Here is a 115,343-nt window from a genome sequence, read left to right on the forward strand (position 1 = left end):
TCATTCCTGCCAGGTAGCCGGCTCCAAAGCCATTGTCAATATTGACGACAGCTACGCCGTTTGCACAGGAATTCAGCATGGACAGCAGGGCTGCCATACCTCCAAAATTCGCTCCGTAGCCGACGCTGGTGGGAACGGCAATGACCGGTTTGTCTACGAGTCCCGCCAGAACGCTTGCCAATGCTCCCTCCATGCCTGCGATGCAGACAATCACAGCCGCAGCGCGAATCTCATCCAGCCGCTGAAACAAACGGTGAATCCCCGCTACACCGACGTCTGCGATGACTCTGGCTTCACTGCCGAAGCAGCGCACCGTCCAAGCCGCTTCCTGCGCAACTGGCCAATCGGAGGTACCGGCAGCCACGATCGCTACATAGCCTTCGCGGACGGGCTTCAGCGGACTTTTTGTACTGATCAGCAGCCTGCCCTCTCTTTCGTACCGAACGTCCGGCCAATGCTTTTGCACCGCTTCCGCCTGCTCATCACTGACGCGTGTAGCCAGAACCAATTCCTGGTGCTCTCTCAATCGGGCAAATATTCCAACGAGTTGCTCTGCGCTTTTGCCTGCCGCGTATACGACCTCGGGAAAACCGGTTCGTTTCTTTCGATCAAGATCAAGGGTCGCATAATCCAGACGGCTGCTTCCTTGAACAAGCTCTAGCGCATGTTCGACATCAATCGTGCCTGCTTTCAGCTCTTGAAGAATTTTTCTCAAGTCATCCATGGGTCTGTTTCACTTCCGCTTGCAGTACGGCATTCATGCTGCCAGTCTTGTATCCGAACAAATCGAGGGTTACGTACTGAAACCCGATCGCCCGCAGCTCGCGGTCAATGCTTTCCCGATGCTCCAGCAAGCGCGGAAAATCGTCCGGACTGATCTCGATTCGTGCAATGGTCTCGTGGTGGCGCACCCTGACCTGATGAAAACCGAGGCTCATCAAGAAGCCCTCCGCCCGATCGATTTGATCGATTTTTTCCAGTGTAATCTGCGAACCGTACGGAACACGTGAAGACAGGCAAGCAAAAGACGGCTTGTTCCAAGTGGACAGCCCCATTTGCTTTGACAACTGCCGAAGCTCTTCCTTGTAAAGTCCGGCTTCCTGCAGCGGACTGCGCACGCCCCGTTGAACGGCTGCTACTCTCCCCGGGCGGTAATCGCCCAAGTCGTCCATGTTGGCGCCGTCACAAATAACGGCATTCCATTCATTTTTTTCAGCCAATTCCCCTAAATGCTCATACAATCCGTCCTTGCAGTAAAAGCAGCGGTTGACCGGATTTGCCACAAAATTGGGGTTTTCCATTTCGCGGATTTCAGTCGTGACAAATCTGGCTTTGAGCTGCTTTGCCAGCTGCTTGGCGGCCTCAAATTCGCGTGTCGGGAACGTTTCCGATGCTGCTGTGACGGCAATCGCGGACTCCCCCAATTCTTCAACGGCGCGGGCCAGCAAAAAGGTGCTGTCCACTCCGCCCGAAAAAGCGATCAGGACACTGCCCATCTCGCGAAGAATCTCTCCCAGCTTTTCGTTCTTTTGTTCCAGAGTCAGCTGACTTGCAGCCTCCACCAACGCTTCTTTGCTCATCAGTCGCGCTCCTCTCCGTTCGTGATTGTCAAGCTTGCGACAATAGGGAAAAGAGAGGCAAAAAGCCCCTCTTTCCAAACATCTATGATGGATCGTTCGCATCCTCCTGAAGCATCTTCAACAGCGCTTCGTACTCAGTACGCAACCGGAAGTATTCGTCTGCGATGTTTACTGCGGTAAGTACGGCAATTTTGGCCGTGTCCAGGCGATGGTTGCCTTTTCCGATTTCATTCATTTTATCGTCTACGAATCCGGCTACCATGCGCATATGGTTCACACTTGCCTTTCCACTGAGCCGATACTGCTGACCATATATATCTACTGTCAACCGATTCTTACCATCACCTTGCACGAAGGCTTCCTCCTCCAAAACAGCTCTGAGACTTCCGTACCATTGTATCTCAGATTAGGTTACTGAAAATGTCAGGTTTCGTCAAGTTCTCCTTACATCCGCAGCTCAGCACCCGTCTCTGTCCGCAACGCTTCGACGACGGCTTGCGTCACCTGCTGGACCTCTTCGTCCTGCAGTGTCCGGTCAGAGTGACGGAATACGAGGGAGAAGGCCATGCTCTTTTTGTCGGTTGCGATACGTTCACCTGTATACACATCAAACAGCGTCAGCGATTCCAGCAAGTCTCCGGCGGCTTTGCAGATGACGGACTCCAGCGCATACGCGGGCAGATCGCGGTTGACAACCAGCGCCAGATCCCTCGTAATAGCAGGGTATTTCGGAAGCTGGTTGTAATGGCCCACAGGTGCAGCCGCCTTCGTCAGCTCTTCCACATCAAACTGGAAGACGTACGTTTCAGCCAGATCATGCGCTTTTTCCGTAGCAGGATGGACCTGCCCGAAGTATCCGAGACGGCGGTCAGCTACCCATGCCTCTGCCGTGCGGCCCGGATGCATCCCGGCCAGATTCGCTTGGGCGCGGTATTCCACGCCGGTGATACCAAGACTTGCGAACAGCGATTCCACCAAACCTTTCAGCAGGTAAAAATCAACCGCTTGCGTCTGTCCCATCCAGTTCGTCGGCAGCCATTGGCCAGTGAGTGCCCCGGCCAGGTAAAGGCGCTCTTCCGGAAGCTGTGTCAGCTTTTCCTCCGTGCTCAGGAACACGCGTCCCAGCTCAAAAATGGAGACATTGTGATTCTGTCTGTTCTTGTTGTAGGAGACGGTCTGCAACAGGCTTGGAATCAGGCTGATGCGAAGCACACTGTGCTCTTCGCTCATCGGCATCGCAAGCGGGATCGGCTTGGCAGCGATCTCATGCAGTCCGGCGACCTCTTCTGCCTTTTCCGGGTGGAGAAGGGCATATGAAATCGCTTCGTTCAAGCCTGCTCCGATCAAATGACGGCGGATCGTCCGGCGAATTTTTTGCTCATATGTCAACTGACCCTGTGTGGTCATCCCTTCTGGAAGGGTGGTCGGAATGTTGTCATACCCGTAAAGGCGGGCTACTTCCTCCACCAGATCCTCCGGCAGCATGATATCCCCCCGTCTCGTCGGAACGGTAACGGCCCATTCTTCGCCGTTTTGTTCATAAGGGAACTGGAGGCGGTCAAAGATTGGCGTAACATCCGCTGCGGACAGAGCGGTTCCCAGATGCTGATTGATTTTGCTCAAGGTGACCGATACGACGGCCGCCTTCGGCTCGCGGACCGTCGCTGTAGCCTGGCCCTTGGAAACCGTAGCGCCGGAAAGCTGCTGGATGAGGTACGCTGCACGTTCTCCAGCCTCCTGCACGCGCGCTTGGTCGACGCCCTTTTCCCAGCGGACACAGCCCTCTGTCCGCATTCCCAGCTTGCGAGATGTACGGCGGACTGTCTGCGGCGTGAACCAGGCAGCCTCCAGGATAATTTCCTTGGTTTCCGGTGTAATTTCAGAGTTGGCTCCACCCATGACACCTGCGATAGCCAGTCCTTTTTCGCGATCGGCAATCAACAGCGTTTGACTATCCAGCTCGCGCTCCTGATCGTCCAGCGTTACCAGTTTTTCACCCTCTTCCGCGAGACGGACCACGATGGAGCGGTCTTTTACCATCGCCGCGTCAAATGCGTGCAACGGCTGTCCGTACTCCAGCATAACGTAGTTGGTGACGTCCACGACGTTGTTGATCGGACGGATACCTGCTGCCATCAAACGGTTTTTCATCCATTGCGGAGAGCTTTTGATCACGGCATTCGTAAAATGGCGTCCTACGTAACGATAGCACTCGTCCTCTGCTTCAATCTCCACTGTAACCGGATTGTCTTCGCCATTTTCGACGACTGCAATCTCCGGAAGAATCACTTCGCGGCCGAGAATGGCGGCCACCTCATAGGCGACACCGAGCATGCTCAGACAGTCGGAGCGGTTTGGCGTCAAGCCCAGCTCCAGCACGTAATCGTCCATGCCCAAATAGGAAACGGCGTCCATGCCTACTTCTGCATCCTCAGGCAGAACCATGATGCCTTCCTGCTGGTCTTTGGCAAGCAGCTTGTCATTGAGGCCCAATTCTTTCGCCGAGCAAATCATTCCCTGCGATTCTACGCCGCGCAGCTTGGAGCGCTTGATATGCAGGTCTCCAGGCAGCTTGGCTCCAATCAGAGCGACGGGAACCTTTTGTCCCTGAGCGACGTTGGGAGCTCCGCACACGATCTGCAGATCCTCTCCCTGCCCTGCATCCACGATGCATACATTCAACCGGTCAGCATCCGGATGCTTGCTCTTTTCCTTTACATAGCCGACTACAACTTGGGAAACTCCCGCATTGCACGGTTCGACCGCATCCACTTCGATTCCGCTGCGGGTCAATTTCTCCGCCAGCTCGTAAGGTGTGATGTCATGCAGATCGACGTATTCCGATAACCACTGATAAGATACCTTCATGACTCTTTCGACTCTCCTTTCTAGGACCGGTTAAATTGTTTCAAGAAACGTACGTCATTTGTATAGAAATGGCGAATGTCTTCGACGCCGTATTTCAGCATGGCGATCCGCTCAACACCCATCCCAAAGGCGAATCCGCTGACTTCCTGCGGATCATAGCCGGCCATCTCCAGAACACGCGGGTGCACCATGCCGGAGCCGAGAATTTCGATCCAGCCTGTTTGTTTGCAAACGCGGCAGCCTTCTCCACCGCACTTGAAGCATTGCAGGTCGACTTCCGCGCTCGGCTCGGTAAACGGGAAGAAGCTGGGACGCAGACGGACCTGCTGATTCGGTCCGAACATCTGACGGGCAAACGTGAGCAGCGTTCCTTTCAAATCGCTCATCCGGATTCCCTTGTCGACTACGAGCCCTTCAATTTGCGTGAATTGATGGGAGTGGGTCGCATCATCGTCATCGCGGCGGTACACTTTACCCGGGCAAATAATCTTGACGGGTGTTTTCCCCTCTTTTTTCAGCATCGTGCGAGCCTGTACAGGCGATGTATGAGTCCGCATCAAAATCTCTTCCGTCACGTAAAACGAGTCCTGCATGTCGCGAGCCGGGTGGTCCTTGGGCAGATTGAGCATCTCGAAGTTGAAGTGATCCAGCTCTACTTCCGGCCCCTCGGCAATGTCAAAGCCAAGGCCGATGAAAATGTCCTCGATCTCCTCGATGATGCGGGAGAGCGGATGCATTGTACCTGCCGGGATCGGGCGTCCCGGCAGAGTAACGTCCACCGACTGGGAGGCGAGCTTGGCTGCGAGCTGCGCCTCTTCCAGCGCTGCCTGTTTGCCGGCAAAGGCTTCCTCCAATGCACTGCGAACCTCATTGACCAATTGGCCTACGACAGGACGCTCTTCCGGGCTCAGGCTTCCCATTCCTCTCAGGAGCTCTGTCAGCTCCCCCTTTTTGCCAAGATACTTTACACGCAGCTCTTGCAGCTGCGCCCCATCCGCGACCTGGCTGATCTGGGCCAGGGCAGACTGTTTCATTTCCTGTAACCGCGTTTGCACGTCATATCGCTCCTTTACTGATTTTGGTAAAAAAAGAAAGACCCGCCCCAAAAAGGGACGAGTCATTACTCGCGGTACCACCCTTGTTAAACAGAGCCATACGGCTGCGGAGACACGATCCTGGTCCTCCAGCCCTCCATACGGCTTTGCTTCACTCGTTCATGATAACGGGTTGCCCCGGTTACCCCCTACTTTGTTCCTAAAATACTGTTCAGGGGCCAGCTCGAGAGTGAATTCGGCAGCTATAGTGTGGGATGCTTTCAGTCAACGGCATCTCCTCCCTGAAAAACTATAGGTCCTGCGTACTAGTCTCTGTCATCGCTTTGCGTTATAATGCAGTTGTAGGAAAATTATAGCGCAACCTAAGCTAACTTTCAATTATACAAATGTTGCATGATGATTCGGCCCGGCTCCTACGAAATACCCTCTTTGGGAAGGGGACTTCAGACATGATCGACCAGGTTTCCGCTCTCTATGACAAGAAAATAGCTTGCCTGCATTGCCAATCCACCTTTACATCAAAACGAGTCCGCAGCGGCTCTCTTTCCATGTTGAAGCGCGACAGTGATTTTTGTACATACTTCAAGGAGCAATCGCTGAACCCGATCCTCTATACGGTCAATGTCTGCCCGTCCTGCGGTCTTGCCTTTAGCGACCAATTCAAGCAGCACCTGACTCCCTCGCAAAAAAAATTGGTGGGCGAGCTGATTTCCGCAAAATGGACGCCCAAGGAATTTGGGGGGATCCGCAGTCTGGAAGCAGCATTGGCCGCTTACAAACTGGCGATTTACGCAGCCGAGCTGACCGATCAGGTGCATTCCGTCAAAGCTGGCCTTTATTTGCGTCTGGCCTGGCTCTGCCGTTTCCAGGAAAACCAGGCGGAAGAAAAACGTTTCCTCCACATCGCCGCAAATGAATACGAGCAATCTTTCATCCATTCTGATTATACACAAGGCGAAAAAGAGATGTCGGAAGTTCGCGTCCTGTACCTGATCGGCGAATTAAAGCGACGCGTTGAGCAGTATGACGAAGCGATCCAGTATTTCTCGCGTACGCTGGAATACAGAAATCGCACGATTGAAACGGGCATACTCAGCATGGCCCAAGACCAATGGGCGCAAGCTCGCGAAGATTACAAAGCAAAACAGCAGAAGCAAGCGGCGAAGATCAGTTGACGGCCTGACCGATTCTCTTCCGTTGGGCCTCGTACACCAGTATGCCGGCTGCAACAGCCGCATTGAGCGATTCAGCCCGTCCGTACAAAGGAATGTGTACATAGCCGTCAGCAAGACGAGCCACCTGCTCGGAAACTCCCCGCCCTTCATTCCCGATCACGATTACCGCTTTTCCGCGATAATCAGCCTCGTCATAGGCGAGGCTGTTTTCTTTTAGCGAGGAGACGAGTACGTTGGCCCCCTGCTGTTGTAAAGTCTGAATTGCCTCGGGCAGGGAACGCAGAAAAACGGGCAGGCGGAACAGGGCTCCCATCGTAGCACGAACGACTTTTCCGTTGTACAGATCGACGCTACCCTCGCCCAGAACGACGCCATCCACCCCTGCGGCTTCGGCTGTGCGCAGAATCGTCCCGAGATTTCCCGGGTCCTGGATTTCATCGAGAACAAGCAGCAGGTAATCCCGCTCCGATGCTCTTTCTATCCATTCTGCCCAGTTTTCCGAATCTATTTTCACCTCAGCGACAATTCCCTGCGGAGATTTTGTCTCTGTCAACTTGCCAAGAACCGCAGAAGACACAGCGATCACCTGTACGTCTGTCCCCCGCTCGTCTAACGCCCGCAGGCAAGCCGGATCAATCCCTCGACTCTCATCGTAGAGAACGGTAACCACCTGTGCTCCGCTGTTTAGCGCCTCTTCTACGAGATGGGCGCCTTCCACCAGAAAACGGTTCTGCTCCTCGCGCCCTTTCCGGTTCAAGAGCTGGTGCAATCGCTTGACCAGTGGATTTTGTACGGACGAAATCACTTCATGACGCATTTAGTCTTGCTCCTCAAATGTTTTTAGATGCTTGTTGTTTCCGATCACGACGAGGACGTCGCCAAACTGGATCACCTCGTCCGGACTCGGGGCGATATTGAACTTGTCACCGCTTTTAATTGCGATGACGTTTACCTCATAGCGTGCCCGGATGTCCAGCTGGCGCAAGGTTTTCCCCACCATTTTCGAGGACACTACGACCTCCGCCACGCTGTAATCCTCAGCCAGCTCGATGAAATCAAGAACATTGGCCGAGATCAGATTGTGTGCGACTCGCACCCCCATATCACGCTCCGGGAAGACGACCCGATCCGCGCCTACCTTGTAGAGCACCTGTCCGTGCCTTTCATTTTGCGCTTTGGCGACGATCTTTTTGACGCCCATTTCCTTTAGAATCAGCACGGTCAAGATGCTGGCCTGAATATCGGCTCCGATCGAGACGACGACGACATCAAAATTGCGGATGCCAATCTCGCGAAGCGCTCTCTCGTCTGTAGAATCGGCTGCAACCGCATGGGTCACGTACTGAATATTTTCATTGATTCGCTCTTCATCCTCGTCGATCCCCATCACTTCGTATTCCATTTCATACAAGGTGCGGGCTACACTTGATCCAAACCTGCCCATGCCAATGATAGCGAACTGCTTGGACATTCCTTCCACTCCTTCTTCATTCCTGCCTGCTGTTGGGTTAAAAAGCCCATCCCATCATTGGCAGAAGACATCCTCGGATAGTTGAATACCAAGCATTATAACACAAGGATTTACCCTGCTACAAAAGCAGGTATGAGCTTACCTGGAAAGACGAATACTAGGGGGGCAACCCATATCGAAAAAGGGGGTGTCCGTCCGTCATGAACATCGCTTCTCTGAACCTTCGTCAGGCGATTATGTACAAAATGCAGGGCTCTGACGCAAATGCCGTCGAAGATACCATCAGTGACGCCATTTCCACCGGTCAGGAAAAAACGCTTCCGGGATTGGGCGTGTTGTTCGAAGTGCTGTGGCAAAACAGCGATGCCTCGAGCCGTCAGGAAATGGTGCAAACGATTGCCGAGCATCTGCCGAAACAGGCTGACCGTCCGATTTAATCGAGAAGAGAGGGAGGGACTTCGTGGTCTCTCCCTTTTCACTTAGTGCATTTCCATGCCAAGTCGCCGCAGCTTTATCGTGTATTTCACCTCAATCGGGAATTGCTTGAAGTCTTTGAACCAGTCATGCTTTCTCCAGTAATCCGCATAATGATGGCCGCGCATGGCGAGACCGAGTTTGAGGATGTCGCTGTTGTACTGCTTCTGCAGGATATCAAGCATTTTCCTGGCCCGTTTTTCCATTTCTTTTTTGATGAGTTTCTGCAGCATCACGATCACCTCTTCCGGCGACCCTTCAACGTTTTTGGTCATTTCGATAATGTCCCCCTGTATCTCGCATAAGTACGCAACGCCATGTCCGCTATGGTTATCCTGTCCCGTCGCATGCGATCCTTTCATTTCCAATTTCGTTCTGACGAAGTGAGGACGAAAGGAGATGTACCCTCCTCCCTTACCCGGGAGCGGTACGATGACATCTCCTCCCCTTTTCTCATCTCTCAGCTGCAAAAGTGCCCACGTATGGATATCATTGAGCGAGCCGACCATTTTTTGATCCCGAAAAACAGCTACCCCTTTCCATTTGACGTCATCCTTATAGGCCTGCACATAGTTTAGCATCGGCTGCAAGGTCTCATTGGACGTCTGAATCAAGTATTCGCCCATCGTTTGGTCAGGGATCGTGCCCATTTTCGTTCCATTTTCGATGAGATCCATTAAAAACACGACGGGAATCTGGATCAAGCCGGGTTTCATCTCCAGCAAATCGGCTGCTCTCCCTTGAACGACGACAGGCCACATCAGACGTCGTATTTGAGGGTCCCGCCGAAAGCTGTCAATGATGTCATCCATTCCTCTTCTGGCCACGTCTTCACTGATAGCGAGCACACGCGTATGCCCGAGGAAAATCCGCTGATTCAGACGCTGCTGAAGATTGTTGACGGCATCAATTACGGTTTTCCCGGTAACACTCATAATTTTTACCGCGTCCTTGTTTCCTCCCCCTCCCTGCCCGCTGCTGCCGACAATTTTGATCGGAATCGGAATTTGTACAGTCAATTTATATAAGTTCTGCCTGCCCTCGACCAAGTCGATGCCAAGCGCGATAACGGATGTTCTCTCCTCCAGTTCGCGCCGATCCCAGCAGCCTGTCAAAAGCGTCATAAAGAGTAATAAACAGCATAGGGAAGCCCAGGCTTTACCCATGCGCATCACTTCCCTTTTCCCTTTTTCTTCCCCGGTCGCGATAGAGCATGATCAGCCAGTGGATCAAAGGTGAGACGACGCTGATCCAGACGATTGTATATCCGATTAAAGAGGTCATCTTAAAGAGCTCCACGATGTTCTGCGGTCCAATCGCAACGAAAAAAAGGGGAAAGATCAAAACAATAGATGCAATCCGCTGGAAAAGCATTCCCTTCTTCAGAAGCTGGCGCAAGCCGTAGATTACTGCATAGTATCCATTAGCTACGGTTGTAAAAACAGCCGCTACCCAGACAGCGAGAAAAGCCGATTCCAGCCGTTCCAATATCAATCCGGGCACTTGCGTCGACTTGACGAGCTCCAAGGTCGGCCAGGTTACCCTTTGCAATTCCTCATGGCCAAAAACGACGATCCCCGCGAGGACGATCAATGTGTATACAAAAACAGAGATCCCGATACCGTAGAACCCTGCTTTGACTTTTCCCGTATTTTCGTGTGCAAAAGCGAAAAAGATCAGCATGATCTCGTAACCTTGAAATGAAAAATTGGTCTCAAACGCCCCCGTGATAATGGTCTCCCAAGGCACCCTGATCAGTGGGAGTATGTTGTTCCATTCCGCTTTTTGAAAGGACGCAAGCGCAATAAACAGAATCGGGAACAAAATGAGCGGAAACAGGATTTCATTGACCCGGGCAAGGGTATCGATCTCGTGCAAGCAGAGAATCACAGCCAACACGAACATCGAGACAATAATGACCTCCAGTGGCGTATCCATCAATACAGCTGTAACGACCACCTCACCAAAAATACGGGATGTTATGGCCGTGGTCACGAAGAGAGCAATGAGAAACATCATAATCCATGGCAGGCTGAGCCAAAACCCCAAACGGGATTGCTCATGTCCCCCCCACACAATCCGACTGTACTGGATAAATGTCAGTCCAGGGAAACGTCTGCTTAAAACCGCGATCAACCAAATCGCAAAAAACGTCAGAACCGACCCCAAAATCGGAGCCATCCAGCCCGCTTCAAACATCTTTTCAGTGGTTGTTCTCGGCAATGTCAGAACACCTACGCCAATCAGCGTGCTGGTAATGAGCGAAGTCATCTGCCACAGGGAAAACGTATTGTGCTGCGGATCTTTCCCAAGCTGGCTCATGACTTCTCTCCCCCCTTGCGGATCTCGTCCTGAGGATGGAACATGGTGGGGCGCCTTGTCAGCCACCTGAATGGCATGCGAATGACCATGTCCCTCATCGCGACCAAATTAATCGGGCTGATCGGTGTCAAGTAAGGCACGCCAAACGACTTCAGGGACGAAAGATGGATCAGGATAATGATGATAAACAGCATAATCCCGTACAAGCCAAACATCCCCGCCAATAGCATCAACGGGAATCGCAGCATCCGAATGGCGATAGCGGCACTATAGCTGGGGGTTGCAAAGGAACCGATCGTGGTCAGCGCGACGATGATGACCATGATCGGACTGACGAGGCCGGCCGAAACGGCGGCTTCACCGACGACAAGCGCTCCAACGATTCCGATGGTAGGTCCAATGGGGCCAGGCAGACGTACGCTTGCTTCCCGCAAAATCTCAATCGCCGTCTCCATAATTAATGCCTCCATCACAGACGGAAAAGGCACAGTTGAGCGTCCGGCAGCCATGGCTATAACAAGCCGGGAAGGGATCATTTCCGGATGAAACGAGCTGAACGCGATGTAAAGAGACGGCATAAGCAGCGCGATAATCATGCTGACTCCCCGAATCATCCTGATAAAGGTTGCGATATAAAAGCGTTCATAGTAATCTTCCGGGCTCTGATAGAACTGCGAGAAGACAGCCGGTGCGATTAGGGCAAACGGAGTGCCATCAACCAGAATCGCCACCTTTCCTTCCAGCAGGTTGGCGACCACCTTGTCCGGCCTTTCCGTGTTCTGTATCTGCGGGAAAGGAGACCAGCGGGTGTCCTGGATCAACTGCTCGATATAGCCGCTCTCTAATATGGCGTCGATGTTGATGTTTTCAACCCTTCGGCAAATTTCCTGAACGATGGGCTGATGAGCGATCCCCTCGATATAAGTAACGTAAATATCCGTCTGTGTCCGTTGGCCTACTACAAAATGCTTGAGCCGCAGGTTGGGGTCTTTTAGCCGCGACCGGATTAGCGCTGAATTAACGCAAAGCGTCTCTGCAAAGCCGTCGCGCGGCCCACGTACGACAGACTCCGTTTTGGGCTCTTCCACCCCACGTCGATCCCATCCCCTGGTGTTGTTTAAAAACACCTTGTTCTGTCCATCCAGAACAAGCACGGCATTTCCAAATAGGATGTTGCGAATCGCCTGCCGCAGTCGGTCTGTAGATTCCAGCTCATTGACAGCCGGTTTTTCGTAGGTGACACTCGTGGAAGCCATAAACCGTATGATATACTCACTGACCACACCTCGGTCCACCATGCCATCTATGAATAGCAGAGCGGCCTCTGTGCCGTTTTTCACAGTAAACCTCCGTACCACCAAGTCATCGCTTTTGCCGAGCTGTTTCTCCAGCAGGGCGAGGTTTTCTTCCAGACTGGAGGAGAGGATCGTATCAGGGACGCTTTCCATGCTTTTGTTGGCATGTTGGGTAAGGGCAGCATTCCGCAAACTTGCTTTTCGCTTTTCCCACGCTTTCCAAAACTGGCTCAACGCTCTCCCCCCTGTACCGTCAGATGTGGTTAGTGTGCCCAAAAATGGATAGAACACTCTCCTTTTCATTCTGATGGAACAGGTAAAACGTCCGTTGAACAACAAAAAAAACCGCCTTTACGACAAGGCGGACCATTTCAGGATATAGCGAATCGCTAGAAAAAGCAGATACATCTGAATGATGAAAAAAACCGGAACAGGGATCGTAAAAGAGAGGTGCTTGGTCTTGTGGCGGAAAAAGAGCATACCCGCCCAGGTCCCTGCTGCCCCTCCCAATGCAGCGACGAGCAGGAGCCCGGATTCGGGTATGCGAAGCCTTCCCTGCTTGGCGCAGCGCTTGTCGTTTGCCGTCACCATGAAGGCGTACACATTGACAAGAATGATGCCCGCAAGCAGCCAGAGCAGCTGCTGGCTCCACCAGCCGTACCCGATCATGAGCCAGGTACACGCCAGCAGAGCATTGCGAACCCTTTTATACGTTTCCAAATGATGCTGGTTGTTCATCTTTATTCTCCTTTTGCCCGAAAAGCGCGATTGGCAACAATGAACCGGCGAATGAGAAGACCTGCAGCAAACAGAACCGCCAGCACCAGAAGGCCATATAAACCGTAGGAGCGGATTAATGTGATGATCCCTTCTACATTGCGTCCAAAAATGTATCCAATCGCATAAAACGCAGCCGTCCATAATAAGCCGATCGGGTACGACAAAATCGCATAGCGTCGGAAGGTCATTCCGCTCATTGCGACGATATACGGAACCACGTGCCGAACCACAGGAAACAAATAGCTGAAGCAAAGAGCCAGCGTGCCGTACTTCTCCAGCAAAGCAGTAGATCGCTGGACCGTATGCCTCATCTTTTCCGTTTTGGACAACCACTTCAGGATCGGTTTGCCAAAGAATTTTCCGAGCAGAAATCCGATCGTCAATCCCGAAGCTACTCCGATATAGCCTGCCAAAAAGGCGTAGACCGGGTCCAGCAGTTTAATTGAAGCCAGAAATCCCCCCGTGGCCACCACCAATTCGTCTGGAATGGGCAATCCGACGATCCCCAGCCAGAGCAAAAAGAAGATGGCAATATAGCCGTATTGCTCGATTATCGACATCAACAGGTTGATTTCCATGGCGCAAAAAATCCCCTATCCTCGCCGCTTGGCTCTGTTTCGTTTAGGCCGTCGGCGCTATTTCCAATTTCATATCCCTTTTACCTATACGGATGCACAGCCCCAAAAGTTACTTGTACTATTTTGCAATCTAAACAAGGCTTTTATCAATACAAATCATTTATTGAACAAGAAATGATCTACCGAATGGACAAAAGCTCGTCTTGCTTGACCACCGTATAGGAATTATCCTGACCTTCCTGATAGGGATAATACACAACCAATACATGCGAACCTTCTACAAGCTCACCAGATTCCTCCCATTTCCCAATGTCGAAGGAAACAAGAGCAGGCAGGGTGTGCTTGAAATACTCCTTCTCCGTTGCGGTATGTCGGGCGAAATCTTCGCGCAGCTGCTCGCGTTTTTCCGCGACGACCTGATAGAGCGCTTGCAGGTCCGATTTTTCCAGTACGTCATCCCACCAGAGTTTTCGCGGGCGATGCTTTTGATTCCGCAGGTAATCGTATTTCATCAGGCTGAGAATGTGCTGCATCTGCTCTGTCCCGCGAGTCTCCAGAAACAGGCGCAAACGGAGAAACAAATCCTCCAACTGATGACCGATCCGGCTCCACCCTTTTTCTTCCCAAAAATCTCCAAACTCCTGAAAGAAATCAAAAGGTGTGGCAAAGGTGCGGGTCACAAGCCATTCCAGCGTGTTGTCCATACGATGCGCATTCCAGTACTTCTCCAGAATATCCTCTGCCCGCTTGATCCGCTGCATATCGCCAAAAGAGAGTACATTGTTCCCGAGAATTTCGTACGGTGCCTGGTCCATGTAAATATAGCCGTGATTGGCTGCCCGCGCTCTGACGCCAGTACCGCGCAGCATCTTCAGAAAACCGAGCTGAAGCTCTTCCGGCCGAAGCGCGAACACATCGTTGAACGTCTTGCGAAACGAATCGTAGTCCTCTTCGGGGAGTCCTGCAATCAAATCAAGATGCTGGTCAATTTTTTTGGAATTCTTGATTTTGGTAACGGTATTGGCCAGGCGATCAAAGCGTTGAATCCGCTGTACGAGGCGGTTTGTCTCGTCATTGGTCGACTGGACGCCGATTTCAAACCGGAAAATTCCCGGAGGCGCATTTTCAATCAGGAAGTCGAGAACGTCGGCACGCAGAATGTCGGCCGTGATCTCGAACTGAAACACGGTTCCATTGTGATTGTCAATCAGGAACTGAAAGATCTCCAATGCGTACTTCTTGTTGATGTTAAACGTCCGGTCGACGAATTTAATCGTTTTGACCCCGTGGGAAATAAGCCTCAATAAATCAGCCTTCACTCGCTCAAGGCCAAAATAACGGACCCCGTCTTCAATGGAGGACAGACAGTACTGGCACTTGAACGGACAGCCGCGCGACGCTTCGAAATAAACGACCCGATTGTTCAACTCGTCCAGGTCCTCTTCAAATGGGGAAGGGATGGAATCCAAGTTCTCAATTTGTGCACGCGGAGCGCTAAACCTGACGTGCTCTCCGTCGCGATAGGCGATGCCCGCGACGTCCTTTAAGCGAGGAGGCTCTCCTGTACGAAACGATTCATCATAGGCTTGCATCAATTCAAGAAACGTCTGCTCGCCTTCTCCCAGCACGATCACGTCGAATTCCGGATGCTGCTTGAGCCAGTGGTCGGCATCATAGCTTACTTCCGGACCTCCGACGATGACGGGCAGGTCGGGACGGATTTTCTTCAAGTTGGCGATCACGTCGATCGTCTCGCGGATATTCCAGATGTAACAGGAAAAAGCGGCAATATCCGGCTGCCGCTTGTAGATGTCACCGACGACATTCAGGGTTACATCGTTTATCGTGTATTCGGCCAATTCAATATCGGGAAATGTCGGCTTTGTATAGCTGCGCAAATAACGCAAGGCCAGTGAAGAGTGTATGAACTTGGCGTTAAGTGTAGACAATAAAATTTTCATCTGTACGTGTACTCCTCTTGGACAAATCTCCCCCTGTCTTTCGCACAGGGGACAGGCACTTTTTGCCTTCTGTAACAGTATCACAAGCCATGCCCGGCAGCAAATGCAGATACTGGTCCTACCCTTTTTTGGTCAGCTCCCGGATGACATGTCCAAGCTCCGGCACGATCAAACGATTCATCGCCAAGCGGACTGCTCCTGTAGAACCTGGCGTAGAAAAAATGGCCTTTCCCTGTTTGACTCCTGCGACCGCTCTGCTGAGAATGGCTGCCGAGCCGATGTCCTCCGTGTAGCTCAACATGCGGAACAACTCGCCGAAGCCCGGAATCTCCTTTTCCAAAAGACCCGAAACGGCTTCAAATGTATTGTCCCGAGGAGAGATGCCTGTCCCGCCATTTAGCAAAATCGCTTGAACCGCCGGATCGGCCACCCCTTCTTCGATGGCTGCGATCACCTGTGCAGGCTCGTCCTTTACGATGCGATATTGCAAAGTAAGATGGCCAGCCTCCCGCAACAGCTCCATCATCAATTGGCCGCTCTTGTCCGTCTCTTCGGTCCTTGTATCTGAAACGGTAATCACCATGCAGCCCACTTGCTTCGGGGCATTTGCCTTATGCTCCTTCGTGCTCATATGATTTCATCCTCTCTGGAAACGGCATAGGAAAAACCGTCCCGCCCCCCGTCTTTTATCTGAAGCCATGATACCATTTTCATGGCAGGCCTATCCAGTCACGTGCAATACCGTTCGATTACATGTTTCACTCCCTGCTGGATCGGGATTGTTTTATAATGAGGCGATAGAAGGTTGACATTGCTTTCATCGAGGTGGGTACTCACATGCCAAATCGCCATTTCTTTTCCTTTCACTTTCACAAGCATTCCAAGACACCGCTTAACGTTCAACTGTTCGAACAGTTGCAAACAGCCATCTTGCGCGGCGCCTTTCTCCAGGGAGACCAGCTTATTTCGCTTCGCGAGATGAAGGCGATCACCGGCTGTTCTTTGGAAACGGTGAAAAAAGCGTACGATTTGCTGGTCCAACATGAATGGGTAGAAGCCCTGCATGGAAAGGGGTATTTCCTCACCGCAAAAGCCAGGGAAATGCGACGCAGCGACCGGCTCCCTCTCGCTGATATTCCGCTCTTCTCATTGGCTGATTCTACACCCCCGCCAGGCGACGACTTGCTGCGACGACTGCGCTCTTCCTTTGCGGATAGCGTAAACGTGCTGACTGAACAGGCGGGGCAAAAGAAAATCCGAAGAATACAGGCTGCAGACGCCTATTGCGTACATTTGAACAGCCGGGGAATACCTGCCGCACCTGAGCGTCTGCTATTGTTTAACCGCAGTACAAGTGCATTTACCTTCGTTGTTCAGCAGCTTATGCAGAAAACAGATATCGTCTTTGTGGAAGAATACCATTACCCTGTATTTTCCTCTATGCTGAAACACTGCGGCATCACCGCAAAAGCGATCCCCCTGGACAGGGAAGGCATCGATATAGAAGCTTTGGAGGCCGCCACGAAAGCAGCTCCTCCCGGGTGGCTTTTGATCAATCCGCATCACCATTTTCCTACCGGGATCAGCTATTCCCGCAAGCGAAAAGAGTATTTGCTAGACTGGGCGGAAAGAAATCGCGTGACGCTTTTGGAAAACGACCATCACGGAGATTTGTGGTTTCGCAGACCAAGTCGCACGCTTTACCAGCTTGCAGTGGAAACAGGACGCTCAGTCCCCGTCTATACGCTTCATTCCTTTTCCAAAACGCTTGGGCGCGACCTTCAACTAGGGGCGCTCGTGCTTCCAAGCCAGCTTACGGAGGAGGAGCGTGAGCGTTTGCGGCAGCTCGTTTCCCTTACAGGTGCAGAGCCATCCTTGCTCATTTTGGAGGCGGCCGTTTCCCTCCTGAACGATCCGTGGTTTGCCGAAGTTTATCTGGCGGAAAGACGCTCTCTCTTTTTTGCCAGATGGCAATGCCTGCTTCAGGAACAGCCGCAAGCACTGCCGGCACATGCCCGCCTGCTGCCGATAAAAGGCGGACTCAATACGTGGATCGAGTGGGGGACGCCCAGTCCGCACGCTGCCGCACAGGAAGAACGGGTAATTACTCTCCTGCGCGAGGAGGGACTTGAACTTGCGGCAGGAAAGTCCTTTCGCCTTCCTGACGAACCAGAGGGACTGATCCGGCGGCCAGCCGTTCGCTTTCCGTTAGCTCCGCTGGACAAGCGGGAGCTGACGTATTGGCTGCAGCGCCTGGGAGCCATGCTCCTTCGTTAAAAATCCATCTTCACCGCTTGCTTTTCGTCTATTATACTTACATTGGTTCCTGACATACTAAGCGAAAGCCTTTTGCCCAATCAAACGGAGAGAACCGAGGATGATCGCGAATGATACGGAAAATTGTAGAGAAGCTCTACCTTGATCCCCCGAAAACCCTTGTCCTTGGTTTTGCCCTTATCATTCTGCTTGGTGCCTTTCTGCTCACGCTGCCTGTCGCGACGATCGACGGGGCGGGACTTTCCTGGCTGGATGCCTTGTTTACCTCTACGTCCGCCACATGCGTAACAGGATTGGTCGTCGTGGATACAGGCACGACATTTACTTTGTTCGGGCAGCTCGTGATCTTGAGCTTGATCCAGGTCGGCGGGCTCGGCTTCATGACCATCGCCACTTTTTTTGCTCTGATCATGCGCAAGCGAATTTCTTTGCGCGAGCGCCTTCTCCTGCAGGAATCCTTAAACCAGGTTTCGATTGAAGGGATTGTGCGCCTGGCAAAGCTGATCATTATTTTTACAGCTATCACCGAGGTTATCGGCGGATTGCTGCTGGCCCTGCGCTTTTCTTTTGACATGCCGGTCGGCAGAGCCTTTTACTACGGCTTTTTTCATGCCATCTCCAATTTTAACAACGCCGGCTTCGACTTGATGGGCGACTTCTCCAGCCTGACACGCTATGTATCGGACCCTGTTGTGACGTTGGTCGTCTGCGCCATGATCATTCTGGGCGGGATCGGCTTCATCGTCGTCAGCGAAGTGTTTGAATACCGTCAGACAAAGCGATTGTCGCTCCATACAAAAGTTGTTTTGTACACGACTGCCTGTCTGATCCTGATCGGTACCGGACTGATTTTTATACTGGAATACAACAATCCGAAGACGCTTCAGCCGCTTTCGCCATTGGGGAAGGTGCTCGGCTCCCTGTATCAGTCCGTCACGGCACGTACGGCAGGCTCAAACACGTTGAGCATCGGAGATATGCGGCAGTCTTCCCTGTTTCTCATCATCCTGTTGATGTTTATCGGGGCCTCTCCAGGGTCTACGGGAGGCGGTATCAAGACGACGACCTTCGCTACCCTGATCGGAGCCGTCATCGCCCAGATCAAAGGGAAGGAAGATGTGATTTTTTTCCGCCAGAGATTGCTGCCCCATGTCATCTATAAATCGCTGACTGTAACCGTCATCGGGATGCTTGTCGTCATCGTCGTAACGATGATCCTCACCATTACCGAAGCGGGTGCCGAATTTTTGATGATCCTGTTCGAGGTGACCTCCGCATTTGCCACAACGGGGCTTTCGATGGGACTTACCCCGCTGCTGACCCCGATCGGCAAGATCCTGATCATCCTGACCATGTTTGCAGGCAGGCTAGGCCCCCTTACCATCGCCTTTGCACTAGCCCAGCGAAAGCAAAAGGAATACTACCGCTATCCAAAAGGAAAAATCATGATTGGATAGCGAATAAAACAGCCCCGTCACTTCAGCCCAGAGGCCGAATGGACGGGGTTGTCGTTTTTCGCGCCAATAAATAGCCGGCAAGCAACAGGGCAAGGCTCCACGCTCCACTCACATAGAGCGGATCGATACCGGTCACAGGCAGCAGCAGCCAGCTCCAGACCAGTGCGAAAATCGGCGCGCCCCAAATCGCGACTGCTCCATAGCGCTCATGTACCGGCGTCAACTGAAACAGGAAGAAAAGCACGGGGAAAAATACCGTGACCCCTCTGAGCGTCATCGCCAGGAAGGCCCAATGAAGAATGAGTGCATGCTCATCCAGACAGACAAATGCGTAAGCCATCAAAATTACAACGATGATCAACAATCGTGAGAGGGCCAGATTTTTTTTGTCTGAGCGAAAGCGGTCCGTATATTTCTGGATGACATCCCGATTGAGAATCGTTGCGATGCTGAGTGTCAATGCGGCGCCTGTCATCACCACAGAAAGCAGGATAACGGCATATGCCCCACCGGCCAGCCATGTCGGGGAATGGAGCAGAAAGAACTGGGGAACGGCCTCGCGCGGTGAAAGCTGCGGATGCGTGTCATGCATATACATCCCGATCCATGCACTCACCAGACCGATCAAAATGATGACAACTCCCGCTGTCACGGCGCCTGTCCGGGCATCTGCGGCACTGCGGCTCGCGAAAATGGGCTGAAGATACGCCTGCGTAGAAAAAATGCCGACGATCATTGCTGCACCCTGCGCCCAGCCTATGCCTGCTTCCGGCACAGTCAGAGTGAAACGCCCTTCGCCCCACCAACGGATGTAGCTGTCTCCGCTCACTTGCCACCACAGCCAAGCGCCAGTCCCGACCAGCAGCAGTACAAGCATGGCTGTTTTTAACGTCCCGACGATGCTCGCTCCCATGAAACCGCCAGCCAGCACGTAAGCAAAAATTAAAAAGGACGGGATCAACGCCATAACAACCAACGGCCCTTTCCAGAAAACAGTGACGAACGGAAGGGCAGCCAGCAATTGTGCGATCACCTGGATAAACATGCCCAAGGATAAAAACAAGCTGGCTCCCAGTTGCGAGCGGCGACCGTATTGCCCTCCGACCAGCTCTGGCAGCGTCTCCACCCTCATCCGAATAAAGCGATTGGCAAACAGCCCAAGCAGCATGACCGCAACCCCGCCGCCCAGCGTAAACCAGATCGAAGCCAAGCCGTACTGAAAGGCAAGCTCTCCCGTTCCGACGATAGAGGTGCCGCCGACGAATCCACCTACCAGGGCTCCGGCAACCATCCCGGCTGACAAGGAGCCCCCTGCATTGCTAAAATCGCTGCTGCGCCGTACAGCTCGCTTCGCCACAACACCGGCAACGACTGTACACATCAAGACCGCAAGAAAACTGAGCAGAAATCCGATCGAGGACACGCTGTTCTCCCCTCTAATGCTGCTTTGTTGGGCCGCCACGGCAACACGTGGCGACATCTGTCAAAAGATTGAGTTAATGACTTTAGTATATTACAAGAATGAGTTCATTCACAATAAGGGTTTACCCTTCCAGTGATATGAGCCATAAAAAAGACCCTGCTTGCTGTCGGCACAACGACCTTTGCAAACAGGATCCCGTGTATTCTCTTTACTTGGAAACGGCGGAGCCGGAGAGTGCTTCGCACACCAGTCGGCCCATTTCTTTTGTTCCAATCGCTTTGCTTCTGTCTGCGGCGATGTCTCCGGTACGGTGTCCCGCTTCCAGTACGGACCAGACAGCACGCTCTACATCATCTGCCGCTTTGTCCATCCCAAAGGAGAGCCGGAGCATCATCGCTGCGGACAGGATCGTCGCCAACGGATTGGCGATTCCTTGTCCGGCGATGTCAGGCGCCGAACCGTGAACCGGTTCGTACAGGCCAAAGCTTCCCTCAGCGAGGCTTGCCGATGCCAGCATACCGATCGAACCGGTCAGCATGGCCGCCTGATCGCTCAAAATGTCCCCAAACATATTTTCTGTCACGATGACATCAAACTGCTTCGGAGCCCGGACCAACTGCATGGCGCACGCGTCTACCAGCATATGGGAGAGCTCGACGTCCGGATAATCGGCCGCTACCCGCTCTGTTACCTTCCGCCAGAGACGGGAGCTTTCGAGAACATTCGCCTTGTCTACCGAGACGAGGCGTTTTTGGCGCTTGCGGGCCACATCAAACGCGACGCGGACGATACGCTCGACCTCCGCCTCGTGATAGATGCATTGGTCTTCTGCCACTTCGCCGTTCGGTCCGTCGTAGCGTTTTTTCTCTCCGAAATAGATGCCGCCTGTCAGCTCCCGGACGACGATCAGATCGACGCCAGATACGACCTCCGGCTTGAGCGAGGACGCCTCTACCATCGAGGAATGCATGGTCGCCGGCCGAATATTCGCAAACAAGCCCAGCTCTTTGCGAATGCCGAGAAGCCCCGCTTCCGGACGAAGATGGCCGGGATTTTGATCCCATTTGGGACCGCCCACGGCACCCAGCATAACCGCATCCGCTTCTTTTGAGATCGCGATGGTTTCTGCTGGCAGCGGTGTTCCATCTGTGTCGATGGCGATACCGCCGATGCGTCCGTATTTGTAGTCAAATGTTACTCCTTCACGTTCTGCCACCAAAGAGAGAACCTTGACCGCTTCCTCCATGATTTCCGGTCCGATTCCGTCTCCGGGCAGGACTGCGATGCGATAGTTTTTTTTCATCTTCATCCCGCTTTTCTTTCAGTATCGTCTCATGCAAGTATGGTTGATCTCTTCCACGTATCGTTTTTCTTCTATTTATATATGGTTTCATGCAGCCGATTCATATCCGGCATCATATACAACCGAATCGTTTTACCGGCTGCGTTCGGTTTCCTATCATTTTTACCGTCTGCCGTACGCTTTGGTCTCTTCCACTCTATCCTCTTTACCGTTCGTCACACGCTCAGCTCGTCGCTGCTACCAGGGCCTCTCCGCGACGCTCCAGAATCTTGTTGATGGCCCGCACATAAGCAATGGCGCTCGCTTCCAGAACGTCCGTGCTTACGCCACGGCCGGTTACCGTAAGATCGCCCTGCTGCAAGCGGACAAACACTTCTCCGAGGGCATCCTGGCCTTGTGTTACCGAGAGAATTTTGTAATCGGTCAGACTGACCTCTTCACCCGTCGCCCGATCAATTGCCTTGTAAATGGAATCAACAGAACCGTTTCCGCATGCAGCCTCCTCGCATGTCGAACCATCTGCCCGCACCAGTCTTACGCTCGCGGTCGGTACGGAGAGGTTGCCGTAGGAAAGCTGTACGGACTCGAGGCGGTACATTTCCGTCCCGCGGACCATTTTTCCGTCAACCAGAGCCAGAATGTCATCGTCGCTGATCTCTTTCTTCTTGTCGCACAATTCCTTGAAGGAAGCAAAAGCCGCGTCGATCTCTTCCTGCTCCAGATGGTAGCCAAGCTCCACCAGCTTTTCTTTGAAAGCATGGCGGCCGGAGTGTTTGCCCAGCACCAGCTTGTTGGATTTGAAGCCGACGGATTCCGGACGAATAATTTCGTAGGTGGTCGCCTCTTTGAGCACGCCGTCCTGGTGAATTCCCGATTCGTGGGCAAACGCATTCGCCCCCACGACCGCCTTGTTCCCAGGCACGATCATCCCGGTCAAACGGCTGACCAGCTGACTGGTCCGGGCGATTTCCTTCAGATTCAGCTTGGTCGTCGCCTCGTAGAAATCCTTGCGAGTCTCAAGGGCGAGAGCCACTTCCTCCAACGCTGCGTTGCCTGCGCGCTCTCCGATACCGTTGATGGTTCCTTCCACTTGGGTCGCGCCCGCTTCCACTGCGGCGAGGCTGTTTGCCACCGCCATGCCCAAATCGTCATGGCAGTGACAGCTCAGGCGGATTCCTTCCACTCCGGGAACGCGCTGGCGCAGCTCGCGGAAGATGTTTCCGTACTGGTACGGTGTCATGTAACCGACTGTATCCGGGATGTTGACTGTGGTCGCGCCTGCTTTGATCACAGCTTCTACCACTTCGGCCAGAAAATCGATCTCGGTGCGGGCAGCATCCTCGGCGGAGAACTGCACTTCCGTAAAGTATTTCTTGGCGTATGTGACTGCTTCCACCGCTTTTTCCAGCACCTGCTCCTTGGACATGCGCAGCTTGTGCTCGCGGTGAATCGGCGATGTCGCCAAAAAGACGTGGAGGCAGGCGTTTTGCGCATGGCGCAGCGCTTCGTATGCCTTATCCATATCGCCCTTGACCGCGCGGGCCAGGCTGACAATGGTGGAATTTTTCACGCGCTTTGCCACTTCGGCCACGGACTTTTGGTCGCCCGGGGAGGCAGCGGCAAAACCCGCTTCAATTCTCGTAACGCCCAGCTTCTCTAGTTGTAGGGCGATCTCCACCTTCTCGTTCGTGCTGATGTTGACGCCCGGAGACTGCTCCCCGTCGCGCAGTGTTGTATCAAAAATCTCAATGGTCCGCATGAACTTTCCACCTCCACAAAAGTTGTTGTTTTGTTTTTTTTCTTATTTATTCAGCCAGGACATCATGCCACGCAGCTTCGCACCCACTTGCTCGATGCCGTGTTCTGCTTCCAGACGGCGGCGAGCATTGAAGCCAGGGCGGTTCGCCTGGTTTTCCAAGATCCAGTTGCGGGCGAATGTGCCGTCTTGGATTTCCGCAAGCACTTTTTTCATCTCTTTGCGAGTTTCGTCCGTGATGATGCGACGGCCTGTGCTGTAGTCGCCGTATTCGGCTGTGTCGCTGATGGAGTAGCGCATGCGGGCGAGTCCGCCTTCGTACATCAGGTCAACGATCAGCTTCAGCTCATGCAGACATTCGAAGTAGGCGATTTCCGGCTCGTATCCGGCTTCAACCAGTGTATCGAAGCCCGCTTTTACCAGCTCGCTCACGCCGCCGCACAGTACAGCCTGCTCACCGAACAGATCGGTTTCGGTCTCTTCGCGGAAGGACGTTTCGATGACGCCCGCCCGGGTGCAGCCGATGCCGCTTGCGTACGCCAGTGCCGTTTCCTTCGCTTTGCCGGAAGCATCCTGGTATACCGCGATCAGGCCTGGAACGCCGAAGCCCTCTTGATACACGCGGCGTACGAGATGGCCCGGGCTCTTTGGAGCAACCATGATCACGTCAACGTCTGCTGGAGGCACGATTTGCCCGAAGTGGATGTTGAAGCCGTGGGAGAAGCAAAGCGTCGCGCCCGCTTTCAGATTGCCTGCGATCTCGTCGCGGTATACTTGCGCCTGACGCTCATCCGGCATGAGGATTTGCACCACATCTGCACGGCTGGCCGCTTCCGCTACCGATACGACTTCAAAGCCGTCTTTTGCCGCTTGGTCCCAGGATTTCCCTTCACGAAGACCGACAATGACTTTATAACCGCTGTCGCGCAGGTTTTGTGCTTGCGCGTGGCCTTGGCTGCCGTATCCGATAATTGCTACCGTTTTTCCTCTCAGTGCCTCTTTGTTTACGTCTGCTTCATAGTACATAGTTACCATGTGTATAGCCTCCCTAAAAAAGTTTAGTTGTTATCATTATTCTGAATATGCTGGTTTATACGTTGGCCGGTACAGGCACAACACTGCGTGCCATTGCCATGGAACCGGTACGCGTCAGCTCAATGATACCGTAGGTTTGCAAAAGAACGAGCAAGGCGTCGATTTTTTCTGTATCCCCTGTTACCTGGACGATCAGCGAATTTGGACCTACATCGACGATTGCGGCCCGGAACGGCTCGACAATCCCGTTCAATTCGGCCAACTGGCTCGGGTTGGCACTTACTTTGATCAGTGCCAGCTCCCTGGATACAAAGCTGTTTGCGCTGAGGTTCGTAACATTGATCACATCAATCAATTTATAGAGCTGCTTCATTAATTGATCGATTTTTTGCTCGTCTCCCCCGGTGGTGATGATCATCCGGGACAGCCCCGCCTCTTCGCTTCCGCCGACAGTGATGCTGTCGATATTGAAGCCGCGCTGGCCAAACAGATTGGCGACACGCGTCAGCACGCCGGGTTGGTCATTGACGAGTACGGCAATCGTATGTCGCTGCATCTAGTCGTCCCCCAATACCATTTGATCTAATGTGTTGCCGGCAGCAACCATCGGATAGACGTTTTCTTCCTGGGCCACGCGGAAATCCACAACGACTGGACCGTCATGCCGGAGTGCTTCGGCCCAGACAGCTTCTGCCTCCTCTGGCGTCGATGCCCGCAAGCCCTTTACTCCGTAAGCCTCTGCCAATTTGACAAAGTCCGGGCTGCAGGTCAGATCGATCTGGCTGTAGCGGTTGTCGTAGAACAGCTCCTGCCACTGGCGAACCATTCCGAGACACTGGTTGTTGATGATGGCGACCTTGACCGGTACGCGATACTGGGCGAGAATTGCCAGCTCCTGGTTGGTCATCTGGAAGCCGCCATCCCCTACCACCGCGATAACTGTTCGCTCTGGATGTGCAATCTGCGCGCCGATCGCGGCCGGGAAGCCGAAGCCCATCGTGCCGAGACCGCCCGAGGAGATGAAGGAGCGGGTATGCTTGAACTTGTAGTACTGTGCCGTCCACATCTGATGCTGTCCGACGTCTGTCGTGACAATCGCTTCTCCATTCGTGGAGCGGTACAGCAGTTCAATCACCGCTTGCGGCTTCAAGACCTCGCCATCCTTTTTGTAGCTGTACGGCTTTTCTGCCTGCCACTTGTGCAGCTGCGCAATCCACTCCTCGGAGTCGCACCGGGAGATGAGCGGCAGCGCCTTTTGCAAGGTGCTCTTCACATCTCCGGTCACCTTTACGGCTGTGGAGACGTTTTTGCCAAGCTCCGCCGGATCGATGTCCACGTGGACGATGCGGGCTTTCGGAGCAAACTCCTTCGTCCGCCCCATCGTGATCCGGTCGTCGAAGCGGGCACCGAGCCCGATGACACAGTCAGCGTTGAGCAGCGCCTGATTGGCTGTGTAGGAGCCGTGCATTCCCGGCATTCCCAGAGACAGCTCGTGTACCCCTGGAAATCCGCCCAGCCCCATGAAGGTGTTGATGACCGGAATCCGCGCCGCTTCGGCGAAAGCGCGCAGCTCCTGATCGGCTCCGGCGGAAATGATCCCGCCGCCTGCCATGATTACGGGCCGCTTCGCCTTTGAAATCGCCTGAACGAAAGCCTCGACATCCTCGTCGCTCGGCACTACCTCGGCTTGATAGCCGCGAATTTCCACCTTTTCCGGATAGAAGAACGGCGCCTTGGCATTGCTGACGTCTTTCGGAATGTCGATCAGGACCGGTCCCGGGCGCCCTGTCGTTGCGATATGGAACGCTTCTTTGACGACTCGCGGAATGTCGCGGACGTCACGCACAAAGTAGCTGTGCTTCGTGATCGGGATCGTAATGCCCGTGATGTTGGCTTCCTGGAACGCATCCGTGCCGATCAGTTGCTGAGCCACGTTGCCTGTGATGCAAACGAGCGGAACGGAGTCCATCTGCGCCGTGGCAATCCCGGTTACGAGATTGGTAGCCCCCGGCCCGGATGTGGCGATGACCACGCCCGGCTTTCCTGTCGCCCGTGCATAGCCGTCGGCTGCGTGAATCGCGCCTTGCTCGTGCCGGGTCAGGATGTGCTTGAAGTAGCTGCCGTACAAAGAATCGTAAATCGGCAGGACCGCACCGCCCGGATAGCCAAAAATGTACTCCACTTGCTCCAGGATCAGGCTGCGCAGAAGCGTCTCCGCCCCTGTCACCTCCTCACCGAACTTGACCGGCGGCATGCCGTTCTTTCCTTGTAATTCGGCTGTTTGTACACTCATGTTTCTCTCCTCCTCCCACGGTCTCTTCATGTATTGAAAAAACCTATTGGCTAATAGAAAAACCCTTTCGCCCCGACACGGTTTTGTATGCCATGTCTGTTTGGGGCGAAAGGGTTCGCGGTACCACCCAACTTCATCGGCGCCTCACGGTCAGCCGATCTCAGCCAGTCGATTGAAGACTGCGACACGGTAACGGGTGTCAATCGGCCCTACCTACTAGCCGCTATGGCGGCAGCGACTTTCAGTAAGGCGGCTCGAAGGCGAGCAATGCTCTGCATTCTTTGCCCAGTTCTCATCATCCTGGGCTCTCTGTAAAAGAAGTGGCAGGCACCATCCTTGTCATAGCCGGTTTGAATCAATATTTTCAATATTTCATTGTTGTCTGAAAATAAAGTGTTATGTCTGATTATAGCCACGCGTCTAGGGGGTGTCAACGAGATAAAAAACATTTTGCCGGACTTTTGTCCGAACGAATGTTCAGTCAAAAACGGCTTCGCCGTGCGGTTTTTTCGTGTAAGCGGATTCACATTCTTTTCAAAAAATTTGCGCTGCCGCTGCATTTTCTCCGGCCCAGAGCCCCCTCCATCCTGCTTTCCGTCGAAAAACGAGTCAGGAGATTCCGATCCCTGCCCAGCAAAAAAGCCCGGGCTTTCCCGGACTTTCGGCATGGTCTCTCTTTACGCTTTCAGCCCATTTTTCTCCGCCATCCCTCTGATCAGCACCTTGGCTACCTCGGGTCGGGAAAATTCGGCTGGAGGCATCACTCCGTTGCGAAGCAGCTCCCTTACCTTTGTACCGGACAGCTTTACATGCTGCTTGCTGTCATGCGGGCAGGTCTTGCCTGTCGCCATTCCTTGGCATGCCTTGCAGTAGAAGCTGTGTTCAAAAAAGAGCAGTTGAATCCCCAGCTCCCCAGGCAAAAACTCGGAGAAAATGTGCTGTGCATCATAGGTTCCATAGTAATCTCCGACTCCGGCATGATCCCGCCCTACGATGAAATGGGTGCAGCCGTAATTTTTCCGCACCAAAGCATGAAACACCGCCTCTCTCGGCCCGGCATATCTCATCGCTGCCGGAAAAGAGGCCAAAAACACCCTGTCCCGCGGATAGTAATGCTCAAGCAGCACCTGATAGCTCTCCATCCGGACGACAGCCGGCACGTCGTCCGCCTTCGTTTCCCCCATCAGCGGATTCAGAAACAAGCCGTCGACGATTTCCAAAGCGGTCTTTTGGATGTACTCATGGGCCCGGTGGACCGGATTGCGTGTCTGAAACCCGACGACAGTCTTCCAGCCCTTTTCCTTGAATGCTTCCCTCGTCTCCGCCGGCGTGTAGTAGGTATCGGCAAACAGTGCGGGAATGGGTCTTTTCAGGACGTCGATCGGACCGCCAATGTACAGATCGGGCTTCTCAAACAGCTTTTTTACTCCGGGATGCTCCAGATCGTTTGTACGGAATACATGCAAGGCTTCTCGTCTTTTATCAGGCTTGTATTTGCTGTTAACCGTCAGCACTGCGTACACCGTACCATCTTCCCCCGCCAGCAGCACTTCGTCCCCGATCCCGACATCCCGCACAGTTCTCTCATCCACGGCGAGGGTGACCGGAATCGACCAGACCGTGCCGTTTTGCAAACGCATCGATTCGACAACAGACTCGTACTCCGCTTCTTCGAGAAAGCCGGTAAGCGGCGAAAACGCTCCGATGGCAATACAATCGATGTCTGACAGCGTCCAGCGATCCACCGTTATGACCTTGCGGCTTCCTTTCTGCGGCAACCTTTTTTCCGGCGATACGAGTCGATTGATCAAAATGCCACCGTGGGGCAGGCTGCACTGTTTCATCATCCTCATCTCCCATTGCTTATTTATGCAGTCCGCATTCTGTTTTCGAAAAACCGCTCCACCTGCCAGCACGGGGGTCCTCTCCCGGCATTACAGGCCGGGTGCAAACACTGCATCCAATACTCGGATAGTGGCGATCATGCAGAGGGTTGTAGACGACATCGTGGGACCGGATGTACGTCCAGACGTCTTCCTGAGTCCAATCCGCCAACGGGTTCAGCTTGACCAACTGAAATTTTTCATCCCACTCCACCTTTTTCGCATTTGCCCGCGTAGGGGCCTGCTCCCGCCGAATTCCTGTAATCCATGCGCTATATGTGGAAAGAATTTCTCGCAGCGGCTCTACCTTCCGAAGCTTGCAGCAGAGATTCGGTTCCCTTTCCCAGAGCTTGTCGCCGTATCTCTCCGCCTGTTCTTCCAGAGTGAGCGCTGGCAGCTTTTGAATGAATGAGATGCCATAACGCTCTTGCAAGCGATCCCTCGTCGACAGCGTTTCCGGAAAGTGTTTGCCTGTGTCGAGATAAAAGATTGGCGTTTTCGGGGCCAGCTTGTGCAGCATGTCGATCAAGACGACGTCTTCCGCACCGAAGCTGGATGCCAGGACAATCTCTGTCCCAAACTGTTCGATTCCCCATGCGAGCACATCCTGGGGGTGCTTGGTTTCCAGGCGGTAAGCTGTCACATTCAGCTCCGCGTCCGAAAACCTGCGTTGATGGGTCATGCGTTTACTCTCCCTTCCTGCTAGGCTTACCTCACATCATATGAGGAAAGCAGGCGGGTGGATATTCGTCCCGGCAAACAATTGCCCACCGGCAGCCAGTGAATTCTCCCGTCAGTGATCGACTTTCCCGGAGAGCAAAAAAGCGCCGCCGGATTTTTTCATCCAGACGGCGCTCTTGAATTTACTTGTCAGAGTTTTCGTTTTCGTAGGGAGCAAAGAAGCTGACCACCGGCATTGTGGCTGGTGTTGCCAGTGATGTTGTGGCTTGCGCTGCCGCTTGCCCCTCAGACTGGCTGCTGTCAGATACGGTGCTTTTTCCCAGGAACGAGGATGGCGGCACCACGTATGTTCCTTTATTTTCGCTCTCCTTGGCAAAGGCTCCTGTCGTCAGCATCGCCGAGCTCGCTACTGCCAGAAGGCCCAACATCATCCATTTGTTCTTTTTCATCTGTTCTAACACTCCTATCCAGGATTTTCTTTCACGCTCTCATCGTAACGCATCTGCATGGAGGCCAGAAACGGACGGGAGATGGGTTTTATTTCCTCCCGGAGACGGATGCATCGGCAGGTTTCAAGCCTGAGTTCCCCCGGTGAGGCATACCATCCTTTCCAAGACCATTGCACCAGTACCAAATTCTCATTTTTTCCCAATTCCATGTACAAAGAAGAAAAAAATGGTACGATGCTGTTGTTCTGATTTTTTTCCTAGGAGGATTATGCATGAAGAAAGTGATCGGCATATGGCTTACGGCCATTCTCTTGATTGCCGCTCTCACCGCTTGTTCGCAAAACGCCAAACCGGCTGATGAGAAGGCCCCCCAAAAAACCGAGGAGGCTTCATCGGATACGAAAACATCCGATACATCCTCATCTGAAGCAAATAAAGCTCCCGGAGAAGCCGTCCCCTTTGAAGTGGTTGGACAGTCCTCTGAAGACGCTCCGACCGATCAGGGTCAGACCGAGGTGCGTCTCGGGGGGAATGTTACCGTCGAAGAGAAGGAACTCGTCATCAAAGGGACCAGCAATCTGCTGCCTGGGGCCATCGTGGAGGCGGAGGTTACCTCAAAGGGCTACAACATGTGGGGATACAAGGCAAAGACAGAAGTTAACGGGGACGGCAGCTTTGAGATGACTGTAAAAAAGCCGGATGTCAAAAATACGATGGATGTGGAGCTTTCCTTTGATCCCTACGACCAAAGCGATCGCCTCAAGAAAGTCTATGGAGATAGCGGGGAGAAGCTGGCCGGACCATTCGTCTACCAGTCCAGCAATTTTGCCGAGATGGCATACTACGCTGCTGCTTACGCTCATGTGGCCCATGATGCCCCACTCAAAACGGCCGTCGCATTTGAGACTCCGAAGTGGGATAGACCTTCCGATTACGGGGACCCGACCGTCTGGTTCAAACCGACTGTGACCAAGGATGAAAAATACCTCTACGTCTCGGTAAAAAGCAACCTGTTGGAAGGGGCAACTGTCAAAGGGGATGTCGATATTCCCGGGCACATTCATTACGGATACACGGACTCTACGCGTGTCAAGCCCGATGGCTCGTTTACCTTGCAAATCGCCCATCCCAAAAAGGTCAAGGAGTATTATTTCCTGATTCGCTATGAGCCTGAAGAGGTGACGTGGCCAACCTTGAAGGAAGCCTACGGAACAAAAGGCGAAAAGCTGAAGGGTGAACTGGTCAAAGTGAAAGACAAAGATGACAAGACGATCAATATCGTAGAGATGAAAATCAAAATTACCGAGTAGAGCCTGACTTTCAGTCGAAAAATGCGTGTAAAAAAGAAACTGCCGGTTCGCTTCACTTTCGCAAGCAACTCGGCGGTTTCTTTTTGTCTTAGCGAGCGGCATATGAGCAGACAGTCATATTTTCGGCGTCCGAATCGCTGCTATTTGGCGTCTGTCTCGCTGCTTGTGACATCCATCTGTTATTTTTTAAGCGCGACTCGCTGCTTTTCGGAGACCATGAGTTCACTTGCAGCTTTTCAAAAGTCCCACCGCAGCTTTTTAAAAGTCCACTCGCAGCGCTTCCCTTTATTTCTTCTGAGCAGCCTCAGGCTTCTTCGGTGTTCCTTCCAGAAGCAAATCCTGCATCGCTTTGCGCTTCTCCTTCGTCAGCCCCAGCGCTTTCTCCAGGTATTCGTCATAGGAGCCGTAAGACTTCTTGATTTCGTCGAGAGCAGTCTGGAGGTACTCCTTGCGCACATCCAGCAAGCCTTGAGAAATCTCCATGCTGTATGGATCGAGCGCGTCCTTGAACATGTCGACCGCGATCTTGTTTGCCCCTTCGCGGTATGTATTGCTTTGCTGAGCAGGAGTCATCCATTACGGTCTCTTCCGGTACGTCCAGGGTTAACTTTGGCTGCAAAAAGCTTTTTGGAGATTTTTCCGTCTCAGGGCTCATCCATCTTTCACTACTCGGTTCTCGAGCAAACAGGCGAAGGCATTCTCGGCTACGACGATTTTGGGCCGTACTCGATGCGAGACGTTCGCGCCGAAGTATGGCGACTGCCCTCTGTTCTTACTGCCGTTCGCGAAAAGCAGACGACTGTCTCCTTGTCCGATTCGATGCACCAGTATCCTTCTCGTTATGTACAGGGGTTGAACCCTTTGCTGATCGTGCCGATCTGCTCGTCGTCAACCGTCATTGGTTTTGCCGGATTATGCAGGCATGCAGGCGGTCCTTCTTCGATTTCCCAAAACCTGGTCCATTATGCATCAAATCCGCTGTCAGGAAGCTAAAGGCGCATAACCGCTCGCAGGCCGTGGCCAAAGCGATGGGCCGGGGGCTGATTTGCTAACTCGATAAAAATAAAAAAACCGGTCAATCCCCGAAGGGACGACCGGTTTTATTGTCTTACGCGTTCAGTTTGCTTTTTGCAACTGTTGCCAGCTCGTTGAATGCCAGTTTGTCATTCACAGCCAGATCAGCAAGCATTTTGCGGTTTACTTCAACGCCAGCCACTTTCAGGCCATGCATCAGACGGCTGTAGGACAGACCGTTGAGGCGAGCTTGCGCGTTGATACGAGTGATCCACAGTTTGCGGAAATCACGTTTTTTCTGACGACGGTCGCGATACGCGTACATCAGGGACTTCATTACCTGTGCGTTCGCGGATTTAAACAGGCGATGCTTGGAACCGAAGTATCCTTTCGCCAGCTTCAGGATTTTCTTATGACGACGGCGTGATACAATGCCACCTTTTACTCTTGGCATACTAAATTCCTCCTGATATTCCAGCACGGCGGCCTGATTGACTAGCGGCCGGGGCGAAAGCCAGACTGAAAGCTGGCCGGCTTACCCAACCTCCACAAGGCGCTTAGGGAGCACATGCTGATCATAGTGTTTGTTGGTTCGAGAATACGGTTTACAGATACGTAACCAGCTGTTCGATGCGTTTTTGGTCGCCTTTGGACACCAGAGCGCCTTTGCGCAGGTGGCGCTTCGCTTTGGTGGATTTGTTGGCAAACAAGTGGCTGGTGTAAGCGTGGTCGCGCTTCAGTTGGCCGGAACCAGTCTTTTTGAAACGCTTCGCAGCGCCTTTATGAGTTTTCATTTTCGGCATGGTGGTAATCCTCCTGTCCTAAACTGCTGTTTCGAGGCGGTGTGGCCTCGGCTTTTACTTTTCCGCTTTCGGCGCCAAAATCATGATCATGCTGCGGCCTTCAATTTTAGGCTTGCGCTCTGGAGCTGCAAGATCTTCACAAAGGGTGGCAACACGTTCCAAGACTTGCTGTCCGATCTCGGAGTGAGTGATTTCACGTCCACGGAAACGAATCGAGCACTTCACCTTGTGCTGTTCTTCCAAAAACTTGCGGACGTTGCGAAGCTTCGTTTGAAAATCGTGTTCCTCGATGTTGGAAGAGAAACGCACTTCCTTCAACTCGATGATCTTCTGGTTGCGACGCGCTTCCTTTTCCTTCTTTGCCTGTTCGTACTTGAACTTGCCGTAGTCCATGATACGGCAAACCGGCGGCTTGGCTGTCGGAGCTACGTTCACCAGATCGAGATCAGCTTCCTGCGCGATACGCAGCGCTTCTCTGATGGGCACGACTCCCAACTGGCTCCCGTCCGATCCAATTAAACGGACTTCACGGGCGCGAATCGCTTCGTTCACTAACAGTTGATCCTTGCTAATACTTGCCACCTCCGTCTTTTTCGAGAAGGAACAAAAATGTGCGAACGCTAATGCGCCCGCACATATCTCACCTAGCAAATACAACAGATTCACAGATTGCTTTGCGAGTGACCTGTCAACAGTCAAAATGACGTCGAACCAGGTGAGAAGCTGGGCGCTCCTGCTTTTTCTCGAAGGTATAAGTGTTTATACTCATATAATCATACTGGGTGAAGCAAGTCTTGTCAAGGGGGACTTCACTTTCACTATCCACCGATATGGGACATCTCTACCTTGGATCGTTTGGCGATCCCCGGCGTATTCTTGAGACGCTCCTCGGAATAGCGGTCATCCCGGCGAAGCCAGATCGAGCTGATCAGCTCCCGGATTTCCCCGTCGCTCTTCCCTTCCCGCAGCGGCTCGCGCAAATCCTCGCCGGACGAGGCAAACAGACAGTTGTACATTTTGCCCTCCGCCGACAAGCGGGCACGCGTACAAGTGGAGCAAAACGCCTGGGTGACCGAAGAGATCAAGCCGATCTCCCCCTCCTCGCCGACATAGCGGTACCTCGATGCGACTTCTCCGTAATAATTGGGATCAGCGGCTTCCAAAGGCATCTCGCTGTGAATCATGCTGACGATCTCCCTGGATGGCACCACCTGATCCAGCCTCCAGCCGTTGCTGTTGCCGACATCCATGAACTCGATAAAACGCAGGATGTGCTTTTTCTCCCGGAAATACCGGGCCATCGGCAGGATATCCTGGTCGTTGACTCCGCGCTGCACGACCATATTGATTTTCACGCCAAGTCCCGCTTCAGACGCAGCCTCTATTCCTTCGAGTATCTGCTCCACGCGGTACCCTCGGCCGTTTATCTTGCTAAAGCGCTCGTCATCGAGAGAATCCAGACTCACTGTCACTCTGTCGAGTCCCGCCTGCTTCAGCTCCTTGGCGTGCTTGGCCAGCAGCGAGCCATTGGTGGTCATCGCAATATCCTTGACCCCCTCTACCCCGCGAATCATCCTGATCAAGTCCGCCAGATTCCTGCGCATCAATGGCTCTCCGCCTGTAATGCGGATTTTCTCGACACCGAGCGAAGTAAAAATGGCGGTCAACCGTGTAATTTCCTCAAACGTAAGCAGCTTGTGCTGCGGCAAGAACGGATAGTCCGGGCCAAATATTTCAGCAGGCATGCAGTATTGGCAGCGAAAATTACATTTGTCTGTCACAGATATGCGCAAATCGCGGAGAGGACGTTTTCGTGAATCAAACACTTGCTTTTCCATCGCTGACCACTCCCCATTCGCCATCATTACCCTGCTTGCTTACGTGGGTGACAGATGGGACGATATATATATGATACTGCCAGAATCGCGGCAATTGTAGCCCCCTAAACGCTCAACTTCTTGAACAAATTGCGGAGAACGGATGATTTCCAAAAGCTGTGCGCCCTCTTCGCTCCGGTAGAACGATCCGCTCATCAGCAGATCATAGCGCTCTTCGGCGACCGGAATAAAATCGAGTCCCATCGCTTTGGCCGCCGAATAAATGCCCAGTCCGACATCAGCAGTTCCACCGGCAACCGCGGCGGCGACACTTAAATGGGAGACTGCCTCACGGGAATAGCCGTAAATGTCCGCTTGATCAATCCGCTCTTGCTTGAGCAAATAATCCAGCAGCAGCCTCGTTCCCGCACCCCTTTGGCGGTTGATGTACGTGACGCCGGGTCTTACCAGGTCGCGAACCGTAGCAATCCCCAGCGGATTTCCCGGTTTGACGATCCAGCCTTGCTGACGGTAGACCAGCTGGATGAGCACCACGTCCTTGCCGGGCAAATATTTTTCCACAAACGGCTGATTGTAGGTGCCTGTCGCTTCATCGAACAAGTGGATACCTGCGATATGGGCTTCCCCTTTTTGAATGGCCAGAATACCTCCCATACTGCCGAGATGGGAGGAGACGAGGAACCGATCCGGATGGGCCAGGCGAAGCAAGGTATGGAGCACGTCCATGGACAAATCATGGCTTCCGGTAGCTACGATCGTGTTATGAATCTGCTCGAGCGGCCGATACAGCTCGATTTCCGCCGTCTCTCCCTGCTCGTATCCGAGATGGCCGGGGGAGATTCGCAAGAGCCCGTCGGCCCGTACCATCGACATGGTGACTCCCGCCGCGCGGGTCAATGGATTGGCGATGTACCTGCCGTCGATACAGCCGACCGTCATGCGGATAAAGTCTTCCGCTCCCATGACGGAAACGATGCGTCGCCCGATTGTCGCTTTAATCTTCTGACGCTCGTTCTCCATCACTCCATAATACCGATGAATGAGCGAACGGGCAAACCATTCCAGATTCAAGTAGGCGGAAACGGGATATCCCGGCAGCCCGATCACGGGTTTTCCTTCCACAATCCCGACTACCACCGGCTTTCCCGGACGGGTCGCTACTCCATGTGTCAGCACTTCCCCCAGCTCTTCCACGACATGGACGGTAAAATCCTCCCGGCCCGCTGACGAACCGGCATTCAACAGCACCAGGTCCGCATCCTGCACGGCCGATTTGACCGCTTCCCTGATCAATCCGCAGTCGTCCGGAACGATGCTGTGAATGACCGGCTCCGCCCCCCACTCCTCCAAATAAGCGGCAAAAACGGCTCCGTTAAATTCGATGATCTCCCCTTCGGCTACCTTCTCGGAAGGAGGGATCAGCTCCGATCCGGTCGGAATGATGACAACTCTCGGCTTCTTGTAGACCGGAATCGTGACATTGCCGCCCGCGAGCAATGCTCCCAGATCGACTGGCCGCAGCTTGTGGTGGGCCGGCACGATGACCTCGCCGATCACAACGTCTTCACCGATCGGACGGATATGCTGCCAGGGTGCGACCGACTCCAAAATCTCGATCGTCTCCTCGTCCACCTGATGCACATATTCGATCATGATGACGGCGTCGAATCCGTCGGGAATCGGGTCTCCGGTATCTACTTCTACGTAGTCCTCCCCGCGCTTCAGCCTGACGGGATGCTGCTCGTCTGCCCCAAATGTCTTCTCAGCCCTTACGGCGATGCCGTCCATCGCAGATGCGTGGTAATTGGGCATGGAAACCTTGGCGTAAATCGGCTCGGCGGTAACCCGGCCAAGTGCTTTTGCCGTCGGAATGTACTCGATCTGCGGCGCGAAGCGGACTTTTTTCGCAATCTTCTCTTGTGCTTCCCGAAGCGGGGTGTCTTCCAGGTAGATTTTCCGCATACTTCTCCTCCTGCGAACGTTTCAGCGTTGGTTTGATCCCTGCGCTTTCGCCCTTCTATGACTTGCTTTTTTTGCTTCAGCTCTTGAAAAGATGTACTTTGACAGACTCGCCTTCTACGATTCCTTCTTTATTTGCCGCAATCTCCACGATCCCTTCGCTTTCGACCAGCGTGGAAATCAGGCCCGACTTTCCAAAGACGGGCACAGCCCACAAGCCGTCCTCTCTCTCCTCCAGCTTGACTCGAATGTAATCCGTCCGCCCAACCGCGGAAGGGACGTTTCTCGCTATTTTTGCCGACAGGCGCAGGTCCGTCTGAGCCGGGCGAAGCCCCTGGAGTCTCTCCAGTATGGGGACAGCGAAGAGTTGAAACATAATCATCGCCGATACCGGATGACCGGGCAAGCCCATCACCGGTTTTTCTCCCGCTTTTGACAGAATTGTCGGCTTGCCGGGCTTGGTCGCGACACCGTGAACCAGAACGCCGGGATCACCGAGAGACTGCATCACCTGTACGGTGTAGTCCCTCGTCCCGACGGAGCTGCCGCCCGACAAAATGAGAAAATCCACTTTATGAAACAATTCGCTTGCCCGTTTGGCAAAGGTATCGTAATCATCTTTGACGATTCCCCCGTACAGGACCGTTGCTCCGCATTGCCGGGCTGCCGCTCCGATGGTGACGCTGTTGATGTCCCTTACTTCTCCCGGGGCAAGCTCCTTTTTTTCCGAAGGAACGATCTCGTCTCCGGTGGACAATATGCCGACGATTGGCCGAGGGTGTACACGCACCGATGTCCTTCCGATCGCAGACAGGACGCCAAGATCCTGTGGACGGAGCCGATGCCCGCAAGCCATGACCAGCTCTCCTCGCTCCACGTCGTCGCCGGCCCGGACGATATTTTCGCCTGGAGCAACTTGCCGGAAGACATTCAACATCTCCCCAACCTCTTCGACATGCTCGATCATGACGACGCTGTCAGCCCCGGCAGGGATCATCCCTCCTGTCGGAATTGCCTGAGCCTGTCCTTCATGCAGGGCAGTATCCGCTGCCATGCCCATCTCGATCCGGCCTGTTATGTCCAGGAACGCCGGCAATGAATCCGAGGCCCCAAACGTATCTTTGGCGCAAACAGCAAAACCGTCTACCGTCGAGCGGGAAAAGTGCGGCACCTGCTCATCAGAGATGACGTCTTCGGCAAGCACCATCCCGCACACTTCGATCAGGGGAAGCTCGACGGGAGGCCGGCAGGGCTGGAATTGCTCGTTGATGATGCGCAGCGTCTCGGACACGGTTTTTACATGGAAGAATTTCATGTCTGCCTCCCTTTGGAATAATCGTTTAGCTTGATCACAGGATCGACTATAATTACAAGAAAAAGGAGAAAATTCCGATATGATCGTAAAGGTATTCGCCAATTTCCGCGAAATTTGTCAGGCAAAAACGGTAGAAGTCCCTACAGACAACGGCAATCGGGTCATCGATATCCTCGAGACGCTGATCAGGATGTTTCCTGCGTTGGAAGAGGAGGTCTTCACACCGGAGCGAACACTCAAACCATTTGTCCACGTCTTTATCAACGGGCGCAATGTCATTCATGCAGACGGGCTGGAGACACGCGTGCAGGAGGATGACCAGTTTGCGCTGTTCCCTCCGGTAGCAGGAGGCTGAAATGGCTGAGCAAACCGTGGAGCTGCGCGGCATCCCTCTCTCTCACCTGATCACCTATCTCGCCGAGTGCGGCGGAGTGCCGCTCGGCGATACGCTGCCGATCACAGTCCGAGGCGAACGTTGGCAAGCTGAATTGTTGCGGGAGGAAACCATACCGATTACCTCCCGCTTTAAGGTGCAAGCCGTGTTTATCCGCTTTCAGGCTGACGATCAGGGAACGCTCGACCGACTGTGGGAACGCTTTCGGATCAAGGTTCTCCGGGTTGGCGGTTGACAGGCCGGAAACAGCCGGCGAGAAAGAAAGATAGCCAGAAAAAGGTGGATGCCAGGCTCCACCTTTTCTTGCTTGCTAGGAAATGCCCAGCTCTTTCAGTTTTGCTTCAGGCACAACGCCGTCCACCCAGCCGCGCACCTGGTAGTATTCGTCCAGCATGACGTCCATGCGGCTTACATGGCCGGCACTGTTCCCTGTTCCCGGCTCTTCCGTAAAGCGTTTGGGCAGGTGGTCGTCCTCCCGTTTATTGAATCCGGCCAGGTTGTTGTAATGGCGCTCCAGATTGTAGATGCGCTCGCCGATTTTCATGACGTCGTCCGCGTTTACTTGAACGCCGGTCATCGTCGCGTACTGCTCAGCGTAGTTCTCCGCATTTTCCGAGAACGAGGAGAATTTGCAAATGTTCATCGAGTCGGAGAAGGCCAATAGGTCCTGGAATACCTTCAGCAGCTCTCCCTTGCCTTCCGGCTTCAGGCGGTCTGTCGGCATCGGGATACCGGCAATTTCGCTGGCAACCGTGTACCCGCGCAGGTGACAAGCCCCCCTGTTGCTGGTCGCGTAGCCGAGTCCAATCCCCTGGATGCCGCGCGGATCATACGCCGGAATGGCCTGACCCTTGACGCACATCGCCAGGTTTTCGTCGCCGAAGTGCTTCGCCGCTCGGGCGGTTCCTTCTGCGAGCACATCGCCGATCCCTTTCCGGAAGACGAGCATTTCCGTCAGCTCGATCATCCGGTCTGCATCGCCCCAGTCGATTCTCTCTTCCGTCAGCCCCTTCTCGTACGCTTCCATCATACAGGACAGCGTATTCCCCAGCTCAATCGTGTCCATGCCGTGCTCGTTGCACAGATTGATCAAAAAGGAAATCGGCGCCGCGTCGCTTACTCCGCAGTTGGCGCCAAGCGCCCAGCCGGACTCGTACTCGAAGCTCTCGACGCGGGTTTTGTACTTGCCTTCCTTTACTTCGACTTCCTTTTTGCAGGCTACCGGACAGGCATGGCAGGTATTGTCCGCCACGAGCAGCGTAGCGTTGACCGTCTCGCCGCTGTGCCCCTCTGCTCCGTCCCAGTGCGAATATTTGGAATTCATCGTCGGAAGTGCGCCTACTTCATTGATGATACTGGTCAAAACGTTCGTGCCGTATACAGAGAGACCGCCCTTTTTCGGAGCCGTCAGACCGCCTTCCATGATCGCTTTGAGCGCCTTCTGGTTTGCTTTCTTGTACTCCTCATCCTGTGCAGGCTGCGGCATGTTTCCTTTTTGGGGCGCCTTGATGACGATCGCCTTCAAATTCTTGCTGCCGGCTACCGCCCCTGTGCCCCCACGCCCTGCCGCTCGGTCGTTTTCGTTCATGAACCCCGCAAAGCGAACCAGATTCTCTCCCGCTTGTCCGATGCAGATCACACTCAGGTCTTCCTTGCCGTAGCGCTCTTGCATCGCCTTTACTGTAGCGCGGGTCCCCTTTCCCCACAAGTCGCTTGCATCGCGCAGCTCTCCCTGTCCGTTCTCGATGTACAGGTAGACTGGTTTGTCGCTTTTGCCTTTGAAAATGACGTTGTCGATGCCCGCCCACTTCAGCCGCGCAGCCGACCATCCGCCCATGTGGGAATCCGTCACCGTACCTGTCAACGGAGACTTGGTCACCATACAGAGACGGCCGCTCATCGCCGAGCGCGATCCGGTCACCGGTCCGGTCATCACACAAAGGATGTTCTCGGCAGAAAACGGTTCCACCTGCGGACCGTTGTCATACACGTATTTCACTCCAAGCCCGCGTCCACCGATGTACTTCCTCGCCAGCTCCTCGTCGATCTGGCGATAATCCACGGCACCGGAAGAGAGGTCGACCAGGATCTCGCGGTTTTTGAAACCTCCCAGGTTCATCGCATGCTTCCCCCTTTTTTTCCATATGGTTGAATCTGAACGTTATCCTCTCTAAGTTCGACTATCGAGCAGGATTTCCTTCCTATAATACTGCGGCGGATCGGCAAAATTACCAATTTTTCGATTATTTTTTCGACTGATGTATTGCCAAGCGAACCATTCCTCAAGTATGTTTGTTTTAAACAAAACGGAACCAAACTGCTACCAACAAAACCAAACAAAACCAAATTAACGTGCTCGGAAGGGGGATTCTGGTGGATCGGGCGTATCTCACTCCGGAAGAGGTCGCTGCAGTATTAAAGCTGTCCAAGTACACCGTTTACGAGATGATCAAGCGCAAGGAATTGCCGGCTTCCAAAATCGGACGAGCCCTGCGCATTCTCCGAACTGATCTCGACCATTTCATGCGCGCTCACAAATCGTCAGAGGAGGAGCTTCCGACTCTCCATGACCGCTCCGCCGTTTTGCGAAGAGGTCACCCGCTGCAGGAGATTTACTTTGCCGGCAGCCATGACTTGTCGCTCGACCTGCTCACCCGTATGATCGCCAGACGCGGGGTAACGCTGTTCCCTGTCTATTCCGGGAGTATGGACGGATTGATCGAGCTGTACAAAGGCCGCGTGGACATCGCCGGCTGTCACCTGCTGGACCAGACGACCGGCGAGTATAACCTCCCCTATATCCGCTCTCTGCTGCCAAACGAGGAGGTGGCCGTCGTCAATCTCGTCACCCGTTGGCAAGGGTTTATCGTGCCTCTGGGCAATCCGCGGATGATCACCAGCTGGGAGGAGTTTCTCTCGGGCCGTCACCGCATCGTCAACCGTCAGCGAGGCTCAGGCACTCGGGTGCTGCTCGACTTCAAGCTGCGCCAGCTCGGCCGCTCCGCCGATCGCGTACCCGGCTACTACCGGGAAATGAACACACACTACGAGCTTGCTTCCGCTGTCCTGCGGGGAGACGCGGACACTGCACTGGGAATCGAAAGTGCCGCCCGCGGGCTTGGACTAGACTTTTTCCCTGTGCAGGAAGAGCGGTACGATCTCGTATTGCCTACGAGACTGCTCGATCAGGAGCGATTCCGCATCATGCTCGAGGTGCTGCGCGACCCGGGCTTTAAACAAATGGTCGTCGCCATGGGAGGCTACGGGGTGTCCTCAACCGGAAAAATAATTGACAGAATGTAAAAATGATTTCAACAATAGGGAGATGATTAGATTGAAGCGTCTTTATGTCTCTTTCTTCGCTGCCGTTCTTTCTTTGCTTCTCGCCGCCTGCTCGCAGGAGCCATCGGCAGCAACGCAAAGCTCGCAGCAGCCTCCGGCAGGAAATCAGCAGCAGGCCACCGCTGCGGAGCCGCGGCAACCGGCAGCTCCCGAATCGAAGCCGTCGGAATCGTCCGCCAAGGAGATCGTTTTGGCCACGACGACCAGCACGCAAGATTCCGGCCTGTTGGATGTGATGCTGCCCGCCTTTGAGCAAAAGAGCGGCATCAAGGTAAAGGTCGTCGCCGTCGGAACCGGACAGGCGATCAAGCTGGGCGAGGACGGCAATGCCGACGTGCTCCTCGTGCACTCCCGAAAGGCGGAGGACGAATTCGTATCCAAAGGATTCGGAACAGACGCCTATGACGTCATGTACAACCAGTTCTACATCGTAGGTCCCGCTGATGATCCGGCCGGCGCAAAAACAGCGAAAACCGCAGCAGAAGCGTTTGCCCTCATCGCGGAAAAGAAGGCTCCATTCATCTCTCGCGGTGATGATTCGGGAACGGACAAGAAGGAGAAAAGCATCTGGAAGGAAGCGAAGCTCACTCCCGAGGGCGACTGGTACCTCTCCTCTGGTCAAGGAATGGGGGCAACCCTGCAAATGGCGGATGAGAAAAATGCCTACACGCTCACAGATGAGGCCACCTATCTCTCCCGCAAGCTGAATTTGCAGGTCGTCATGCAGGGAGATCAGTCTTTGCTGAATCCATACGGCATTATCAAAGTAAAATCGACTTCCAAACCGGATGAAGCGATGCAATTTATCCAGTTTTTCACCGGCGAGGAGGGGCAAAAAATAATCGGCGAGTTCGGGAAAGACAAATACGGAAAAGGGCTGTTCGTCCCTTCTGCCAAGAAACGATAGGGGCTCTGCTTCATGCTCATGACCCCTGAAGTATGGGAGGTTGTCTGGCTCTCCCTCAAAGTGACAACGACTGCAATATTGCTCGGCTCTTTGATCGGCATTCCGCTCGGCGCCTGTCTCGGTCTTTATTCTTTCCCGGGAAAACGGCTGGTTATCGTATTGATTTACACTTGTATGGGTCTTCCCCCGGTGTTGGTCGGGGTCATCGTCTATTTATTGCTCTCCCGATACGGGCCGCTCGGTTCGCTCGGCCTTTTGTTCACTCCGGAGGCGATGATGCTTGCCCAGGTCGTCTTGGTCACTCCGATCCTGGCTGGATTAAGCCTGTCTGCCGTCCAGGCAAAGGAGAGGGCCTATTGGGAAACCGCGAAAAGTCTCGGTGCCAGCCCTCTGCAGCTCGTCTTTACCATCGTCAAGGAAGCGCGCAAAGGCATCTGGGCTGGCGTAGCAGCCGCATACGGCAGAGCGATTTCCGAAGTTGGCGCCGTCATGCTCGTGGGCGGTAATATCGAGCACCATACACGGGTTATGACCACAGCGATCATACTCGAAACGAGAATGGGCAACTTCACGGCAGGACTGCAAATGGGATTGGTCCTTTTGCTGATCAGCTTTTTGTTCAACAGCTTCTTGGTTATCGGCGTGCTGAACCAATTAAAAACCGGGCGGAGATGACAGGATGAACAAGCTCAAGCTCAGCGACCTGGAAGTCGCCTACAGAGGAAAGACCGTATTGCGTGTAGACAAAGCCGTATTTGAACATAGGAAAATCTACGGCATCGTCGGTCCCAGCGGTTCGGGCAAAAGCACCTTGCTGCGTGCGATGACGCTGTTGGAGCAGCCGGCTGCAGGCAGGATGGATGTGTTTGGCACGGTTGTTGACCTTTCTTCGCTCACCCACGCAAAAGGCTTGCCACTGCAGCGGCGGATCGGTTACGTCCCGCAAAAGCCAACCATGTTTGACTCCACCGTCTTTGACAATGTAGCACTGGGGCTGCGTTATCGCGGAACAGATCGGACGGCGATCCGTTCGCTCGTCACGGAAGCGCTGGAACTGGTCGAGCTGGGGCATACGGCCAAGCAGCGTGCGCATACCCTATCGGGCGGAGAGGCGCAGCGGATCGCCCTGGCAAGGGTGCTGGTATACCAGCCTGATCTGCTCTTTCTCGATGAACCGACTGCAAACCTCGACCCTTATCACATCGCCATTTTCGAGCGAGTGCTGAAAGCGATCCAACAGACGCGGGACATCACGATCCTGATCGTGACTCACAATTTGCAGCAGGCAAGGCGGTTGACCGACGAATGCTTGTTTATCCACAAGGGACGGATCGTTGAAAACGGAAGTACGGAGGCGTTTTTTACCCGGCCGAAAAGTCCCGAGCTGCAGGACTTCCTCTGCGGCCGGATGATTTACTAAAAAAGGGGGCCTGGATAATGAATCCGGATTGGATGCAGCGCTATTCCAGACAGATGCTGTTTGCCCCGATCGGCAGTGCGGGACAAAATATGCTGCAACAGAAAAAAGCGGCAGTCGTCGGGATGGGAGCACTGGGAACCGTCCTCGCCAATCACTTGGCGAGAGCCGGCGTCGGATACCTGCGGCTGATCGACAGGGATTTTGTGGAGGAAAGCAACCTCCAGCGGCAAATGCTCTACGATGAAGCGGATGCCAGGCAGCATCTGCCAAAAGCGGTCGCCGCAACTGCCAAGCTGAGGCGCATCAACGCTGACATTGCTGTCGAAGGAATCGTCGCAGACATCAGCCCGGTCAATGCGGAAGCCCTGCTCTCCGATGTGGATGTCATTCTCGACGGGACAGATAACTTTCAGATTCGTTATCTGATCAACGACGTAGCCGTAAAGCATTCGATTCCCTGGGTTTACGGCGGCGTTGTAAGCGCGCGCGGAATGTTCTCTGTTATCCGCCCCGGCATCACTCCCTGCTTTCGCTGTCTATTTCCTACCGCTCCCGCAGGACGGGGAGAAACATGCGATACAGTCGGCGTGATCGGCCCTATTGTTCACATTGTCGCATCCTACCAGGCGACGGAAGCGCTCAAACTGCTCATCGGAGCGGATGACATGCTGAATCCCCATCTGGAACAGCTAGACATCTGGGAAAACGACTTCATGCAGATGAATGTCGCAAATGGCCGAAATCCTGCATGCCCCGCCTGTGTCGGGCGAAGCTTCAGCAGTCTCGAGTGGCAAGAAGGGGCTGAGGAGTTTGCCGCGCTGTGCGGCAGAGATACGGTCCAAATCAGCCCGCAGCGCCCCCTCTCTGTCAATCTCGACCGAATGGCCGAGCGCTTTCGCGTCCTCGGACGAGTCGAAGCCAATCCGTTTCTGCTCCGCTTTCATGTGGAAGGCTGCACGCTCGTCTTTTTCCAGGACGGACGCGTGCTCATCCAGGGTACAGATGACATCGCAGCTGCCCGGAGACTGTACGCCAAGTACGTAGGACATTAACGGACAGTCGGGAGCAAAAAAGCCCTGGTCTGCAGATCATTCCAAGAGGGGGTCCGGATCGCTCGTCGCCCGAGTTCGCTATCCCGAGTTTGCAGTCCCGGGTTCGCTTTATGAAAAAAGGTGCTGTCCCGGCTCTTGCGGACAGCACCTTTTTCATTTCCGATTTCAAACGGACAGCTTGTTTGTTTCTCCCCTGTACTGACCCAAGCGGTCTGTCAGGTTTACTTCATTTCGCTAATCTCGGCTTTAATCTTGTCGAGGAAGGCATCTACGCTCATGCCGCCCTCGTCGCCTACGCCGCGCTTGCGGACGGACAGCGTCCCTTGAGCGACTTCGTTTTCACCGATAACCAGCATGTAAGGCACTTTTTGCACCTGTGCCTCGCGGATTTTGTACCCGATTTTTTCATTGCGGGCATCAAGCTCCACGCGAATGCCGGCTTGCTCCATTTTTTCCTTGACCTTTTGCGCGTATTCCACATGCACTTCATTGATCGTCATCAGGCGAACCTGAACCGGAGCGAGCCAGACCGGGAATGCGCCAGCATAGTGCTCGATCAGGATACCGATAAAGCGCTCCATCGAACCGTACATGGCGCGGTGCAATACGACCGGACGATGCTTCTCGTTGTCTTGGCCGACATATGACAGGTCAAACTTCTCAGGCATTTGGAAGTCGAGCTGGATCGTACCGCACTGATGGCGGCGTTTCAGCGCGTCCGTAATCTGGAAGTCGATCTTCGGTCCGTAGAACGCACCGTCTCCTTCCTTGATTTCGTACGGCAATCCCGCTTCTTCCAACACGTTTCTCAAGGATGTTTCGGCAATCTCCCACAGCTCATCGGAACCCATCGAATCCTCAGGACGAGTGGAAAGAGCTACGCTGTACTCAAATCCGAACACTTTGTAGATCGAGTCGATCAAACGGATCATGCTCTTGATCTCTCCCTCGATCTGGTCCGGACGAACAAATACGTGGGCATCGTCCTGACAGAAGGTCCGTACCCGAAGCATCCCGTTCAGTGCGCCGGAATACTCGTGGCGGTGCACCTGACCGAATTCGGAGTAGCGAATCGGCAGATCGCGGTAGGAGTGCATTTTGTTTTTATAGATCAGCATGTGGCCGGGACAGTTCATCGGCTTCAATGCATAAGTGGTATTGTCTACCTCGGAGAAGTACATATTCTCGTGGTAATGATCCCAGTGGCCCGACTGCAGCCAGAGGCGCTGGTTCATAATAAACGGAGAGCGCACTTCCGTGTAGTGGGCCAGCTGCTGCATGCGGCGGGAGAATTGCTCCAGCTCGTTGCGGACAGTGAAGCCGTTCGGCAGATAAAACGGCATGCCTGGCGCTTCTTCGGAAAACATGAACAGCTCCAATTCCTTGCCCAGCTTGCGGTGGTCGCGTTTTTTCGCTTCTTCGATAAAGTGCAGATATTCATCCAGCTCCGCCTTCTTCGGCCAAGCCGTGCCGTATACGCGCTGGAGAACCTGGTTATCCGAATTTCCGCGCCAGTACGCCCCAGCCACACTCATCAGCTTGAATGCTTTGATGAAACCGGTGGACGGCAAGTGCGGTCCGCGGCACAGGTCGAAGAATTCACCCTGCTCGTAGATGGTGATAGTGGCATCTTCCGGAAGGTCGCGAATCAACTCCAGCTTCAGGTGATCGTTAATTTCCTTGAAGATCGCGACTGCTTCGTCACGGCTTACTTCTTTGCGGCGGATCGGCAAGTCTTCCTTGATGATCTTTTCCATTTCCGCCTCGATTTTTGGCAGATCATCCGGGGTGAGTGCCACCGGGATATCCATGTCGTAATAAAATCCGTCTTCGATCACCGGACCGATGCCCAGCTTTACCTCTTTCCCGTACAGGCGTTTAATCGCCTGAGCGAGCAAGTGGGCCGTGCTGTGACGATACACTTCCACACCATCCGCGGAATCAAGCGTAACGATCTCAACGGCCGCATCCTCCTCGATCGGTGTGTAAAGATCGACTACCTTGCCGTTTACTTTACCGGCAACCGCCTTTTTCTTCAGACTGGAGCTGATCGAACCGGCGATCTCTTCGACAGTGACGCCTGCGTCATACGGACGAACGGCGCCGTCAGGGAATGTAACGTTGATTTGTGCCACGATCCATACTTCCTTTCTCCATCGTATTTGCTTTGTTTAGGGAAAATAAAAAAGCACTCATCCCTGAAGGGACGAGTGCTTGTAACCCGCGGTACCACCCTACTGGCCTGTAGACATGCCCTGCCCATAAACGGGTCAAAAGCAGGTCGATTCCAGACCTCTCGAAAACGTAACGGTTTGAACCGGCTCGCCGATACTGTGAGCAAGAAGCTCTTTCCCGGCGGCTACTCGAAGGGGGTAGATCGATACGTGTACGCAGCGGGCTTCCAGCCTGTGTCCCGCCTCTCTGGAGCAACATGGGTATCGTCCATGTCCTTCTCATTGTATTTTCCGTGTTAGGTTGTTTTTCGTATTATAAAGGAGTTGGTTTGTTTACGTCAAGTACACGTCTGCCGGACAGACACAGGGAACACGAATGGCAGGTGATCAGCCGGTTTTCAAAAATGCTGCGAACGGTCTGTGTCAATGCGGGCCTGTCCTGCGCCATGTGAAAAACGATACGTTCCGGCGCAATCGCTACCAGAGCGCTCACCAGATAATCCTCTTCCCGGCATTTCTGTTCATCCGTAAACATGACGGCGTCCAGATGGTCCAGCCAGATTCGGTCTCCGTGTTTATCATAGAGATGGAAAGGTTTGTCCACACTAGGAACAACGTGAACGACTTCCTGCTTGGCTTCCTGATCGGCGATAAAAAAGCGCAGCAGGTCAACGAACTCCTGATACTGCCTGTCTTCGAGATAATCGTCAAGGCCGGTTTCGATCAGCTCAAACAACTCATTCCAATGCTCCTGCAGACGGAAGCGGACAAACCCGAGTACGTTCAATTCGCGCTCGTCCTCCAGGTAGTCCCGCACTTTCCGGTATATCCTTGCTTTCCGGGTAGTCGCTTGCAGAAGATCGGCTTCTTCTTCCCCTTCTGCAAAAAGCCGCTGGACGAACGGAATAACGTAAGGCCACTCATCTTCAAGCTGCTCGGACTCGATCAGGTCGCCGGCTATTTCCTCCATGACCTCCGGTTCCTTGACCCGAATGACCCACTCGGCTACAGCCAGCGAGATAAATGCACGTGCCCATTCTATCGTCTCCGCATCGTATTCTTCCATACACCAGCTTTGAAAGCGAAACATCCTGAAATCGCCCTGATCGCGTTCTTCATATGTAATGCGCACCGGATCGGTGTTGACCCGCTCCTTCATCTCATCGATGATCGAGCGAAAAGCATCACAATGCGCAGGGACATTTTCAAAATATAAGGCGTACGTTTGCATCGTCCATCTCCCCAATCCGCAATGTAGTTACAGTATATGTCCTGCTTGAGGCGATATACTTTTAAACGGATGGAAACAGAGGGAAGGTTGCACATCGAAGACAGCGGTCGCTTTTCAAAGCAAGAAAAAACAACCCTACCTCTTGGCAGGGTTGCGCTGCGAATAATTATTCAAAGCCGATCTCCTCATACACTTCAGGGTCCCAATAAATAACCGATTGCTCCAAGGGAACGTTCATCTCGCGTGCTCCGTTGGGCTTTCCGTTGAAGTAGATAATTTCCGTAATGGCCAAACGATCGCCTCGTATGTCGATTTCTCCCTTAAATTCAAGAGTGGTTCCATTTGGTGCAAAAAAGATGACTTTCCCCGATCCCAGTGTTTTCATTGGGTACCTCCCGTTGTATGGTCTGTACCCTTATAGTAGTAGACAATCTTTCCCAACGTCAACAATTCCTAGAGACTTTTTACCCAATTGTCGAATCTGAAGCTCCTTTTTTTCTGCTTCGCCCCTGTCTGTTGTCGGTCGGCTGAGACAGACTGCTGTAGGCTTCCGCTGTCAAAGTTCCCTCGGCATCAGCCGCGACCTGCGTCTCCTCGCTCACTCCGTAATGCTCCTGTCTGTACGTGGGAGAGGAAAAAATTTGGCTTGCATTCGCTGGCCGCTGCAGTGTTGGGCTCGGGTAGGACACGCCTGAGATGGCGGAGGTCTGCTGCGAAGCAGGGCCCTCGGGCTCAACCGCGTTCGTAATCACCGTCCCGTTTTGAGGCGAAGGCATGGCCGCGGGAGGCGGTGTCATTTGCTGCCCCGCTCCCTGGCTCCCTTCGGACGCCGGTTGGTAGCCGCGCAGCAATTGCGCATTGGCGGTCGGCTGCATCGTCAGGAATGGATAGTATCCCTTTCGCTGCATATAGCCCCACATCTCGTAAGCCTGGTTGGCGCAGTTGACAGCACTCTGCAGCAGCATGTTTCGGAGCTGTGGATGGGCAGCCTCAAGCGCTGCCGCCATTTTGCATGTTGCCCCTGACTTGTGCAGGCCCAGCATTGCCGAAGAAACATCCCGATCGTCCATCTGATTGGGATGAACATTCGGCTGTTGTGTTTGCGGATACGTTTGCGGGTACATTTGCGGCATTTGACCGGACTGCATCGTGCCCATGACTGCATGTGCCGCCGCTATCGCTGAAGCAGGACGGTATGGCAGCGCCTCTCCCGCACCCAGCCCGTGGACGGTATGGACCATGCTGTTGTACTCATTTTGCATGAATTGCAGCTGATGGCCAAGCAGGTGACTCAGTTCAGGGTCGCGAACATAAGGAGCATACAGCTGGGCCGTATTGATCGCATTGACCGCCTCATTCAAAACTTCGTGCAGCTCCATCACTTCATGTGCTCCGTACGCGTGAGGTTGCATGTGACCAATTCCTCCTTTTCACAAATCCCTAACAGTATGTCCTTTTCTGTTGGCAAATAGAAGCAAGTTTCTTTCTGCATTTTCCATGTTTTTCTGTAACTCTTTTCGCCGACCAACGTAATACGAGACATATACCTTTGTACAAGACATATATAGAACTACAGAAACGATTTCGTTTCCTGTATAATGAAACGATAATCAAGGACTTGAGGAGACGCTCATGTTTGAACAAATTACACAAGTTTTCATGCAATATGGAGTCTGGGGGCTATTTGGACTTTCTTTTTTGGACTCGTTTATCGTACCCGTCCCTCCCTTTTTCTTGCAGATCGCGATGAGCCTGATCGATCCAGCCGCTGCCCTGCGCTATGCCACGGTCGCGTTTACCGGCTCTATCCTTGGCGCTCCGATCGGATACATACTGGGCAAGTGGCTCGGCAAACCGATCTTGAGAAAGATCCTGCCGGAAAAGTGGACAAAGCTGGCTACCGAACAGTTCGACAAAAACGGAGATGCCGCCGTATTGATTGGTTCCTTTACTCCCATCCCTTTCAAGGTGTTCACCATTTTAAGCGGCGTCTTTAACTATTCGCTGACGAAGCTTATGCTGTTTGCCATTCTCGGTCGGGGTATCAAATTTTATCTCATCGGAATATTGTTTCACCTCTATGGAAAACACGCCAAAGTATTGCTCGACGAATACCTGGAAATTGCCGTGCTGGGCATCGGTGCGGTTGTCGCTATCGCCTGGCTGGTATGGAATAAACGCAGAAAAAAAACCGCTTGATTGTCTGCTGAAAAGTGTTTGCCTTTGAACCAAAAACGCTCCGGAAAGTGCGCTGTCCCTCTTCCTGGACGCGTTTTTTTGTTTGCGGCCCCAAATACCTCGTCTCTTTCGCAATATTTCATGGACATTCACCTAATATGTACCTCCCCATATATTGTAATTGTGAGTTTTTTGGAGGAGGTGAAGCGATGGCCGTAATCAAGGTAAACTCCAGAGATGTCGACATGTTGGCTCGTCTGATCCGTGCCGAAGCCGAGGGAGAAGGGGAACTGGGCATGCTGATGGTCGGAAACGTCGGCGTGAACCGCATTCTTGCCAATTGTCTTGATTTTAGAAATATACGAACGATGCGGGACATGGTGTTTCAGTCACCGGGAGGTTATGAAGCTGTACAAAAACCTTACTTCTATCAGCGCGCCAGGGATAAGGAGCGCCGCCTGGCAAGACGAGTCGTAAATGGAGAGCGCACGCATCCCGCCTCAAACGCATTGTGGTTTTTTCGACCCAGCGGCAACTGTCCGGCGCAATGGTATAACCAGCGAAATTCGGGACGTTACAAGGCCCACTGCTTCTTCGTCCCTTCCCCCAGGGATTGCCCCCGTGTTTTCTGATTGTACTTGATGGTGCTTGCAAGTCCAGAAAAGGAGAGAGTTCATCATGAGTCAACAAATGCCTTACAATCCTTATGTCACCTACCCCTATACGGACATGTATCCTTCTTCATCCTTTCCGTACCAGATGGGCCAGCAGCCGGTTCAACCGGGACAACAGCAAGCTGTCCCCATGCAGCCAAGCGGAAGTCTGATTCCCGGAACGCCTCTGGCTCCCGGTCAGGTCGTTGAAGAATCCTACATTGAGAACATCCTTCGCCTGAACCGCGGAAAGGTGATTACGGTTTACCAAACCTTTGAGAACAATACCCAGTGGAATGCGAAAATTTTCCGCGGTGTTCTGGAAACGGCAGGGAGAGATCACATTATCCTCAGCGACCCGGAATCGGGAAAACGGTTTCTGCTGCTGATGGTAAACACTGACTATATCACCGCAGACGAGCATTTGAACTACATTCCTCCGGCACTGCCTTCAGGTATCCGCTAAAAACAAAAAACCTCATCGCTTGCAGATGGGGTTTTTGTCTGTTCAGATATACGGATTACACAACCTGCGGATCGCTTGAATCGGCTTTGGCAAAATACGCTTGCTTCTCATCCTGCCAAAACAAGCCGCTCGGCAAAGAGCTTTTTTGCCTCATGCGAATCGCCAGCAGATTGACCATGCGATTGATCTCGGCGTGGGCCCACTCGTCCATCGTAAATTTGACAGCGTATTCATAGATCGTTTCATTCCAATTGCTGTTGCGAACGACATGTCCGTACATTTTCAATTGCCGAGAAAATACCTCTGTTTCAAATTCAAGCACCAACTGATCATTTACCGGCAATTTCAAATCAGAGAGAAAGCGAAGGCCGCCACCTCCTATGTCTTCGATCAAAACATCTGCGCTCCCCACCTTCATCGTCTTTCCTTTTACCATGACGATTGTCATGCGCGAACAGAGCGGGGGAACCAGCTGCAGTCGAAAGTAGTCTCTTCGTTGCCAATTGATGACGCCATTCACCGTTTTCACCTCATGTTAAGGAATATGGTCCTGTTTCTTTGGGATCACCGTTTAGCGAGTGACTTTGGCGAAATAAACGCAAAAATGGAAAAAAACGCCGCGAACACGGCGCTTATGATATTTTCCGCAAAACCTTCCTTATTCTTTTTTCTGCTCCGGGTAGTTCATTTCCTTCTTGGTAATGGGAGAATTTTCCCATAAATGATTTTGATCAAACTTGATCGTGTCTTTGCGCATAAAGCGGAACAGGAGGTCTACCACCCACCAGACCAAGACCATGAAGATGAAAAATATGAGAACAGCTCCCCACACGGAATACCTACCCCCTCCCCTTTTACTGCCACTATATGAAGAGAAGGTAGAATTGATTCGACCTAAAAACCGGTCGTACAGCGTGGCTTGCAAGGGACGGCAAACAACCGGTCTATCACCTCTACGTATTCGGGCCGCGACAAATGGGCCAGCCCGTACTGGTATAAGCTGTGAAAGCGGACTGCCCCCATGACAAGCGAAGAAAAATCGGAGATATCGAGTGATACTTCCGCGTCGGCTTGTGCGGGCGTTTCCGGAAGTAGCCCGGGCAACCCGTCGCGAAAGCAGATGGTATAACTCTTTTCATTATCCGGCAGAAAGCTGTCGCGAATATGAAAGGTAAGCGTGCAGCTTTCCCTTCCCATACGGTGATCCGCCATTTGACGAAAATAACCCGCTACATCAATCATTCGATACATCAGCCCGACACCGGACGCATGGCTTTCATGATAGTAGAAGGGGATCAGACGGTCAGAGCCGTTTCCCGGATCGGCGAGCAGAAAGTGAAAATCTTCTTCCTGGGTATAAAAGATGCAGCGCCTGACCTGGTCGGCTTGGCTGCGCAAAAAGGCGAGAAGTCCACGCATGGCCTCCGGCGTTTCACAGATAAACTCCTTGACGTGCAAATCGTGGATGCTGGCATTTTCCTGTCTGACCTGTTTAAACTGCAGGACCAGATAGCCGCTTAGCTGTCCATCCTTTCGGCAGCCAAAGGCGATATGCTCCGGCCGATCCAGAAAGGCATCCAGCTCGCGTGCCGTCTTTTCGATCATCCCGTGGGTTTTCGCGGCATAGCGGTTGTAGCTCCCCAGGATATCAGCGCGGTCCTCCTTGGACAGAGCAATGACGTCCTGCTTGCTCCCGGCAGGCAGGTCCAGAGGAGAAACCCGGTATTCATTCATTTTGGTTCCGGCTCCGAAGCCCATCTGTTTGTAAAAATCGACTCGGAACGGATAAAGGGAGACGAGACTGACGCCACGATCACGGTATGCCCGCAAAAAATGGAGCAGCATCGATTTGGCTATTTTCTCCTTTTTGTGCAGCAGGTCAACAGCAACGGTACCGATCCCTCCGGTGAGCAGCCGTTTTCCATGAACATTCATGTGAAAATCGAACCATTTCATCACACCGACCATCCGGTTGTCGCGAAAACAGCCGACAAAAGAAACCCCCGGATCCTCCTGCATGCTTTCGCGAATCCGATTGATCCAGCGTTCCTTCATATCCGGCACTTGCATTTCCTGTCTCGGATATGCCATTCCGACTATTCTGACGAATCCCTCCGCTTCGGAAGGCTTCAATACGCGGATTTCTTCCACCGGCATCATCCCCCGCTTCCCTTTTTTCAGTTGCGATACATCTGATAAAAAATATTTTACTGAATGCTTCCATCTTCTGGCAAGAAAAAAGAGACAATCGGGCTTTGTATCGCCCGCTCTCGAACCGCTGCCACTCTCACAATGCTCGCTATTGGAGCAGCCGAATGGATAAAAGGGCATCCCGGTAGACAAACCGGGGCCCCTTCATGTTGCCGTGCAGCCTGTTTTTATGATGTGTCGGCCAGTTTTCTGATCGCCTTGAACACTGTCTGATAGTAGCTTTTCTCATGAGCGACCAGGTCTGCCATCCCCACCTCTTGGCTTACTCCAGAGACGCTTCCGTCTTCGTCGCAGACGAATCCGCTCGCTCGAACCGAAGAAATCTCGCCGTTCAACAATCTCATCAGCTCATCAAGCCGAATCCAGAGCAAGCCGGTCAGCTCCTCCTGCTGGATCTGGTACGCTTCCAAGGGCTGGTCGGATTCATATCCGTACACGTGGCAAATCTCCCTGTCGACAATGCCCGGCTCACCGGAAACATCCCGTATGACTCCAATATGCTGCAAGCTCTCATACGAGACAGCCAGTCCCAGCTCTTCCTCCAGCTCACGCACGCCGTCCCTCGGCCCTTCACCGGCAAGCAGATGGCCCGCCGAAGTGATATCCAGCTTGTTTGGCGAGGTGTCCTTCTGAGGATGGCGTTTTTGAAATAGCAGGTAGACCCGCTCTTTCTCCCGGCGGTATATCCAACAGTGAAACGTCTGATGCCACAGTCCGAGCCGATGCACTTCACTGCGCGCTTCCGTACCGATCCATTGCCCTTTCTCGTCAAAAATATCCAGCGTTTCTTCCTTCACTTTGTTCACCTCAATCGAACAATTTGCTTCCTGCGTTGCAATCCCGGCAAGCTTCCCAAAACCGGCTGCAAATGCAAATCTGTGTCATCGCTCCGACGTTCTCAACTACTGCGCGGCCCGGGCTTCGATCCGTTCGGACTTGACATTTTCATCCTGCGTGATGTGCCTCTGGCTGACAATCTATCGGGCCGGAACACGCATATAGAGCGGTTTATTCTTTTCCATGCAAGGCCTCCAAGGCTTCCTGGACCACGAGTCCGGTATCAAAGCCGATCAGTCTCGCCTCTTTTCCATCCAGCGCATTCGCCAGCTCATCGAGCAGCAGGTGCATGCGATCCTGATCCGGCACCTGGACTTCTTCCAGCGGCTGGCCCATCCCCCCTGCCAGCAGCGTGCTCCAGTTTTTCACAGACAGCGTCCCTTTTGTACCGTAGACCGTATAAGCCAAATGCTCCTCATGAGCGATGCCTGCGAGGCCATTAATCGTGACGGGCGTTCCGTCCGGGAGACGAAGCAGCGCGGAAATACCCGTTTCACATAGCTCCTGGTTTTCCGGGTAGTCCACATCAGAGCGAACTACTTCGCAGCGGCCCAAGAGTGCATAGGTCAGGTGGAGAAAGTGCGGCAGCACTTCGCGGACAAAGCCGCCCTGCTCCCGGCCGGAAAGCCATGCTGTCTGCTGCCAAGGACGCGGCCACTGATGGAAATGAGTGACGATGTCCACCCTGCGCACGCTTCCGATCTCCGCCAGTCTCCGCTTCAGCTCGAAAAAAATCGGACGATAGAAGAGCGGAAAATTCATGGCGTGGATAACACCAGCCTCAGTTGCCGCCCGCAGCATCTCTTTTCCTTCCTGAACCGAGTTCGCCAAGGGCTTTTCGCACAGCAAATGCTTCCCTGCGGCAAGCACGTCCAAGCCAATCGGATGGTGAAATTTAGGTGGAACTGCTATGTAAACAAGATCGAGCTCCGCTTCACGGAGCAATAGCCGATGGTCTGTATGCCAAGCTGCGATGCCGAAGCGGTCTGCCACTTCTCGGGCACGCTGCGAAGCGGCATCACAAACTGCCGCCACCGTGAAGCGTTCATGGGTATTCATTGCGTGCATAAGACGCTCCCCCATCACTCCCGAACCAATGATTCCAACTGAGTAGCGTTCCTTCATAAAAAAATCCCTCTTTTCCGACTTTTTGTTCTCTGGCACAAGGCAGGCGGGACTTCCAATGTGCCAGTTATTTCCAACCCTCCCTATTGCATGTTTGCTGCACTCGGATTTCTCGCTTTTTTCGCATACACAAAAAATACAGCTTCGTTTGCGCAGTCATGCGCTTTGACCGCCTTCCCTGCCGATGTGCTCCGGCAAATGTCTTTATCGTACCGTTAGCGGCCTTTGGAGCGCTTCGCGAAAATTGCTCTTCTCTCCGGTCAATTTCTGCGTAGTCCTCACTTCATGATACAACAAAAAAGGGCCCTTTCGCCTGATGATTCCGGCGAGGGGCCCTTTGACCGTTTTACGCCACCTTGGATGTGGCTTCACGGATGTATTCTTTTGCTTTTGCCTGGTCAAACTGCCCTTCCCAGCGGGAGATAACGACAGCGGCAAGAGAGTTGCCGACAACGTTGACCACTGTGCGAGCCATGTCCAGCAGACGGTCAATTCCCGCGATGAAGGCAAGACCTTCAAGCGGAATGCCGACAGAGCCAAGGGTCGCAAGCAGCACGACGAAGGATACTCCAGGCACGCCCGCAATCCCCTTCGAGGTGACCATCAATACCAGCATCAGTGTAATTTGCGCACTGATCGGCATGTGAATGCCATACATCTGCGCGATAAACAAAGCCGCCAGCGCCTGATAGAGCGTGGAGCCGTCCAGGTTGAACGAGTAGCCCGTCGGAATGACGAATGACGTGATGGCTTTCGGACAGCCAAGGCGCTCCATCTTTTCCATGATCTTCGGAAGCACCGACTCCGAACTGGCCGTAGAATAGGCCAGAAGAAGCTCGTCCTTCAAGATCTTGATAATGGAAAAGATCGAAATCCCGCTCATGCGTGCAATGACACCGAGAACGACCACAATGAAGAACAGCATCGTCAGGTGTACCAAAATGACCAGCTTCCCGAGCGGAACAAGGGACGACAGACCGAATTTGGAAACGGTTACGCCAATCAATGCGAAAACACCGAACGGCGCGAACTTCATGATTGTGTTGACGACCCAGAACATGGCGTCCGCCACACCCTGGAAGAATCGAAGAACAGGTTGACCCTTTTCTCCGGCAGCGGCAACCCCGAGTCCAAACAGGACGGAGAAGAAGATAATCGCCAGCATATCGCCTTTGACAATCGATTCGAATACGTTTTTCGGCACGATATTGACGAAGGTATCAACAAAGCTGTGGCTTTGCGTCGATTCAGCCGTCTCCACATATTGGTGGATATCGGTTTTGGCAAGATTCGTCATGTCAACCCCGACACCGGGATGGAACAGGTTCGCTGCAACAAGACCGACAATAATCGCAATCGTGGTAACGATTTCAAAATACAATATCGTTTTTCCGCCGATCTTCCCCAGCTTTTTGATGTCTCCCACACCAGCAACCCCGACGATCAACGTGGAGATGACGATCGGAACGACGATCATTTTAATCAGCCGGATAAAGATGTCGCCAATCGGCTGCAGGTAGCTCGCCACCGCAGGATTGCCGTAAAAGATAGCACCTACCAGAATACCAAGGAATAGACCGATTACAATTTGAATGGCTAACCCGAATCGTTTCATCCTGACACCTCGCTGTCCTTTCGTAATTGTGTATATATCAGTACAAAATCGACAAGGAATTGTCGAAATTTGTCGAAGTAACAATATTATAGTAGCAGACACGGGTTTTTTTTCTCAATGTAAAGAAATTCCTTTTTGCACTTTCGACACTGTTTTCTGGTATCTTTTGGATGGTACTGAAAATTACATGGTTGATCTATATATTTTTCGCTAGGTTATCATAGCATAACTTTGACAAAATCCGCGTTTTTTGTATTCTTATTTATTTTCTATAATTTCATTATGATTAAACTCTACTGAATATTTTTGAACTAACTTCTTCCTGGAAAACGCAAAAAACCGGAGCGGTCTCCCCTCCGGTTTGGTTCCTATCTATCGAAAACAATTGTATACAGCACATTCCTGTTACATTTTTCGGCAACGGTGACTACTACATCTCTTATCCGTACAGGCGGATGGCGTCGCGAATTCTCCCATTGGTCTGTTCGAGTAGCTGCAGCGCCTCTTCCCTGTTCGATCCGGTCAGCTTCATCAAAATGGCGGCTTTCGCGTCTCCGTTGGCCAACTCGGCCAGCCGTCCGGCTTCCTCGTATGTGACACCCGTGACCTCCATCACGATTCGCTTGACCCTCTCCCGCAGCTTTTGATTGGTCGCCTGGACGTTGACCATCAGGTTGCCGTATACTTTCCCGAGCCGAATCATCGTTGCTGTCGTCAGCATGTTCAGTACCAGCTTTTGCGCTGAGCCTGCCTTGAGCCGGGTAGACCCGGTTACGACCTCCGGCCCGACAACAACATTGATGGAGACATCGACTCCGCCATCGATCAGCGCTGTCTCATTGCAGGACAGCGAAATCGTCCTCGCTCCGATCGTCTGTGCTGCCCGGAGCGCTCCGATCACATAAGGCGTACGGCCGCTGGCGGCTATGCCCACAACAACATCTTTTCCTGTCACGTTGTATTTGTGAATGTCTTCCTCGCCGAGCTCCTCGGAGTCTTCCGCTCCTTCTACCGCCCTGATCATCGCCGAAGGTCCTCCGGCGATAACCCCCTGGATCAGCTCGGGGTCCGTACCGAATGTGGGCGGACACTCCGACGCGTCCAGGATGCCCAGACGGCCGCTCGTCCCGGCGCCAAAGTAAAACAGGCGTCCCCCGTTTTGCAGCGAATCGACGATGATCTCAACTGCGTCCGCCACTTGATCGAGGACGTCCTCAACCGCGTAGGGCACCTTTTTGTCCTCGTCGTTCATCACCTGCAAAATTTCGCGCACAGGCAGTTGATCCAGGTCCCTCGTCCTTTCGTTTTTTCCTTCTGTCACAAGTTCTTTCAAGTTCTCCAGCATCCCGTTCGCTCCTCCCCTGCTCTCCTATTTGCGTCTTTTACTCCAGATGGCATGAGACCCAATGCCCTTCTTCCTTTTGTCTGAGCAGCGGGATTTCGCTTCTGCACACATCCATGCAGGATCGGCAGCGCGGGTGAAACGTGCATCCGGCTGGCGGATTGGACGGACTGGGCAAGTCTCCCTCCAGGATGATGCGCTGCAGCTCCCTTTTCGGATCGGGAACCGGCACAGCGGACAGCAGTGCCTGGGTATACGGGTGAGTAGGATTCCGGTACAAGGACTCCTTGTCAGCCACTTCCACCACTCTGCCCAAATACATGACCGCCACACGGTCCGATATATGCCGAACAACGCTCAAATCGTGGGAAATAAACAAATAGGTCAACTGAAATTCCTTTTGCAAATCCTGCATCAGATTGAGGATTTGCGCCTGAATGGACACGTCGAGAGCGGATACCGGCTCGTCGGCGACAATCAGTTTTGGCCGCAGGATCAAAGCCCGGGCAATCCCGATCCGCTGCCTTTGCCCGCCGGAAAATTCATGCGGGAAGCGGCTGAGATGCTGCTTGGACAAGCCGACGATCTCGATGATTTCTTCTACCCGTTTTTGCCGCTCCTGGGCCGTTCCGATTCCGTGGACGATCAGCGGGTCTTCCAAAATCCGCCCGACTGTCTTGCGCGGGTTGAGCGAGGCAAACGGGTCCTGGAACACCAGCTGCATATCGCGGCGCACCCCTCTGAGGTCAGCCGGGCTCAGCTTGCAAATATCCCGTCCCTCGAAAAAAACCTCCCCCGCGGTCGGTTCGATCAGCCGGAGTATGCATCGTCCGGTCGTTGATTTGCCGCATCCCGACTCTCCGACAATACTGACCGTCTCGCCGGGATAGATCGTCAAGTCAACGCCGTCGACCGCGCGGACCACTTTTTCTTGTCCGAAAAAGCCTTTTTTGCTGACAAAATGCTTCGTCAGCGATTTGATTTCCAAGAGCGGCTTCGTCATCGCTCATCCCCCTCCTGATACAGCCAGCATCGGCACTTTTGACCGCCCTCGACAGGAAGAAGCTGCGGGTTTTGTTCCCGGCAAATGTCCATCACGTGGGAACAGCGCGGAGCGAAACGGCAGCCCGCCGGCATCTCGTGCAGCAGCGGCACCGAGCCCGGAATCGCCTCCAGCCGCTCCGCATCCACACTGACGCTCGGCATGGAATTCAACAGCCCTTTTGTATAGGGGTGCTTCGGCTCCTCGAACAGCTTCGTAACTTCCGCTTCCTCCACGATTTGTCCGGCGTACATGACGATGACCCGATGGCACATCTCGGCTACGACGCCCAGGTCGTGGGTAATCAACACAATCGAAGTATGGTTTTCCGCCCTCACCTTTTTCATCAGCTCAAGGATTTGCGCCTGGATGGTTACATCGAGCGCTGTCGTCGGTTCATCGGCGATCAACAGCTTGGGCGAGCAAGCCATCGCCATCGCAATCATCACCCGCTGCCGCATCCCTCCGGACAACTGGTGCGGGTACTCGCCGACGATCTCTTCCGCGCGGGGAATCCCGACTTCCCTGAGCAACTGGACCGCTCTCTCCTTTGCTGCTTGCTTGGAGAGTCCGAGATGGCGCCGGAGCGGCTCGCCGATCTGTTTTCCGATCGTCTGGAGCGGATTGAGCGACGTCATCGGCTCCTGGAAGATCATCGCGATCTCGTTGCCGCGGATCTTTTGCATTTCCTTTTCTGACAGCGTCAAAAGCTCCTTCCCTTCAAAGCGTATGCTTCCGGTCATTTCTGCATTTTTGCCCAAAAGGCGCATGATCGACAGACTGGTGACGCTTTTTCCGCAGCCGGATTCCCCGACGATTCCCACGGTTTCTCCGGCTTGGACAGTCAGACTGACACCGTCGATGATCGTCAGGCTCTTACCCGATTGGGCAAAGGATGTACGTAATTGATCGATGTGTAGCATGGCAGCCATTGTTCTTCCTCCTTTTGCTCAGGATGAGCCTGCCGTCCCGATTAGGGAAAACAGCTGATTGCAGACAGAGCGCCTCCACGGACCGATCAGGCTGCTGACAGTCGGATGGACCCGGTTTGTCAGGATGATCAGCGTCGCGCCTCTGGCCGGATCACGCCAGATCGATGTTCCGGTAAATCCCGTGTGGCCAAAGGCTTGGCTGGAGAGGACATCGCCGCCTGTGCAGCCTGCAGCCATCTGCTCCAGCGTGCCCCCCGTCGCGGATGCTTCCCACCCCAGCGCTCTCATCGGTGCAAGCTCACCCGTATGGGAGCGGACTGCCGTGGCTCGCAGGACGGGATCGATCCGCACGGGCGACTCGTTTGAAGTCCAGATGCGCATGTACCGTTCCGTATCCGCGCTGGTGGAAAACAGCCCGGCGTGGCCGCTGACGCCGTCGAGGCCGTGATATGCGTTGCAGTCATGCACCGATCCCCGGATGATTCCTCTCCGCCAGTCAAAGCAAGCCAGACGCTCCGACAGCTCACGGGCGGACGGCAGTCCGAGCGCTTCCTCCTGGATCAACTGCTGCCTTGCCATGTCCTGCTCATATGCATTGCCGTTCTCCGTCGGTGCGATTGCGCTCACATCCAGGCCGTCATGCTGCAAGGGCAGATAGCAGGTACGGGTCATCCCGCTCGGTTGAAAGATAAGCCGCTGGGCCAATTGATCTAGCGGCTCATCCCATGCCCGCTCCAGGATAAAGCCAAGCAGCATGAAGCCAAGATCGCTGTAGACGACCTGTTTGCCGGGCGTCCCCGTCATCGCCTCAGCCGCGATCAGCCGCAGGTACTCCTTGACGCCGCGGGCATAGAGGAAAAAGGGGCGCCAAGCGGGGAGGCCGGAAGTATGGGTCAATAGATGCAGCAGCGTGATCTTGCGCTTCGCTGTTGCATCCGTCCCCTCTTCCAGCTCCGGGAGATGGCGGGTGACGGAATCTGTCAGCGACAGCCTGCCTTCCTGTACGCTGAGAAGAACGAGCGGCAGCGCAACCATCACCTTCGTCAGCGAAGCCATGTCATACATGGTGTTGGCATCGACCTCGATGCCGTCTTTTTTCGCGTCTCCGTGCTTGGATGAATCTGCGGGGCTTGCAGAGCTAGCAGGGCTTGTCATGTTCGGCTCTTCTACCGAGCCGAATGCCTGCTCCTGCTCGTCCTGTGCACCCTCTGTCTTCCCGACCGCTACGGTTATGGCAGGAAGACCGTCTCTGGCAAGAGTGGCTATTCCCCCCGGGAAAATCCCTTGGCTGATGCCCGATTCCAGATTTTGTTTCAAACGCTCTCGCAAGGCAGATTCGAGCTGATCGTGACTCATCTTCGTCCCTCCGTTACTTGCCGCGGTGGCGCGGGTCGAGAATATCGCGCACAGCGTCCCCAAACATATTGCAGGAAAGGATGGTGATCGTCATTGCCACGCACGGCCAGATGATCATTCCCGGCGCCAGCTCCATATAGCGGCGCGCTTCCGAGATCATTCCGCCCCACGAAGGGTCTGGCGGCTGAATGCCGAGACCGAGAAAGCTGAGCGCCGATTCTGTCAAAATCGCACCCGAGATAGCGAGGGATGCCTGGACCAGCAGCGGTGCCGTTACATTCGGGAAAATTTCCAGAAACAAAATGCGCGGCGTACTGGCGCCGATAGCCCTTGCGCTTTCCACGTACTCCTGATTTTTGATCGATAGGACTGCTCCCCGGACCGTTCGCGTAAAGATCGGAATATTGACAATTCCGATCGCCAAAATGGTATTGAAGGCCCCTGGCCCAAGCGCGGCCACGATCGCCAAAGCAAGCAAAATTTCCGGAAAAGCAAACAGCACGTCCATTACACGCATCACCAATCCGTCAATCCAGCGGCCAAAGTAACCGGCGATCAATCCAAACAGCGTGCCAAAAGCGACGCTGACAAGCACCGAGGAAATTCCCACCATCAGCGAGACTCTGGCTCCGTAGATGATCCGGCTCATAATGTCTCTGCCGAATTGATCCGTGCCGAGAATAAATTCGCCGGAGCTGCCCTCCATGCGATGATCCTGAAACATCTGCGTCGGATCGTATGGAGACAATACGGGAGCGAAGGCAGCGGCCAGAGCGAGCAGCAGCAGGACGATCAGACAGACGACTGCTGTTTTGTTCTCAAAAAAGCGTCTTCGAAATGTGCGCATGTCGCATTCCCCTTGTCAATACTTGATTCGCGGATCAATCCAGGTGTAAATCAGGTCGATGATCAGATTAACCAAGACGAACACCAAAGCGACGAACAGGACGCCTCCCTGTACGACAGGATAATCCCGCTGGTAAATGCCATCCAGGACATACTGCCCCAGTCCCGGTATGGAAAACAGTTGTTCGACAATGACCGACCCGCCCAATAGGTAGCCGATCTGCATACCGGCAATCGTAACGATAGGGATGGAGGAATTTCGCAGCGCATGCCCCATTACCACGGTCCATTGACTGTTTCCTTTGGCACGAGCGGTGCGGATGAAATCTTTGTCCATCGTTTCCATAAAGGCGGAACGGGTCATCCGCATCACGCCGGCAGCGACGACGATTCCCATCGTAACCGCCGGGAGGATAAACACTTTGAATGCCTCTGCCGGATCATCCCAAAAGTGGACCACATCGATCGGCGGAAACCAGTTGAAATACAGCGACAGGCCGAGCAGCAAAAGCGTACCGATGGCAAAGTTGGGAACCGAAATCCCGAGCAAGGTCAAAATGCGAATCACCTTGTCCGTTTTGGAGTGAGAGCGAATCGCCGACAGGATGCCGAACGGAATGGCCAGGGTCCAGCCGATCACAACCGCCATAATCGTCAATTGCAGCGTAATCAAGAACCGCTTGAGAATCTGCGGCAAAATTTCTTCGCCGGTGTGCACTGAAACACCGAAATCCCCTTGCAAAAGTCCGCCGGCCCAGTGCAGGTACTGGCTTATGAGCGGTTTATCCAGCCCCATCTCCGCTCGCAGGACGGCGACTGCCTCCGGGGTCGCTTCCGTCCCGAGCATGATCGACGCCGGATCGCCCGGAACGAGATGGAGGATCGTAAAAACGAGGATCGAAATGCCGACAAGGATGGGAATCAAGCTAATGATTCGTTTGATCAGGTAACTTCCCATAGATACCCCTCCACAAAAGAAGAAATCGGGGAGATCGTCTCCCCGACTCCCTCCCTATCTCACTTACTTCTTCACCGATGCTCTCACCAACGCGGTGGATTCGCCCGCTGCCGTCGGCGAAAAATCGACGTTGTCGCGGACCGCGTAAAAGTTTTTCGGAGAAGCCAGGAACAGGTTTGGTGCGTCTTCTACCAGCAGCTTTTGCGCTTCGTCATACAATTTCTTGCGTTCTTGCACATCGACCGTCTCCAGCGCCTTTTGAACGAGCTCATCGTATTTCGGGTTGGAGTAATTCCAGACGTTCGCCGATCCTGTAGTCGAGAAGAAGTAGCGCATCGAACGGTCGGAGTCCACGCCGGATGTATTGCGGCCGACCATCATGTTCATATCTTTGGATTTCCAGGTGTCGATGTAGTTGCCCCACTCCAGTTGGTTGATTTTCGCGTTGATGCCAATCGCTTTTAAGTGCTGCTGAATGATTTGCGCCGACTCAACCATGTCCGGGTAAGTAGAAGCTGTTTCAATGACCGTGTCAAAGCCGTTTGGATACCCCGCTTCTGCAAGCAGCCGCTTTGCCTTTTCCACATTCGGCGTGTAGCTTGGATAGCTGGACGGATCAAGCGCCCAGCTGGTCAGTGCCGGTGCGATCGGCCCGGTCACGGATGCCTCGCCCTTCCATACGGTTTGCACGATTTGATTGCGGTCTACGGCATAACTGATGGCCTGACGGACACGCGGATCGTCAAAAGGCTTTTTCTTCACGTTGATACCGAGATAGCTGTACTCCAGAGACTGGTAGCTCTTGATCTGGATGCCCGGCTTGCCCTCGAGAAGCTTCGCCGAATCCGCCGATACAGCGCTGATGTCGATTTTGCCGGCGCGAATGGCAGCCATGCGCTCTGCCTCATCCTTCATGATCTGAAACTTGATCGCGTCTACCTTTGGCAATTCCTTGTTAAAGTAGTCCGGGTTTTTCTTCAGCAGGACATACTGTCCAGGCTCGCTTTTTTCCAGGATGAACGGTCCGGTGCCATTGGCTTCCTTCGTCAGATCAGTCGATCCCTTCGGAACGATGGAAGCCGAGGACGCGGACGCATTGGTCAGGAAAGCCGCATCAGGGGTTTTCAGCTTGAAGACGACTGTTGCAGGGTCCGGCACCTCGATCGTATCGACACTGGCGAAGTACGATTTGGCGATCGAACCGGTGTCCGGATTCAAAATGCGCTCAAAGGTGTACTTTACGTCCTCCGCGGTCATCTCTTGTCCGTTGTGGAACTTGACACCCTTTCTCAGATGGAAGGTAATGCTCTTTCCGTCGGGAGCCGTTTCCCATGATTCCGCCAGCCCCGGGACGAGATCGAGATTGGCGTCCAGCTTGGTCAGGCTGTCATAAACCAATGAGTAAACGCGTGCACTGGAGGCCGCAGGCACCTTGTGCGGATCGTACCCGACCGGCTCCTGATCGACCGCGACGATCAATTCCGATTTTCCTTCAGTCTGGGATGCTCCCTCGGACCGCGGCTTGGAATCGCCTGCAGGTGCGCTCCCGCCTCCCGAACAGGCTGAAAGCATAAGGGACAGCGAAAGGAAAAAACTTGCCAACACTCTCTTTTTCACGTTTTTTACCCCCTGAGTTTCGGTTAATACAAACAGATATTGCCTAATGGGACTGCCCGTTTCGCGCCGGTTACCGACGGTACATTGCTCGGGCGGCCCATCAAGGTTTCATGTCCCAATACAGCGAAGGCGATTGCTTCCTTGGCATCGTCCGGCACCCCGTACGCCTGCGCTGTCGTCAGCGCGATACCATCGGGCAGTTCGTCCCGGAGCATGCGAAGCAGCGTCTTGTTATGCGCTCCTCCTCCAGACACGATCACCTCGTGAACACGGGCATGGGGAAACACAAAATGGCGGTACGCATCCGCGATAGAAGCTGCCGTGAGCGCCGTTGCGGTAGCTGCGATATCCTCTGCGGAGAGGCCGAGCGCCCTTGCATCACTGCACAACCGGGCAGCAAATGCTTTGCCGTACACTTCCCGCCCGGTGCTTTTGGGCGGTGCGAGCCGGTAATAGGGGTCAGACAACAAGCCCGAGAGCAGCTCGGAAGACACTGTTCCGCCTGCCGCCATCGCTCCGCTCTCGTCATAGCGAAGTTTTCCGTCCGTCAGGAGCTGGATGATCTCGTCGATCACCATGTTCCCCGGACCGGTATCAAAAGCTGTCACTTCCTGAATAGCCGCTCCGGCAGGAAGTACCGTCACATTGGCAATCCCCCCGATATTTTGCAGCAAGCGGCCTTTTTCCGAATGGCGGAAGAGCACATAATCGGCATAGGGGACGAGCGGAGCGCCCACCCCTCCGGCTGCCAGATCCCTCGCCCGAAAATTCCCCACTACAGGGATTCCGGTACGCTCTGCCAAGGTCGACAGCTCGCCGATCTGCAGGGAAGCGCGGACATTTGTCATCCCCTCCGGCCCGGGAAAGGGCACAGGCCTGTCGATATGCCAGACGGTTTGCCCATGGACGCAGACTGCATCAATCGCCTCCGGGGAAAGATCCGCCTTTTTCAGAAGCTCGCGAACAGCATGGGCGTACCATTCCGCAAGTCCGTAGTGTACCGCCGTCAATTTGTCCAGACGGGCTGTATCAACGCTGCACAAGCTCTTTACCCATTCGCGAAGCTCGTCGGAATACGGCAAATAATGAAATTTCTGCAGACGCACACTCTCGATTTCTTCCCGGTCGTCCGTCAGAATCTCCACGAGCGCCGCATCGACTCCATCCAGCGAAGTCCCTGACATCAATCCGATCAACGCATGCTTCTTCCTGCTCCGATAGTCTTGCAGCCTGGGAGTTTGATTCATGATCTCACCTACTCTCACCCTGCTTATCTTTACGAAATTGCCTCTCTAACGAATGTTTGGAATAGTCAATCCTGTTATCGCTTTCATTATATGAAATAAAATTACCACGGTCAATTGAAATAGAGTAAATAATATTTCAAGAAAAAGAGTGGAGTTTCCGGTCTTGCTGTATATCCTATCAAGAGAACTGTCTATGAATGGAGGGCATACGCTTGATTCCTTCTTCAAAGTGGAGCCTGCACAAATTTTTTGACAGGCATCCGGTCATTCGAGGCTATCTGCCTGCTACGGCTTTGTACCAACCGGCGCTGCTTGATTCCTTTCTTCAGAAGTACGATACGGTCTACATCAAACCGAGTTCAACACATATGGGAAAAGGCATTATGAAGGTATGGAAAACCGACAGCGGATATGCATGGGTCAAGGAGCGCGGACAGACCGTCACCGCCTCGACACTGGGGGAACTGAAACCAATCGTCAATCAGAGCGTGGGCAATAGAAAGCACATTATTCAAAAGGGGATTCCGCTGGCCGAGGTAAATGGACGGCCGTTTGACATCCGGGTAATGATGCTGCGCAATGGGGCAGGGAAGTGGCAATACGCCGGCATGCTGGCAAAGGTCGCCGGCCCTGACAGTGTCATTACCAATGTCGCCCGGGGCGGCGGCTATGTCACCACGGTGCCCAAAGCACTGCGACAATCCCAGGCGGTAAAAAGCGAGCAGGTGAACACTGTCACACGCGAGCTTATCCGATTGAGTCACCATGTATGCTCCCACTTTAACAAATACAAGCATTCGTCTCAAATAGGGATTGATTGGGCAGTAGACAAAAAAGGCGGGCTCTCCATTATCGAAGTGAATTTCGATTTTCCTTCTCACGGCCTGTTTGCGAAGCTGCCTGACAAGACGTATTACCGTTTGATCAAGCGTTTGCGCTCTCAGTATTTGGCCAGACGTGCACGCCTGAAAAAAAGAAAGCCGGCCTCTCGATAAAAGAGAGACCAGCTCGGCAATGACGATAGCGCTATTGGCCCGTCTTGCTTTCTCATCGTTTATCTACCGTTATCCTTGCGCCGCTTTTGCCTCGATTTCGGTCAAAGGCGATGTGCACTGCGGGCACCGGGTCGCCTTGATCGGAATGGAAGAGATGCAGAACGGGCATTCTTTCGTAGTCACAGGCGGTTTTTCCGGTTCGTTCTTTTTGCGGAAACGATTCACCTGCTTCACGACAATAAAGATGGAGAACGCGATAATCAGAAAGTCGATGACGGTATTGAGAAACAAGCCGTAATTGATCGTGGCAACCCCCGCATCTTTGGCTTCTTTCAGAGTCGCAAAGTCTCTGCTGTCCAAACTGATGAACAAGTTGGAAAAATCCACTTTGCCAAGCAGCAAACCTACTGCCGGCATGATGATGTCGTTAACCAAGGATGTTACGATCTTGCCAAAAGCAGCTCCGATCACAACCCCGACTGCCAGATCAACGACGTTCCCCTTTAAAGCAAACTCTTTAAACTCTTTCAGCATCGGCCTCACCTTTCCATGTGCATTCACACGCAGTGTACTTATCTTCTATCAGAAAACATTTTGCAAAAAGTGTTCGACGAACCGCTCATGGTCAACTTCCAGGCAAACGTCGACATTGGCGGCGGCAGCCGGATGCTTCCGCCTGTCGCCAATGGTTCGCGCATCCGACAGTCCGCCGGATGTATCCACTGAGACATGCATCGGAACGGCAGTCACAAAGGTCGGATCAATGACGACCCCGACAGCCAGCGGGTCGTGAAGCCCGCATCCCCGGACATTCCCTACCTGCGCGTAGGCATTCATGTAAAATTCGCACATGTCGGCAAACAAGCGGGAAACATCCGTCCCCTTTTCGCGCCACAAGGCCAGATGCTCCCTGGTCAAAAGCGTCTGCATCGTCACATCGAGGCCGACCATCGTCACCGGAATGCCGGACTGAAAGACCAGCTCTGCCGCCTCCGGGTCCGCACAAATATTTGCCTCCGCCACCGGCGTCCGATTACCCGGCACTGTCACGGCTCCGCCCATCACGACGACCCGCTCCACCAGCGCAGTCATTTCCGGCTCGTCCCTGATCGCCTTGGCGAGGTTTGTCATGCTGCCCACGGTAACGATCGTCAGCTTGCCAGGGTGTCTCCTCGCCTGTTCGATCATGAATGCCGATGCCTCTTGCTTCTGTACAGGCGTTTGCGGCGGCGGAAGCTCGATGTTACCCAAGCCGTTTTCTCCGTGAAACAGCTTGGCTTTTTCCTTCAGCTCGCGGAACAGCGGCCGCTTGGCTCCCGCATAGACCGGTATCTGGCTGTATCCCAAAAGCTCCAGGATTTGCACGGTATTTCGCGTCGCTTCCTCCACCGTAATGTTTCCAAAGGTCGTGGTGATTCCCAAAACCTCCAGCGCCGGTGAATGAACGGCGTAGGAAATGGCGAGAGCGTCGTCGATTCCTGTATCTACATCAAGTATTATTTTTTTCATTGCTTGTCCCCCGTCCCCATGACTTCCATAGCACGTTTGACGACTGGCTCCGTCTGAATATCGAGGCACACCTCCGTGTCAATCCCGACACGCGGAATCGCCCGGAGATCTGCTATCAGGGCGCCGCGGGAAAGCGTGCTCTGGCAGTCGACGGAGATCTTCAGTGTCTGCCTCTCTGCTATTTCCGGATGGATCGCTGCCATCATTGCCGCACATGCATCCAGACTGTTTCCCCCATCCATCCGCATATGTAGCGCATAGGTCGCATCGAGCGGAACGAGGAGGAGCGGCAGCTTGGAAGCCAGGACGAGCGCGGCTGCCTCCGGATCGGCATGCATGTTCGCTTCGGCAATCGGGGTGACATTTCCCGGTACGCGGATTGCGCCTCCCTTTACAATAACGGCCGCAAACTTTTTCGCCAGTTCCTTGTCCATATGGAGGGCCTTGGCCAATTCTGTCAGGGGACCGAGTGTGACCAGGATCAGCTCTCCTCTATGCAGGTCTGCCTGCCGGACAATCAGTTCCGCCCCTTGGTCCGCTTGCGCCAGCAACAGGCCGCTCTGTCCTGCCGACTCCAGCACTTGTCTTGTCTGATTCATCGCCTCTGTTTGACTGGGCCCGCCAAAGACGATGCCCGTCAGCTCTATGTCAGGTGAACCTAAAGCGAGCCGCAGCGCCGGAATATGGTCTGTTCCCTCTCCCGTCACCAGCAGCATCTTTTTCTTTGTGTGCATGCTTTCACCTCGATTTCTACTCGCTCCTAATCCTAATCGAATCTGAAAAAACCGTCAATTGAATGCCATCACTCATTGCTGCCAGAAGTATGCACTAAGCCGAAGAAGCGCGAGGCATGCACGGAATCGAAGCGCTCGCAGGCCGACTGCTCTTCCACGCTTGCAACTTGACAATCAATCTTTTACACTAATCCATAGTTTCAAAAAAAGGAGTTTGCCCTCTACATGTCCCTGAAAATAGCCAGCCCACAACAAGAATTGCTCGTTTGCTTGCAGCAGCAGCTTGTCGAAATATTGCTCCGGCATAAAAAGAAGCCCTACCTGCCGGTCTGGGGCGAACTCTATTCAATTTTGAGAGAATTTGTCAAAATATCCAGAAAATCCAGCCAGAATCTTTTGCTCTATTCGATTTCGCCGACTGGCTCGCTCCATTTTATACATGAGACAGGCTTGTTCCGCGTAGATATTCCTGACCCCGGCCTGACGATTTCTCTCTCTACCGACGAATTGATTGAGGCATTGATCGCCGGACGCTTTTTTCCCGCGCTGCCTCCAATCGACACAGCCTCCCCGTTACCGGAGTAGCATCCGAGACAGTGGGAGATTTTTTTATCTCAACCTTGTATAAACGAAAAAATCCTGGCTTTCGCCAGGCAATTGAGGGTAGTACTGAATTATTCACGTGAATAACATAGCTTCATTATAGTTCTTTATTCCTGATTATGCTATGCGAATTTATAGGAAATATCACCTAGATCATCCAGTGAAAGCGTAAAAAAATAGAGCGGCTCTCCTGCACAGTTTCGAGCCGCTGCTGCAAAGTTACGAACTCCCCAAGTTCGCTTATACAGATTGTACTATGTAATTTGAATATCGAAAAGTGTCGTCTTTTGAATTTACGATAGAAAATGGCAAATGTGCGAAGTGTTAGGAAAAAAGTTCAGCAAACAAAGGAGCCATTCACCTTGCAGAATCACAGTATTCACGCATGCTGAACCAAATCCGCTTCCTCTGATTTTCTTAATCATTTGTAATCCATTACCTGCTTGAGATGCTATTTTTATAGCGGTGCTGCAAACAAAATTCGCCATTCACCATATTTTTTAAGCTAAGAAAGGCTCTCGGCATTCTCTCCGTGAGTCGCCGGCATTTCTGCCAGGCAGGGAGCTTCCATCGCATCTGGCTTTTGCCATGCTCCGCTTAATGTCTGTACGATGAAAATAGAGGGTGCCATGCGTCATAAAGTCCTTGTTAACGCTGGACAGCCCTCTCTTTTGAATGCTTGTTTGCTTACCGGTGAGTGCCAAATAAAATGCAGAGGTAGACGTACTGGCTGATACTCACCTCGGGAAAGAAGAAAGCCAGATTGCTTTTTCCGGGAGTCTGTCTGACCGAATACCGCAGCTTGCTGTTTCGCAGCGATTGGGCCATCCGGTACGCCTCGCTCCAGGTCGCATGGAAGGAAATATTTTTTGCCATTCCTGTCAAACACCTCATCTTGATAGTGCTCATCTCATGAACATAGCATGTCCAAAAATTGGCTGAAAGATTTATTTGAAATGACCCTTGGTTCGAGCTTTAGGGGAAAAGATGAACAAGGAGAAAAACGCAGGCGGTTCGGTGGGACACTTGCGGGTGAGTTGGACTGTCCGACTGCATTCCAAGATTCAATCGGTACTTTAACGTCTTGGCGATGCCGGACGGGACTACATAACGCTCAGGCGGCTGCTGGATACCCTTTCAGGGGGTGAAAGACAGCGCATAAAAGAGGCTGTTCCCCAAGCAATTGTTGACGCTTGGAGAACAGCCTCTGGCAAATGTTCATTTCGCGGACGGTTTTGGCCGCACCTTGCTCGTCGGCATCGCTTCCAGGGGATCGTCCGGCCAGTAATGCTTGGGGTAGCGCCCTTTTAAATCTTTTTTCACATCAAAATAGGCATTCTGCCAAAAGCTTGCCAAGTCTCTGGTCACCTGGACCGGCCGATGTGCCGGAGACAGGAGGTGCAGCGTCAGCGGAACACGCCCGTAGCAGATGCGAGGGGTTTGCATCAACCCGAACATTTCCTGCAGCCGGACAGAGAGGACCGGCGCATCCGGGTCGCTGTAATCAACCGGAATCCGTGAGCCGCTGGGCACGCCGATATGCGTAGGCGCTTCTTTGTCGAGCTCTCTTCTCTGCTCCCACGAGATCATTCCAAGCAGGATATCTGCGAGGGAGAGGCGCTGCAGATCCGCACCTTTTTTCATCCCGTGCAAATGGGGGCCCAGCCAGTCGGGAAGCGTTTCCCTTAGCGCCTCGTCCGATACATCCGGCCACTTTCCTTGCCCTTGACTTTGCCCCTGTTCCTGCCGGTGCATGAATTGCAGACGCTGTTGCAACTGCCGGGCTTGTTTCGTCCAGGGCAACAGCTCCAATCCTTCCGATGAGATACCGGAGAGAAGCGCATGCAATATATCTTCCGGGTCGGGCTCTAGCAAAGGGGCTTCCTGAATCACAATGGCTCCCAGGCGCTTGCGGACTCGCGCCCTCACGCTTTGCTGGCCTGCCTCCCAATAGACGAGGGCCTCGTTTTCCATCTGGTCAGCAAAATACTTTTCCAGCTGCTCCGCGTCAATCGGCGCTGCCAAGTAAATCGTGCTTTCACTTCCCTGGTCATCCAATTCGGCTGCCACCAGATAAGGGGCGTTCGCGAGAGACTGTATTTTCGTAAAAACCGCACCTCTCCCGTTTTGCAGCAGAAAACGGCCATTTTCCCTGCGCTGGGCGATCCGGTCCGGAAAGGCATACGCAAGCAGCAGTCCGCACGCTGCCGTGTCTGAAGCCTCCTGCTGTATGCCAAACGAATGTTTCCAATGCTCCGCTTCGGCCCATACGCTTCGGCAGAGCGAGCGATTGAGCGATATTCCCGCATATTCCTCCACCTGATCTGACCCTGCATCCTGAACAAAACGCAGCGCTTCAACCCGTGTCCGGATATCGACATCCTCGCCTGCCCGCAAGCCACGAAGCACATCCCGCTCGCCGAGCAAAGCGGCCAGCTCGCAAGCCAGCCCGCCCAGACCAAGCGGGATTGCGACGAGGATCATATGGGCCAGTCTTGGAGGCAATCCCGTTTCCACCATTCTTTTGCCGTGCGGGGTCACCGCCCCCGACTCATCGAGTGCCCCCAATCTGGCAAGAAGCTGGCGGGCCTGCCTGAATGCCGCAGCGGGAGGAATATCCAGCCACGAGAGCTCAGACGGATCGGCTACGCCCCAGACTGCCAATTCCAGCGCAAGCGCCGTCAGATCCGCCTCCTTGATTTCCGGCGTCCGTGCCGCTTCCAATTGCCGTTCCTCTTCCTTTGTCCACAAGCGGTAACAGGTGCCCGGTCCAAGCCTGCCCGCACGTCCCCGACGCTGATCCGCCGACGCCCTCGCCACCCGTACGGTCTCGAGTTTGGTCAGTCCGGTGCGCGGCGAAAAGCGCGGGACTCGCATCAGTCCGCTGTCGATGACCGTCCTGACACCTTCCACCGTCAGACTGGTCTCCGCAATCGACGTAGCCAGCACGATTTTCCGCTCACCAGGCGGGCACGGCGCAATCGCCCGATCCTGTGCCGCCGAGGGCATATTTCCGTACAACGGTTCTATTCGAATACGCTTGCCTGCGTTCTCCTGTCCGCCCAGCTCCAGCTCTTTCAGCCTGGCTTCCACTCTGCGAATCTCTCCTGCTCCCGGCAGGAACGTCAGGATATCCCCTTCTTCCTGCTTTAGCGCATGCTGGATGGTATGAACCACTTTTTGTTCGAGCGGCCCTTCCCAGCGGGTATCCAAATAATGGGTTTCCACAGGAAAAGAACGCCCCTCGCTCCTCAGGATCGGAGCACCGTCCAGCAAGGCGGACACAGGCTCTGCCTCCAGCGTTGCGGACATGACCAATATCCGCAGGTCATCCCGCAGCAACTCACGGGACTGAAGGCAAAGGGCTAGGCCCAGATCGGCCTGAAGACTTCGTTCATGATACTCGTCAAAAATGACCATCCCCACGTCTTCCAAGGCCGGATCAGACTGCAGCATGCGTGTCAGTATCCCTTCGGTAATGACTTCGATCCGCGTTTTCGGGCCTACGCGGCTATCCATCCTGACCCGATACCCCACTGTCTCCCCCACTCGTTCTCCCCGGGAAGCTGCCATGTACCGGGCAGCCATGCGGGCGGCAAGCCGGCGAGGCTCCAGCATCAAAATCCGGCGTCCGGCGAGCCAGGGCTCGTCGAGAAACGCCAGCGGCACACGCGTGGTTTTCCCTGCACCGGGTGAAGCGATCAGCACCGCGCTGGCATGAGAGCGAAATGTCTCCAGCAAGCTGGGCATGATCGAGTCGATCGGCAGTGTCTTCATCTCATCACCTCATCCGATTGCGAACAAACCTTCTCTCTTCTTTACACTTCAACATAAGCATCTGCCGGAGCGTCAGCCAAAAACGGACTCTTTTCACCCAGACAATACAGATGCAGCTCGTGCATGGCGCGGGTGCAAGCCGTGTAAAAGAGCTTTCTCTCCCTTTCCCGGCCGTATTGCGCCCGGGAAGCATTGTAAATGATAACGCCGTCAAATTCTACCCCTTTGGCGAGGTAGGCCGGGATGATGTGAAAGCCTTCTTCAAAAGAGACGGTTTCTTTGTCAATCAGCCGAACCGGTACCTTTTCGCGCAGCGCTTCATACGCTTCCCGGCTCTCCTTAGCCGTTTTGCAGATGACGGCAATAGTGCGATGACCTGCTGCCGTCATTTCGCCAATCCGGGCTGCGACTTTTTCTGCCAAATCCTGCTGATCCGACACCCTCGTCAGTGTCGGCTTTTTCCCGTCGCGGTTAAACGGTTCGATCGCATGGTCGCCGCGAAGCATGGCACTGGTAAACTGGACGATGGGCCTCGTAGAGCGATAGCTCCGGGTCAGGATGATTTTCTCGGTATGTTCCTCGCCGTACAGTGTCGCAAGCCCGGCAAAATCCTGGCCGCTCGTCGAATGGGCATAGATCGCCTGATTCAAATCACCCAGCACAGTCAATTTGGCATGGGGAAACAGCCGTTTCATAAAGGCAAACTGGAACGGGGAGTAGTCCTGGGCTTCATCGACGAACACATGCCGAACTGCTGTATTCGTTTGAAAGCCTTCCACCCTTTCCTTCAAATATAAAAAGGGAGTGGCGTCTTCCCAGAACAGATTCCCGCCATCCAGGCACGCCATAGTCTGCGAGCAAATCTCCGGCCAGTGCCCGGGAAGCTCCAGGGAGCCTGTGAGAGATTGCACGAGCTGCGGATCTTCAACCAACTGCCGGTACAGCGCCGCAAGATCGATGAAGCGCAGCTGCTTGACTTCCCTGCGAAGCGGGGCAAAATGCTCCTGCACGACCTTCACTGCGAGCAGCTCCCGTTCCCGGTCAAAATCGTTGAACGTCTCTCCCGAAAACTGTTTCTTGCCTCTCAGCTCTTGGTACACCCGCTGATAATCATCGCGATCCAATAGCTCAATGGCTTCATCCACCCAGGCACGGTTTATTTCCTTTTTCCCGAGCCGTTTCAGCTCACTTAAGAGCCATTCCGCCAGCAGCCTCATCCGGTTAGGGATGCGCAGTGAAGAATCCATCTCGTAAAATCGCTCTTTGATCGCGTCCGCGGAAATCAGCGTACGCCCGCGGAATTTCACGTCCCGGAAGCACATTCCTACATTTCGGAGCGATTCGACGTATGCATCGATCACCCGGAGCCATTCACCGCCAGCCTTGTAGCGGATTCCCTCCGCACGGGCGTTGTATCCGGGTTCGTTCATTGCCGTGTAGATGTACTCCATCTGGGAGAACGGATCTTCTACCGTGAACCAATCGCCGAGTCTGTGTTCCACGTATTCCTGAAAGGTGGTCTGCTGCATGTTTTCCTCGCCCAGCTCGGGCAGAACGGTAGAAATGTAGCTGTTAAACATCGGGTTCGGGGAAAACAGGACGATCTGCTCGGACCGGAGCGTTCCCCGATAGCGGTAGAGCAGATATGCGACGCGCTGCAGCGCTGCAGACGTCTTCCCGCTTCCGGCTGCTCCCTGGACGATCAGGAGCCGTTTGCTTGTGTTGCGGATAATTTTGTTCTGCTCCTTCTGGATGGTGGCGACGATGCTTTTCATCTGACCGTCGGCCTGTTTGCCCAGCACCTCCTGCAACAGCTCGTCGCCAATCGTCACGCCGGTGTCGAACATCGAGCAAAGCACGCCGTCGCGGATGATATATTGCCGCTTCAGCTCCATGGTGCCGCTGATCAGACCGCTTGGCGTTTCGTATTGCGCCGGGCCTGGGGAATAGTCGTAGTACAGGCTGGAAACAGGGGCACGCCAATCGTACACGAGAAACTCCACTTCATTTTCATCGAGAAGCGAGCCGATCCCGAGGTAAATCCTTTCCGCAGTCTTCTCCCCGTCTTCGCGGAAATCAATGCGGCCAAAGTACGGAGATTTTTGCAAACGAACCAGCGTTTTCAACTGATTGCTCGCATGCCGGTGCAGCCGCTCCCGCTCGGAGAGAACCTCAGCCTGCTGCTTGATGCTGGCATACGTCTCGACTGCTTCGATAGCATCGTCGAAGTTGACGGTCACATCCTCCCAAAAGTTCTTGCGGATGTGGACAATATCTTCCTTTACATCGCTTACATGCTGTTCAAGAGATTCAATGCGCCGGGAGATCACGCCTACAACCTGCTCCACCCGCTTCTGTTCTTCCTGTCGGTCCTCTGCTTCTTTTCGATCCTCCTGCCCTTTGACCTGATCTTCCAGTCTTCCTTGATCTTCGTGTCTGCTCTGGTCCGACATGCTCATGCGCGTTCCCCTTTCCTGCTCCTTTTTTCTTTGCCAAGATGGGTTTGACAAAAGGGATTCCATGTGATAAGATATTATTGGGATAATATTTTGTTGTTCTGATCGCGAAGTGCAATCACTCCTCATTGTAACACAGGAGTGCTATGATTTCAATTTCCCACTTTTACTTGAAACGACCAAAACGGAGACGCAACGTGCGGCTCCGTTTTTTTATGCCCATATAAGCTGCCCCCAAGCTGGGCTTATCCATACATGATTTTCAACACGTCTCGCTCTTTTGTCCCAAAAATGATTGCGATCCCGGACCATTTTCCCCGCCATCCGTTACCATGTAGTGCTCCTCTTTCATATCGAACGTTTTGGGATTGAAAAGTTGATCCCACTCCATCCACATCATGAACCCTCCTGCATGCTTTGGTCCTTTACAGAATGGACAGAAGCGGTTTTTTTACAGATACCTCCGACTGCCGATCGGGGAGGAGAGTCAATTTGATCTTTCCCCTGTACAGCTTGTTTTGTCCGCCTTCTATGTACCCTGCCAGCGTAATCCCTTTGTCTTCCCCGGCAGGAGTAGAGCTGTCGCCGCTCGGAGGCAATTGACTCTCACCGGCATAGTGAAAAGAAATGCTGCTCTCCCCAGTCTTGTCTCTGATGTCGATGACAGCTTGAAAGGATGTCCCCGGCTCCAGCTTGGGAACGCTGATCACCCCGTCAAAAAAGCGAAGCTCTGCTCCCTCCACCACGCCTCCACTCTTGTTTTGGATTGTCAGCTCGATGTGATTCTGGAAACCGAAAACCCATTGGTACAGTACGATTGCCAAAAACCCTGCCAAAACGATCCAGAGCGACATTCGGATGAGCCTCATGTGTGCTTCTCCTCTGTTCTGCTCGCATTTTCGCAAGTAACGCCCGCAGCCTCCAGCAGCACCTTCCCCATCCGTGCCGCTTCTATCAGGCAAAGCTCGAATTCAACCTCTCCCGATACATGTGAAACTAGCTGAATAATGTCGGGACAATCGTGGTTGCAGATTAAAAACTGCTCCCATTTTGCCTCGGAGCGCGGTACCTTTTGCGCGTGAAATCCGCTTTTGAAGCCGCCTAACGTCATCCTTATCTCCTCGCGATTCTGCTAATTTTGAATCAGGTCAATCGCATTTCGCCCCTCGTCTAACAGGTTTGAAAAAATGCCGCCATTCGCCACCGGAGTTCTCCTGCTGTTCCTAGCCGAAAAACAAGTCGAGAACATCCCGGGGAAGCGACGCATCCTTGCGGTAAAACTCGCTGTAGCCGCAGCCGTTGCAGCTCACCACATCGAAGCGCTGGTACTGCATATTCAGCACCCGTGACAGCGTCCCTCCCGTCGCGGACATTTCCGTGACCGTTGCGGATGTACCCCCGCATTTGGGGCAGCCGGATTGCCTGTCGTCCTTGTTGTAGTGGCTATTCCCCGTTTTCCGGGTACAACTGCATTGAAGATTATGGTCGAGCCATTCATTGCAAATGTGACATTGCTGCCGCATCGGACTTTCTCCTCCCGTCTTTCCTCTATGTGATTGACGTTTCAAAAAGCAAACCGTTTCTTCTGTCCAAAGACATTTCCGTCTGCACACCCCTCACCGGCAGGAATACATTGTCAAGGTAAACGCCTAATGGAGGAATGCGCATGTTTCCCATGTACCCCTATTACTCCTTCCGTACCGAATGCGAGACCAAGCCGATTGCATTTCCGCCTCAGCACCAGGAGCGTCAGCCTGGTCTGGAGTATTTGATGGTTCCCTTGCCGATAGCCGAAAACCCGGGCTACATCGGATCAGGCAAACTGCAGGACAAGGTAGCCGTCATTACCGGAGGAGACAGCGGTATCGGACGGGCCGTTGCCATCGCCTTTGCCAAAGAGGGTGCGGATGTTGTCATTGCCTATCTTTACGAGCACGAGGATGCGGCCGAAACAAAACGGCGTGTCGAGGAGCTTGGCAGACGTTGTCTGTCCATCGCGGGAGACCTGCGTCACCCGGGGACTTCCCGTGATGTCATCGGCCAGACCATCGAAACATTCGGTCGGCTTGACATCCTTGTCAATAACTGCGCTGTTCAGTATCCGCAAAATAGCATTCTCGACATCTCCGACGAGCAATTGGACAACACGTTCCGCACCAATCTTTTCTCTTTCTTTTACATGACGAAGGCAGCCCTGCCTTGCATGAAGCGTGGAAGTGCGATCATCAATACGACCTCGGTCACTGCCTATGAAGGTCAAAAGGAGCTGATCGATTACTCCTCGACCAAAGGTGCGATCGTGTCGTTTACCCGCTCCCTCTCGTTGTCATTGGTCAGTGAAGGCATCCGGGTAAACGCCGTTGCCCCCGGTCCGATCTGGACACCGCTGATTCCCTCCAGCTTTTCGGCAGAACAAGTCATGTCCTTTGGCCTGGACACTCCGATGAAACGGGCCGGCCAGCCGTTTGAACTGGCGCCGGCTTACGTCTATCTTGCTTCCGACGATTCCAGCTACGTCAGCGGCCAAGTCCTCCACGTAAACGGAGGGACGATCACTTCATCGTAAGAGAAAAAGTCTTTTGCTCCCACCGCTTTTTCGAACCTGCCCGAATCGAAGGATAAACGGGCAGGTTTTTATGTTTGACAATAGTGAATAAGCTGAAAAGAAAGAAAGTGACACGATACATTTCCAAGTTTGCCAAGCTATGCTATTTTAATTTAGTTGATTTTTATCTGTTATATATAAAATTCGTTCTCAAAAGGGGAAATCATGCATGTCAGACACCATGAAAAACCGCAGAGGATTTTCGGTCCGCTCAAAGCTGATTCTATCCTTCGCCCTCCTTCTCATCATACCAAGCCTGGCTATCGGCGGATTTTCCTTTCAAAGCGCCAAGCAAAACATGGAGCAGGAGGTTCTCCGCGGTGCCCAAAAGGACGTGGAGCTGCTCAGTCTCCTCATCCACGATACCATCTCCCCCAAAATAAGTGATGTGGATTATTTCTCTGCGCACATCAACAAGCAGGATTTTGCGGGAGACGACAGTCCTCTGGTCAGAAGCCGGTTGGATCAGTACCACAGCCTCCATCCTGAATTAGTGAGCGTCTATGTGGGAACGGACAGCGGCTCCATGATTCAGTCCCCCCGCAAAAAACTGCCGGACGGCTACGATCCGCGCACAAGACCTTGGTATCAGCAAGCAATGGCCCAAAAAGGAAAAGCGGTGATCACCGCTCCCTACATCGCTGCTACTACGGGCGATATGGTTGTGACGATTACACAAAGTCTGCGGGACGGCTCAGGTGTGGTGGCCGTTGATCTGGATCTCGACAATTTGAAAAAGCTCACCTCCGAGATTCGCATCGGAGATGAAGGCTATGCGACTCTAATCGATCAAACGGGGAAATACATCGTCCATCCGACGGAAAAAAGCGGTTCGGAAGCGGACAATTCCTGGGTCACAGCGCTGCAAAAGCAAGCGACAGGATTCTTCAGTACAACTATCGAAGGACAAGCTGCAGACATCTTGTTTGCAACCAATTCTCTTACAGGCTGGAAGATCGCAGGAATTATGTATACCCATGAGATCGAGCAAGCAGTTCAGCCGATCTGGTACCGTACCCTGCTCGTCATGGCCCTCTCGATCGCGCTGGGAGCCATCCTCGTCTATGCGATTATCCGATCGATCACGATTCCTTTGAACAAGATGATGCAGGTCGCCGAAAAAATCAGCCAGGGGGACCTGACGGAGAATGTACACATTCAGACTCGGGATGAATTCGGCCGGCTCGGACAGACGATCCAACATATGCAGGATACTCTGCGCGAGCTTTTGCAGGAGGTAGCGAGCAGCTCCGAACAAGTAGCCGCGGCGGCGGAGCAACTGACGGCAAGTGCCGGTCAGACGAGCGGTGCGACGGAGCAAATTTCCCTGACCATGCAGGATGTCGCATCCGGGGTAGACAAGCAGGCGCAAAGCGTTGAACAGGCGTCCGCCACCATTGCCCGTTTGTCAGAGCGCGTTCATCTGGTCTCAGAGAACACGGAGCGGGTCTCTTCGCTTACTGCAGAAGCTTCGGAGCAGGCTTGCAGCGGGGAAGCGGTTATCCAGGATGCGGAGCAGAAGATGAATGACATTCATTCTGCCGTTCGCAATTTGGCAGACGTCATCCAAGGGCTCGGCGATCGCTCCCAGGAGATCGGTAGCATTCTCGATGTCATCACCGGAATTGCCGAGCAGACCAACCTGCTGGCTCTCAACGCCGCCATTGAAGCCGCGCGGGCAGGAGAACAAGGACGAGGTTTTGCTGTCGTGGCAGATGAAGTACGGAAGCTGGCAGAGCAGTCGGCCCAATCAGCCACCCAAATCTCCCGCTTGATCGCCGCCGTCATGGATGAGACGAGTCAAGCTCTGCAGTCCATGGCCCAAACAACGTCAGGTGTAGAAGAAGGGCTAGCCGCTGTCAGCAAGGCGGGGCGTTCCTTTGCCCACATCGAACAATCCGTCCAGACCGTCGATCAAAGCATGCAGGAAGTAACCGGCGCCATGCAGCAAATAGCCGACGCGGCCGAGCAATTGGTGTCTGCCATGAAAACGATCACCAGCTCGGCGGAAATAGCCGCTTCCCGTACGCAAGAAGCCTCGGCTGCTTCCGAAGAGCAGCTCGCTTCGATCGAGGAGATTGCCTCCTCCGCTACGTCCTTGTCTCAGATGGCAGACCGTCTGCAGACTCTCGTCGGACGGTTCAAGCTGTAGCGAAACACAACAAGCTCATGCATACCAACAAAAGAAAGGGATATCTCCACTGGTGGGGATGTCCCTTTTTTCTCAAACGCTTACGGCTTAGCCGAAATCCACGGACTGATGAGCCAATTCAATTGCGTTAAGCTTACCTTTTTCGACAATCAATCGTTCCTGGCTCGATTACTCTTGCGGTTCCTCTTGAATCACATAGTCAGCTCCTGCTCCACGGAGCAGGGCGGAGACACCATCAGGATGGTAAGGCAGCAAACGATCCGCCTCAGCCAGATCCACCCATTTGACTTCCAAAATCTCAGAATCGTAAGGAATCGTCTCAGGGCGCTGAAGAATTTCGCCGCGAAACGTAATAAAGTGGACGTGCTCATCTCCGATATACGCTTCATTGACGGCAACGATTCTGGACACGTTCACCTCGTAACCGGTCTCTTCCCGCGCTTCACGGATGGCGGCTTCCCGCAAAGTCTCCCCTGCCTCTACTGCTCCTCCCGGCAGACTCCAGCTTCCTCGTTTATTGAAGACCAAGAGCACCTGATTTTTTTGTTCGTCAAATAACAGCGTATATGCGACATCTACTCTCTTCAATGATTAGCCCTCCGGTATATGATAGAAATGTTGGCTTTCGGTCTTTGGCATGGTCCTGGCGAGGCTTTTTTGATTAGCCGCTTCATGTGCTACTCCTGGAACTTGGCCGGCTTTTCCACATAGCTTTCCAGAATGTATCCGCAGCTCGTACAAATGATATGGATCACAGCAGAATTGGTAGAAAAGATTTTGTTCATGGGGGCTATGGAGGCATACCCGCTTTGCTTTCCCTTTCCCCATTCCGTTGCATAGCATTTGGGGCATGGTGTGGCCGTCGTTTCCATCTCAATCATCCTCCTTTTTATGTTGGGGCGACCTTCACTGGAAATGGTTTACACGAGATAAGCATAGCATAGATTGGGTCGGCCCTGCCCCTTTCTCGAACAATAATCGGATTTTCGCTAACTTTCCCCAAAAAGCACAGGCAATCTATTATAATAGAAGAAATGGAAAAAGGAGGGTATATTCTTTGAAAAAGGGAATCATCTTTCTTCTTTTACTAGTCTTGGCGTTCTCGATTCTTCCGGCTTCATTTGCCCATCCGGGCAGAACGGATGCGAATGGAGGCCACACCTGTCGAACCAACTGTGAAAAGTGGGGACTCCGATACGGAGAGTATCATTACCACAATAGCGGAGGGTCGAGCTCAAGCTCATCTGGCAAGAGCAGCCCACCATCTCCAAAGTCGACCCCGAAGCCTGCTCCGCAACAGTCATCAGCACCTGCCCCTGTCATCATACCAATCATCGCCGTCAAATCAGCAATGGTTTACATTCAACCTGTTCAGCATGATGATTATATGATCGGTCAGGTAGAGTACGGAACTATAGCCCAGGATCATGGGACGGTTGAAGGATGGATTACTTATCATTTTGCCGACGGACGCATCGGTTACATTCCGAAAACCGTCATCACCCAGTACGAATCGATTCAGCCGAAGAATGTTACCGTGCAAGTGGACAAGGCTTACGTCTTTGCCATTCCTTCTGCCTCTGGAAGCGCCAACGGGTCGCTGACGAAAAACACTACGGTGCAGGCGTTGGGGAAAAGCGGGGAATGGTATTATATTTCGACAACGGATAGTCAAGGAAACGCGATAAAAGGATTTCTCTCCGGTACCGTAGCTTGGTAACGCGCTAGAGCGTCCTGCTTGGGACACCTTGATAAGCCGCGGACACAAACCCGCGTTTTCCCCGGCTCAACAGGTGTCCCATCCCCCTTTGCATCCTCTGCTTTCCTTGCTCTCACAAAATTTGCTCTTTTCCCTTTTTCAATTGGCTCCTTGGGCCGTGATCAGCCGTCTTCCTTACATATTGCTGCAAATGTAAAAGGAGGGACAGCCCTACAGCTCCCCCTAAGTCCGATGCTTTACAACGCTTTACACTTACGAACACTCAATCCTTATACGGATCAAACTCATCCGCACCCGCCATGCAAACACCGATGGGCTTCAATACATGCAAAACCTCTACCGTCTCCTCATGGGCCCGCAGTACCTCGGACAGCTTTTTGTATACGAACGGACTCTCATCCGTTCCCGCTCCGCGAAGCTCCACGCCAAACTCGCTGATCGCCCGCTTCATCTGCTCCACGGTAATTTTGCCGCCGCTGCGCTTGCGCGTTGTCCAATTCATCCTGCCGGCCGCCTCGGTACGGCTCATGATTCTACCTGCTCCGTGCACTGTGCTGTAAAAGGCCTCCTTGTTTTCCTGTGTATCCTTTCCTTTCACGATGACGGACAAATCACCCATGCTGCCCCCGATAAAGCCAAGCTGACCCGGCGCTGATGGCGTCGCCCCTTTTCTGACGACCACGTACTCTTTGCCGTCATGTATTTCCTTCCAGGCGAAATTGTGATGGTTATGAACCTCGAAAGTTGTTTCCGCACCGAGAATGCCTAAAACCTGATCGATCACATAGTCACGGCCTGCATACGCGTATTTGCCCGCAAGCGTCATCGCCTTGAAATACATCTCGCCCAGCTCGCTGTCCAAATCGAGCAGCGTCGGCGGCTGATCCATGCTCTCGCCCGGTGCCTTGTCCGAAAACTTTCGCCCATTCGCCAGATTCAAAAATCCGCTGGCTGTCTTGTGTCCAAACCCGCGACTGCCGAAATGGTTGGCGATCCACACCATTCCCGTCGCTTCCTCCACGAACAGATCGACGAAATGGTTCCCGCTTCCCACGGTACCGAGCTGGCTTTTGGCCAAAGCCTTCAGGGAGTCGTGCTCGTGTTTGCCGATCTGCTTGTACACGTACCAATCTTCCTCTTCGAATAGATCGTGATCGACCTTCTCGTTGTTGACCCGCCCGATTCCAAAGGAAATGGTTTTGGCGATCTCATCCATGATTTGCGGGATTTTCGTCTTGATTTCCTCATAGCGGAGGTCGGTACGGACGGCCTTGTTTCCGCAGGCGATGTCGTACCCGACGCCGGAAGGAGAGATTTGTCCGTCGTAGACGACAACGCCTCCGACAGGCTGCGAGTATCCTTTGTGGTGGTCCGCCATGAGCAATACTTGGACGACATTGCCGTATTTGGAGCAGGTCACGGCCTGCGATACCGCATTTTCAAGTGGGGTCCCCCACACTCTTACATTGGCAATGGTTTGGTACATGATTTCGTTTTTCTCCTTTTTTCTTTACTTATCATTTATGAATTGTCTGTTTTGGGATAGTATCCAGTATTATACAACAGTTTCTTTTCTTTTTCTTGGTGGCAAAGTCTGGGCTTGTTCTCTTTACTGACAATCCCTGTCAGTGAAGCCCCGTTATAATCATAACTAAGACTGCTAGGAACAGACCGATAATCGAATCATCCAGATAAGGAGATTTATGCTATGAACGATAGATTCCAACCGATTTTCGAACCTTTTGTTCTTCCTTGCGGCGTAGAGCTGAAGAACCGGATCAGCATGGCACCGATGACCATTTCCGCCGCCAACGCGGATGGATCCGTTTCCGACGATGATTTGAGCTACTACAGCCGCCGTTCTCGCGGAGTCGGCATGGTGATCACTGCATCCACGACTGTCAGCGCTCAAGGCGGGTTCCCCGGTTCAGCAGCAGCCGATCGCGATGAAATGATTCCCGGACTAGCCCGGCTTGCTTCCACGATCAAGGAGCACGGCGCCAAAGCCATTCTGCAAATTGTCCACGGTGGCCGGCAGTGCCCTGCCTCCAATGGCGATGTCGTCAGCGCAAGCGCTGTCCCCATGGAAAAAGAAGGGGCCGTAGTCCCGCGCGAATTGCGCGAGGAAGAGATTGTCGAGATCATCCGCACCTTCGGAGAAGCGACGAGACGGGCGATCAAGGCAGGATTTGACGGAGTGGAAATCCACGGGGCGAACGGCTTTCTGATTCAACAGTTCTTTTCGCCGCATTCCAACAGGCGCAAGGACCGCTGGGGCGGAACGCTGGAAAAGCGAATGGCGTTTCCGCTGGCGGTCGTAGACGAAGTCCATCGGGTCGTCCGCCAGTACGCCAAAGAGCCTTTCATCATCGGATACCGGCTCTCCCCCGAGGAAGCGGAAACATCCGGTATTACAATGGCGGACACATTGCCCTTTGCCGAGGCTCTGGCTGCAAAGCCGCTCGATTACCTGCACATTTCTCTCAACGATTTCTGGTCAGTCCCAAGGCGCGGGATCGACGATGACCGTCCGCGCATCCAGATCATCCATGAGCGTGTCGGCCATCTGGTTCCCGTCATGGGTGTAGGTGCCATTCGCACCGCACAGGATGCCGTTCGTGCTTTGCAAACAGGAATACCGCTGATTGCCCTTGGCCGAGAACTGATCATGGAGCCGGACTGGATCGAAAAAATCGCCGATGGACGAGAAGACGAGATCAAGACGACGATTGCCAAGGATGATCAGGCCAGGTTGGCCATACCTGATTCCCTCTGGAGAATGATCGCCGGTGTACCCGGTTGGTTTCCGGTGGAATGAGCGGCGTTCGCATTTTTCCGCAATACCATTACAAGGGATCAGAGGCCAATCTCTGATCCCTCCGCTTTTTCAAACACATACAGGCGTCCATTGGCGATTGTCCGCAGCGCCGGACCTCTAAAGCCTCTGTTCACCTCTTTTCGCATGAACAGCATGAAAGCTGCGTGACCGACGATCAGCACATCTTCCCCGCCCTTTAAGAGGGTATCGTCCAAAAGCGTTGAAATCCGCGCTTGCACAGCTTTTTTTCCCTCAAGCTGGGACGGATGATTCAACAGCCACGCCACGCGGAGTATGAAAGCCCAGCACCAGAAGGGCATTTTGGCTTCCCCGCGAAAAACCGGGTAGATCGGTATCTCTCTCAATGCTGCCGTCCGGATATTCTCCCCGTCGTAGATGGTCTCGGCCGTTTTGACTGCTCGCGGCAGATCGCTGGCGTAGCATCTCGTCCAGGAAATTCCCCCCAAGTCTACTTCCCCCGTCTTGACATCGGCCTCGTCGTATTCCGCAAACCATTGCATCACTTCCTTCTGGCTCAGCAACGCCATTCCCGGATTATCTTTTTTCACTTTAAAATGCCTTACCAATCCAATCTTCACTGCTCGTCTCCCCTCCAAAACCCAAAAACGGAGGGAGATGAGCCTCTGCCCCCGCATCTATCCAATTTTTGGTATACTCAACTATGTACAACTGTTACGACGCTTCGCGTTATATCCGATCAAAAACGCAACCCATGGAAGGGTGAATTCTGTGAGCAATAAAATCATTCTCGCTGGCGGCTCCGGCTTTTTGGGGAACGCGTTCGCTTCCTTTCTATCAGAAAAAGGCTATGAAGCTGTCATCCTCTCACGCAGCGCCGCCGGAAACAATCCGCATGCCAGGTACGTTGCCTGGGACGGGGCTGCAGTCGGCGAATGGGCGGCCGAGCTCGAGGGCAGCCGAGCTGTTGTCAATTTTGCCGGAAAAAGCGTCAATTGTATCTACACCAAGAAAAATAAAGCGGAAATTATCCAGTCCAGACTTTCCTCTGTCAAAGCACTGACAGATGCGATACTGGCATGCAAAAATCCGCCTCCCGTATTTGTCCAGGCGGGCTCCCTTGCGATTTTTGGAGATACCCGCCAGCTTTGCGACGAAGAAGCTCCACACGGGGAAGGCTTTTCGGTGGAGGTTTGCAAACGGTGGGAGGAGGCCTTCTTTGCGGTGGAGCTTCCAAAAACGAGAAAAGTTTTGCTGCGGATCGGCTTCGCCTTGGGGAAAAACGGGGGCGCCCTAGAGCCGCTCATGAACCTCGTAACATACAACCTCGGCGGCACCGTCGGCTCGGGCGACCAATACATTAGCTGGCTGCACGTCGATGATCTGAACGAGATGATTTTCGCCGCGATCCAAAACGAACAACTGCAGGGAACCTACAACGCAACCGGCCCCACCCCTGTGACCAACCGCGAATTCATGCAGACATTGCGGAAGGTCATGAACAAGGGATGGGCTCCTCCTGCTCCGGCCCCATTGGTATGGCTCGGTGCCTACCTGGTCATGAGAACAGAGCCCAGCCTTGCCTTGACCGGGAGGAATTGCGTCCCCAAAAAGCTGCTCGATGCGGGATTTTCATTCAGGTTTACCGATTTGGAAGAGGCATTGCGGGATATTATCGAGACGAACGAACATGGCGCTTTTTCCTTTTTCCGCTGATCGTGCGGCACGAGACGCTATCGTTTGCCCCCTGTCCATGCAGCAGGCGAGTCAGTATTTTGAAGAGAGAGAGCTGCTATTTTTGCGGAAAACAAGCTGCTATTTTTTGATGCATTCAAATCACCATTTTTGCAGCTTCCGCCTGGTTGCATCGGATTTACGGTTCCTGCTGGACATGCAGCAAATTTCCGATGGAGAACCTGTCGTATGTCTTTGCGTTGTCCTTTGATGTCCAGCTTACAACCGCATATGACGTTTCAAACATGCGCCGAATCGCCTCCTCATCCAATCCTCTCGCATCGAAGATGACGGATTGTTCCGAGATCGCAAAAGGCTCCGAGCCAACATTGTTTTGTTCAAATGAACTCGTGGAAATCACCCGCGACTGGTCGAACTGTTTGATTACTGTCGACAGATACGGAAGCTCGATCTTTCTGTCCGTTGCACTTTTCGAGTCATCGATCCGTACGCTGACCTCAAGTTTTCTGAGGTCTTTTTTGTTGGCTTCCGGGACAGATGCCGCATCCTGCTCTTCTTTCGATAAATGGCCTACTGTTACTTTTATCGTTGCTTTCGGATTCTCTTTGCCCAGGCCGAAAACAAACATGACCATGACAGCAGCGACGCCGAGCAAGAAAATGACTGTTTTTCTGATACGCTTCACTTCCCTGTCAAAGATTCTTCTTCCGATAGTATTCTTCACAGGTTCTCCGGCTTCCCTGATCAAAAATTGAGAGAGCGGCTCGCATAAGTTAGAAGATATAAACATAGAATGATAGCAGCAGGTTTCCTTTAAGGATATAGCACCCGACATGCGTTCTTCTTGGCACGCCCTGCTCCTGTTATTCACTGTTCCTGACAAACATCGCTTTTATAAATCTAGCTAGAACAGGATGCTTTGCTACCTTTTAAGCGGACAAACGATAGACACAAAAAGTATACATACGAAGCAGATGCTCCCAAAAGATAGAACTTGAAAGAAAATGGCACAAATCTTCCCGTCACTATCAGAAACAGAATCCCTGTAGCGGCTACACCTGCGATTACATAAAGCAGGCTTTCTATGAAAAAACGCTTGACAGGCTTCGTATTGCCGATAGGCTTCAACAACCAGTCAATCGCAATAGCCATGGGAATTCCCAGGAAAAGTACCGTTGGGAAAGTAAACATCGCCAGCGGCAACACCACGAACCGATCTTGAAAATAGAAAAGTGCGGCTCCAAAAACAAACAGAAAGCTGGCCGGAATGCTTGCGATAAAATGCTGCGCCATATGTGTGCCTCCGTGATCAAGAAATGGCTTTTTTTCCTTGCTCCTAGCATTTCACCAATCCTTCAAGCAGCATGTGGTCCGATCTCCCCATACAGCGCCGCAACGTGTGCCGGGAGAGGCACACGTCTGAAAATGGCAAAAAGCTTCAAAGGAACCTCAAAAGGGTGGTCAGGAGTTGAATTGATTATAACAAAAGGTGGAAATAGAGTTAACTTTCGCAAAGAAAAAACCTCACCGAGAAGTGAGGTCGAAAAACGGATTCTCTTCTTTAAAAACTCGCTTTGTTCAATGGAAAAAAACCTATTTCCAGACCCGGCCAAGCTTTAGACACTCCTGAAAATATCCGCAAACAGACACCGGGCTCATGATCATCTGGTAGCAAAGCACAAATGCAACAAAGCCCCAGCGGTTCCGTCTGATCTTCAGATCCAGAGTGCGAAAGACGTATTTCTGGTAGCGGTACAAAATCATATTTTGCAAAAGCGCCAACGGCAGGACGAGGAGGGTAATCGGTCCGACAATCCAGTAGTGCCCAAAGAAGGCCGCGACCAAGCCGGGAAGCCAGCAAAACGTGTACACGAAATCGAGATAGGGCATGAGCAGGTTGTAGCCGGTCAAGAACCGGGCAAACATAATCGGCTGCTGCCACGGCTTTATCACTTTCAACGCCTCGATCATTCCTCTGGCCCAACGGCTGCGCTGTCTGAAAAAGTGCTTGAAGGTGGTGGGAACATCGGTAAAAGCCACGGCCAGCGGTTCAAAGAAGACTCTTTGGTTGGTGCCAAGCAAACGCCAGGTCAACACAATATCTTCTCCGATCGCATCCGGCCACCCGCCGATATTTCGGATCGCATCCGTTTCGTAGAGGGAAAAGGCCCCCTGTGCTACAAGCGTCCCTTGGTATAAACCTTGTAATCTTTTGATGCTGGCAATACCCAAAAAGTAATCCCATTCCTGGATTTTTGAAAGGAAATTGTCGCGGCTGTTGCGAACGAGCACCGCTCCGGCCACAGCACTGACATCTGCGGGCGCAGACAGCATGCGGGCAACGATATAGCGGATCGCTTGGGGATGCAGAAGCGTATCGGCGTCTAGTGTCACGACATACCGGGTCGTCACCAAAGGAAGGGCCCGGTTCAGCGCGTGATGCTTTCCGGCTCTGGTCTCTTCAACAACCAGAATGTCCAAGCCGAGCTGCTTGCCGAGCTCTTTCGCTACTTCAGCCGTTCGGTCGATGGAGCCGTTGTCTACTACGATGACGTCTATCTTGCCCTCGTGGTCTTGTTTGGCGATCTGGTTGAGCGTTTCTCCGATCCCTTTTTCCTCGTTCCGGCAGGCGATCACAATCGTAATGTCTTCTTTCGGAGCGAGCGTCTTGAAGGTCGGTTGACGATCCACAAGCAGACTGGCAATCATAAATGCATTCATATATCCCGGTATGTAAGAGATGCCCGCAATCACGGCAATGGCGACGAACGAAGGTATGTACTGCTCCAGATCATGGACCCATGGCAAAGACAGGACAATTGAAAGGGTCATCCAGGAAACGGCAATCAATTGACTGATCCAAAATTTCATCTTTACCGAAATATATCTGGAGGAGGCCGCACGATTTAATGGTTGTTTGGGGCAATTCATGTTGGACTGCAAAGCTAGGACCCCCTGCCACGGAAACCCCACAGGCTCCCGTGATGTTTGACTAAGATTGTGAAAGGCAGCACACATAACCAGCATACCTCATGGCATTGCAAGGGCTACATGATAGCCTTTTGGAAATGCAACCAAAGAATAGCAACCACGTTGGCTGCTGTGGCCAAAGTGTCCGGAAGCAAAAAAGCCGCCTCAGGGCGGAGGCGAATGCTGGCGTCTTTCATAATCGATTGGATACCGATTCACAAAACTCAATGAAACATTCTATCACGATCTGTCGTACTATGAAAGAATATAACTTTTACAAGCAAATCCATTGATCATCAGAAGGAGGTTATCCATTGTGAGTTTGCCGTCACAATTGGTTGTCATCCGCGGATTTCCTTTTGACGGGGGATCAACCTTTCGGCTTCTGCAATCCAGCACCTTATTGGGAAGAAAAGATGGGTCATGGGAACCGGATATCGCATTTGACAACGTCTACGTCTCTCGAAAACAGGCATCGATTTCCTTTGAAAACGATCACTACTATATTATGGATTTGGACAGCAAGCATGGAACAGAAGTCAATGGGCAGCGGCTGATGCCCTTTGTGCCGACGATTCTCGCAGCCTCCGACAGCATTTCATTTGCAAGGGGGATGGTTGCTCTTGTTTTTTCTCCGGTAAATCTGGAAGAGACATTGGACTTTAAACCCTTGTTCCTGCAAGGCAGTACCCCTCTGGAGGAGGACCCTGTGAGACAGATCATTTGGATTCATGGCCGCAGCTTTCACTTTTCCGAAAAGGAATACAGATGTCTGGAGCTTTTGTTGCGCAAGGAACGGCAATTTGTCGGCAAAGACGAAATCATTCGCTATGTATGGCCGGAGCGGCCGGCAGACCCGTTGCTTCCCTCCGTCAGCTCGGAGGAAATCAATTCTCTTCTCTACCGAATCCGCAAAAAAACGAATCACGCCGTCACTATTGAAAATATCAGAGGCAAAGGTTACATATTGAAGCTGTTGCCGCCACAACAGACAGAATCGCAGGCGCCAGCCCATTCCCGCTGCTAAATAGCTGCTGCTTGACATCATCAAAGGACCGGTGCACTTCACCGGTCCTTGCTTGTTGACGTTCGAGTCTTTCCCTTGCCCGACAATTGTGCTTTACGACGCATTCTTCAACACCTGCTGAAAGATACGCTTGACCTTCTTCGTGACGACACTGCTCCCTCCGCGTCCTTTCACATCTTCGACCATCATGGACAACAGCAGCTCCGGAGCATCGGCATCAAATCCGACAAACCATCCGTTTTCTTGGCCGTCCGCGTCTTTGCTCTGTTTCAATTCTGCCGTCCCGGTCTTGCCGGCGATGGATTTCCCCGGAATATATGCGCCGTGTCCCACTCCATCGGGGCTGCTGACCGCTTGAATGAGGTCTTTTCTCAATAGCGCCGCTGTCTCGGGAGTCATGGCTTGCTCCTTCCAGATGCCCGGCTCTTTTGTCTTGCCATCTTCCAGCAGCAGGGGGCGAGGGATATTGCCTTCGTTCACGAGTGCCGAATAAACCAATGCGACGTGAAGCGTGGTCATCTTTACTTCCCCCTGCCCGTAGCCGGTATCCGCAAGCAGAATTTCGTTCTGGATGCCGCTGTTCGAAAGCTGCGACTTGCTAAACGGATAGGGAATGGGCAATGCTTCGCCTATTCCGAACTTGGCGCTCTCTTTTTCAAATGCTTCGGCACCGATCTGCAGTGCTGCCTGCGCGAAGTATATGTTGTCCGAATAAATGAGAGACTTCAGCAGATTGACGGATTTCGCCGCATGGACGCGCGTGACGAAATAGTTGCCCCACGAACCGTCTTTGGCCCACGTCAGCCCGGAGATTTGTTTCTCTTCGCCGGGATCAATGGCATTTATATCCAGACCGATCGCAGCCGTGACGACTTTAAATGAGGAGCCGGGCGAATACCCCTTTGAAAACCGGTTCAAAAAAGGATTCCGGGGATCGTTCTGCCACTGCTCGTATTGACGGCTGGACAATCCGCGTATGAACGCATTCGGATCGTATGACGGGCTGCTCGACAAAGCAAGAATTTCGCCCGTCTTCGGCTGAATAGCCGCGACAGATGCCGACTCCTGCTTTACCTCGTCGTAGATGGCCTGCTGCAGGCTTGCATCGATGGTCAGCTTGATCGTTTCCCCCGGAACAGCCTTCGTTTCGGCAATCACCGCTTTTTGCTTGCCTTTTTCATCGGCAACGGCGATAACCGCTCCGTTTTTTCCTCTCAATCGGTCTTCGAATACTTGTTCCAAGCCGGCTTTTCCGATTTGATCGCCGATGCGATAGCCTCGATCCTTGTGCCGCTTCAGTTCCTCGGCACTCATCTCGCCTATATATCCGGTCAGGTGCGCTGCAGCCTCGCCATACGGATAGACACGCAGTTTTTTATCCTGGAAACTCACCCAAGGGACATTTCTGTATTCCGCTGCGGTTTCTTCCCCCGCAAACGCGATGGGAACAAATAAATCAGGCTTGACCCAGGAAGCGCTCAGCTTTTTGTCGATCTCCTCCACGCTGATGCCCAGCTTCTCAGCCAGTTCCGCTTTATTCTTTTCCGCGGACTCCCCCAGCTTCCCCGGAATGATGCCAAGCTGCAGAGCTGCTCCGTTTAGCGCCAAGCCGTTTCCGTGTCTGTCCAGTATCTCGCCGCGCTCCGCTTTAATGGTCTGCACCCGCACCTTATCTCCCTTTTCCATTTGCGGGAAAATAAGCGAGGGCTCCCACTCGATCAGCCACTTTGTTTCCTTGTCGAGCTCGGTCTTTTTGAGCTTTAGTTGATGGTTGAAATCCAGCGGACCGGCAACCGTGTCCATTTTGACGTGATAAGGGACGGTCATTTCCGCTTTTTCCGCCTCGTCTTTGCCAGCGGGCTGCTGCTCCACGGAGATCTTCTCGATCGAAAGGTTCTTTGCTTCGATCCCGTCATAGATTTTCTCGTAGCGCTGCGCGAATTGTTCGGCAGTCATCCCGGCTTTTGCCTCGGGCGTCAATTGTTCGTACATCTCTGAAAAATGCTGCTGCTGCCAGTCGGAAAGATACGCCTGCGCGACATCCTCGGGGTTTTCTTCCTGCTTGCTGCATCCAACCAGAGCCAAGATGAAGAAGAAGGCAGCCATCGTCCATACCTGTTTTTTCACTGTCCATTCACCCTGCTTTATTGAATGATGATAGCATTCCTTTCCTGATCGCTCAGAAGAGGGCCGACATTGGCCGGCCGGTTTACTGGCCGTACATGCGCTCCTCCTTCGTCGCGACAGCTACATCATAGGTCAGGGCGCATTCCCGATCAATAGATGAACAATGATAACAAAATGATAATGGGAAAACGAAAAAACGCTTGAGGCCACTTCAGAACCCCAAGCGTTTTGCGTCACGTTCATCAAACCATGATTTTGCAAATATCATTTGTAAATTCAACCGGATCTTCAACTGGCAGGCCTTCGATCAAAAGGGCTTGATTGTACAAGAGAGCCGTATACAGATTCAGCTTCTCCTTGTCTTTTTCATAGGCGTCTTTCAACGATTGGAACACGTCATGCTGAACGTTGATTTCCAGCACTTTGTCCGCCTTCACATTGGGGTTGTTCGGCATGGCGTTCAAGATTTTTTCCATTTCGATCGTCACTTCCCCTTCTGTCGACAAACAGACAGGGTGACTCTTCAATCTCTTGGATGCTTTTACTTTTTTCACTTTGCCCGCCAACAGGCTGGTCATATAGTCGAACAGTTCTTTGTTCTCGCTGTTCTCGGCTTCGTCGGCGCTTTGGCTATCATCCGCTTCGATGCCCAGGTCGCCGCTCGATACGGAACGGAATTCCTTGTCTTTATACTTTTGCAGCATCTTGATGGCGAACTCGTCGATGTCGTCGGTGAAATACAAAATTTCATAGCCTTTTTCGGCCACCAGCTCTGTTTGCGGGAGCTTTTCAAGCCGTTCATTCGATTCCCCGGAGGCGTAGTAGATGTATTTCTGTTCTTCCGGCATTCTCGCCACATATTCATCGAGCGTAACCAGCTTTTTCTCCTTGGACGAATAGAACATGAGCAAATCTTGCAGGACATCCTTATGGCTTCCAAAATCGCTGTAAACGCCGAATTTCAATTGTCTGCCGAACGATTTATAGAATTGCTCGTACTTTTCTCTTTCATTTTTCAGCAGACTTTGCAGCTGGCTTTTGATTTTGCTGGCGATGTTTTTCGCGATCAGCTTCAACTGCCGGTCATGCTGCAGCATCTCCCTGGAAATATTGAGAGACAAGCTTTCCGAATCTACCATTCCTTTGACAAAGCTGAAATGGTCCGGGAGCAGATCGGCGCATTTGTTCATGATCAATACGCCATTGGCATACAGTTCGAGGCCTTTTTCATATTCTCTGGTGTAATAGTCGAAAGGAATGCTCTCCGGGATAAACAGGATGGCCTGATAGGACACCGCGCCATCCGCGTTGATATGGACATGCGCGAGCGGCTTGTCGAAGCCGTAATGCTTTTCCGCGTAGAAGTTCTCGTAGTCTTCGTCCGTCAGCTCGCTCTTGTTTTTTCTCCAGATCGGAACCATGCTGTTGATCCGCTGTTCTTCCTGGTACTCCTCGTACTCGTTGTCGCTGCCTTCCTTCAGTCTTCTTCCGGTCACATCCATCTTGATCGGATAACGGATAAAGTCGGAGTATTTTTTGATGATCGCCCGCAGGCGGTACTCCTCCAAAAACTCGTCGAAGCTCTCTTCCTCCGTGTTTTCTTTGATCTTCAGGATGACGTCTGTACCGACCGTTTCCTTTTCGCACGGCTCAATCGTATAGCCGTCCGCTCCGGAAGACTCCCACTTGTATGCGCCGTCGCCGTTCAGCGCTTTGCTGATCACCGTCACGACATCCGCCACCATAAATGCGGAATAAAAGCCGACGCCGAATTGGCCGATGATCGCATGGCCGTCTTTCGTTTCGTTCTCTTTTTTGAACGCCAAAGAGCCGCTCTTGGCGATGACGCCGAGGTGATTTTCCAGCTCTTCCTTCGTCATGCCGATACCGGTATCGCGGATGGTCAAGGTTCTGTTTTTCTTGTCGGCAATGACCTTAATATAGTAGCTGTCTTTGTCAAAGACCAGGCTCTCGTCAGTCAGCGCTTTGTAGTAAATCTTGTCGATCGCGTCACTCGCGTTGGAAATCAGCTCGCGCAAAAAAATCTCTTTTTGCGTGTAAATGGAATTGATCATCATTTCCAAGAGCCGCTTGGATTCCGCCTGAAATTGCTTCTTTTCCATTGGACATTCTCCCTTCCCCGGAAACTTGGTTCATCGATGTAGCGATCGCGATAGCGAATCTTTTTTAGCACTCTTTGGCCTTGAGTGCTATCCACTATTTTTTATAGCAATACTCCCTTTTTGTGTCAACGAGGTTTAGTGACAGAACGCTCGTATCACGCCTATCAATCCAAATCCAGTCTTGGCGGCCGGTCCTGCAGCTTGCCTATCGAACAGCCGGATCCGCTATCGGCACATAGCCGGTCTTTTCCACCAGCCACTGTCCTTGTGGCGACAGGATCCACTCGATCAGCCTGGATACGTTCGGATTGTCGCTGCCCGCTGTCACAGCGTAGAACTCGGCAGTCAACGGATACTCCTTGCTGCTGATCGTGCTTTTCTCCGGCTTTACTCCCTCCACCTCAAGCAGGCGAATATTGCCGTTGCTTGCCATCTCGGTCGCGAAATAGAGGAATGAATAGCCGATGGCGTTCTTGTAGTTCCGGTAGTTCGCCGTCTGCTCGATAATTCTCCCCATCCCTTGGACCACATCCTCCTGGGGAGGGGTCATCAGCTCCTTGTCTCCCATGAACCTCTGCAGCATGCTTTGGCTTCCGCTGTTCTCCGGCCGCTGGAAGGCGCGAATCGCTTCATTGGGGCCGCCTACCTCCTTCCAGTTGGTGATCTTTCCCGAGTAAATATCCTGGATTTGCCCGGTCGTCAGCCCTTTCACGGGATTTTCCGCGTTGACGAAAAAGACGAAGGCTTCCCGACCAATCGGCGTCAGCTTCAGCTCTTTGCCTTTCCTTTTGGCTTCCTCCAATTGCGATTCGGAGGGAGCAAAGGCAAAGATGACATCTGCGTTGCCTACGATCAAATTTTCGTATGCCTGCGGAGTCTTGCTGACCATCACTTCGCCATCGTACAGATCGTACTGCTTCTCTGGATAAACCGCCTGCACAAAGGCGGCATATAAAGGATAAAACGCTGTCGCTCCGTCAATTCTGGGCAGCCCGGATTCCAGCTTGAGGGTCGAGGGCTCCTCCAGCTTTGCCGCTTTCGTATATGGCTGAAACGGGCGGTACTGCTCCAAATCTACATCCTGCTCGCCAACGGTTTCGATACTGTTATGGTAGGCGTAGTTGATCTCATAGCCTGCCACGGCCAAGAGACACAGGCCAAAACAGACCGCCAGCGATCGATAAAGGATACGCGGCTTGATTGGAGTGAACATTCGCAAAATAACGAACAGAATGAGCACAGCCGTTACTACTGCCGAAAGCGGCGTATAAAATTTTACTCCGCCTTGCAGCGTTGTAAACAACATCGCCATGAAACCGAAAAACAGCAGGCCAGCGATGATCACGATGCAGCCAATGATTTTCCCGATAAGATTGTACATGTCTGCCCCCTTGCTCTTTTCTCTACTGCCCATTATAAGCGAATGTAAAAGAATGGCAAAAGGAACAAATCAAAAACCCCTGGTTTCCCAAGGGCTTTTGATTGTCCAGCTTACCCAACCGGATTCAAGCTCTCATTCGTCACATCAAGCAGGACGGCGTTGATGCCGTTGAGGAAAGCCATGGCGCTCGCCTTGATGATATCCGTGTCCATGGCCCGTCCGGAGTACGTTTTGCCTTGATGATCGATGCGAATATTGACGCGCCCGATCGCTTCTTTCCCTCTGGACAAGCTGTTGATTTTGTAATCCTTCAATTCCACGTCCAGTCCCACCAACGATTTGATGACACTGTACAAAGCATCGATCGGTCCGTCGCCGACCGCGCTGTCTGTAAATTCCTCGTTGCCCTTTTTCAGCTTGACAGTGGCCGTCGGATACTGGTCATTGGTCATCACCTGGAAGGATACCAGCTCATACAGTTGACCGCAGCTTTGCTGCTGAAGCGCGCGGTGATTGGTGACCAGGTAGTAGACGTCGTGGTCGTACACTTCTTTTTTCGAATCGGCCAAGGCGAGGAATTTTTCAAACAGCGCCTCAAAGTCAGCCGCATCGCCTGTGTCAAAGCCCATTCTTTCCACCGCATTTTTAAACGCATGGCGGCCGGAGCGGGCCGTCAAAATCAGTTCCATGCTCTCCGCCCCTACGTCTTCCGGCGAAATGATTTCATACACCTGTTTATCCTTCAGCAAACCGTCCTGGTGGATGCCGGAGGAGTGAGCAAAGGCATTTTCCCCGGTAATCGCTTTGTTCACCTGTACATCCAGTCCAGTCAGGTACGTGAGCAGCTTGGATGTTCGCAGCAGCTCTGTCGTTTTGATATTGGTGGAGCAATTGTAGTAATTCTCCCGGACCTTGAGTCCCATCACGACTTCCTCAAGTGATGTATTCCCGGCTCGTTCACCCAAACCGTTAATGGTCACTTCGACCTTTTCCGCCCCGTTTTTCACGGCAGCAAGTGTATTCGCCGTAGCCATCCCCAGGTCGTTATGGCAATGGACGCTCAGGATGACGTCCTCATTGAGATTTTTCAACCGTTCGTTGATCTTGCGGATCAGCTCGCCGAATTCCTCCGGGACCGCATATCCAACCGTGTCCGGCACGTTGATGATGGTAGCGCCTGCTTTGACGACGGCTTCAATCGTTTTCCACAAATATTCGAAATCCGACCGGGATGCGTCCTCTGTCGAGTACTGCACGCGCGGAAGCAGCGTTTTGGCGTATTTCACCGCGTCGACCCCCATCTGCAGAACGGCGTCCTTGGAGCGGTTAAATTTTTTGTCCACATGGATGTTCGAGGTACCCAGCACGATGTGGATGAACGGGTCCTGCGCAAGCTTGATGCTATGGTACACGGCGTCGATATCGCTTTTGACCGCGCGCGCCAGTGCCGTAATCGAGACGGCGTCCCCTACGCTTTTGGCAATTTCCTGAACCGCTTGAAAATCCCCCTGCGACGAGGCGGGAAAACCGGCTTCAATCATATCTACCTGCAGTCGTTTCAACTGCTGTGCGAACTCGACTTTTTGGTGGACATTCAGTTTGGCGCCCGGCACTTGTTCTCCGTCGCGCAAAGTGGTATCCAATACGATAATGTTTCTTGTCATCTGTGCTTCCTCCCCAGTACTCCTTGTTTTCTGTATATCAAGCGGGGGCGGCTAAACCCGGACTTTAACCAACAAAAAAACCCCGTCTCTACGTATAGAGACGAGGTTGACCCCGCGGTACCACTCTACTTCATTTCCTGTGAAATGAGCTCATTCGATGGCCATCACCATCTATCCTTGTAACGGTGGAACTCCGGCTTACCCTACATTGTCAGGCAGCAGTTCATAGACGAGTTCGAAATGAATGATACTGCCGCTTCGCACCGACCAACGGCTCTCTGAAAGATCTTTTCATTTCTACTACTTCTACTCATAACCATTTGCTTGTTAAATTATTGGAAATTGTATTACATTCGTAAAGTTGTGTCAACAGGCAAATCTTTTTTATGCTTGGGGTATCTTGCTCATATCCCTGTACAGCATATTCCACCGATGGCCGTCCAAACGGTGAAACCGATCCCGTACATCCATCCCAAATCCTTGTCGCGATGGAGGCGTCTCTTTTTAAGACGCCGCTACACTCTTAGTGCAATCTCTAGTTTCTCCTGATAAAAGGTTGTAAAAATTCCGTATTATGGCTTATCCTAAACCTAATCTGGAAGGAGAGGACGTGCAAACCGGTAATGGTGCGTACAGAACCAATCATTGCAGTGAATGATGTGAAGGCCAGTTCGCAGTGGTATCAATCGCTGCTCGCTTTCCAAAATAGCCACTCCAACGGCATATTTGATCAGCTTGTTGATACGGATGGAACATCCTGCTTTGCCTGCATCATTGGGGTGATCATGGGCATCCGTCGTTACTGAGTCCGGATCATGGAAAGCCTGGAAACGGACTGTTGCTCTTTTTCCGGGTTGACGATTTCGACCGTGCATGGGAAAGAGCTCAATCGCTTGGAACAAAGATTGAGGAAGAGCCCCATCTTAATCCGTTTGCCGGACACAATGAATTCACCTTGCGCGATTTAGACGGATATTATATCACAATTTGCTCTGTACCGGTTTGAGGTACGGCAGCACTCCCGACTCTCTCCTTTCGTTGGAAGGCGGCCTTTCAACTGCAGTAGCAAATGATAAACGCCACTACGGCAAAAAGAGAACCGATCAGAAACACCTTCTGAAAGGCCGATGCCCAGCCCCTCTTTGGAACCAACGAAAACACCGGCAGTTCAGCCGGTGTAAGGAAGCGTATTTATCCTTCTCAATCCTCTCTGTTTTGCAGGGGAATGAGTTTCCGTGCCCTTTCGTTTCTCAGACAAATCGCTCCCCAAGCCAACACCGCAAGATAGACCGGAAACAGGACATGGCTGAAAAGAGGAGCATCCATGCGAATGTGTGTAGCGATGGCCCCCCCGAAATAGCCGGTCAGCAGGACCGCGCCCAAAAAAGCTGTACGAGGAATCGCGTAAAGAATCGTGGAGATGAGTCCGAGTGTACCAATCACAGCAAGATGATGCTGGGCGTATCCGAGCTGCAGTGTTCCTTCCACTACGGGAGCTGGTTGAATAAATTTGAAAATACTGTCGAAGAGCATAAACAAAATGACAAGTCCGCTCATGATTCGCGCCGTCCACAGCCGGCTTTTTGAAATGCTGTTCATCCTGTCATTTCTCCTTTCCTCATTTTCCACTTTCGGGCGTTTTTACGATCAAGCTTCATTTCCATTCGTAATACCTTCCTTACCGCTTTGCTCTGACTTCTCCCATCCTCCCTTTCCCAGCAACCAGGATCGTGCCTCTTGTATACGTAAATAGTAGCAAAACAAATCATTCCTGGTTTCTTATGGATTGCTGTCATACGCTAGATGCCAACTCCATTCAAAGAAAATACCACGTCCGCTGACGTGGCTTGAATGTGTTTGTAAGCTCCAGCATGTCGGCAGGATCAATCCTGTACTCCTACACTGACCATACACCGAATACAAGCGGCAAGTTAACCCTCAATCTCCCAGGCCGGATTCCAGACTACCTCCCACAAATGGCCGTCCGGGTCCAGGAAGTGCCCGGAGTATCCGCCCCAAAAGGCTTCATGCGCCGGGTCTGTTATCACGGCCCCGGCCTTTTCGGCGAGTTCCATGATCTTGTCCACTTCTTCTTTGCTGCCGACATTGTGACCGATCGTAAATTCGGTTGAGCTTGGCGATGCCAAAGGAACCTTCGCCTCATGGGCGATGTCCTTCCGCTGCCAGATAGCGAGCTTGAGCCCGGCTTGCAGGTCAAAAAAGGCAACGGCGCCGTGTTCAAATTCTGTACCGATGATCCCCTGTGTCTGCAAACCGAGTCCGTCGCGATAGAATGTCAGCGATCTTTCCAGATCGTCTACCCCCAATGTAAGAACGGAAATTCGCGGTTTCATCATCTTGAACAGTCCTCCCAGAGCTGATTTTTTTATTCACTTTTCACATATGATCGCCGGTTGCCACCCTTTTTTATAGTAAAAAACGGACACGTTTCTTTGCTTTTTACCTGTTTGAAAACCTGGTTGGGAGTCAATCCATAATAACGTTTAAATTGATTGATCAAGTGCGCCTGATCGTAATAACCGTATTTTACAGCTACGTCAGCGAAATGGGACTGCGATCCATTATTCAGCTCTCGCAGCAAGCTCTGAAAGCGGATGATGTCTGAAAGCTCTTTTGGGCAGACCCTCAGCTCTTTTTGAAAGCCTCGTCTTATATTCCGGTCACTGTATCCGAGCAAGTCAGCCAAAGAGCTCATCGAAACCATTCCGCGACTGACGTACATGTATTGCAGACTCGTTTGCAGCAGATCGTCGGAATCAGCTGCCTGTGCATGCAAACATTTCAGCAAATCGAGCAGTTCGCGCTGCACGGCAGGTGTTTGAAAAGGAAGATACATTCGCATGTGAATTCACTTCCTTTTGATCATAGATTCATCGACGCCGGGATTGTATGTGCGGCAATGCTCATAATTCAGCAGTATCGAGGGATACCGATTTTTGCCTTCTCTGAGCCCGGTACTGCCCCGGCGTCAATCCCGTCCATTTTTTAAATGCAGCTTGAAATGCGCTTGGCTCTGTATAATGCAGCAAGTAGGCAATCTGACTGATGGAATACTCGTGCTTGTTTAAATAAACCAACGCGATTTCCTTGCGAACGCGAGCCGACAACTCATTATAAGACGTACTCTCTTCCTTTAGCTTCGCTTGCAGTGATCGCGTACTCATCTGAAACGATGCTGCTGTCTCCTGCAAAGTCGGAAGAGACGCAGGCATGCACGCCATCATCCATTGGAAGACACGGTCCGAAAATTCCCTTCCTCTGAGCAGCTTCTCTCTGACTTCTTCTGCGATCGGTTCAAAAGCTCTCCGCAATCGCGGATCTGAATACAGGATCGGATATTGCAGAACCTCCTTGCTCATGCGCAGCCCATTTTCCCGCCCGTCAAAGCGCGGCTCTACGCCGAATATGGACAAGTACGGGCCGTCATCCGCAGGAGCTGCATGGGCAAATTGCAGCTCCTTTATCGCAATGGACCGGTTGCTCATGCGGGCAATCAAATGATACAAGGAGCTGACCATATCCTCCACGCACTGGCGGGACATCGGCGTTGGGGTTGTCTTGTAAAACCGGAGGATCGCATCGTCTCCCTGCTCCTCCCAATCCAGATTATACCCGCTGCAAAGAATCACGTTGTACCTTTGATAAGCCTTCAGCGCATCGACGATTCTATCGGAGTGCATCATGACATAGCCGAGAATGCCCATATCGGCGATGTCCGTAAGCTCTCCCTGATGCAGGCCGAAATAGTCGTCCTGCGTAAACCGGGCGGCTTCGTTCATCAACCGCACCAGCTCGCTCTCGTCTATGCGGGCGTCCACATCCTGCAGCTTCGCCATGTCAAAAGAAACGTGACGGCAAAACTGCCCGAAATCGAACCCTTTTTGCGCGATGGTCTTCATGATCGGGTACACCATGGAAATGGCAAATCCCTGGTCATCCATCAACGTCCAAGCCTCCCTTTTGCGCAAAACAACAACATTTATGCGCTTTGCATCATTTATGTGTCCGAAATTCATCCGTTATACTGAATACAGTCCTTCTTTCCATCCTATCACAATGAATGAATCGCATCGGAAGGCTACGGTTTTTGCTCCCGCCCGGCAGTGTGTGCAAACCGCGGAGGCAGCCAATTTTTTCATAATACGCACAAAGGGGGATACAGAAAGTTGAATATTCTCGTAATCAACGGACATCCCGATCCGGAAAGCTTTTGCTCTGCCTTGTCCCATGCTTATATGGAAGGGGCCTCCAGCACATCGGCACAAATTCGGACCATCGACTTGAGCCAAATTGAGTTTGATCCGAATTTGAAGTATGGGTACCGGAAAAGAACCGAGCTTGAAAGCGACTTGCAGGAAGCGCAGGAATTGATCCGCTGGGCCAACCATCTCGTCATTGTCTACCCGACTTGGTGGGGAACGATGCCTGCCATCCTGAAGGGATTTTTTGACCGCGTCTTTTTGCCCGGGTTCGCGTATAAATACCGAACAGATTCTCCATTATGGGATAAGCTCTTGACCGGAAAAACGGCGCGTTTGATCGTCACTATGGATACGCCTGCCTGGTACAATCGCTTGATCTACAGACAAGCCGGGCATCTCGTGATGAAACGAAACATCTTGCATTTTTGCGGGATCAAGCCAGTGCGTGTGACCGAAATCAGCCCGGTGAACTCTTCATCGGAGAAGCAGCGGGCCAAATGGCTGGAGAAAGCAAGGCAGCTAGGCTCCAAACTGGCGTAACGCCGACGGATACTGTCATTCACTGGCGATTCGCAGCAACTTCCCGCTCTCCTATTTGTAAGTTGCCGACTCCGTACGGACGGACTCGCTGTCCATTGCAGCTTGGACTTTGATTGTATGCGGACCGCTCTCCGTGTTTGCGATGGCAGAGCTCAAGGAAAAATGGGGTACCTGCAGCACCGCCTTGACCGATTCGCTCTTCTCAAGCACGCTGCCCCTCCAGCGGTATATGTTTACATCCGGCCAGTGAAGGTGCAAGCCTTCAAACTGATTGACCAGTTCATCCGCTCCGTCTCCGTCCAGGTCTGCAAGACGCGGGTTCCCCCAATCCTCAAAGGCGAACCATTTGTCTTGGGAACTATCATAGTAAAAATAACCCATCCTGGCCGGTCCGTTTGCAGCTAATGCCGCTGCACCCTGCAGCACGTAATTTGAGCCCGCAGCGGCATGGTTTTTCTCCAACAAGACCACGGAAGCCTTTTTCTTTTGAATGGCGTCTTCAATCAGACTGGCAGAAAAACATTCCCGATAGCCGAACGTCTCTCCTTTATGTTCAAGAAGAGCAACAGCCTGGTAATCGGAACCGCAAGAGGCAACCGGATTTGTTTCTTTAAACACTTGCAAAAATGCCGGGCTTCCCGCTACGTTTCCGAATGGAATGGTTCCGGCATGCTCCCATGTCTGGGCAGGCTTTGCATTTTCGAGTTCTGTAAGCTCAACCGCTTGGAACAAGAGTGCAGCCTGTTCAGGGAACGAATACGCAGCGATGCCTTCTGCTTCCGGCTCCAAACGTGCTTGCAAGCCATAGCCTTCTGAGCGAACCGTTTTTTCAAGGCCATCCCCGTCGACCCGTAAGGTTGGTTCGGATTCCATTGGGTTGCCGCAAGCACTTGCAGCTACTACTAGCAAAATCATCACTGTGCAGAGATGAATCCGTATGTTACCCATCAGCTTTTTCTGCTCCTCGTACAAATTTCAACTAAATAGACGGCTGATCCCATGAAAAGTTTCCTTCTGGCCTGCCATGAGGTCCGTTCAGTAAAAAACCACGTCTTCCACAACGTGGTTACATTTATTTCGTGAAAACCCAGAAGGTACTTGCTCTATATCGAAGAATTATATTCGAAATGGCTACCAGCCACACGAATTATGATGAAGGAGAGGAACGGATGGAAAAGTTGATCGAGGAGTACCGCCAAGACCATGAGCTGCTGCGAGAAGCCGTTGAAGGATTGTCTGAGGAGGAGTTGCGGTTCCAACCTGCACCGGACAAATGGAGCATCCACCAGATTCTTATTCATGTTGCAGATGCCGAAATCTTGGCGACACATCGGCTGAGAAAAGTCTTGGCGGAGGAAGAACCGCTTCTCCTGTCATTTGATCAGGAAGCCTGGACGGATAACCTCGGATATGATCGATTGGACCGCAAGCAGCATATGCTCCTGTTCCAAATGCTGCGGGCCAGCATGCTGCCGCTTCTCGAAAATCTGACTCCCGAGCAGCTTGAGCGGGTCGGGCAATATCCCGATGGAGTGCGGTACACGTTCAAAGAGCTGCTGGAATTGCGCGTCCAGCATGTCCATGACCACCTCTCCCAGATTGAGCGGGTAAAGCAGGCATTTCGGGAGCATAGGCTATAAGGAGGACCCTCCTTCGCCCGACCTAACAACAATCTACTTGGGCCGGAACGTTAGCACATGGCCTGTTTCCTGTGTGTCCGCGATGGATGTGGCATGGTACACTCCCTCAACCCATGCACCAAACTGATCGTCGTACCAAGGGCTTTTTACATGTCCCGACTGACCGGGACCGACTACATGATACCCCTTTGTCAAATCATTCGTATCGACGACAAACCGCCAGGATGCCCCGTGGTTGATGAGGCCCGTCTTTTGATTGTAGCTGGCGGCCTGGACAGTTACGGCGCTCCCCCCTGCCGGGATCGGTTTTGCCCAGTTAAAGAGGTAGTTCAGTCCGGTCACGCTGGACAAGGGGTGAAGAAAAGACATTTGATGAGCCTCGCCCCACTTCCATTTCTCGCTGTTTGTTCCGTGGGCAGCTTCGATTTCCGCAATGGCTTCCTGCAAAGCAGCGTGAAGCACCTTGGAAAGCCCTCCCTTCTCCTGTACCCAAGGACCCGGCTTGCCGGTGTGGGCTCTGCGGATCAGATCGTCGACGATTTGCCTCTTTCCTTCAAACAAGTCATTCATGCTGTCCGGTATTTGCTCCTTGAACAGGACATTCGCCACTTGTCGCATCCACGTATGAAATACGAGAGGCGCAGCCAAATCTTTGTCGTCGACGAAATTCCATGTTTCCAGCACAGCGAGAACAGCCTTTTCTTTCTCCGTGAGCGGCTCCTTTTTCACATGCTCCAAAAAGATCGGCACGAATTCATCAGCCTGCAGGTTTGCTTGATCCATTTGCAGCTTTTGCATGTCCTCCACGGTCAGCTTTTCCTTTGCCTGCAGCACCTGCTGTATTCTCATTTGACGATACGGCTGTGCCCAGACATTGCTGATGTGGTACGGATAGCTGTCATCCGTGACTTTGTAATTCGCGCTGGAGATGAAGCCCTGCTTTGGATTCACAGTCTTGGGGAGCTGGTCGTACGGGATGTACCCCGTCCACTCGTATTCATCTGTCCACCCGGGAACAGGGACGAGGCTGTTGCCCTTTTTGCGGATGGGAATTTTCCCGTTTGCCTTGTAGGCGATGGTCCCATCCTGTGCGGCAAATACAAAATTTTGCGTCGGCGTGTGGAAGTCTTCCAGCGCCTTTTCAAACTCGTTCCAGTTTTTCGCTTTATTCATCCGCAAAACCGCTTCCAGCTCCCGGGATGGCTCCAGCGCCGTCCACTTCAACGAGAAAACGGTATCTTTGCCGCTATCTTCGGCGAACTCCGAAATAACAGGCCCATGTCTCGTAATGGTGACCTGATACGGGATCGTCTCTTTGTCCTTCACCCGGATCGGCTCATCGATGACCTGTGCTTCCTCCCATTTCCCCATGTAGAGAAACTGGCTCGGCTGCTCCGGATTTCTTTTTTCGATATACAAATCCTGTACATCCGGTCCCGTATTCGTCACTCCCCAGGCCACATGCTCGTTATGGCCCAGAATAATCCCCGGGACTCCCGCAAAAATAACACCGCTCACATTTACCGAAGGAGCCTTCAGATGGGTCTGGTACCAAATGGATGGCGTCGCCAGGGACAGGTGCGGATCATCCGCCAACAGCGGCTTGCCCGACGCGCTTTTTTTGCCGCTAACCACCCAGTTGTTGCTCCCATTGAATTCAGGGGGAATGATCGCTTTGGCAAAGCTTTTCTCGACATCTACTTTTCCATCCCCGATGGGCGGAATGATCGGAGGCCCCGCTTTTTCCTCGTTCGGGAACAGATCGTACGCCTTCTCTTTCGGAAAATGGTTCAGGAGGTAATAGCGAAACGCTTGCCCTTCCCAATGCCCGCCCAGATCATAGGCCATGTATTTTCCGATGGTCAGCGAGTCGAGCGGCGTCCATTCCTTTGGCTCATAGCCCAGAAGTGCAAATTCGATGGGCAAGGCTCCCTTTGCCTTCGCCTCGCTGATGTAGGCATTCACCCCGTCTGCATACCATTGCAGGATATCCTTGGCTTCCTGCGAGTAGACCTCATGGGAGAGCTTTGCCGCTCTGCGCAATCCGAGCGTCCGGAAGTATTTATCGCGGTCCACAGCCTTCTCGCCAATGACTTCGCTGAGCTCGCCGGATGCTTGCCTTCTGCTCAAGTCCATTTGAAACAGGCGGTCCTGTGCCGTAACATATCCTTGGGCCATGAATAAATCATGCTCGTTGCTGGCGTAAATATGCGGGACGCCATGCTCATCTCTTGCGACCGTTACCGATTCTGCAAGCCCCGCCACGGAAAGCTCGCCTTCGATCTGCGGCAGCGACCTTGCTATGTATGCGTTTGCGATTCCAAATAAAACAGCGCTGATTACAAGCAAAACAACCACTGCGGCAACAACAATCTTGACCGCTTTTTTCCTTCTGCTCACCTTCTGTTTTTGAAGCACAGCTTCCATTGAACTCGCCCCCCCTTTTGTACAAGGTAAAAAATGAATGACTATTCAGTGAATTTTCTTTAGTATACCACAAAACCGCCCAATAGAAAAAAATTCCAACCCCCCCGAAACCTATCCCCGGATTTCCCGACGATCTTGAGTCGTTCCTGCATGCAAGCTGTTGCCCGTGCACTGGCATTTCGCGGATGCCCGTATCGATTTGAACGTTCCGGGCGTAACTGTAGTTGGGCATTGGCTGTCTTGTCCACAAAAAGGTTGACCGCCCTGTTGCTGCTTCCTGTATGTTGAACTGGTGCCAACTTTGATTTCACGGGCGAGAACGACTGCTCCCGTCCGTCCATTTCTTATTTTTTTCGGTAACCGTCACATTTTGATGTGGCTCCTTCGTTGTTTAGGATGAAAGGGGGTGAGCGGTTTGGATGAAGCTGAACTACAGGGGATCATCGCTGACGTATTGAAGGGTGATACCGAGAAGTTCGAGAAGATTATGCACCTCTACCAAAAATCGATTTTTCTCTATTGCTATCACATGCTGGGCCATCATTCCGAAGCCGAGGACAGCGGCCAGGAAGTATTTTTGAAGGCATATCGCTATTTGGAGAAATACAGGCCCGAGATTCCGTTTGGCGCCTGGCTGTACAAGATTGCCTACCATCAGTGCATCGATGTGTTTCGCAAGCGAAAACTGGCGAAATATCTCCCCTTCTTTTATCGGGACGAGAAAGAAAACAAACACGTGGATCAGCAAATCGAAGCCCATTATTTCGACGAGTCCGTGCATAAGGCGATGTCGAAATTGTCGGTGGAAGAGCGAACCTGTTGATTTTGCGCTGTGTAGAGGAAAAGAGCTATCAGGAAATCAGCCTCATTCTGAATCAAAGCAGCGCCACTCTTCGAAAAAAATACGAACGTTCGGCTGCGAAATTCCGCAAGTACTATGCCCAAGGAAAGGAAGTGGGACCAAATGAGATCGGACAGGGATCAGGATTTGAGAGAACTTTTTCATGACCCACGAATTCCCGATGTAGACTTGACGGGAAAAGTGATGGGGAAATTGTACGCCGAACAAAAAACAAAGGAGCGATTTTTCGTGAAATACAAAGTGGGTTTATTGGTAGCGGCAGGAATGGTTTTGACAGTCTCTTCGGCTTTTGCAGCAGTCAACTATCACTCTTTGAAAAACAAGCAGGGAAATGTGGTATATGAGAAAAAAACATTGGAAGAATCAGGCTATACTCGTCCTTCCAAAGATGAACAAATCCGCTCGCTGAAAAGCGGCGGATACGCCGACGAAGTGTTGCAAGAAGGCACGGCCGGTCTCTTTTATGTCGTTTCGGACATTCCGGATATGAAAATTTACACCGAAAGCAAGGGCATTTCCTTTACGGATGTGTCTAAGCTCCGAGACAAAATGAAGGATCAATCCGTCAAGATTTTAGACAGCCTGGAAGGCAAATACAAGTTTGAAAGTGCAAGAGTCGACTTTGAGCCTATGACTTATGTGAATCCTCTCAGCCCGGAAGAAGAGGCAGCCATTGCGAAAAAGCTGAAGAGGCAGGCCGAGGAGTCCAAAAAAGAGTTTGCCATGATGCCGGTGGCGCTGTCGAAGGACTACTGGAGAATCCTCAGCATCTACAACAACCAAGGAAAAGACATCCGGGTTACGATGTCCAAAACAAGCAGCAAAGAGACGGTTATCGTTCACAAAGAGTGGGACCTGAAGGAAGAAAAGCTAATGGTAAAAGGGGTAGAAATGATCTTCACGGATTTTGGCACGGGGAAAAATATTCAATGGGTGTACGACGTGCCAAACACGAACCAGACGATCCGCTACCATATCGAAACATCCAATCCGGTGACCAAAGAAGAGTTGGTCAAGATCGCTGAGTCGTACCTGGATTAATTTGCGTGGCGGGTTATCCAAGGAAACGATTTACGTACTCTAGCTGATCGTTTCAGATGATCACCAAGTAGACAGAAGTCTTTCTAGACACAGGTTTGACAAGCTGGCAGAATCGCGTAATGCAGAATCGTCAAAGCGCCCCTTGCTTCTTCCAAAGCCAGGGGCGCTTTAATATATACAGTCCAATCAAGAGACATCCAACACGACTTTCCCTCGTCCATGACCTTTCTCCACCTCTCGATGAGCATCGGCCGCTTGTTCCAGCGGAAACGTTTTTCTCATGAACACCTGCAGTTGTCCTTCGGCATACAGCTCGACAATCGCGGCTAAACGGGCGCCGGAGCGCTCCCGGAAAATGACGACAATGAACGATGCCCTCTTTCAGGCTGCGGGCTTTACGTCCAATTTCGTTTGCCGGGTAGTTCTAATCGTCTTGCACGTCTTTACCTCCTCGCTAAAAGGTTGTTGGGGAGCCGTATCCCTCTGCCACCGATAAAGCAAAATCGATGAACCCCGAAACCACCCCATCCTCTCATACGTATTCTCTTGCAAGATGACAAATATTCCAAAATTATCGAGGTGCAGTCAATCATGGAATCTATTTCTATCGTTCCCTACCGCCCCGAACTGGCCGCAGCCGTCGCTGACATGTGGAACGCCAGCCGGGATAGCTGGGGGGGCGGAAACTCGATTACAACGGCGGAACAAATCCTGCAAGAAGAAGCAAGCTCTGATTCTCTTGCCGTTTACCTGGCGATGGATGGCGATAAGGTCGTTGGCTACTGCAGCCTGGCCGAGTACCGGGAAGATACGGGTGCCCTCTATATCCCGCTGCTCAATGTGCGTCCTGACTACCAAGGAAAAAAAGTGGGACGCATGCTGCTTGCACGCGTGCTGGAGCAAACGATCCAGCTCGGCTGGCCCCGACTTGATCTCTACACGTGGGCAGGAAACACGAAGGCTGTACCCCTGTATAAAAAATTCGGCTTTTTCTGGGAAGACCGGGACGATACCACTCATCTCATGAACATGATCCCCACTGTGCTAAGGACAGAGGCAATCGCCCCCTATTTTGAGGAGCTCGACTGGTATCAGGACTCCACCCGGGAGATTGTCGTTGAACCCGACGGGAGAAAGGAAAACGGCTTTGACTATTTCACCTACTCCTGGGCAAAAGGCGAAAAGAGCCTGCGCGTGGAGTTTGAACGGCTCGGCCGCGGCATGCGCCTCATCGAAACAGAAGACTATCTCCTGTCTGCGGAGGTTGAAGGACCGAGGCTGGTCTTTGGCCGGGAGTACCAGATTCACTACCGGATCGTCAACAAATCGGGCAAGCCGCTGCAGATTTCCTTGAAGGGAGCACCCAACGAAAACATCCGCTTTGATTATCAGCAGGAGCTTGCAGTTACCGGGGAAACGACACTGTCGGCAAGCTTTTTTGTCGGCGGGATCACCGAAGAACAAAGCGTCTGGCGTACGCATCCCCATGTCTGTACGCACATCCTGATCAACGGCAAGGCCGCACTGTTTCAGGTGGGAATTCTCCCCAAGTTTCCCGCTTCCCTTTCCCTGCAAGTGCCCGGGCTCACCTATCCGGGGCGGACAGCACAGTTTTATTTGGATGTGGAGAACAGCTTTGAAGAAGAGGCAGAGTTTTCCTTCGAACTGCCCTCCTGTTCCTTTCTCCGCATCAATCAGCAGCGCCATACACTCCGGCTGCAAGGCAAAGAACGCGTCTCTCTCCCGCTTGAAGCCGACCTCTATGAGCACGGCTTTTACGAGGCCGATGTGCAGGTAGAGGCGAAGCTCGCGGATGGCGGCTCTGTCTCTTTTTCCAAAAAAATCGGTGCCGCCTTTACAGGACCGGGCGCCATGCTGTCAGGGGAAACGGAACAGACGTGGCAGGTGCACCACGGCCTCCACGCGCTCTACTTCAACAAGGAAGACAACGAGATCACCGTTGTCAGCGGCACTGGCGGAGAGCCAACCTATCTCACCTATCCGAAGATCGGCAAGCCGTATTCCAGCGAGTTTTCCAAAAAACGTCCCGAGAAGGTCGAATGTATCGTGGAAAAAGGAGCGATCGGCTTTTGCGCTGCTTACCGCTCCGGCTCATTCCCTCAAATTGCGTTGATCGGAAAGACGCTCCTCTTCGGAGACGGCACGGTTGTTCACGAATTGGAACTGACCAATCTCTCCGCAGACAGGCTGGGTACGGAGCTGTGGCTCAGCCAAGGCTTTGCCCATCCTATTTTCCGCCCGATCCTTCCGTATCAAGGCCGCTATGTCCAGACACCGGCATCGTACGGGAGCGACATGGACTATTGGGACGGCGAGCTGATCAGTGAGAACTGGCTGTTTTCAAGAAACGATATCCCCTGGGGCATGTGCTGGCCCGAAGAATACCGTATCGATCTTCAAGGCTGGCATATGTCTCTGGAAACCAGTCTCGGCATACTGGAGCCGCATGGCAAAAGGACATTTGGCCCCTTCTACATCACCTGCGGGAGCTTTACGGATTGGAAGGAATTCCGTGCGTTTGCACGAAAAGAAGCATTGCCGGCGGACTTGTCCCTGACCGATCATCTGGAGCTGGTTGTGAGCGAGCACAATCCTTTTACTGATAGCGATAAATTTGAAGTACAGGTAAAAGAGTACAAGCAGCAGTATCTCGATGGAGAACTGACTGCTTCGCTGGAGAGCATGCCAGATAGCGGACAAGCGCAGCGCTTTGCGGAGGATGAGGAAAAGACGGAATCCGGCTACTCCTTTGCCGCACCAGAAAAATCCTGTGAGCTCGTCCGCATAGACGGGCGGTTTGCGACACATGAGACTCATTTGCGCAGTGTTGTGTTTCCGGTTGGGCCAGGAAAGGTTTTACTGGAGACGGCAGAAGAAAAAGGGCAGCAAGTCTATATCGCCGACAATGGCCCGCTGCGGATCAAGGCAGCTCCCGAGTTCTCGCCGTCACTCTTCTCGCTTTCCAGCCACGGCCAGGAATGGCTGGCTACCTCCTTCCCGGAGCGCGGGCCCAAATCATGGTGGAATCCGTGGACCGGCGGGATTGGCAATATCATCGCGGAGCTGAACTCGTTTTCCCTGATCAAGGAGGAGCGGACGGCCTCCTTTGTCCATCTGGTTGATAACAGGCAGAATGTCTGGCAGGGCATCAAGCTGAGCTACGATGTGCAGAAGCAGGAAAAGTATCGCGGTCTGACATGTCATCAGTATTACCTGCTTCTGCCGGGTGTCCCTGTCCTCTGCCATACCGTAGAGATCGTGCAGAATACCGGAACGTATTTTGCCGGCAAGGAATGGTCGACAGAGATCTTTTTGCGGACAGAGGATACAGACGAAGAGATTTGGCTGAAAACCGCAGGAGCAAATGGCGAGGAACTGTGCTACAAGCTGGGGCAGGGTGAACTGTCCGTTGCCGAAATCTCCGATTATATCGTCGGCTCCGCTTCGCGCAACGACCAGATGCACATTGTCACCGACCTGGATACGGCAGATGTGAGCCTCTACGCCAACAAGGAAGTGGCCGTCGCCTCGGTCGTGCGCGAACTCAACCTGCCGAGCGGCAGCACTGCCTTTACCCCGCCCGTCTTTTTCGTGTTTGCAGACAAGAAGATCCCGTCCGATTCCCTGTCTGCATTGCGGGTAATCCGGTTTTCCGAGCAAGGGAGGACACGCGATGAAAATCATTGATGCCCATATGCATTTGTCCCATATCGAGGAGTTCAAGCGGACTGCGGCAGAAAAGTCGGGGGTTGATTACTCTGTCGCCGGCATCCTGCAGGAATACGCGGAAAATGGAGTGGTACTGGGGATCGGCATGGGGCTTACGGAGACAAAACAGGACGGCTTCCCCGATGCGGAGGCTGCCACTCCAATGGGTCTTGATTTGACAGAAGAACTCCCGCCGCAGCTCGTGTACTGCCTAGGAATCAATCCTTTCAAGCTGGATCAAGCTGCCGTGGCCAGGCTGGAAGCAGACCTGCAAAAGCCAAACGCGGTCGGACTCAAAATCTATCTGGGCTACTATCCCTTCTACGCCTACGATAGCGTCTATGACCCGGTCTACGAGCTGGCGGCCAAGCATCAGGTGCCTGTCGTCTTCCACACCGGCGATACGTATTCGGAGCGAGGGCTGTTGAAGTACTCCCATCCGCTTACGTTGGACGAGGTGGCGGTGAAGCATCGGGAGGTTACCTTTATGATGGCCCATTTCGGCGATCCGTGGGTGCTGGATGGGGCGGAAGTCGTTTACAAAAACCGCAACATGTTCGCTGATCTCTCCGGCTTGATGGTAGGAGATGCCGCCAATTGCGCCCGGCTGAAGGACTCCCCGCTCTTTTTCGCCCATTTGCGCCATGCGATCACGTACTGTGACCACTATGACAAGTTTTTGTTTGGAACCGACTGGCCCCTTGCTCCGGTGAAGCCGTACATTCAGTTCGTCCAGGAGCTGATTCCGGCCGAATATCACGAGGATGTGTTTTACAAGACGGCTCTAAAGGTGTTTCCGAAGATCAAAGCGTTGGTTGAGTAGACTTTGGGACGCTTGCTGTCACATAAGAAATCCCATGTCGATTCGCGTTTAACCTGCGAAGGAACATGGGATTTTTCTTGTTCTTGAAAACTCCTTCATTCTTTCTTTTACCCTCCCCCTTTTCAATCGTAATAGCCTTTTTCAAAAACAATTACGGTCTCCACCGGATTCTCTGGCTCATATATGCCAAATTCAGCATAAACCCCGAACCCGTACTTATGTGAGATGAACCCCGCCTCTATTTCCAAGTCGCTATCATATTGCCTGACGAACTCCATTGCCTCTTTCAATGAGCAATCCAGGAGATTCTTTCCATGAAACAGAACAGACGCCGGCGGAAAAAATTCGATCGCATTGCAAATCTCAGGCTCCTTGTAGTAGACAAAGCAGATGCGATAATCATCTTCTTTCTCGTGCAGCCGT

General features: G+C 52.8%; 111 protein-coding genes and 2 other annotated features (2 of these 113 running past the window's edge). Of the genes, 32 read left to right on the top strand and 79 right to left on the bottom strand.

Going from position 1 to position 115,343, the window contains the following annotated elements; translation table 11 throughout:
- The 5 genes from larB to pheS all read right to left on the bottom strand — a co-directional run.
- Positions 1–724 carry the 5' portion of a nickel pincer cofactor biosynthesis protein LarB gene (gene larB, locus V5G20_RS20045; protein WP_003387785.1) on the bottom strand. It extends 26 nt beyond the left edge of the window, so only the first 724 of its 750 coding nucleotides appear in the window; the start codon lies at positions 722–724; its stop codon lies beyond the left edge, outside the window.
- Positions 717–1,580 (bottom strand): ATP-dependent sacrificial sulfur transferase LarE, encoded by an 864-nt coding sequence (gene larE, locus V5G20_RS20050; protein WP_024984392.1) that lies wholly within the window; start codon positions 1,578–1,580, stop codon positions 717–719. The genes larB and larE overlap by 8 nt, the downstream gene beginning before the upstream one ends.
- 82 nt (positions 1,581–1,662) lie before the next feature.
- A complete protein-coding gene (gene zapA / locus V5G20_RS20055) occupies positions 1,663–1,932 on the bottom strand; it encodes a cell division protein ZapA (RefSeq protein ID WP_003387787.1) in 270 nt (89 codons plus the stop codon).
- A 92-nt stretch (positions 1,933–2,024) separates the two neighbouring features.
- Complete coding sequence (pheT, locus tag V5G20_RS20060; RefSeq protein ID WP_338461937.1) at positions 2,025–4,448, bottom strand: phenylalanine--tRNA ligase subunit beta; 2,424 nt, start codon at positions 4,446–4,448, stop codon at positions 2,025–2,027.
- Between the two features lie 20 nt (positions 4,449–4,468).
- Positions 4,469–5,503 carry a phenylalanine--tRNA ligase subunit alpha gene (gene pheS / locus V5G20_RS20065; RefSeq protein WP_003387789.1) on the bottom strand — a complete coding sequence of 345 codons (1,035 nt, stop codon included), beginning with the start codon at positions 5,501–5,503 and terminating at the stop codon, positions 4,469–4,471.
- A gap of 50 nt (positions 5,504–5,553) precedes the next feature.
- Positions 5,554–5,831, bottom strand: a binding site (T-box leader).
- 121 nt (positions 5,832–5,952) lie between these two features.
- On the opposite strand from pheS, the gene V5G20_RS20070 reads away from it, so the two are divergent.
- Positions 5,953–6,678 carry a DUF2225 domain-containing protein gene (locus V5G20_RS20070; protein WP_327985710.1) on the top strand — a complete coding sequence of 242 codons (726 nt, stop codon included), beginning with the start codon at positions 5,953–5,955 and terminating at the stop codon, positions 6,676–6,678.
- On the opposite strand, the gene rlmB is transcribed toward V5G20_RS20070, so the two are convergent.
- Together rlmB and V5G20_RS20080 are read right to left on the bottom strand one after the other, a co-directional pair.
- On the bottom strand, positions 6,671–7,495 hold the full coding sequence (rlmB, locus tag V5G20_RS20075) for a 23S rRNA (guanosine(2251)-2'-O)-methyltransferase RlmB (RefSeq protein WP_003387792.1): 825 nt from the start codon (positions 7,493–7,495) through the stop codon (positions 6,671–6,673). The genes V5G20_RS20070 and rlmB overlap by 8 nt on opposite strands.
- Positions 7,496–8,149 (bottom strand): potassium channel family protein, encoded by a 654-nt coding sequence (locus V5G20_RS20080; protein ID WP_003387794.1) that lies wholly within the window; start codon positions 8,147–8,149, stop codon positions 7,496–7,498. It abuts the gene before it with no gap.
- A gap of 200 nt (positions 8,150–8,349) precedes the next feature.
- Here V5G20_RS20080 and sspI point away from each other — a divergent pair, with 200 nt between their 5' ends.
- Positions 8,350–8,586, top strand: coding sequence for a small acid-soluble spore protein SspI (sspI, locus tag V5G20_RS20085; RefSeq protein WP_003387795.1), 237 nt, complete (start codon positions 8,350–8,352; stop codon positions 8,584–8,586).
- 42 nt (positions 8,587–8,628) lie between these two features.
- Here sspI and V5G20_RS20090 read toward each other — a convergent pair whose 3' ends face one another.
- The 7 genes from V5G20_RS20090 to V5G20_RS20120 all read right to left on the bottom strand — a co-directional run bounded on the left by V5G20_RS20090 (position 8,629) and on the right by V5G20_RS20120 (position 16,190).
- Positions 8,629–9,789 (bottom strand): Ger(x)C family spore germination protein, encoded by a 1,161-nt coding sequence (locus V5G20_RS20090; RefSeq protein ID WP_338461943.1) that lies wholly within the window; start codon positions 9,787–9,789, stop codon positions 8,629–8,631.
- On the bottom strand, positions 9,782–10,945 hold the full coding sequence (locus V5G20_RS20095) for a GerAB/ArcD/ProY family transporter (RefSeq protein ID WP_172920939.1): 1,164 nt from the start codon (positions 10,943–10,945) through the stop codon (positions 9,782–9,784). Before V5G20_RS20095 ends, V5G20_RS20090 begins: the two co-directional genes overlap by 8 nt.
- The gene (locus V5G20_RS20100; protein ID WP_251237563.1) at positions 10,942–12,474 is read right to left on the bottom strand and encodes a spore germination protein; all 1,533 of its coding nucleotides are present in this window, start codon (positions 12,472–12,474) and stop codon (positions 10,942–10,944) included. Before V5G20_RS20100 ends, V5G20_RS20095 begins: the two co-directional genes overlap by 4 nt.
- Positions 12,475–12,591: 117 nt before the next feature.
- Complete coding sequence (locus V5G20_RS20105; RefSeq protein ID WP_024984397.1) at positions 12,592–12,978, bottom strand: DUF1294 domain-containing protein; 387 nt, start codon at positions 12,976–12,978, stop codon at positions 12,592–12,594.
- Positions 12,979–12,980: 2 nt separating this feature from the next.
- Positions 12,981–13,598, bottom strand: a complete 618-nt coding sequence (locus tag V5G20_RS20110; RefSeq protein WP_003387800.1) for a DedA family protein — start codon at positions 13,596–13,598, stop codon at positions 12,981–12,983.
- 179 nt (positions 13,599–13,777) lie between these two features.
- Entirely contained in the window at positions 13,778–15,559 is a 1,782-nt protein-coding gene (locus V5G20_RS20115) for a B12-binding domain-containing radical SAM protein (protein ID WP_003387801.1), read from the bottom strand.
- A 118-nt stretch (positions 15,560–15,677) separates the two neighbouring features.
- The gene (locus tag V5G20_RS20120; RefSeq protein WP_243013975.1) at positions 15,678–16,190 is read right to left on the bottom strand and encodes a MogA/MoaB family molybdenum cofactor biosynthesis protein; all 513 of its coding nucleotides are present in this window, start codon (positions 16,188–16,190) and stop codon (positions 15,678–15,680) included.
- A gap of 206 nt (positions 16,191–16,396) precedes the next feature.
- Here V5G20_RS20120 and V5G20_RS20125 point away from each other — a divergent pair, with 206 nt between their 5' ends.
- Complete coding sequence (locus V5G20_RS20125; RefSeq protein ID WP_338461949.1) at positions 16,397–17,836, top strand: PLP-dependent aminotransferase family protein; 1,440 nt, start codon at positions 16,397–16,399, stop codon at positions 17,834–17,836.
- 110 nt (positions 17,837–17,946) lie between these two features.
- Positions 17,947–19,293 carry a TrkH family potassium uptake protein gene (locus V5G20_RS20130; RefSeq protein WP_338461951.1) on the top strand — a complete coding sequence of 449 codons (1,347 nt, stop codon included), beginning with the start codon at positions 17,947–17,949 and terminating at the stop codon, positions 19,291–19,293.
- A 22-nt stretch (positions 19,294–19,315) separates the two neighbouring features.
- On the opposite strand, the gene V5G20_RS20135 is transcribed toward V5G20_RS20130, so the two are convergent.
- The 10 genes from V5G20_RS20135 to V5G20_RS20180 all read right to left on the bottom strand — a co-directional run bounded on the left by V5G20_RS20135 (position 19,316) and on the right by V5G20_RS20180 (position 30,116).
- The gene (locus V5G20_RS20135) at positions 19,316–20,716 is read right to left on the bottom strand and encodes a sodium:solute symporter family protein (RefSeq protein WP_003387807.1); all 1,401 of its coding nucleotides are present in this window, start codon (positions 20,714–20,716) and stop codon (positions 19,316–19,318) included.
- Positions 20,717–20,924: 208 nt separating this feature from the next.
- Positions 20,925–22,019: a 3-isopropylmalate dehydrogenase gene (gene leuB / locus V5G20_RS20140; RefSeq protein ID WP_024984402.1), complete on the bottom strand. Its 1,095-nt coding sequence runs from the start codon at positions 22,017–22,019 to the stop codon at positions 20,925–20,927.
- 223 nt (positions 22,020–22,242) lie between these two features.
- Positions 22,243–23,778, bottom strand: coding sequence for a 2-isopropylmalate synthase (locus V5G20_RS20145; RefSeq protein WP_003387809.1), 1,536 nt, complete (start codon positions 23,776–23,778; stop codon positions 22,243–22,245).
- A gap of 42 nt (positions 23,779–23,820) precedes the next feature.
- Entirely contained in the window at positions 23,821–24,810 is a 990-nt protein-coding gene (gene ilvC / locus V5G20_RS20150) for a ketol-acid reductoisomerase (protein WP_003387810.1), read from the bottom strand.
- Positions 24,811–24,865: 55 nt separating this feature from the next.
- Entirely contained in the window at positions 24,866–25,366 is a 501-nt protein-coding gene (ilvN, locus tag V5G20_RS20155; protein WP_003387811.1) for an acetolactate synthase small subunit, read from the bottom strand.
- Complete coding sequence (ilvB, locus tag V5G20_RS20160; RefSeq protein WP_003387812.1) at positions 25,367–27,103, bottom strand: biosynthetic-type acetolactate synthase large subunit; 1,737 nt, start codon at positions 27,101–27,103, stop codon at positions 25,367–25,369.
- 209 nt (positions 27,104–27,312) lie between these two features.
- On the bottom strand, positions 27,313–27,771 hold the full coding sequence (locus tag V5G20_RS20165; protein WP_003387813.1) for a hypothetical protein: 459 nt from the start codon (positions 27,769–27,771) through the stop codon (positions 27,313–27,315).
- A 9-nt stretch (positions 27,772–27,780) separates the two neighbouring features.
- Positions 27,781–28,947, bottom strand: coding sequence for a sulfate adenylyltransferase (sat, locus tag V5G20_RS20170; RefSeq protein ID WP_338463487.1), 1,167 nt, complete (start codon positions 28,945–28,947; stop codon positions 27,781–27,783).
- 19 nt (positions 28,948–28,966) lie between these two features.
- The gene (locus V5G20_RS20175) at positions 28,967–29,668 is read right to left on the bottom strand and encodes a phosphoadenylyl-sulfate reductase (RefSeq protein WP_003387816.1); all 702 of its coding nucleotides are present in this window, start codon (positions 29,666–29,668) and stop codon (positions 28,967–28,969) included.
- A gap of 181 nt (positions 29,669–29,849) precedes the next feature.
- On the bottom strand, positions 29,850–30,116 hold the full coding sequence (locus tag V5G20_RS20180; protein ID WP_003387817.1) for a hypothetical protein: 267 nt from the start codon (positions 30,114–30,116) through the stop codon (positions 29,850–29,852).
- Positions 30,117–30,388: 272 nt separating this feature from the next.
- Between V5G20_RS20180 and V5G20_RS20185 the strand changes: the two genes are divergently transcribed.
- Positions 30,389–31,426: a hypothetical protein gene (locus V5G20_RS20185; protein ID WP_024984403.1), complete on the top strand. Its 1,038-nt coding sequence runs from the start codon at positions 30,389–30,391 to the stop codon at positions 31,424–31,426.
- Between the two features lie 285 nt (positions 31,427–31,711).
- Here the strand turns inward: V5G20_RS20185 and V5G20_RS20190 are convergent, their stop codons facing one another.
- Positions 31,712–31,999: a tyrosine-protein phosphatase gene (locus V5G20_RS20190; protein WP_003387819.1), complete on the bottom strand. Its 288-nt coding sequence runs from the start codon at positions 31,997–31,999 to the stop codon at positions 31,712–31,714.
- A 36-nt stretch (positions 32,000–32,035) separates the two neighbouring features.
- On the opposite strand from V5G20_RS20190, the gene V5G20_RS20195 reads away from it, so the two are divergent.
- Positions 32,036–32,419: a hypothetical protein gene (locus V5G20_RS20195; protein WP_251237564.1), complete on the top strand. Its 384-nt coding sequence runs from the start codon at positions 32,036–32,038 to the stop codon at positions 32,417–32,419.
- Positions 32,420–32,534: 115 nt separating this feature from the next.
- Here the strand turns inward: V5G20_RS20195 and rplT are convergent, their stop codons facing one another.
- From rplT to glp, 6 genes are all read right to left on the bottom strand, one after another.
- Positions 32,535–32,894: a 50S ribosomal protein L20 gene (rplT, locus tag V5G20_RS20200; RefSeq protein ID WP_003387821.1), complete on the bottom strand. Its 360-nt coding sequence runs from the start codon at positions 32,892–32,894 to the stop codon at positions 32,535–32,537.
- Positions 32,895–33,045: 151 nt separating this feature from the next.
- Positions 33,046–33,243, bottom strand: a complete 198-nt coding sequence (gene rpmI, locus V5G20_RS20205) for a 50S ribosomal protein L35 (RefSeq protein ID WP_003387823.1) — start codon at positions 33,241–33,243, stop codon at positions 33,046–33,048.
- A 54-nt stretch (positions 33,244–33,297) separates the two neighbouring features.
- The gene (infC, locus tag V5G20_RS20210) at positions 33,298–33,801 is read right to left on the bottom strand and encodes a translation initiation factor IF-3 (RefSeq protein WP_031932304.1); all 504 of its coding nucleotides are present in this window, start codon (positions 33,799–33,801) and stop codon (positions 33,298–33,300) included.
- Between the two features lie 260 nt (positions 33,802–34,061).
- On the bottom strand, positions 34,062–35,081 hold the full coding sequence (gene moaA, locus V5G20_RS20215) for a GTP 3',8-cyclase MoaA (RefSeq protein ID WP_003387825.1): 1,020 nt from the start codon (positions 35,079–35,081) through the stop codon (positions 34,062–34,064).
- 39 nt (positions 35,082–35,120) lie between these two features.
- Positions 35,121–37,043 (bottom strand): molybdopterin biosynthesis protein, encoded by a 1,923-nt coding sequence (locus V5G20_RS20220; RefSeq protein WP_039071391.1) that lies wholly within the window; start codon positions 37,041–37,043, stop codon positions 35,121–35,123.
- Positions 37,044–37,119: 76 nt separating this feature from the next.
- Entirely contained in the window at positions 37,120–38,355 is a 1,236-nt protein-coding gene (glp, locus tag V5G20_RS20225; protein ID WP_003387827.1) for a gephyrin-like molybdotransferase Glp, read from the bottom strand.
- Positions 38,356–38,434: 79 nt separating this feature from the next.
- Here glp and V5G20_RS20230 point away from each other — a divergent pair, with 79 nt between their 5' ends.
- Together V5G20_RS20230 and V5G20_RS20235 are read left to right on the top strand one after the other, a co-directional pair.
- Complete coding sequence (locus V5G20_RS20230) at positions 38,435–38,710, top strand: ubiquitin-like small modifier protein 1 (RefSeq protein WP_003387828.1); 276 nt, start codon at positions 38,435–38,437, stop codon at positions 38,708–38,710.
- A gap of 1 nt (position 38,711) precedes the next feature.
- Positions 38,712–38,984, top strand: coding sequence for a hypothetical protein (locus V5G20_RS20235; RefSeq protein WP_338461963.1), 273 nt, complete (start codon positions 38,712–38,714; stop codon positions 38,982–38,984).
- Positions 38,985–39,059: 75 nt separating this feature from the next.
- Here V5G20_RS20235 and V5G20_RS20240 read toward each other — a convergent pair whose 3' ends face one another.
- Entirely contained in the window at positions 39,060–40,868 is a 1,809-nt protein-coding gene (locus V5G20_RS20240) for an aldehyde ferredoxin oxidoreductase family protein (RefSeq protein WP_024984409.1), read from the bottom strand.
- Positions 40,869–41,122: 254 nt separating this feature from the next.
- Between V5G20_RS20240 and V5G20_RS20245 the strand changes: the two genes are divergently transcribed.
- Genes V5G20_RS20245 through V5G20_RS20265 form a run of 5 tightly spaced genes read left to right on the top strand, consistent with a single transcriptional unit; the run spans position 41,123 to position 45,470 of the window.
- Positions 41,123–42,052: a helix-turn-helix transcriptional regulator gene (locus V5G20_RS20245; RefSeq protein WP_003387831.1), complete on the top strand. Its 930-nt coding sequence runs from the start codon at positions 41,123–41,125 to the stop codon at positions 42,050–42,052.
- A gap of 22 nt (positions 42,053–42,074) precedes the next feature.
- Positions 42,075–42,998, top strand: coding sequence for an extracellular solute-binding protein (locus tag V5G20_RS20250; RefSeq protein ID WP_122958172.1), 924 nt, complete (start codon positions 42,075–42,077; stop codon positions 42,996–42,998).
- A 12-nt stretch (positions 42,999–43,010) separates the two neighbouring features.
- The gene (locus V5G20_RS20255) at positions 43,011–43,673 is read left to right on the top strand and encodes an ABC transporter permease (RefSeq protein ID WP_003387833.1); all 663 of its coding nucleotides are present in this window, start codon (positions 43,011–43,013) and stop codon (positions 43,671–43,673) included.
- Positions 43,674–43,677: 4 nt separating this feature from the next.
- Entirely contained in the window at positions 43,678–44,418 is a 741-nt protein-coding gene (locus V5G20_RS20260) for an ABC transporter ATP-binding protein (protein WP_003387834.1), read from the top strand.
- A gap of 17 nt (positions 44,419–44,435) precedes the next feature.
- Entirely contained in the window at positions 44,436–45,470 is a 1,035-nt protein-coding gene (locus tag V5G20_RS20265; protein ID WP_024984411.1) for a ThiF family adenylyltransferase, read from the top strand.
- A gap of 221 nt (positions 45,471–45,691) precedes the next feature.
- Here V5G20_RS20265 and thrS read toward each other — a convergent pair whose 3' ends face one another.
- The 4 genes from thrS to V5G20_RS20285 form a co-directional block, all read right to left on the bottom strand.
- Complete coding sequence (thrS, locus tag V5G20_RS20270; protein WP_003387837.1) at positions 45,692–47,605, bottom strand: threonine--tRNA ligase; 1,914 nt, start codon at positions 47,603–47,605, stop codon at positions 45,692–45,694.
- Positions 47,606–47,957: 352 nt separating this feature from the next.
- Positions 47,958–48,875: a putative sporulation protein YtxC gene (gene ytxC / locus V5G20_RS20275; RefSeq protein WP_039071393.1), complete on the bottom strand. Its 918-nt coding sequence runs from the start codon at positions 48,873–48,875 to the stop codon at positions 47,958–47,960.
- 166 nt (positions 48,876–49,041) lie between these two features.
- Positions 49,042–49,260 carry a hypothetical protein gene (locus V5G20_RS20280; RefSeq protein ID WP_003387841.1) on the bottom strand — a complete coding sequence of 73 codons (219 nt, stop codon included), beginning with the start codon at positions 49,258–49,260 and terminating at the stop codon, positions 49,042–49,044.
- Between the two features lie 79 nt (positions 49,261–49,339).
- Positions 49,340–50,287, bottom strand: coding sequence for a spore coat protein (locus tag V5G20_RS20285; protein ID WP_024984412.1), 948 nt, complete (start codon positions 50,285–50,287; stop codon positions 49,340–49,342).
- Positions 50,288–50,507: 220 nt separating this feature from the next.
- On the opposite strand from V5G20_RS20285, the gene V5G20_RS20290 reads away from it, so the two are divergent.
- The 3 genes from V5G20_RS20290 (at position 50,508) to gerQ (ending at position 52,172) form a co-directional block, all read left to right on the top strand.
- Positions 50,508–51,074 (top strand): YqaA family protein, encoded by a 567-nt coding sequence (locus V5G20_RS20290; RefSeq protein WP_003387844.1) that lies wholly within the window; start codon positions 50,508–50,510, stop codon positions 51,072–51,074.
- Positions 51,075–51,262: 188 nt separating this feature from the next.
- Positions 51,263–51,685: a cell wall hydrolase gene (locus V5G20_RS20295; RefSeq protein WP_003387845.1), complete on the top strand. Its 423-nt coding sequence runs from the start codon at positions 51,263–51,265 to the stop codon at positions 51,683–51,685.
- 46 nt (positions 51,686–51,731) lie between these two features.
- Positions 51,732–52,172 carry a spore coat protein GerQ gene (gene gerQ / locus V5G20_RS20300; RefSeq protein ID WP_003387846.1) on the top strand — a complete coding sequence of 147 codons (441 nt, stop codon included), beginning with the start codon at positions 51,732–51,734 and terminating at the stop codon, positions 52,170–52,172.
- A gap of 55 nt (positions 52,173–52,227) precedes the next feature.
- Here the strand turns inward: gerQ and V5G20_RS20305 are convergent, their stop codons facing one another.
- The 14 genes from V5G20_RS20305 to V5G20_RS20370 all read right to left on the bottom strand — a co-directional run bounded on the left by V5G20_RS20305 (position 52,228) and on the right by V5G20_RS20370 (position 67,300).
- On the bottom strand, positions 52,228–52,692 hold the full coding sequence (locus V5G20_RS20305; protein WP_338461970.1) for a PilZ domain-containing protein: 465 nt from the start codon (positions 52,690–52,692) through the stop codon (positions 52,228–52,230).
- A 138-nt stretch (positions 52,693–52,830) separates the two neighbouring features.
- Positions 52,831–53,004, bottom strand: a complete 174-nt coding sequence (locus V5G20_RS20310) for a hypothetical protein (protein ID WP_155807990.1) — start codon at positions 53,002–53,004, stop codon at positions 52,831–52,833.
- A gap of 62 nt (positions 53,005–53,066) precedes the next feature.
- The gene (locus tag V5G20_RS20315) at positions 53,067–54,332 is read right to left on the bottom strand and encodes a GNAT family N-acetyltransferase (RefSeq protein ID WP_238986202.1); all 1,266 of its coding nucleotides are present in this window, start codon (positions 54,330–54,332) and stop codon (positions 53,067–53,069) included.
- Between the two features lie 218 nt (positions 54,333–54,550).
- Positions 54,551–55,180: an NUDIX hydrolase gene (locus V5G20_RS20320; RefSeq protein WP_024984414.1), complete on the bottom strand. Its 630-nt coding sequence runs from the start codon at positions 55,178–55,180 to the stop codon at positions 54,551–54,553.
- Positions 55,181–55,391: 211 nt separating this feature from the next.
- Positions 55,392–56,345: a Gfo/Idh/MocA family protein gene (locus V5G20_RS20325; RefSeq protein ID WP_024984415.1), complete on the bottom strand. Its 954-nt coding sequence runs from the start codon at positions 56,343–56,345 to the stop codon at positions 55,392–55,394.
- Between the two features lie 346 nt (positions 56,346–56,691).
- The gene (locus V5G20_RS20330; RefSeq protein ID WP_003387851.1) at positions 56,692–57,960 is read right to left on the bottom strand and encodes a cation:dicarboxylate symporter family transporter; all 1,269 of its coding nucleotides are present in this window, start codon (positions 57,958–57,960) and stop codon (positions 56,692–56,694) included.
- A gap of 439 nt (positions 57,961–58,399) precedes the next feature.
- Complete coding sequence (murQ, locus tag V5G20_RS20335) at positions 58,400–59,305, bottom strand: N-acetylmuramic acid 6-phosphate etherase (protein WP_003387852.1); 906 nt, start codon at positions 59,303–59,305, stop codon at positions 58,400–58,402.
- Positions 59,306–59,342: 37 nt separating this feature from the next.
- Entirely contained in the window at positions 59,343–60,305 is a 963-nt protein-coding gene (locus V5G20_RS20340) for an ABC transporter ATP-binding protein (protein ID WP_003387853.1), read from the bottom strand.
- Positions 60,302–61,276, bottom strand: coding sequence for an ABC transporter ATP-binding protein (locus V5G20_RS20345; protein ID WP_003387854.1), 975 nt, complete (start codon positions 61,274–61,276; stop codon positions 60,302–60,304). Before V5G20_RS20345 ends, V5G20_RS20340 begins: the two co-directional genes overlap by 4 nt.
- Before the next feature lie 18 nt (positions 61,277–61,294).
- Complete coding sequence (locus V5G20_RS20350) at positions 61,295–62,632, bottom strand: serine hydrolase domain-containing protein (protein ID WP_122958111.1); 1,338 nt, start codon at positions 62,630–62,632, stop codon at positions 61,295–61,297.
- Between the two features lie 13 nt (positions 62,633–62,645).
- Entirely contained in the window at positions 62,646–63,479 is an 834-nt protein-coding gene (locus tag V5G20_RS20355) for an ABC transporter permease (RefSeq protein WP_003387856.1), read from the bottom strand.
- Between the two features lie 15 nt (positions 63,480–63,494).
- The gene (locus tag V5G20_RS20360; RefSeq protein ID WP_003387857.1) at positions 63,495–64,436 is read right to left on the bottom strand and encodes an ABC transporter permease; all 942 of its coding nucleotides are present in this window, start codon (positions 64,434–64,436) and stop codon (positions 63,495–63,497) included.
- Positions 64,437–64,499: 63 nt separating this feature from the next.
- Entirely contained in the window at positions 64,500–66,053 is a 1,554-nt protein-coding gene (locus V5G20_RS20365; protein WP_003387859.1) for an ABC transporter substrate-binding protein, read from the bottom strand.
- Between the two features lie 23 nt (positions 66,054–66,076).
- The gene (locus V5G20_RS20370) at positions 66,077–67,300 is read right to left on the bottom strand and encodes an anhydro-N-acetylmuramic acid kinase (protein ID WP_051925446.1); all 1,224 of its coding nucleotides are present in this window, start codon (positions 67,298–67,300) and stop codon (positions 66,077–66,079) included.
- Positions 67,301–67,512: 212 nt separating this feature from the next.
- Here V5G20_RS20370 and V5G20_RS20375 point away from each other — a divergent pair, with 212 nt between their 5' ends.
- Positions 67,513–68,295: a YheC/YheD family protein gene (locus tag V5G20_RS20375; RefSeq protein WP_031932292.1), complete on the top strand. Its 783-nt coding sequence runs from the start codon at positions 67,513–67,515 to the stop codon at positions 68,293–68,295.
- A gap of 69 nt (positions 68,296–68,364) precedes the next feature.
- Here V5G20_RS20375 and mscL read toward each other — a convergent pair whose 3' ends face one another.
- Genes mscL through V5G20_RS20390 form a run of 3 tightly spaced genes read right to left on the bottom strand, consistent with a single transcriptional unit; the run spans position 68,365 to position 70,538 of the window.
- Positions 68,365–68,829 carry a large conductance mechanosensitive channel protein MscL gene (gene mscL / locus V5G20_RS20380; protein WP_003387862.1) on the bottom strand — a complete coding sequence of 155 codons (465 nt, stop codon included), beginning with the start codon at positions 68,827–68,829 and terminating at the stop codon, positions 68,365–68,367.
- Between the two features lie 48 nt (positions 68,830–68,877).
- Positions 68,878–69,804 carry a nucleoside hydrolase gene (locus tag V5G20_RS20385; protein WP_003387863.1) on the bottom strand — a complete coding sequence of 309 codons (927 nt, stop codon included), beginning with the start codon at positions 69,802–69,804 and terminating at the stop codon, positions 68,878–68,880.
- Entirely contained in the window at positions 69,801–70,538 is a 738-nt protein-coding gene (locus V5G20_RS20390; RefSeq protein WP_122958109.1) for a nucleoside hydrolase, read from the bottom strand. Before V5G20_RS20390 ends, V5G20_RS20385 begins: the two co-directional genes overlap by 4 nt.
- Before the next feature lie 225 nt (positions 70,539–70,763).
- Here V5G20_RS20390 and V5G20_RS20395 point away from each other — a divergent pair, with 225 nt between their 5' ends.
- On the top strand, positions 70,764–71,123 hold the full coding sequence (locus tag V5G20_RS20395) for a hypothetical protein (RefSeq protein WP_003387865.1): 360 nt from the start codon (positions 70,764–70,766) through the stop codon (positions 71,121–71,123).
- A 705-nt stretch (positions 71,124–71,828) separates the two neighbouring features.
- Here V5G20_RS20395 and V5G20_RS20400 read toward each other — a convergent pair.
- The 7 genes from V5G20_RS20400 to V5G20_RS20430 form a co-directional block, all read right to left on the bottom strand.
- Positions 71,829–72,017: a hypothetical protein gene (locus tag V5G20_RS20400; RefSeq protein WP_024984421.1), complete on the bottom strand. Its 189-nt coding sequence runs from the start codon at positions 72,015–72,017 to the stop codon at positions 71,829–71,831.
- Between the two features lie 342 nt (positions 72,018–72,359).
- Complete coding sequence (gene hrpB, locus V5G20_RS20405; RefSeq protein WP_338461979.1) at positions 72,360–74,918, bottom strand: ATP-dependent helicase HrpB; 2,559 nt, start codon at positions 74,916–74,918, stop codon at positions 72,360–72,362.
- A 41-nt stretch (positions 74,919–74,959) separates the two neighbouring features.
- Positions 74,960–77,377, bottom strand: a complete 2,418-nt coding sequence (gene helD, locus V5G20_RS20410) for an RNA polymerase recycling motor HelD (RefSeq protein WP_338461981.1) — start codon at positions 77,375–77,377, stop codon at positions 74,960–74,962.
- Between the two features lie 259 nt (positions 77,378–77,636).
- Positions 77,637–77,774: a hypothetical protein gene (locus V5G20_RS20415; RefSeq protein ID WP_311067673.1), complete on the bottom strand. Its 138-nt coding sequence runs from the start codon at positions 77,772–77,774 to the stop codon at positions 77,637–77,639.
- A 25-nt stretch (positions 77,775–77,799) separates the two neighbouring features.
- Complete coding sequence (locus tag V5G20_RS20420) at positions 77,800–78,243, bottom strand: hypothetical protein (protein ID WP_003387870.1); 444 nt, start codon at positions 78,241–78,243, stop codon at positions 77,800–77,802.
- A complete protein-coding gene (locus V5G20_RS20425; protein ID WP_003387871.1) occupies positions 78,240–78,485 on the bottom strand; it encodes a hypothetical protein in 246 nt (81 codons plus the stop codon). Before V5G20_RS20425 ends, V5G20_RS20420 begins: the two co-directional genes overlap by 4 nt.
- Positions 78,486–78,597: 112 nt before the next feature.
- Positions 78,598–78,897: a zinc ribbon domain-containing protein gene (locus tag V5G20_RS20430; RefSeq protein ID WP_003387872.1), complete on the bottom strand. Its 300-nt coding sequence runs from the start codon at positions 78,895–78,897 to the stop codon at positions 78,598–78,600.
- Positions 78,898–79,040: 143 nt separating this feature from the next.
- Between V5G20_RS20430 and V5G20_RS20435 the strand changes: the two genes are divergently transcribed.
- On the top strand, positions 79,041–79,940 hold the full coding sequence (locus tag V5G20_RS20435) for an SDR family oxidoreductase (protein WP_003387873.1): 900 nt from the start codon (positions 79,041–79,043) through the stop codon (positions 79,938–79,940).
- Between the two features lie 208 nt (positions 79,941–80,148).
- Entirely contained in the window at positions 80,149–82,131 is a 1,983-nt protein-coding gene (locus V5G20_RS20440; RefSeq protein ID WP_003387874.1) for a methyl-accepting chemotaxis protein, read from the top strand.
- A 168-nt stretch (positions 82,132–82,299) separates the two neighbouring features.
- Here V5G20_RS20440 and V5G20_RS20445 read toward each other — a convergent pair whose 3' ends face one another.
- Positions 82,300–82,719, bottom strand: coding sequence for an NUDIX hydrolase (locus V5G20_RS20445; RefSeq protein WP_338461985.1), 420 nt, complete (start codon positions 82,717–82,719; stop codon positions 82,300–82,302).
- An 89-nt stretch (positions 82,720–82,808) separates the two neighbouring features.
- A complete protein-coding gene (locus V5G20_RS20450; protein ID WP_003387876.1) occupies positions 82,809–83,003 on the bottom strand; it encodes a hypothetical protein in 195 nt (64 codons plus the stop codon).
- Positions 83,004–83,188: 185 nt separating this feature from the next.
- Between V5G20_RS20450 and V5G20_RS20455 the strand changes: the two genes are divergently transcribed.
- A complete protein-coding gene (locus V5G20_RS20455; protein ID WP_024984427.1) occupies positions 83,189–83,851 on the top strand; it encodes a YHYH domain-containing protein in 663 nt (220 codons plus the stop codon).
- Positions 83,852–84,113: 262 nt separating this feature from the next.
- Here the strand turns inward: V5G20_RS20455 and V5G20_RS20460 are convergent, their stop codons facing one another.
- Positions 84,114–85,337, bottom strand: coding sequence for an RtcB family protein (locus tag V5G20_RS20460; protein WP_338461988.1), 1,224 nt, complete (start codon positions 85,335–85,337; stop codon positions 84,114–84,116).
- A 222-nt stretch (positions 85,338–85,559) separates the two neighbouring features.
- On the opposite strand from V5G20_RS20460, the gene V5G20_RS20465 reads away from it, so the two are divergent.
- Complete coding sequence (locus V5G20_RS20465; protein ID WP_338461990.1) at positions 85,560–86,669, top strand: NADH-dependent flavin oxidoreductase; 1,110 nt, start codon at positions 85,560–85,562, stop codon at positions 86,667–86,669.
- Positions 86,670–86,707: 38 nt separating this feature from the next.
- On the opposite strand, the gene V5G20_RS20470 is transcribed toward V5G20_RS20465, so the two are convergent.
- Positions 86,708–87,268, bottom strand: a complete 561-nt coding sequence (locus V5G20_RS20470) for a phosphoglycerate mutase family protein (RefSeq protein WP_327986050.1) — start codon at positions 87,266–87,268, stop codon at positions 86,708–86,710.
- A 151-nt stretch (positions 87,269–87,419) separates the two neighbouring features.
- On the opposite strand from V5G20_RS20470, the gene V5G20_RS20475 reads away from it, so the two are divergent.
- Positions 87,420–88,364 carry a TIGR01777 family oxidoreductase gene (locus V5G20_RS20475; RefSeq protein ID WP_122958103.1) on the top strand — a complete coding sequence of 315 codons (945 nt, stop codon included), beginning with the start codon at positions 87,420–87,422 and terminating at the stop codon, positions 88,362–88,364.
- A 157-nt stretch (positions 88,365–88,521) separates the two neighbouring features.
- Here V5G20_RS20475 and V5G20_RS20480 read toward each other — a convergent pair whose 3' ends face one another.
- From V5G20_RS20480 to V5G20_RS20490, 3 genes are all read right to left on the bottom strand, one after another.
- On the bottom strand, positions 88,522–89,067 hold the full coding sequence (locus tag V5G20_RS20480; protein WP_171506662.1) for a hypothetical protein: 546 nt from the start codon (positions 89,065–89,067) through the stop codon (positions 88,522–88,524).
- Positions 89,068–89,243: 176 nt separating this feature from the next.
- Positions 89,244–89,636, bottom strand: a complete 393-nt coding sequence (locus V5G20_RS20485; RefSeq protein WP_243013954.1) for a hypothetical protein — start codon at positions 89,634–89,636, stop codon at positions 89,244–89,246.
- A 300-nt stretch (positions 89,637–89,936) separates the two neighbouring features.
- The gene (locus tag V5G20_RS20490) at positions 89,937–91,274 is read right to left on the bottom strand and encodes a glycosyltransferase family 2 protein (protein WP_171506641.1); all 1,338 of its coding nucleotides are present in this window, start codon (positions 91,272–91,274) and stop codon (positions 89,937–89,939) included.
- 355 nt (positions 91,275–91,629) lie between these two features.
- Between V5G20_RS20490 and V5G20_RS20495 the strand changes: the two genes are divergently transcribed.
- A complete protein-coding gene (locus V5G20_RS20495; protein WP_003387887.1) occupies positions 91,630–92,340 on the top strand; it encodes an FHA domain-containing protein in 711 nt (236 codons plus the stop codon).
- Positions 92,341–92,433: 93 nt separating this feature from the next.
- Here V5G20_RS20495 and V5G20_RS20500 read toward each other — a convergent pair whose 3' ends face one another.
- From V5G20_RS20500 to V5G20_RS20515, 4 genes are all read right to left on the bottom strand, one after another.
- On the bottom strand, positions 92,434–94,467 hold the full coding sequence (locus V5G20_RS20500) for a penicillin-binding transpeptidase domain-containing protein (RefSeq protein WP_409240976.1): 2,034 nt from the start codon (positions 94,465–94,467) through the stop codon (positions 92,434–92,436).
- A 242-nt stretch (positions 94,468–94,709) separates the two neighbouring features.
- Complete coding sequence (htpG, locus tag V5G20_RS20505; RefSeq protein ID WP_003387888.1) at positions 94,710–96,590, bottom strand: molecular chaperone HtpG; 1,881 nt, start codon at positions 96,588–96,590, stop codon at positions 94,710–94,712.
- Positions 96,591–96,795: 205 nt separating this feature from the next.
- Positions 96,796–97,971 (bottom strand): PstS family phosphate ABC transporter substrate-binding protein, encoded by a 1,176-nt coding sequence (locus V5G20_RS20510; protein WP_338461996.1) that lies wholly within the window; start codon positions 97,969–97,971, stop codon positions 96,796–96,798.
- 110 nt (positions 97,972–98,081) lie between these two features.
- Entirely contained in the window at positions 98,082–99,635 is a 1,554-nt protein-coding gene (locus V5G20_RS20515) for a 2-isopropylmalate synthase (protein ID WP_003387893.1), read from the bottom strand.
- Positions 99,636–99,728: 93 nt separating this feature from the next.
- Positions 99,729–99,958: a binding site (T-box leader), on the bottom strand.
- Between the two features lie 300 nt (positions 99,959–100,258).
- Here V5G20_RS20515 and V5G20_RS20520 point away from each other — a divergent pair.
- Complete coding sequence (locus V5G20_RS20520; protein ID WP_218032624.1) at positions 100,259–100,441, top strand: hypothetical protein; 183 nt, start codon at positions 100,259–100,261, stop codon at positions 100,439–100,441.
- 32 nt (positions 100,442–100,473) lie between these two features.
- Positions 100,474–100,641 (top strand): VOC family protein, encoded by a 168-nt coding sequence (locus V5G20_RS27165; RefSeq protein ID WP_375338681.1) that lies wholly within the window; start codon positions 100,474–100,476, stop codon positions 100,639–100,641.
- 194 nt (positions 100,642–100,835) lie between these two features.
- On the opposite strand, the gene V5G20_RS20525 is transcribed toward V5G20_RS27165, so the two are convergent.
- The 4 genes from V5G20_RS20525 to V5G20_RS20540 form a co-directional block, all read right to left on the bottom strand.
- Entirely contained in the window at positions 100,836–101,234 is a 399-nt protein-coding gene (locus V5G20_RS20525) for a DoxX family protein (protein ID WP_338462001.1), read from the bottom strand.
- Between the two features lie 332 nt (positions 101,235–101,566).
- The gene (locus V5G20_RS20530) at positions 101,567–101,989 is read right to left on the bottom strand and encodes a VOC family protein (protein ID WP_024984441.1); all 423 of its coding nucleotides are present in this window, start codon (positions 101,987–101,989) and stop codon (positions 101,567–101,569) included.
- Positions 101,990–102,021: 32 nt separating this feature from the next.
- Entirely contained in the window at positions 102,022–102,498 is a 477-nt protein-coding gene (locus V5G20_RS20535; RefSeq protein ID WP_051925443.1) for a helix-turn-helix domain-containing protein, read from the bottom strand.
- Between the two features lie 61 nt (positions 102,499–102,559).
- Positions 102,560–103,597 (bottom strand): AraC family transcriptional regulator, encoded by a 1,038-nt coding sequence (locus V5G20_RS20540; protein WP_031932271.1) that lies wholly within the window; start codon positions 103,595–103,597, stop codon positions 102,560–102,562.
- 225 nt (positions 103,598–103,822) lie between these two features.
- Here V5G20_RS20540 and V5G20_RS20545 point away from each other — a divergent pair, with 225 nt between their 5' ends.
- Positions 103,823–104,398 (top strand): NAD(P)H-dependent oxidoreductase, encoded by a 576-nt coding sequence (locus V5G20_RS20545; RefSeq protein ID WP_031932270.1) that lies wholly within the window; start codon positions 103,823–103,825, stop codon positions 104,396–104,398.
- Positions 104,399–104,449: 51 nt separating this feature from the next.
- On the opposite strand, the gene V5G20_RS20550 is transcribed toward V5G20_RS20545, so the two are convergent.
- Positions 104,450–105,346, bottom strand: a complete 897-nt coding sequence (locus tag V5G20_RS20550; RefSeq protein ID WP_155807991.1) for a hypothetical protein — start codon at positions 105,344–105,346, stop codon at positions 104,450–104,452.
- Between the two features lie 221 nt (positions 105,347–105,567).
- Between V5G20_RS20550 and V5G20_RS20555 the strand changes: the two genes are divergently transcribed.
- A complete protein-coding gene (locus tag V5G20_RS20555) occupies positions 105,568–106,038 on the top strand; it encodes a DinB family protein (RefSeq protein WP_039071101.1) in 471 nt (156 codons plus the stop codon).
- A gap of 33 nt (positions 106,039–106,071) precedes the next feature.
- Here V5G20_RS20555 and V5G20_RS20560 read toward each other — a convergent pair whose 3' ends face one another.
- Positions 106,072–108,465, bottom strand: a complete 2,394-nt coding sequence (locus V5G20_RS20560) for a penicillin acylase family protein (protein WP_327956541.1) — start codon at positions 108,463–108,465, stop codon at positions 106,072–106,074.
- A gap of 406 nt (positions 108,466–108,871) precedes the next feature.
- Here V5G20_RS20560 and V5G20_RS20565 point away from each other — a divergent pair, with 406 nt between their 5' ends.
- Both V5G20_RS20565 and V5G20_RS20570 read left to right on the top strand, forming a co-directional pair.
- On the top strand, positions 108,872–109,288 hold the full coding sequence (locus V5G20_RS20565) for an RNA polymerase sigma factor (protein ID WP_338462007.1): 417 nt from the start codon (positions 108,872–108,874) through the stop codon (positions 109,286–109,288).
- Between the two features lie 267 nt (positions 109,289–109,555).
- Positions 109,556–110,368 carry a hypothetical protein gene (locus V5G20_RS20570; RefSeq protein WP_155807992.1) on the top strand — a complete coding sequence of 271 codons (813 nt, stop codon included), beginning with the start codon at positions 109,556–109,558 and terminating at the stop codon, positions 110,366–110,368.
- Positions 110,369–110,554: 186 nt separating this feature from the next.
- Here the strand turns inward: V5G20_RS20570 and V5G20_RS20575 are convergent, their stop codons facing one another.
- Entirely contained in the window at positions 110,555–110,734 is a 180-nt protein-coding gene (locus tag V5G20_RS20575) for a zinc-binding dehydrogenase (RefSeq protein WP_081607739.1), read from the bottom strand.
- A gap of 225 nt (positions 110,735–110,959) precedes the next feature.
- Here V5G20_RS20575 and V5G20_RS20580 point away from each other — a divergent pair, with 225 nt between their 5' ends.
- Together V5G20_RS20580 and V5G20_RS20585 are read left to right on the top strand one after the other, a co-directional pair.
- A complete protein-coding gene (locus tag V5G20_RS20580) occupies positions 110,960–114,076 on the top strand; it encodes a GNAT family N-acetyltransferase (protein WP_172920918.1) in 3,117 nt (1,038 codons plus the stop codon).
- Complete coding sequence (locus V5G20_RS20585) at positions 114,063–114,920, top strand: amidohydrolase family protein (protein ID WP_003387913.1); 858 nt, start codon at positions 114,063–114,065, stop codon at positions 114,918–114,920. The genes V5G20_RS20580 and V5G20_RS20585 overlap by 14 nt, the downstream gene beginning before the upstream one ends.
- Before the next feature lie 122 nt (positions 114,921–115,042).
- On the opposite strand, the gene V5G20_RS20590 is transcribed toward V5G20_RS20585, so the two are convergent.
- Positions 115,043–115,343, bottom strand: partial view of a hypothetical protein gene (locus tag V5G20_RS20590; protein ID WP_051925441.1) — the 3' portion only. Its footprint extends 224 nt past the window's final position; the window shows 301 of its 525 coding nt (coding positions 225–525); its start codon lies beyond the right edge, outside the window; the stop codon is at positions 115,043–115,045.

The sequence above is a fragment of the Brevibacillus borstelensis genome (assembly GCF_036700025.1).
In the GTDB taxonomy this organism is placed as follows: Bacteria; Bacillota; Bacilli; order Brevibacillales; family Brevibacillaceae; genus Brevibacillus; species Brevibacillus borstelensis.

Coding starts and splice junctions, on each gene's coding strand:
- larE (WP_024984392.1), bottom strand. CDS start 1,580: ATGAGCAAAGAAGCGTTGGTGGAGGCTGCAAGTCAGCTGACTCTGGAA.
- pheT (WP_338461937.1), bottom strand. CDS start 4,448: ATGAAGGTATCTTATCAGTGGTTATCGGAATACGTCGATCTGCATGAC.
- V5G20_RS20070 (WP_327985710.1), top strand. CDS start 5,953: ATGATCGACCAGGTTTCCGCTCTCTATGACAAGAAAATAGCTTGCCTG.
- rlmB (WP_003387792.1), bottom strand. CDS start 7,495: ATGCGTCATGAAGTGATTTCGTCCGTACAAAATCCACTGGTCAAGCGA.
- V5G20_RS20080 (WP_003387794.1), bottom strand. CDS start 8,149: ATGTCCAAGCAGTTCGCTATCATTGGCATGGGCAGGTTTGGATCAAGT.
- sspI (WP_003387795.1), top strand. CDS start 8,350: ATGAACATCGCTTCTCTGAACCTTCGTCAGGCGATTATGTACAAAATG.
- V5G20_RS20090 (WP_338461943.1), bottom strand. CDS start 9,789: ATGGGTAAAGCCTGGGCTTCCCTATGCTGTTTATTACTCTTTATGACG.
- V5G20_RS20095 (WP_172920939.1), bottom strand. CDS start 10,945: ATGAGCCAGCTTGGGAAAGATCCGCAGCACAATACGTTTTCCCTGTGG.
- V5G20_RS20105 (WP_024984397.1), bottom strand. CDS start 12,978: ATGAACAACCAGCATCATTTGGAAACGTATAAAAGGGTTCGCAATGCT.
- V5G20_RS20110 (WP_003387800.1), bottom strand. CDS start 13,598: ATGGAAATCAACCTGTTGATGTCGATAATCGAGCAATACGGCTATATT.
- V5G20_RS20115 (WP_003387801.1), bottom strand. CDS start 15,559: ATGAAAATTTTATTGTCTACACTTAACGCCAAGTTCATACACTCTTCA.
- V5G20_RS20120 (WP_243013975.1), bottom strand. CDS start 16,190: ATGAGCACGAAGGAGCATAAGGCAAATGCCCCGAAGCAAGTGGGCTGC.
- V5G20_RS20125 (WP_338461949.1), top strand. CDS start 16,397: ATGCCAAATCGCCATTTCTTTTCCTTTCACTTTCACAAGCATTCCAAG.
- V5G20_RS20130 (WP_338461951.1), top strand. CDS start 17,947: ATGATACGGAAAATTGTAGAGAAGCTCTACCTTGATCCCCCGAAAACC.
- leuB (WP_024984402.1), bottom strand. CDS start 22,019: ATGAAAAAAAACTATCGCATCGCAGTCCTGCCCGGAGACGGAATCGGA.
- V5G20_RS20145 (WP_003387809.1), bottom strand. CDS start 23,778: ATGCGGACCATTGAGATTTTTGATACAACACTGCGCGACGGGGAGCAG.
- ilvC (WP_003387810.1), bottom strand. CDS start 24,810: ATGGTAACTATGTACTATGAAGCAGACGTAAACAAAGAGGCACTGAGA.
- ilvN (WP_003387811.1), bottom strand. CDS start 25,366: ATGCAGCGACATACGATTGCCGTACTCGTCAATGACCAACCCGGCGTG.
- ilvB (WP_003387812.1), bottom strand. CDS start 27,103: ATGAGTGTACAAACAGCCGAATTACAAGGAAAGAACGGCATGCCGCCG.
- V5G20_RS20165 (WP_003387813.1), bottom strand. CDS start 27,771: ATGCCGAAAGTCCGGGAAAGCCCGGGCTTTTTTGCTGGGCAGGGATCG.
- sat (WP_338463487.1), bottom strand. CDS start 28,947: ATGAAACAGTGCAGCCTGCCCCACGGTGGCATTTTGATCAATCGACTC.
- V5G20_RS20175 (WP_003387816.1), bottom strand. CDS start 29,668: ATGACCCATCAACGCAGGTTTTCGGACGCGGAGCTGAATGTGACAGCT.
- V5G20_RS20180 (WP_003387817.1), bottom strand. CDS start 30,116: ATGAAAAAGAACAAATGGATGATGTTGGGCCTTCTGGCAGTAGCGAGC.
- V5G20_RS20185 (WP_024984403.1), top strand. CDS start 30,389: ATGAAGAAAGTGATCGGCATATGGCTTACGGCCATTCTCTTGATTGCC.
- V5G20_RS20190 (WP_003387819.1), bottom strand. CDS start 31,999: ATGACTCCTGCTCAGCAAAGCAATACATACCGCGAAGGGGCAAACAAG.
- rplT (WP_003387821.1), bottom strand. CDS start 32,894: ATGCCAAGAGTAAAAGGTGGCATTGTATCACGCCGTCGTCATAAGAAA.
- rpmI (WP_003387823.1), bottom strand. CDS start 33,243: ATGCCGAAAATGAAAACTCATAAAGGCGCTGCGAAGCGTTTCAAAAAG.
- moaA (WP_003387825.1), bottom strand. CDS start 35,081: ATGGAAAAGCAAGTGTTTGATTCACGAAAACGTCCTCTCCGCGATTTG.
- V5G20_RS20220 (WP_039071391.1), bottom strand. CDS start 37,043: ATGCGGAAAATCTACCTGGAAGACACCCCGCTTCGGGAAGCACAAGAG.
- glp (WP_003387827.1), bottom strand. CDS start 38,355: ATGAAATTCTTCCATGTAAAAACCGTGTCCGAGACGCTGCGCATCATC.
- V5G20_RS20230 (WP_003387828.1), top strand. CDS start 38,435: ATGATCGTAAAGGTATTCGCCAATTTCCGCGAAATTTGTCAGGCAAAA.
- V5G20_RS20235 (WP_338461963.1), top strand. CDS start 38,712: ATGGCTGAGCAAACCGTGGAGCTGCGCGGCATCCCTCTCTCTCACCTG.
- V5G20_RS20240 (WP_024984409.1), bottom strand. CDS start 40,868: ATGAACCTGGGAGGTTTCAAAAACCGCGAGATCCTGGTCGACCTCTCT.
- V5G20_RS20250 (WP_122958172.1), top strand. CDS start 42,075: ATGATTAGATTGAAGCGTCTTTATGTCTCTTTCTTCGCTGCCGTTCTT.
- V5G20_RS20255 (WP_003387833.1), top strand. CDS start 43,011: ATGCTCATGACCCCTGAAGTATGGGAGGTTGTCTGGCTCTCCCTCAAA.
- V5G20_RS20260 (WP_003387834.1), top strand. CDS start 43,678: ATGAACAAGCTCAAGCTCAGCGACCTGGAAGTCGCCTACAGAGGAAAG.
- V5G20_RS20265 (WP_024984411.1), top strand. CDS start 44,436: ATGAATCCGGATTGGATGCAGCGCTATTCCAGACAGATGCTGTTTGCC.
- ytxC (WP_039071393.1), bottom strand. CDS start 48,875: ATGCAAACGTACGCCTTATATTTTGAAAATGTCCCTGCGCATTGTGAT.
- V5G20_RS20280 (WP_003387841.1), bottom strand. CDS start 49,260: ATGAAAACACTGGGATCGGGGAAAGTCATCTTTTTTGCACCAAATGGA.
- V5G20_RS20285 (WP_024984412.1), bottom strand. CDS start 50,287: ATGCAACCTCACGCGTACGGAGCACATGAAGTGATGGAGCTGCACGAA.
- V5G20_RS20290 (WP_003387844.1), top strand. CDS start 50,508: ATGTTTGAACAAATTACACAAGTTTTCATGCAATATGGAGTCTGGGGG.
- V5G20_RS20295 (WP_003387845.1), top strand. CDS start 51,263: ATGGCCGTAATCAAGGTAAACTCCAGAGATGTCGACATGTTGGCTCGT.
- gerQ (WP_003387846.1), top strand. CDS start 51,732: ATGAGTCAACAAATGCCTTACAATCCTTATGTCACCTACCCCTATACG.
- V5G20_RS20315 (WP_238986202.1), bottom strand. CDS start 54,332: ATGATGCCGGTGGAAGAAATCCGCGTATTGAAGCCTTCCGAAGCGGAG.
- V5G20_RS20325 (WP_024984415.1), bottom strand. CDS start 56,345: ATGAAGGAACGCTACTCAGTTGGAATCATTGGTTCGGGAGTGATGGGG.
- V5G20_RS20330 (WP_003387851.1), bottom strand. CDS start 57,960: ATGAAACGATTCGGGTTAGCCATTCAAATTGTAATCGGTCTATTCCTT.
- murQ (WP_003387852.1), bottom strand. CDS start 59,305: ATGCTGGAGAACTTGAAAGAACTTGTGACAGAAGGAAAAAACGAAAGG.
- V5G20_RS20340 (WP_003387853.1), bottom strand. CDS start 60,305: ATGACGAAGCCGCTCTTGGAAATCAAATCGCTGACGAAGCATTTTGTC.
- V5G20_RS20345 (WP_003387854.1), bottom strand. CDS start 61,276: ATGGCTGCCATGCTACACATCGATCAATTACGTACATCCTTTGCCCAA.
- V5G20_RS20350 (WP_122958111.1), bottom strand. CDS start 62,632: ATGAGTCACGATCAGCTCGAATCTGCCTTGCGAGAGCGTTTGAAACAA.
- V5G20_RS20355 (WP_003387856.1), bottom strand. CDS start 63,479: ATGCGCACATTTCGAAGACGCTTTTTTGAGAACAAAACAGCAGTCGTC.
- V5G20_RS20360 (WP_003387857.1), bottom strand. CDS start 64,436: ATGGGAAGTTACCTGATCAAACGAATCATTAGCTTGATTCCCATCCTT.
- V5G20_RS20370 (WP_051925446.1), bottom strand. CDS start 67,300: ATGAATCAAACTCCCAGGCTGCAAGACTATCGGAGCAGGAAGAAGCAT.
- mscL (WP_003387862.1), bottom strand. CDS start 68,829: ATGCTGAAAGAGTTTAAAGAGTTTGCTTTAAAGGGGAACGTCGTTGAT.
- V5G20_RS20385 (WP_003387863.1), bottom strand. CDS start 69,804: ATGAAAAAAATAATACTTGATGTAGATACAGGAATCGACGACGCTCTC.
- V5G20_RS20390 (WP_122958109.1), bottom strand. CDS start 70,538: ATGCACACAAAGAAAAAGATGCTGCTGGTGACGGGAGAGGGAACAGAC.
- V5G20_RS20395 (WP_003387865.1), top strand. CDS start 70,764: ATGTCCCTGAAAATAGCCAGCCCACAACAAGAATTGCTCGTTTGCTTG.
- V5G20_RS20400 (WP_024984421.1), bottom strand. CDS start 72,017: ATGGCAAAAAATATTTCCTTCCATGCGACCTGGAGCGAGGCGTACCGG.
- hrpB (WP_338461979.1), bottom strand. CDS start 74,918: ATGAAGACACTGCCGATCGACTCGATCATGCCCAGCTTGCTGGAGACA.
- helD (WP_338461981.1), bottom strand. CDS start 77,377: ATGAGCATGTCGGACCAGAGCAGACACGAAGATCAAGGAAGACTGGAA.
- V5G20_RS20415 (WP_311067673.1), bottom strand. CDS start 77,774: ATGATGTGGATGGAGTGGGATCAACTTTTCAATCCCAAAACGTTCGAT.
- V5G20_RS20420 (WP_003387870.1), bottom strand. CDS start 78,243: ATGAGGCTCATCCGAATGTCGCTCTGGATCGTTTTGGCAGGGTTTTTG.
- V5G20_RS20425 (WP_003387871.1), bottom strand. CDS start 78,485: ATGACGTTAGGCGGCTTCAAAAGCGGATTTCACGCGCAAAAGGTACCG.
- V5G20_RS20430 (WP_003387872.1), bottom strand. CDS start 78,897: ATGCGGCAGCAATGTCACATTTGCAATGAATGGCTCGACCATAATCTT.
- V5G20_RS20435 (WP_003387873.1), top strand. CDS start 79,041: ATGTTTCCCATGTACCCCTATTACTCCTTCCGTACCGAATGCGAGACC.
- V5G20_RS20440 (WP_003387874.1), top strand. CDS start 80,149: ATGTCAGACACCATGAAAAACCGCAGAGGATTTTCGGTCCGCTCAAAG.
- V5G20_RS20450 (WP_003387876.1), bottom strand. CDS start 83,003: ATGGAAACGACGGCCACACCATGCCCCAAATGCTATGCAACGGAATGG.
- V5G20_RS20460 (WP_338461988.1), bottom strand. CDS start 85,337: ATGTACCAAACCATTGCCAATGTAAGAGTGTGGGGGACCCCACTTGAA.
- V5G20_RS20465 (WP_338461990.1), top strand. CDS start 85,560: ATGAACGATAGATTCCAACCGATTTTCGAACCTTTTGTTCTTCCTTGC.
- V5G20_RS20485 (WP_243013954.1), bottom strand. CDS start 89,636: ATGGCGCAGCATTTTATCGCAAGCATTCCGGCCAGCTTTCTGTTTGTT.
- V5G20_RS20490 (WP_171506641.1), bottom strand. CDS start 91,274: ATGAATTGCCCCAAACAACCATTAAATCGTGCGGCCTCCTCCAGATAT.
- htpG (WP_003387888.1), bottom strand. CDS start 96,590: ATGGAAAAGAAGCAATTTCAGGCGGAATCCAAGCGGCTCTTGGAAATG.
- V5G20_RS20510 (WP_338461996.1), bottom strand. CDS start 97,971: ATGTACAATCTTATCGGGAAAATCATTGGCTGCATCGTGATCATCGCT.
- V5G20_RS20515 (WP_003387893.1), bottom strand. CDS start 99,635: ATGACAAGAAACATTATCGTATTGGATACCACTTTGCGCGACGGAGAA.
- V5G20_RS20520 (WP_218032624.1), top strand. CDS start 100,259: ATGGTGCGTACAGAACCAATCATTGCAGTGAATGATGTGAAGGCCAGT.
- V5G20_RS20525 (WP_338462001.1), bottom strand. CDS start 101,234: ATGAACAGCATTTCAAAAAGCCGGCTGTGGACGGCGCGAATCATGAGC.
- V5G20_RS20530 (WP_024984441.1), bottom strand. CDS start 101,989: ATGAAACCGCGAATTTCCGTTCTTACATTGGGGGTAGACGATCTGGAA.
- V5G20_RS20535 (WP_051925443.1), bottom strand. CDS start 102,498: ATGCGAATGTATCTTCCTTTTCAAACACCTGCCGTGCAGCGCGAACTG.
- V5G20_RS20540 (WP_031932271.1), bottom strand. CDS start 103,597: ATGGATGACCAGGGATTTGCCATTTCCATGGTGTACCCGATCATGAAG.
- V5G20_RS20550 (WP_155807991.1), bottom strand. CDS start 105,346: ATGGGTAACATACGGATTCATCTCTGCACAGTGATGATTTTGCTAGTA.
- V5G20_RS20555 (WP_039071101.1), top strand. CDS start 105,568: ATGGAAAAGTTGATCGAGGAGTACCGCCAAGACCATGAGCTGCTGCGA.
- V5G20_RS20560 (WP_327956541.1), bottom strand. CDS start 108,465: ATGGAAGCTGTGCTTCAAAAACAGAAGGTGAGCAGAAGGAAAAAAGCG.
- V5G20_RS20580 (WP_172920918.1), top strand. CDS start 110,960: ATGGAATCTATTTCTATCGTTCCCTACCGCCCCGAACTGGCCGCAGCC.
- V5G20_RS20585 (WP_003387913.1), top strand. CDS start 114,063: ATGAAAATCATTGATGCCCATATGCATTTGTCCCATATCGAGGAGTTC.